The organism is Xanthomonas protegens (genome assembly GCF_038442435.1).
GTDB lineage: Bacteria > Pseudomonadota > Gammaproteobacteria > Xanthomonadales > Xanthomonadaceae > Xanthomonas_A > Xanthomonas_A sontii.
Window position 1 is genome coordinate 113,795 of sequence record NZ_JAQJCQ010000002.1, and the last position, 115,343, is coordinate 229,137.

Here is a 115,343-nt window from a genome sequence, read left to right on the forward strand (position 1 = left end):
GGTGCCGTAGAAGGCGTAGTTGGGCACGCCGCCGGCGTCGAGCGCGACCATCACCAGGGTGGTGGCCTCGCGCTTGTCGATGCAGTAGTCCAGGGCGACGCCCTCGCCTTCGAGGGTGGCGCGCAGCTGGCGGCCGAGCGGATCGGTGGACAGGCCGGTGAACAGCGCCGACGGCGCGCCCAGACGGGCCAGGCCGATGGCCACGTTGAACGGCGAACCGCCCTGGCGCGCGGTCATCCCGACCGAGGTGCCGGCGTAGCCGTCGATGAAGATGTCGTACAAGGCCTCTCCGCACACCACGAACATCGAACCGCTCCTCGTCAGGTTGCAGCGCGCCGGCCGGCGCGATGGGGCGGCTATTGTGGCGTACCTGCTGCGGCGCGGCGACCGGGTGGGGTGGAGGGGGAGCATGGTGGGTTTGGGTGTCTTGGCATGTGGGTGCCCGGCTGGCGCCCGTCCCCTTATCTGGCGGGGATGCCTGGCTGGCGGCCGTCCCCTTTTGTAGGGAGATGCCTGGCTGGCACCCGTACCCTCATCCGCCCCTGCGGGGCACCTTCTCCCCGTGGGAGAAGGGAAAAGCCAAAGCCCCTCTCCCCCCGGGAGAGGGGTTGGGGTGAGGGTACGAGCGCGCAGCGCCTCATGGATCCTGGAGGCGAGCGGCCGGCGCTGTGCTGGCGCGCTTGGCTGCATGCGGGCGTTTAAGAGCGATGCCTGGCTGGCGCCCGTACCCTCATCCGCCCCTGCGGGGCACCTTCCCCGAAAAGGGGGCCATGGTCCCGGTGGGAGAAGGGAGCAGCCAAAGCCCCTCTCCCGTCGGGAGAGGGGTTGGGGTGAGGGTACGGGCGCGGAGCGCCTCATGGACCGCACACCCCGCCCACAACGCCTTGCCGCCGCCCCTGCGATAGTCGCCACCTCTCCCCGCCAGCCTCCAAGGACGCCCCATGAACATCCTGCTCGCCGGCGCCACCGGCCTGGTCGGTGGCCATGCGCTGCGCCAGTTGCTGGCCGCCCCTGCCTGCAGCGCGGTGATCGCGCCGACCCGGCGCGCGCTGGCGCTGGTCCATCCGAAGCTGCTCAACCCGGTGCTCGACTTCGACGCGCTGCCGGCGCAGGCGCCGTGGTGGCAGGTGCAGGCGGCGATCTGCGCGCTCGGCACCACGATGCGCCAGGCCGGCTCGCGCGAGGCGTTCCGCCGGGTCGACCACGACTATCCGCTGGCGATCGCGCGGCTGCTGCGCGAGCACGGCGCAGCGGCGTTCGCGCTCAACTCGGCGCTGGGGGCGGATCCGCAGTCATGGGCCTTCTACAACCGGGTCAAGGGCGAGTTGGAACACGACCTGCGCGCGCTCGGCTTTCCGTCGCTGACCCTGGTGCGGCCAGGCCTGATCGGCGGCGAGCGTGCGCAGCGACGCCGCGGCGAGCATGCCGCCAGCGTGGTGTTGCGTGCGCTCGGGCCGCTGCTGCCGCGGCGCTACCGGATCAATCCGGCCGAACGCATCGCCGCGGCGCTGGTCGCGGCCGCGCTGCAGCCGCGACCGGGCGTGCAGGTCGTCGATGCGGCGCAGTTGGTTTAGGGGCCGGGATTGGGGAGTGGGGATTCGGGATTGGAGCGGCGTGCGCGAGTCCGCAGCATTGCCCGCCAACGCACGTTTAGGCGACTTCTCTGCGGGGTCGTCTGTGGCGTGACGCCGGCGCCAGGCCACATCACAGCTGCATCGCGTGCCGCCCACGCTCGCCGCAGCGCGCTCGCGCGCACTGGACGCGGCCGCACACCGAGCCTCCTCAGGCGCCCAGCGACTGCCCGCCGTCCACCGCCAGCACCTGGCCGGTGATCCAGCGTGCCTGCGGCGAGGCCAGGAACAGCGCCGCGTTGGCGACATCGTCGATCGCGCCGAAGGCGCCGAACGGAATGCTGGCGCGGATCTGCCGATACAGCTCGGGCTGCTGCTGGCGGCGCTGCTCCCACAGGCCGCCGGGGAACTCGATGGAACCGGGTGCGATCGCATTGACCCGGATCCGCTCGCGCGCCAGCTGCGTCGCCAGCGTGGTCGTGTAGTAGTTCAGCGCCGCCTTCGCCGCCGAGTACGCCGGCACCCGCGGCGTCGGGCGCAGGCCGTTGATCGAACTGATGTTGAGGATGCAGCCACGACCGCTGGCGCGCAGCTGCGGCAGCGCGGCGCGGTTGCAGCGCACCGCGGCCATCAGGTCGATGTCGAAGCCGGCCTGCCAGCTCGCATCGTCGTCGCCATGGCCGTAGCCGGAGGCGTTGTTGACCATCACGTCGATGCCACCCAGTGCGTCCGCGGCCTGCGCCACCCAGGTCTGGATCTGCGCGGCGTCGGCCAGGTCGCAGGACTGCGCCGCGACCGGGTGGCCGTGGCGCTGCAACTGCGCAGCGGCGTCGGCCAGCGGCGCGGGACTGCGCGCGCAGATCGCCACGGCGGCGCCATGGCGGGCGAAGGCATCGGCGATCGCCAGGCCGATCCCGCGGCTGGCGCCGGCGACGAGCACGCGGTATCCCGCGAAAGCGGACGGATCGGTCATCGGTGGCTCCTGCGTGCCGTGGGGCGTGCGCCGATTATCCGCGCAATCCGCAGCGCGTGGCCGCTTCTGGCACCATGGCGGCCGTCGTACGCGCCGTCCGTCGGTGCGCCCGCCGCGCCGTCGCCCTGCGATGACCGCCGCATTCCCTTTCCAGGATTTCCCGCAGTGAAGAAGACCTACCGGCTCCGCATCGAAGGCAAGCATCCCGACCGCCTGCTCGACGCCGCCAAGCACGACATCCGCAAGTACATCCGCCGCGAGCGCCGCAAGACCTTGCCGGCCGGTGCGGACTACTGGGATTTCGACACCCTGTTCGGCACCGAGGAAGCCACCGCCGCGGTGCTGCCGCCGGCCGAGCTGCTGCGTGCGGTCGACGCGCTGGTCGCCGCCGGCGGCGAGCAGTTCTACGTGGAAATCCGCAGCCGCGCGTGTACGCGGCCGCCGCGGGCCAAGGGTGGCCAGGACGAAAGCGAGCACGATCCCTTCGAGGACTGAGCGCGATCCGGCGCGCCTGTCGCGCCGGGGGTGGCGCCGTGGCAGCGACGTGCGACGCCACGCCACTGCCCGCGCCCTCTGGCATTGCCGCTGCGCTTGCCGCGGTGCGCCAGGCGTTTCTGGCCGGATGGCCGACTGCGGCACGCGTTGGCGCGACGCTCCTGGCGTTTTTGGTCGGATCCGTCCGACAAGCCCGCGTAGCATGGCGACGCGGCCGTCCTGATGTTCTGGCCGGAAACGTGCCTGATCTCGGCACACGTCTGTGTGGCGACGGATGCCGCAGCAAAGCGTGGCGCAGCCCACGCGGCGCCGCTCAGGCGCTCGCGGGCGGCTCCTCGTCCTGCGCACGCGCCGCGCGCAGCCGGTCCTTCTTGCTCGGTCGCTTGCCCTTGATGCCGCCGGTGGAAGCGGTCGCCTCCGTGGACGGTGCGGCGGCCGGTACCGGCGCAGGCGTGGGCTCGAAACCGGGAATGCGTTCGCGCGGGACGCACACGCCTTGCCGCTTTTCGATCAGGCGCAGGTGCGCCGCGCTGGCCGCGTCGACGAAGCTCAGCGCCTGGCCCTCGGCGCCGGCGCGCGCGCTGCGGCCGATGCGATGGGTGTAGTCCGCGGTGGACCGCGGCAGGTCGTAATTCACCACCACCGGCAGCGCGGTGATGTCGATGCCGCGCGCGGCCAGGTCGGTGGTCACCAGCACGCGCACCTGCTGCTGGCGGAACGCCTCCAGGGTGCGCAGGCGCCGCCCTTGTGCGAGGTCGCCGTGCAGCGGCTGTGCGGCGATGCCGGCCTTGGCCAGCGCCGTGGCGACCTGCTCGGCGCTGCGCCGGCTGGCGACGAACACCAGTGCGCGTGGCCACGCTTCCTGTTCCAGCAGATGCTGCAGCAAGGCCAGGCGACGCCCGTCGTCGACCTCGATGGCGCGCTGGCGCAGCGTCGCCGGGATCGGCGCGGCGTCGGCGGCGCCGCCGATCCGCCGCGGCGCGCGCAGCAGGTGCGTGGCCAGCGCCGCGATCGGGGCCGGCAGGGTGGCCGAGAACAGCAGGGTCTGCCGCGTCTGCGGCAGCAACTGCAGCAGCCGCTCCAGCTCGGCGCCGAAGCCCAGGTCGAGCAGGCGGTCGGCCTCGTCCAGCACCAGGTGCGCCACCGCGTCCAGTTGCAGCGCGCGCTGCGCCAGCAGGTCGAGCAGGCGCCCGGGCGTGGCCACCACTACGTCGGCGCCGCCGCGCAGCGCCAGCATCTGCGGATTGATCGAGACGCCGCCGACCGCCACCACCACCCGCGGCCGCCGCGGCAATTCCAGGCCCAGCGCGACGAAGGTATCGGCGACCTGCACCGCCAGTTCGCGGGTCGGCACCAGCACCAGCACACGGGTGGAGCGCGCCGGCCTGGCCGCCTGCGCGCAGGCCTGCAGCAGCGGCAACGCGAACGCCGCGGTCTTGCCGGAACCGGTCTGCGCCATGGCCAGCACATCGTGGCCGGCGACGATCAGCGGCACAGCCTGCTGCTGGATCGGCGTGGGCGTCTGCCAGCCGGCGCGCGCGAGCGCGGCGGCGAAGGCGGGATACAGCGCGGGCGACAGACCGAGGGAAGCGAACGGCATCGGGAGGGGCAGCGAAGGTGAGACTGGACAGTATCGCCGACCCGGCGCACGCGCGGCTTCCGTCGTGACGCGTCTGGCGATCGCGCGTCGCGGCTGAAGCCGCTCCCACAAGGGCTTGCGGCGAACTCGCCGGATGCACTGTGGGAGGGACTTCAGTCCCGACGCATTGCGGCATCGGAAAGCACACCGCTTCGCCCGTCGCGGCTGAAGCCGCTCCTACAAGGGCTTGCCGCGAACTCGCCGGGTGCATTGTGGGAGGGACTTCAGTCCCGACGCATTGCGCCATCGGAAAACACGCCGCTTCGTCCGTCGCGGCTGAAGCCGCTCCTACAAGGGCTTGCCGCGAGCTTGCCGGGTGCACTGTGGGAGAGACTTCAGTCCCGACGCATTGCGGCATCGGAAAGCACGCCGCTTCGTCTGTCGCGGCTGAAGCCGCTCCTACATTGGCTTGCGGCGAGCTCGCCGGGTGCACTGTGGGAGGGACTTCAGTCCCGACGCATTGCGGCATCGGAAAGCACACCGCTTCGCCCATCGCGGCTGAAGCCGCTCCTACAAGGGCTTGCGGCGAGCTCGCCGGGTGCACCGTGGGAGGGACTTCAGTCCCGACGCATTGCGCCATCGAAAAAACGCCGCTTCGCTCGTCGCGGCTGATCCCGAAAAGGGGACAAGCGCCGCTCCTGCGCGACGATCGGCGAGAGCAGCTGTTGCCAATCCCCAATCCCCAATCCCCAATCCCGATTCCTGCAACGCACGGCCATCCGCGCGGATGGCCGTGCGCGAGTGGGCGCGTTACTGCGGGCAGCTCACCCCGACCGCGGCGAAGGCATTGCGCACCGCGGTCACCGAACGGCTCAGGTCGCTGGCTGCGGTCTGCACGCCGCAGGCGCCGCTGTTGAAGCTGGTGCTGGGCGTCCAGTACAACTGGTTGGCGCGGGCGAACACTTCGAAGGCGCTGCGCGTGTTCCAGCCGGAGGTGGTGGCCAGGGTGTAGAACGCCTTGTTGTAGACACCCGAGGAGTAATGCACGTCCAGGCCGCTGCGGTAGTTGGCGGCGTTGTCGATCGAATTGCCGTCCTGGGTCGGGGTGGCCATGTAGCGCAGCGCACCGTTGGCCTTGAAGATCTCGGTGCCGACCTTGAAGTCGTTCGTGCCCTTGAGGTAGTACTCGGTGGCCTCGCCGGCCATGTCCGAGAACGCTTCGTTGATGCCGCCGGACTGGCCGGAGTAGGTGAGGTTGGAATGCTGCTCGGTGAAGCCGTGCGAGACCTCGTGGCCGGCGACGTCGGCGCTGACCAGCGGATAGAACCGCGTGTTGCCGTCGCCGAAGTTCATCGTCGAGCCGTTCCAGAACGCGTTCTCGTAGCGCGTGCCGTAATGCACGCGCATCACCAGCTGGAAGGTCAGTGGCGCCACGCCGACGTAGCTGCGGTACATCTTCTCGATCACGCCGCCGAAGTAGTGCGCGTCGTTGATCGGCGAGTAGGCGCCGTTGATGGCCTTGTAGGTGTTGCGCGGGCAGGTGAACTGGTACGCGGTGGTGCCGGAGCTGCCGCCGTTGAGGTTCACCGACTTGACGTTGCTGTTCTGCATGCGGCAGTTGTTGTCCACCTCCAGGAAGCCGTGGATGCTGTCGCTGCCGTACTCGTACTGGCCGGTCTTGGCGTTGCCGCCGGGGCCGGTGGCGTCGCGCGTGGTCAGGGCGTCCCACTGCTTGAGGATGGCGCCGCTGCGCGCATCCACGATGACGAACGGCCGGCTCGGCGCGCCGCCCTGCGGCGCATCGGCGAAGAACGACACCACGTAGGCCAGGTGCGCGCGGTCGCTGTCGTCGAGATAGATCATCTGCGGCGCCTGCGCGCGTTCGATGCGGCGCTCGGCCTGCGCGGCGCCCAGCGCGACGCGCTGCGCCAGCAGCAACGCACGGTCGGCCGTCAGCGTGGCGCTGGGGGCATTGGCGGCAGTCGCCGGCAACTCGCTGGCCAGCCCGGCCACCGAGCGGCCGAACAGGCTGCGCACGCTGCCGTCGGCGCGCTCGCTGACGATCACTTGCTCGCCCCACACCGGAATGCCGCGGAAGGTCTGCTGGTAGCGGCGGTGCACGGTGCCGTCGGCATCTTCGCTGCTGCCGAGCAACGTGAGCGCGGACTCGGCGTCCAGCCCGATCAGTTCGGCGTGACGCACCGCGGCCGCGGCCGGAATGCCGCCCACGCGCGCGGCGGCGCTGCGGTACTGGGTACCGAGCGTGTCCGGATTCTTGGCGTGCAGATCCACGCGTTGTGCGGCGCTGGCGGAGGTGGCGGCGAGCGCAATCAGCAGGGAGGGCAGCAGCACCGACGGACGATGACGACGTGGCAGAGTCATGAGCGGAATCCTCGAACGCAAGAAGGAAGGGCGCGCCGTCGCGGCAGCGGAGCGGCCGTGGCGCGATGCGTGGCATGACGTTCAGGGCAGTGCGGCCGATCGGCGCAGTGCCTCCCCCTGTGCAGCGACCATAACGGCGGCGCTGCGTCGCGTGGTAGACAGGTTGCGTTCAGAATTTTGTGTCTACCGAATGCGCGCTGCACGTCGGTGTGGTGCGGGATGCGTCGTCGTGGAAGATCGGTGTGTGCTATCCGCGCATGACGCCTGAAACCTGGACGTTGCCATGCGCGCGATGCAATGCCGCTCCGTGCAGCGAGGCGTCGAAGCGGCCGATAGCGGCAATCCCAGATCGCCCCGTAATGCGTGGTCGTTGCACTGTGGGAGGGGCTTCAGCCCCGACGCGCTGTGCCGGAATTGCTCGGGGAATCATTACGCGATTTTTAGAAGGTCGCCGAGAACATGCCCCGTGTAAGTGATCTCCGGGGCATCCGCTGCAAACGTGCTTGAGCCCATAGCTTTTTTGTTCGTCGCGTCGGGACTGAAGTCCCTCCCACAATGGTAGTGCTTCCCACCAGGCTCGTGCATCTGCTGCGGCAGGGGCAGCAGATGCACGGCCTGTGTCAGGCAGATCGGCTGATCTGTACGGTGGGCGCTGCTCAGCCCGGCAGCCCCAGGTCGTCGATCATCGCGCGCAGGAAGCGCGCCGCTTCGCCGCCGGTGCAGGCGCGGTGGTCGAAGCTCAGCGACAGCGGCAGGATCTTGTGCGTCTCCACGCCGCCCATCACCGGTACCAGTTGGTGGCGGGCGCGACCGGCGGCGACGATGGCCACGCACGGCGGCACCACGATCGGCGTGGCGTAGCGGCCGGCGAACATGCCGAAGTTGGAGAGCGAGATCGTGTAGCCGCTCAGCTCCGAGGCCGGAATGCTGCGCGCCTCCACCTGCTGGCGCAGGCGGTTGATGCCTTCGCGCACGCCGCGTGCATCGAGCATGTCGGCGTTGCGCAGGGCCGGCACGAACAGGCCGTCGTCGGTGTCCACGGCGATGCCGATGTCCACGTGCGCGTGCAGGGTGCGGGTCAGCGCCTCGCCGTCGAACCAGGCGTTGAGCGCCGGCACCGCTTGGCAGGCGGCGACGATCGCGCGCACCAGGCGCCCGGTGGTGTCGTTGCCCGGCGTCCATGCGTGCAGGTCGGCATCGTCGTTGAGCGTGGTCAGCACCACCTGGCGCTGCGCCTCGGCCATCACCCGCGCCATATTGCGGCGCACGCCCTTCAGCGGCTCGGGCTGGCCCTGCACGGCCACGCCCGGCGGCTGCGTGCGCATCGGCTTGCCGGCGGCGGAAAGCGGGGTGCGCGCGGGCGCGGCGTGGGATGTGCGGGCTGGCGCAGGAGCGGCTTCAGCCGCGACGGCAGCACGGCGTGGGGGCGCGGCTGAAGCCGCTCCTACGACGGCGCCGGCCTTCGCCGAACCATCGGCCGCGGCCTGCTTGACATCGGCCAGGGTGACTGCGCCGTCGGCGCCGCTGGCGCGCACGCGGCCCAGGTCCACGCCCAGCTTCTTGGCCAGGGCGCGTACCGCCGGCATCGCGCGCACGCCGCCGACCGACACGGCCTGCTCGCTGTGCACGGTGTTGGAGCTCTGCATCGCACCGACCACGGTGCCGGCATCGTCGCGCTCGCCCGTGGCCTGCGCGTTGTCGGCGTCGTGCAGTTCGCCGCCGTCGTCGGAGGCGACCACGCGGTCGTCGGCCGCGGCGGTTTCGGCGCCGGCACCCTTGCCGGACGCGGCCGGTGCCGCGCCGCCGTGGTGATGGCCGGTGTCCTGGCCTTCGGCGCGCTGCGGCAGGGTCGGGTCGGGCGCGAATTGCGCCAGCATGCTGCCGGTGACGACGATGTCGCCCGGCGCGCCGGCCAGCTTCAGCACCTTGCCGGAGACAGGCGAGGGCACTTCGACCACCGCCTTGGCGGTTTCCATCGACACCAGCGGCTCGTCCAGCCGGATGGTGTCGCCTTCCTTGACGAACCACTCGACGATGGTGGCGTCGGGCAGGCCTTCGCCTAGGTCGGGCAGATTGAAATTCTTGGTTTGGCTCATGTGGTCTCTTCCAGCAGTTCCAGGTCGCGTGCCGGCAGCCAGCCCTGCGTGCCGTCGGCGCGCTCGGCCCACCACCAGTCGCCGTATTCGTGATGCAGGACGACGGTGTCGCCCTGCGCGGCATCGAGTTCGCGCGCGTCGTAGTCGCGCATCGCCACGGCATGGCCGTCGCCGGTCGGCTGCAGCCAGGCCAGCGGCGCCCAGCCGGCGCTGCCGGCGGCGCCGGTGATCCAGACGAACGCCGGCCACTCCTCGTCGCGCACGCCCAGCGCGACCCGCTCGCCGGCGGCGATGCGGATCGGATGCGGATAGGCGGCGCGGTAATCGCTGATCAAACGTGCCTGCATATCAACCCGCGGCCATCGCCCGCTTGGCCGCCGCGACGATCTTGTCGGTACTCGGCAGGTACTTCATTTCCAGCCGGAACAGCGGGATGTGGGTGTCGTAGCCGGTCACGCGCTGCACCGGCGCGACCAGGTCGTACATCGACTGTTCGGCCAGGCGCGCGGCGATCTCGGCGCCGAAGCCGGCGCTGCGCGGGGCCTCCTGCACGATCACGCAGCGGCCGGTGCGCGCCACCGATTCGGCGATGGTGTCGAAGTCCAGCGGGCGCAGCGTGGCCACGTCGATCACTTCGGCGCTGATGCCATCGGCGGCGAGGCGGTCGGCGGCCTCCAGCGCTTCCTTGACCTGCGCGCCCCAGGCGACCAGGGTCACGTCGGTGCCGTCGCGCAGCACGAAGCACACGTCCAGCGGCAGTGCCTCGCCATCGTCGGCGACCACTTCCTTGTACTGCCGGTAGATGCGCTTGGGCTCCATGTAGATCACCGGATCCGGCTCGCGGATCGCCGCCAGCAGCAGGCCGTAGGCGCGCTGCGGCGAGGACGGCAGCACCACGCGCAGGCCCGGCACGTTGGTGAAGATGGATTCGTTGGCTTCGCTGTGGTGTTCCGGCGCGCGGATGCCGCCGCCCCACGGCACGCGCAGCACCATCGGGCAGTGCAGGCGGCCACGCGTACGGGTACGCAGGCGCGCGGCGTGGCAGATCAGGTGATCGACCATCGGGTAGACGAAGCCGTCGAACTGCGCTTCTGCCACCGGCTTCATGCCCTGCGCGGCGAGGCCGACGCTGAGCCCGGCGATGGTGGTCTCGTCCAGCGGGGTGTCGAGCACGCGCTGCGCGCCGAAGCGCTGCTGCAGGCCGGCGGTGGCGCGGAACACGCCGCCGTTGACGCCCACGTCCTCGCCCAGCACCAGCACCGACGGGTCGTGCTGCAGTTCCCAGGCCAGCGCCTGGGTCACCGCTTCGATCAGGGTAATGGGCGTGCTGGTCATCGGGCTGTCTCCGCGCGCGGTGGCGGCGCTGTGGGCGGTGCCGGCCGCAGACGCGGCCGTGTGATCGGCGAGGCGGGGGCTCAACTCATCCATGGCGCTGCTCCAGGGCGATGGCCTCGGCGCGCTGCGCGAGCAGGTCCGGCGGCGGGTCGGCGTACAGGTAGTCGAACATGGCTTCCACCGGCTGCACCGGGGTTTCCAGGTAGGCGTTGAGTTCGATGTCGGCCAGGCGCGCGCATTCCTGCTTCCACGCCGCCTCCTCTTCTTCGCTCCACAGGCCCTGCGCGCTCAGCCAGGTGCGCAGGCGCAGCAGCGGCTCGCGTTCCCAGGCCTGCTTGACCTCGGCGTCGTCGCGGTAGCGGCGCGCGTCGTCGGCGGTGGTGTGGTCGGACAGGCGGTAGGTCATGAACTCGATCACCGTGCCGCCCTGGCCGGCCAGCGCGCGCTCGCGCGCCTGGCGCATCGCTTCCAGCACCGCGATCAGGTCGTTGCCGTCCACCTGCAGGCAGTGCAGGCCGCCGGCCAGGCCCTTCTGCGCCAGGGTCTGCGCGCCGGTCTGCGCGTTGCGCGGCACCGAGATCGCCCAGCCGTTGTTGATCACGCACAGGATCAGCGGCAGCTGGTAGGCGCCGGCGGAGTTGAGCGCGGCGTAGAAGTCGGTCTTGGACGAGCCACCGTCGCCGCAGGTGGCCACCGCCACCTGCGCCTCGCCGCGCAGCTTGAACGCCAGCGCGGCGCCGGCGGCGTGCAGGCACTGGGTGGAGATCGGCACGCAGATCGGAAAGTCGCGGGCGGCGTCGGAATCGTGCTGGAAGTCGCTGCCGCGCTCGTCGCCGCCCCAGTACAGCAGGATCTCGCGCGGGCGCACGCCGCGCATGAACATGGCGCCGTACTCGCGGTAGCTGGGCGCCAGCACGTCGCCGCGGCGCATCGACGCGCCGATGCCGATGTGGGTGGCCTCGTGGCCCAGGCAGGAGGCGTAGGTGCCCAGCTTGCCGGTGCGCTGCAGGGCCACCGCCTTGCTGTCGAAGGTGCGCACGTAGAGCATCTGCTTGAACAGCGCCAGCAGCGTCTGTGGGTTGGCCGAATCGGCCGGAAGCGCGTCGCGGACCGGCTGGCCGCCCGCGTCGAGGTACTGCAGGAACTCAATTTCGAACTGGGCGGCGATGCTCATGGCGATGGCGCTCTCGACAACAAGTTTCAAATGATATGAGTCGGCATGTTAAGGAAGCCGTGCACAAAAGCCGTCGTGCACCGCAGCACGCGGCGATGCCGTATCGCACAAGAAAAGCGTGGTCGCGCCGCGTTGCCGATTGATGGCGTTGGGTATCGCCGATGTTGCACTGCGATGCATGCCGTTCATGTGCGCGTGGGTGTCCACCGGTGGCGGTGATCAATGCCCGCGGTGCAGCGCGCGTCGGCGAGGAAACCATCGGGCAAGTACGCAAGGCGCATACGTGCAATCGCGGCGCGAGGGCGCCTCCCATCGCCTTACGCCGCCATCAAGCCGAACGTCGTCGTCTCGTAGGAGCGGCTTCAGCCGCGAGGGCGTTACCGGGAACGCCCGTCGCGGCTGAAGCCGCTCCTACAACAACAAAAAAGGGCGTGGCCTCGCGGCCACGCCCTTTCGTCTGCACCGCTTGCCGCGGTCAGCGGCCGAACAGACGCAGCCCCTCCACGCGGGTGCTCAAGCGCGCGCTGTTGTCGCTGGGGTCGGCATCGGCCGAGGTCGAGCTGGCGCTAGCGCCGATCACGATCTGGCGGTCGGCCGGCAGCGGCCGTGTCGCCAGGCTCAGGCGGAACGCGGCGCTGGCGCCCGGCGCCAGGTCGGCGCCGCTGCGGCACTGGAAGCGCGCGCTGCGCAGGCCGTGGTTCTGCCGCACGCACTGCCAGCCACGCGGCGGCACCAGCGCGGTCAGGGCGGACAGGGTGCTGCCGTCGATCTCCAGGCTGGCGCCCTGCACCGGCGCATTGCCGTGGTTGCGCACGTCGATGCGGTAGTCGGCGAAGAAGGCGAAGAACGGCAGGGTGGCCGGGCCGTCGATCGACACCGCCAGGTCGCCGGCCGGACGCGCCTGCACCGCCACCGTGGCGCCGCCGCCGTTGTCGCCGGGGTTGGGGTCCTCGGTCTGCGAGGCCACCGACGCGGCCAGGCTCAGGCTGCGCCCGACCAGGGCGGTGCCGGCCGGCACCGCCAGTTCGAAGCGCGGCGTGGTGCCGGCGGCGAACTGCGCGGTGCTGCAGGTGACCACGGTCTGCGCAGCCACCTCCGGCGCGGCGCAGTCCCAGCCCGGGGCGGCGGTCACGCTCGGGGCCACCGCCGCGTCCAGGGCGAAGGCGACTGCCGCCGCGCGCGCCGCGTCCGGACCGGCGTTGGCCAGGGTGACGCTGTAGCGGATGGTGTCGCCGGCATAGACCGAGGCGTTGGCGGCGCTCACGCGCAGGCTCAGGTCGGCGCGCTCCAGCGGCTTGAGCTTGATCAGCACCACCGCCGGGTCGTGGTCGGACAGCCGCGCCGGCGAGTTGGCGTCGTTGCGGGCCACGGCCGGGAAGTCGGCGTTGAGCCGCGCATGCGCTTCGCTGAGACCGGCGATCTGCGCCGAGCGCATCAGCGCGCGGTTGGCCAGGATGTGGTCCAGCGACTGCACGTTGCCATCGTAGGCGTAGGAGTAGCTCTGGTCCGGCGTCGACAGCAGGGTGAGGTTGTACAGCGCCGGATCGACCAGGGTGGCGCCGTCGCCGCCGACCACGGTCTGCGCGTCGGGCGCCGGCAGGCCGGTGATGGTGCCCATCGCATCGACGTAGCCGTCGTTGAACTCGAAGGCGTTGAAGTCGCCCATCACCAGCAGCTGCTCGGTCGGATCGGCGGCCTGGCGCGCCTGCAGCAGGTTGGCCAGGAACACCGCCTGCGCCTGGCGCTTGGCGCGGATGCGCTGGCCGCTTGCGTCGTCGGTCTCGGCGCCGTTGAGCGAACGCTGGTGCACCTCGACCACGGTCAGCGGCAGCGCACGGCCGTCGGCGAAATGCACCACCGCCTTCAGCAGCAGCGGCGGACGGTCATTGAGCAGGCTCACGGTGCCGCTGGGCTCGGTCCAGGTGGCGGCCTTGCCTTCCTGGCTCACCGAGACCACCTCGACGCGGGCGATGCCGGCGCCGATCTGCGCGGTCTTGACCAGGAAGCCGACGTCGATGCCGCCCACGTCGTTGCCTTCCTGCAGGTAGGCCACGTACTGCGGATCGGGCTGGCCGGCGGCCACCGCGTCGCGGTTGACGCGGTCGGCCAGGGTCTGCAGCACGCTCAGGTTCTCGATCTCCACCGTGCCGAGGATGTCGGGGGTGTTGAGGTAGTTACGGATCGCCAGCGAGGCCTTGTTGAGCCGCGCCTGGTAGGCGGCCGCGCTCAGCACCGGTTCGCCGATCGCCGGATCGTTCTGGTCGTCGAAGAAGCGCTCCATGTTGTAGGTGGCGATGTTGACGTCGTCGGCCTGCGGCGCGGGGGCCGGCTTGGGTTGGTCGGCGCCGTCGCACTGCACGGTGGGCGCGGTTTCCGGGTAGATGGTGTAGCGGCGGAAGCTGTAGTCCAGCGGGCCGCTGACGCCGAGCACGGTGCAGCCGGCGGCCACGTCGATACGCTGGCCGCCGAGGCCGGCGCTGCCGACCGCGATCACCTGCGGGCTGGTGTTCCAGCGCGGCACGTCGGCCGGCGAACCGGCCGGCAGCGCGTCGGGCTGCTGCACGCCGGCGGTGCGCCAGGCGCGCGGCAGGCCGGTGACCACGGCATGGAACACGCCATTGCTGGTGGCGCTGGCGTTGGTCTCGTTGACGTTGCCCAGGGTCGGCGTGTTGACGGTCAGGCTGGGCACGGTGACGCGCATGCCTTCCAGGCGCTCGAGCTGGTCGTAGGCGCCGTTCGGGTCGGGGAAGCGGGTGGTCAGCTCGACCGCGGCCGGCAGCGGATTGCCGGTGGACTGCAGCAGCACCGTCGGCGAGGTCAGCTCGGTCAGCGGCGGCTGGCTGGGGTCGGTGCTGGGCACGTATTCGACCACCGTGGCCTGCACCCGCACCGAGTTGCCCACCGCGGCCTCGGCCGGCGGCGCGCTGCCGGTGTAGACGTAGATGCCCTCGGAGGTGAGCGGGTCGGCGTCGGCCTGGGCGTCGGGCGTCTGCAGGAAGAAACCGGCGCTGCGCCGCGCGGTGACGATGCCGCTGGTGGCGACCACCTGGCCGACCAGCGGCGAGCGCGCGCCGCTGCCCTGGATGCTGTGGATCGGCACCAGGTTGAAGTCGTCGTTGAGGATCACCCCGCTGGCGGTCAGCGTGGACGGCAGCGCACCGCTGACGCCGGTGATGTCGAGGTAGAAGGTCTCGTCGGGTTCGTTGCTGGTGTCGCCGTTGACCAGCACGCGCACCTCGGCGCTGCTTTCGCCGGCCGGGATGGTCACCTGGGTCGCAGCCAGCGCCTGGTAGTCGCTGCCGGCGGTGGCGGTGCCGTCGCGGGTGGCGACGGTGAAGCTCACGCCGCCGCTGCCGGCCGGCTGGCTCAGCGTCACCGTGAACACGAATGCGCTGCTGCCGCTGTCGCCTTCGGCGCGGCTGACGTTGGCCACGCTGGCCACTGGCAGGTTGCCGCCGCCGCACAGGCTGACCGGCGCGGCGCTGTTGCGCGGGGTCGGCGCGCCGGTGGCGAAGTCGGCGTTGTTGTTGTCGCTGTCGGTGCAGCCGCCGTTGCCGCGCAGCACCGCCAGGGTATTGCTGGGCGCGGCGGTCGGGGCGCTGCCTTCGGCGCAGCTGGCGCTGCTGCCGTAGCCGACGAAGTCGGCGTTGCCGGCCGGGCAGGTGCCGCTCAGCGCGGCGCTGCTCTTGCTCAGCGCGATCTTGCCGGCGCTGCCGCTCATGGCGATGGTGCCGGTGGCGTCGGGCGTGGGCAGCGCGGTGCTGCCGCCGCTGCCGTCGGCCTGCTTGACCAGGTAGTAGCCGCCCGGCGCGATGCTGCCGCTGAGCGTGGTGACCTGCCAGCTGCTGCCGGCGGCCGAGGCGTACTGCACCGACCAGCCGGCCAGGCTCACCGCCTCGCTGCCGTTGTTGTGCAATTCGACGAAATCGCTTTTGTAGGTGGCGCCGCTGTTGCCGCCACCGCCATAGACCTGGCTGATGACCACCTGGGCCTGGGCGTACCCGGCACAACCCAGCGCGCACGACAACACTGCAGCTCGAAGCAGCATGGTTCGCATGAACAAGATCTCCCCAATCCTTGAAGACGTGGACTAACGCACATGACTTGACGGCACCCCCCAGGCGCCGCCGATGATTGTGCCGGAGTTTGTCAGCCGGTGCTGACGAATGTGTGACATTCGTCGCTGCGGTACCCTTGCCGGCCCGGAACGCCCACGCCGCCCATGCCCGTCGAACAGAACCAGCGCCCGCTCGAAGCCGGCATCCACACCGACCTGGAAGGCCGCCTGACCTACGGCGGCTACCTGCGCCTGGACCGGCTGCTGTCGGCGCAGCAGCCGCTGTCGAACCCGCCGCACCACGACGAACTGCTGTTCATCGTTCAGCACCAGACCTCCGAGCTGTGGCTGAAGCTGCTGGCGCACGAACTGCGCGCGGCGATCGGGCACCTGCAGCGCGACGCGGTGTGGCAATGCCGCAAGGTGCTGGCGCGCAGCAAGCAGGTGCTGCGCCTGCTCACCGAGCAGTGGTCGGTGCTGGAGACCCTGACCCCGTCCGAGTACATGGGCTTCCGCGACGTGCTGGGCCCGTCCTCCGGGTTCCAGTCGCTGCAGTACCGCACCATCGAGTTCATGCTCGGCAACAAGAACGCGCAGATGCTACCGGTGTTCGACCACGACCCGCAGGGGCAGGCGGCGCTGCAGGCGGTGCTGGAGGCGCCCAGCCTGTACGAGGAGTTCCTGCGCTACCTGGCCCGCTTCGGCCATGCGGTGCCGGCGCCGTACCACGCCCGCGACTGGCGCCAGCCGCACGTCAGCGACCCGCTGCTGCGCCCGGTGTTCGAGCGCATCTACGAGAACACCGACCGCTACTGGCGCGAGTACGCGCTGTGCGAGGACCTGGTGGACCTGGAGACCCAGTTCCAGCTGTGGCGCTTCCGCCACATGCGCACGGTGATGCGGGTGATCGGCTTCAAGCGCGGCACCGGCGGTTCCAGCGGCGTCGGCTTCCTGCAGCAGGCGCTGGCGCTGACCTTCTTTCCGGAACTGTTCGAGGTGCGGACCTCGGTGGGGCTGGAGAGCCGGGACCCGGGACTCGGGACCCGGGACCCGGATGGGGCGTCGCAAGCGCCGTAGTGGAGCGCGCTGGCAGGCGCCGCTCGGCCTTGCTGCGCTGCGTCGTGGTCGGAGGCCTTGGTCTTTCCGTGTGGCATGCCGCGTGGACGCTGGCGGACCGCATGCGCACATCGCCTTCTCGCCCGGAATCCCTGGTCTTCGAGAGCCTGCCTTTCCGGGTCCCGGGCCCCGGGCCCCGAGTCCCGTCCCCACCACGCATTTGACGCCACGCCGTCGCTCGGTGATCCTCGCCCGTTGCCCGGCCTGGCCGGACGCACCGCCCCAGCCCATCCTGAATACGCAAGGGAACACCGCATGAGCGTTGACGTCGTCGCGTCGAACCACCCCGCCTCACCGCAGCCGCCGTCAGCGCAACCGCCCGAATTCAAGACCCTGCTGGGTCATCCGCGTCCCCTGTGGATGCTGTTCATGACCGAGTTCTGGGAGCGCTTCGCGTTCTACGGCATTCGCTGGGCGCTGGTGCTGTACATCGTGGCGCAGTTCCATGGCGGCCAGGGTTCGGGCCAAGCCTCGGCCAGCGCCACCTACGGCGCCTACCTGGCGCTGGTGTACGCGGCGGCGATCTTCGGCGGCTACATCGCCGACCGGGTGCTCGGCTACCAGCGTTCCATCCTGGTCGGTGCGGCGGTGATGTCCACCGGCCTGTTCCTGATCTCCGTGCCCAACCCGCAGATCTTCGAACTGGGCCTGGCCACCGTGGTGGTGGGCAACGGCCTGTTCAAACCCAACATCTCGACCATGGTCGGCAAGCTGTACAGCGCCGCCGATCCGCGCCGCGACAGCGGCTTCACCATCTTCTACATGGGCATCAACCTGGGCGCGATGATCGCGCCGTGGCTGACCCAGCAGCTGGCCGAGAAGGTGTTCGGCACCGAAGCGATGCCGTCCTACAAGATGGTGTTCATCGCCTCGGGCATCGGCATGCTGATCAGCCTGGTGTGGTTCTGGTTCGGCCGCCGCCAGCTCAAGGGCATCGGCGCGCCGTTGCCGGGCGGTGCCGGCGGCATGCGCGTGGTCTACGTGCTGCTGGGCATGCTGGTGGCGGTCCCGGCGGTGTACCTGGCGCTGGCCGCCGGCGCCGAAGTGCTGCAGTGGATCCTCAGCACCATGTTCGTGGCCCTGGCGATCATGTTGCTGGTGGAAGGCATCCGCAACGGCAAGGTCGCGCGCGACAAGGTCATCGCGATGCTGATCATCTTCGCCTTCAACGTGCTGTTCTGGATGTTCTTCGAGCAGGCCGGCAGTTCCTTCACCTTCCTCGCCGACGAGATCGTCAACCGCCAGTTCGGCGACTGGACCTTCCCGACCGCGTGGTTCCAGTCGGTCAACTCGCTGGCGATCATCACCCTGGCGCCGGTCATCGCCTGGATCTGGGTCAAGGCCGGCCGCTTCAATCCGTCGATCTCGCGCAAGTTCGCGCTCGGCCTGGTGTTCAACGGCCTGGCCTTCCTGCTGCTGATGTTCGCGCTGTCGAGCCTGGTCAACGACGCCGGCAAGATCCCGTTCTGGACCCTGTTCATGGTCTACGTCATCCAGTCGGTGGGCGAGCTGTGCCTGTCGCCGATCGGGCTGTCGATGGTGACCAAGCTGGCGCCGGTACGCCTGGTCGGTTTCGGCATGGGCGGCTGGTTCCTGTCCACCGGCATCGGCAACAACCTGTCCGGCATCTTCGCCAGCCATGTCAGCGGCGAAGGCGGCATGACCGTGTCTTCCGCGCTGGGCGGGTATACCTTCGGTTTCTGGGCGCTGCTGGGCGCCGGCGTGGTGCTGTTCCTGATCGCGCCGCTGATCAGCAAGCTGATGCACGGTGTGAAGTAACCTGAGGACGACGCAATGGCGATGAACAAGACGATCTGCGCTGCCCTGGCGGCGATGCTGGCGCTGAGCGCGTGCGGGCAGACCGCGGCGCCGCCCGACGCGCAGGCGCCGGCCAAGCCGCTGGACACCTCGGTGCAGAAGCCGCCGGTGGCCGATCCCAACCAGCCGGTGGCCTCGGGCAATACCCCGGCCGCCGCCGACGTGGCCGCGGCCAAGGCCCTGGGCGCGCAGTTCGATCCCCAGCGCAATCCGGCCGACGACCTGGACACCGCCATGGTCGAGGCCAAGCGCGGCGGCAAGCGCATCCTGCTCGACGTCGGCAACGAGGCGTGCGACTGGTGCCATACCCTGGACACCTTCATCGAGGGCGATGCGGAGCTGCGCAGCTTCCGCGATGCCAACTTCGTCTGGGTCAAGGTCAACGTCAGCGACGCCAACAAGAACGAGGCGTTCATGGCGCAGTACCCGAAGATCGTCGACTTCCCGCACCTGCTGGTGCTCGACGCCGACGGCAAGCTGCTGCACTCGCAGGTGCTCGCCGACCTGCAGAAGGGCAAGGACTACGACCGCAGGAAGTTCTCGGACTTCCTCAAGGAATGGGCGCCGCCGAAGGCCTGAGCGGCCACGAAGCGCGATTTCCGTGATTTCGTAGGAGCGGCTCTTGTCCCCTTTTGTGGGATCAGCCGCGACCGGGCGTTCCTGGGAAGCCGGTCGCGGCTGAAGCCGCTCCTACGACGTCAAAGGCCTGCAGTGCGCGGGCCCCGGCGCCTCAGCGCCCGGTCATGCTCGGCAGGCCCTCGGCCGCCAGGCGGTCGATCAGCCGGTTCAGCAGCCGCTGCTCGTCCTCGCTGAAGGGCGCCAGCAGGCGCCGTTCGCATTCCAGCACCATCGGCGCCACCACCTGGTACACCTCCACCCCGGCCGCGGTCAGGTGCAGCACCGAGCGGCGGCGGTCGTCGCCGTGGGTCTCGCGCTGGATGAAACCGCGCTCCAGCTGCCGCGCCACCGCCCGGCTCACCGCCACCTTGTCCATGGCGGTGCGCTCGGAGACCTCGCCGGCGGACAGGCCCGGATACAGCGCCAGCACCGCCATCACTCGCCACTCGGTCACTGCCATGCCGTAGCGCTCGCCGTAGACGCGGGCGATGTTGCTGCTGATGCGGTTGGACAGCACGCTGATCCGGTACGGCAGGAACCGTTCCAGATCCAGGGAGGGCGAGTCGGGCGTCGGGGCGGGCGTGGCGATCGTCATGCTGCATTGCACCTTGCTGGTGGTTTCACTTGTAACTACAACGGAGGATACTACGGCCATTCTCGCGAGTCTGGCGTCCGTCCGCACCCGAAATTTCGGCCCGGCCGCCGCACCCCGTCCTCCAGGAGACGCGTCATGAGTGCACAACCGCAACATCCGTCGCAGCCGGCCAACCTCGGCATGCAGGTCACCACCTTCGAGAACCCGATGGGCATCGACGGTTTCGAGTTCGTGGAATTCGCCGCGCCGGCCGGGCAGGGCGAGCAGTTGCACGCGTACTTCCGCAGCATGGGCTTCACCGCGGTACTGCGCCATCGCCAGCGCGCGATCACCGTGTACCGCCAGGGCGGGGTCAACTTCCTGGTCAACGAGGAACCGGATTCCTTCGCCGCCGATTTTGCGGCCGCGCACGGTCCCTGCGCCTGCGGCTTCGCGATCCGTTTCCGGCATCCGGCCGACGACGTGCTCGCCAAGGTGCTGGAGAACGGCGGCGAAGCCATCGCCGACAAGGCCGACACGCGCGCGGTGCCGGCACCGGTGGTCAAGGGCATCGGCGACTGCATGCTGTACCTGGTCGACCAGTACGGCGAGAAGGGCTCGGTCTACACCGAGTTCGAGCCGGTGCCCGGTGCCGAGCAGCATCCGGCCGGTTTCGGCCTGACCTTCATCGACCACCTGACCCACAACCTGTACTTCGGCAACATGCAGCGCTGGTCGGACTACTACGAGCGCCTGTTCAACTTCCGCGAGATCCGCTACTTCGACATCAAGGGCGCCAAGACCGGGCTGGTGTCCAAGGCGATGACCGCGCCGGACGGCGTGGTGCGCATCCCGCTCAACGAGTCGTCCGATCCGAAGAGCCAGATCAACGAGTACCTGGACGCTTACCGCGGCGAAGGCATCCAGCACATCGCCTGCTTCACCGACGACATCTACGAAACGGTCGAGCGCATGCGCGCGGCCGGCGTCGAGTTCCTGGATACGCCGGACACCTATTTCGAAGTGATCGACCAGCGTATCCCCAATCATGGCGAGGACGTGGCGCGGCTGGCGCGCAACAAGATCCTGATCGACGCCGACCTGGAAACCAAGCAGCGCAAGCTGCTGCAGATCTTCACCCAGAACTGCATCGGCCCGATCTTCTTCGAGATCATCCAGCGCAAGGGCAACGAGGGCTTCGGCGAAGGCAACTTCCAGGCGCTGTTCGAGAGCATCGAGCGCGACCAGATGAAGCGCGGCGTGCTCTGACGGCGGAACGCGGGCGGCGCGCGGAGGCTGGCAGACAGCGGATGCTCGACGCGAGTGGACGCGCATGGCCAGCAGATCTGACAGCGCATCGGGGAGACTTCCGACAGCAGCTGTAGCCCCTCTCCCACCGGGAGAGGGGTTGGGTGAGGGTACGGTGGGCTCATGGAACTCAGGCCGCCATTGCCCACAACCGCATTGAGAAACGCCCGCGGTTTGCGCCGTGACATGACCGATGCGGAAAGAGAACTCTGGCACCACCTGCGAAACGGAGGCCTGCTTGGCCTGAAATTCCGCAGGCAGCATCCAGTGCCGCCGTACGTGGTCGATTTTTATTGCGAGGCGTTGAAGCTTGTCGTCGAACTGGATGGCTCACAACATTCGGAAGCGGCCGACGCCGAGCGAACTCGTTACCTGCAGTCGCAAGGAATGTACGTACTGCGTTTCTGGAACAACGATGTGATGCTGCAAGCTGATGCGGTCCTGGAGACGATTCTGTACTTCGTCGGTGCCCGTACCCTCACCCCAACCCCTCTCCCGATGGGAGAGGGGCTCTCAGAAGAGCCATCGTCATGAACATCCAACCCAACGGCTACATGTCCGGCTTCGGCAACGAATTCGCCACCGAGGCGGTGCCCGGCGCGTTGCCAGTCGGGCAGAACTCGCCGCAGCGCGTGGCCCACGGCCTGTATGCCGAGCAGTTGTCGGGCACCGCGTTCACCGCGCCGCGCGGCGCCAACCGACGCAGCTGGCTGTATCGCATCCGTCCGGCGGTGATGCACGGCGGCTTCGCCGCCTACGACCGTGCTGGCGCGTTCCACAACGACTTCCAGCGCGGTCCGGTGCCGCCGGACCAGTTGCGCTGGAGCCCGTTGCCGCTGCCGGAGACGCCGGTGGATTTCGTCGACGGCCTGTACACCATGGCCGGCAACGGCTCGGCCGAGGCGCAGCATGGCGTGGCGGTGCACCTGTATGCGGCCGACGCGTCGATGCAGGGCCGCTTCTTCTACAACGCCGATGCGGAAATGCTGTTGGTCCCGCAGCTCGGCCGACTGCGCCTGTGCACCGAACTGGGCACGCTGGAGGTCGCACCGCAGGAGATCGCGGTGATCCCGCGCGGCGTGCGCTTCCGCGTGGAACTGCCGGACGGCCCCGCGCGCGGCTACGTGTGCGAGAACTTCGGCGGCCTGCTGCGGTTGCCGGACCTGGGGCCGATCGGCGCCAACGGCCTGGCCAACCCGCGCGACTTCCTGACCCCAGTCGCCGCCTACGAGGAAGACGAGGGCGCGTTCGAGCTGATCGCCAAGTTCCAGGGCCATCTGTGGCGCGCGCCGATCGGGCATTCGCCGCTGGATGTCGTCGCCTGGCACGGCAACTACGCGCCGTACAAGTACGATCTGCGCCGCTTCAATACCATCGGCTCGATCAGCTTCGATCATCCCGATCCCAGCATCTTCACCGTGCTGACCGCGCCCAGCGACACGCCCGGCACCGCCAACATGGATTTCGCGATCTTCCCGCCGCGCTGGCTGGTGGCGCAGCACACCTTCCGGCCGCCGTGGTTCCACCGCAACGTGGCCAGCGAGTTCATGGGCCTGGTGCACGGTGTCTACGATGCTAAGGCCGACGGCTTCGCCCCGGGCGGCGCGTCGCTGCACAACTGCATGAGTGGGCACGGCCCGGATGCGGCCACGTTCGACAAGGCCTCGCAGGCAGACCTGTCGCGCCCGGACGTCATCGCCGACACCATGGCCTTCATGTTCGAGACCCGTGCGGTGCTGCGCCCGACCGCACAGGCGCTGGACGCCGCGCATCGCCAGCGCGACTACCAGCAGTGCTGGCAGGGCCTGCGCCGGCACTTCCGCGCGCCCTGAGCGGGCGCCGACGCGGCCGCGCCACTCAGGCTGGTGCCGGGACTGCCGCCGCCACGCACGGCGGCGCTGCGCGTCAGGCGGCCTCCGCCGCGGCCGTCAGCGCGCCGTGCAGCGCTGCTGGCAGGATCTCCAACACGCGCTCGCGGATGCGCTGCGCGTAGCGCTCGGAGGTCATCTCCGGCATGGTGCGCAGCGCCAGCGCGATCGCGCGCAGGGTGTCCTGCTCCTCGCGCGCGGCGCGCAACTGCAGCTGCAGGGCAGGCGAGGCCGGATGCCGCTGCAGTTGCAGCAGGTCCAGCAGATACATGCGTGCATTGAGCAGGGCGCGCCGTGGGTCGGCCGGTGGTGGTGGCGCGCTCGCGGCCACCGGTGCGGCGGCGACGCTGCGCCCGTCGTCCAGGTAGCCCTGCTCCAGCAGCCCCTGCACGATCGCATCGGCGCCGCGGCCGCCCAACGTGGCCAGTTCCTCGACGCTGCGCTGGCCGTCGGCCAGGATCAGCACGCGTCGCTGGCGCATGTCCAGCGGCGCATCGTGCGATTGCAGTGCCGCAAGGGCGAGGGCGGTCTTGCGCGGGTGCATGGCGGCGGGGTCGGTAGGCGCGCAGCGTGGCGCAGCGCGGTGAAATGCCGATGACAGGGGCGATGCGTCGGCGTGTCGGTGCCTGCAGCCGTGTTGTCATCGGCGTGGTCGAACGCCTGGTTTGGGACGCTGTGCCAAGCCGCGGCTGAGCGCAGCGTGTCGCCGCCGCCGCGCCGTGCAGCGCAAGCGCATGCACGCTAGCCTATGCGCTGGTCCAGCGAGGAAGTGCGATGAAGCCGATTCAACCAGGCGTGGCGGTGTTGCTGCTTGCGCTCGCCGCCTGCGACCGGCAGCCGCCCACGCCGCCGGCCGCGCCTCCCGCACCGTCTGCGCCGGCGCAGGCGCAGACCCCGGCACCCGCCACGGCCGACGACGGCGCCTTGCCGCCGCCGGACATCGACCAGCCCGATAGCGACGTGCCGCCGGCACAGGCGCCGGCCTCGGCGCTGCCGCCGGAACTGGCCGCGGACGACCGGCAACTGGCACGCATCGACGGCTACGGCGACCTGCGCCTGGGCATGCCGGCGGCGCAGGCACGCGCCGCCTGGGGCGGCGAGCTCGACGGCCAGCCCAGCGCCGGCAGCAGCTGCTACGTGCTGCGTCCGCGCTGGGCCAAGGGCAACAACCGCTTCGGGCTGATGATCGAAGGCGACACCCTGGTGCGCTACGACGTGCGCACCCCCAAGGAGACCGCGCCCGGCGGCGGCAAGGTCGGCATGGACCTGGTGCAACTGCGCGCGCTGTACGCCGGTCGCGTGGAAGAGCAGCCGCACAAGTACGTGGAGGGCGCCAAGGTGGTGCGCGTGCGCGGCGAGTCCGGTCAGCCTGGCGTGCTGGTGTTCGAGACCGACGCAGCCGGCAAGGCCGTCGCCTGGCGCGTGGGCCTGCCGCCGCAGGTGGATTATGTGGAGGGTTGTGGCTGAAGGGCCGGGATTGGGGATTGGGGATTAGGGATTCGCAAGAGCAGCTTTACCGAGCGCCTGAAGGGCAAGGGCTTTACATCAGCCATCACGCTGCCTGCCTCCCGCTTTTACGAATCCCCAATCCCGACTCTCCAATCCCGGCGCAGCTCCCCAATCCCTAATGCCGAATCCCTGCCGCAGCAAGCTGGCGCCGCTCGCGCCGCCGCGCACGGCGGGCGTACCAGCGTTCGCGCAGGCAGGAGAAGATCACGTACAGCGCCGGGGTGCTGAGCAGGGTCAGGCTCTGCGAGATCAGCAGGCCGCCGATCATCGCGATGCCGAGCGGGCGGCGCAGTTCCGATCCTTCGCCCAGGCCCACCGCCAGCGGCACCGCCGCCAGGATCGCCACCATCGTGGTCATCATGATCGGGCGGAAGCGCACGATGCAGGCTTCGCGCGCGGCCTCCAGCGGGGTCTTGCCGTGCTCGCGCTCGGCGACCAGGGCGAAGTCGATCATCATGATCGCGTTCTTCTTGACGATGCCGATCAGCAGCACCAGCGCGATCATCGAGATCACCGACAGCTCGGTGCCGGTGACCCATAGCGCCAGCAGCGCGCCCATGCCGGCGGCCGGCAGGGTGGAGAGGATGGTCACCGGGTGCACCAGGCTCTCGTAGAGCATGCCCAGCACGATGTAGACCACCACGATCGCGGCCAGCACCAGCACCAGCATCGAGTTCGGCTGCAGCTGCACGCCGAAGCCGCCGCCGTCGGCGATGCGGATGTCGCCGGGCATGCGCAGCCCGGCCACGGTGGCGGCGATGATCGCGTCGCCCTCGCCGGTGCTGACGCCCGGCGCCAGGTTGTAGCTCAGGTCCATCGTCGTGTACTGGTTCATGTGCGTGATCTGCGACGGCGCCAGCCCCGGTACCTGGTGGGCGACCGCGGTCAGCGGGATCATCGTGCCGTTGCGCGTGGGCACGTAGATGCGGTCCAGTGCCGCCGGCGTGGCGGTCTGGTCCGGCAGCGCGTTGACCACCACGCTGTACTGGTTGAGGTCGGAGTAGATGGTGGAGATCTGGCGCTGGCCGAACGCGCCGTACAGCGCGCCGTCGATGGCGCCGATCGACACGCCCAGGCGCGCGGCCAGGGCGCGGTCGATGACGATGTTCTGGCGCAGGCCGGCGTTGTCCACGTCGGTGCCGACGTCGCGCAGCTTGGGGTTCTGCTTCAGCGCGGCCTGCAGCTTGGGCAGCCATTCCTGCAACTGCGCGTTGTCGTTGCCCTGCAGCGAGACGCGGTACTGCGCGCCCTGGCTGGTGCCGCCGCCGCCGTCGCTGGGCAGGTCCTGGATCGCGCGCAGGCGCAGCTGCAGGTCGGGGTAGCGGTCGGCCTTGGCGCTGAGCCGTGCCAGCACCTCGGCCGTGGTGTCGGTGCGGCCTTCGTCGCGGCGCTTGAGTTCGATGTTGAAGCTGGCACTGGAGCCCTGGCGGCTGCTGCCCAGGCGCGCACCGACGATCTTCACCGCCGGGTCGGACATCAGCATGTCGGTGATGCGGCGCTGGCGGTTGACCATGTCGGCGAAGGACACGGTGGCGCTGGAGGTGGCGCGGCCCCAGATCAAGCCGGTGTCCTGCGCCGGGAACGAGCCCTTCTTGACCGCGCCGGCCAGGAACACCGTGGCCGCGATCAGCAGCAGCGGGGTCAGCGCCAGCAGCAGCGCGTGGCGCAGCGCGAAGTCCAGGGCCACGGTGTACACGCGCAGCATGCGATCGTGCATGCGCTCCAGCCAGGCGCCGAAGCGGCCGGGTTGTTCCGGCTCGGCGTGCGCGGACAGGAAGCGGCTGCACAGCGCCGGGGTCAGCGTCAGCGAGACCACCGCCGAGACGCAGATCGCCGCGACCAGGGTGACGGTGAACTCGCGGAAGAACACCCCGATCATGCCGCTGGCGAACAGGATCGGGATGAACACCGCCACCAGCGAGGCGGTGATCGAGACGATGGTGAAGCCGATCTCGCGCGCGCCGGCCAGCGCCGCATCCAGCCGCGACATGCCCTCGTCGAGGTGGCGCATGATGTTCTCGATGACCACGATCGCATCGTCGACGACGAAGCCGATCGCGATCACCAGCGCCAGCAGGCTCAGGTTGTTGAGGGTGAAGCCCATGACGTACATCGCCAGCGCCGCGCCGGCCAGCGACAGCGGCACGGTGGCCGCGGCGATCAGCGTGGGCGCCAGCCGGCGCAGGAACAGCGCCATGGTCAGCACCACCATCGCCAGGCTGATCATCAGCGTGGCCTGCACCTCGTTGAGCGAGGCGCGGATGGTCGGCGTGCGGTCGAAGTACGCCGTCATCCTGGTGCCCGGCTGCAGGTAGGTGCGCAGCATCGGGATCTCGGCCTTGACCCGGTCCACCGTCTCCACGATGTTGGCGCCGGCACGGGTGAACACGTACATCACCACCGCCGGCTTGCCGCCGAACCAGGCCGCTTGGTAGGCGTCCTGCTGGCCGTCGTAGACGTTGGCGATGTCGCGCAGGCGTACCGCGCGGCCTTGCTGCTGGCTGATCACCACCTGGCCGAAGTCGGCGGCCTTGGCCACCGCGTCGTTGGCGACGATGGCGGTGGTGGTGGCGCCGTCGCTGAGGAAGCCGGTGGGCGAGGTGACGTTCGCCGCGCGCACCGCGTTGCGCAGGTCGTCCGGGGTCAGGCCCATGGCGTTGAGCGCGCGCAGGTTCACGTCCACCCGCACCGCCGGCGTGGAGGCGCCGCCGATGTCCACCGAGGCCACGCCGGTGATCTGGCGCAGGCGCTGCGCCAGCAGCGAATCGGCGACGTTGTACAGCTCGTCGGCCGACTGCGTGTCCGAGGTCAGGGCGATGGCGATGACCGGGTCGTCGTTGGGATTGGCCTTCTGGTAACGCGGCGTGGCCAGGCCGGAGGGCAGGTCGGCCTGCGAGGCGTTGATCGCGGTCTGCACGTCCTGCGCCGCCGAATCGATGTTGCGGCTGCTCTGGAACACCATAAACACCTGGCTGTTCCCTTCCGAACTGGAGGAGCGCATGGTGTCGATGCCGGGCACCTGGCCCAGGTGCCGCTCCAGCGGCGCGGTAACCGTGGCGGCCATGGTCGAGGCATCGGCGCCGGCCTGGCTGGCCTGCACGAAGATCACCGGAATCGAAATGTTCGGCAGCGCCGCCACGCCCAGGCGCAGGTAGCACATCATGCCGATCACGAACAGGCCGATGGCCAGCAGCGCGGTGCCGATGGGGCGGCGGATGAAGGGCGCGGAGATGTTCATGGGGCCGGGATTGGGGAGTCGGGATTGGGGATTCGGGAAGCGGCATTCCTGCGCGCTGCCGGCTCAGTGACGCCATGTGGGATGCCCTGGAACCTGACGCCGCAGGCGCGCCACGACTCCCGAATCCCGACTCCCGAATCCCGGCGCTTCACGCCCTTCCCCCCGCCGCCGTCGCGTGCCGCGCCGCACGCCGCTCGCGCCAGTCACGCACGCGCTCGGAGGCGCGTTCCATGTACAGGTAGATCACCGGCGTGGTGTACAGGGTGACCAGCTGCGACAGCAGCAGGCCGCCGACGATGGAGATGCCCAGCGGGCGGCGCAGTTCCGAGCCGATGCCGTCGCCCAGCGCCAACGGCAGTGCGCCCAACATCGCCGCGGCGGTGGTCATCATGATCGGGCGGAAACGCAGCAGGCAGGCGCGGCGGATCGCGTCGTGGGCGTTGGCGCCCTCGCGGCGCGCGTCGATCGCGAAGTCGATCATCATGATCGCGTTCTTCTTGACGATGCCGATGAGCAGCACGATGCCGACGATGCCGTCCACCGACAGGCTCAGCCCGCACAGCATCAGCGCCAACAGCGCGCCGACGCCGGCCGGCGGCAGCGTGGAGATGATCGTCAGCGGGTGGATGTAGCTCTCGTAGAGCACGCCCAGCACGATGTAGATCAGCACCACCGAGGCCAGCAGCAGCCACACCACGTCGGTCTGGCTGCCGGTGAACTCGGCGGCCTTGCCGATGAACTCGGCATGCAGCTGCGGCGGCAGCTGCAGCTGCGCGCGGGTTTCCTCGATCGCCGCCACCGCCTGCGACAGCGAATAGCCCTGCGCCAGGTTGAACGACACGGTGACCGCCGGCAGCTGCTGCTGGTGGCTGACCACCAGCGGCGTGGTCGACTGCTTGGCCTCGGCCACCGCCGCCAGCGGCACGGTGCCGCCGCTGCCAACGGTGATGCCGGTGTTCTGCGCGCCGATGCCGGTGGCGGTGGAGGAGTTGCTGGAGGTGGTCTGGCCGAAGCTGGTGGCATTGCTGGCGGTCAGCGCGCCGCTGCCGTTGCTGGCCACCGCCAACTGGTTGAGCAGCGCGGTGCTGGTGCGGAACTCCGGCGCCACTTCCAGCACCACGCGGTACTGGTTGAGCTGGGTGAAGATGGTGGAGATCTGGCGCTGGCCGAAGGCGTCGTACAGCGTGTCGTCGATGGTCTGCATCGGCACGCCGAGGGTGCTGGCCTTCTCGCGGTCCACGTGCAGTTCCAGCGCACGGCCCTGGTTGGCCAGGTTGTTGTCCACGTCGGCCAGTTCCGGGCGCTTGCGCAGCGCCTCGGTCAGGCGCGTGGCCTGGGTGGCCAGCTCGGTGCTGTCCACGTCCGAGAGCGAGTACTGGTACTCGGTGGCGGCCACGCGGGTATCCAGGGTCACGTCCTGCACCGGCTTCAGGTACAGGGCGACGCCGGGCAGCCCGGCCACCGCCTTCTGCAGCCGCGGCAGCAGGTCTTCCAGGCTGTCGCGGTCGCTGCGCGGCTTCAGCACGATGCTGAGCTGGCCCTGGTTGAGGGTGGGGTTCATCGAGCCGGCGCCGATGAAGGCGGCCACGCCGGTCACCGCCGGGTCGCGCCGCAGCGCCTCGGCTACCGCCTGGGTGCGCTGCTCCATCTGCGGGAACGCCACGTTCTGGTCGGCCTGGACCACGCCGGTGATCAGCCCGGTGTCCTGCTCGGGCAGCAGGCCCTTGGGGATCACCACGTACAGCAGCACGGTCAGCACCATCGTCGCCAGCGCCACCAGCAGGGTCAGCTTCTGGTGGCCCAGCACCCAGTCCAGGCTGCGCTCGTACACGCCGACGGTGCGCGACCACAGCGTGGTCTTGCCGGCCGCCGCGGTGCGCTCGTGCGCGTCCTCGCCCTCGGGCAGGGCGTCGGGCTTGAGCAGGTAGGCGCACATCATCGGCGTCAGCGTCAGCGACACCAGCATCGAGATCACCACCGCGATGCTCAGCACCCAGGCGAACTCGTGGAACAGGCGGCCGGTGACGCCGGGCATCAGGATCAGCGGCAGGAACACCGCCACCAGCGACACGGTCAGCGACAGCACGGTGAAGCCGATCTGGCGCGCGCCGATCTCCGCCGCCTCGCGGCCGCTCTTGCCCTGTTCGATGTAGCGCACGATGTTCTCGATCATCACGATCGCATCGTCGACCACGAAGCCGGTGGCCACCACCAGCGCCATCAGCGACAGGTTGTCCAGCGACATGCCGGCGAAGGCCATCACCGCGAAGGTGCCGGCCAGCGACAGCGGCACCGCCACCGACGGGATCACCGTGGCCCACAGCCGGCGCAGGAACACGAAGATCACCGCCACCACCAGGCCAATGGTCAGGATCAGGGTGAACTTGACCTCGTGCACCGAGGCGCGGATGGTCTCGGTGCGGTCGGAGAACACGTCCAGGTGCACGCCGGCCGGCAGCACGCCCTGCAGCTGCGGCAGGATCGCGCGGATCTGTTCCACCGTCTGCACGATGTTGGCGCCGGGCTGGCGGCGCACTTCCAGCAGCACCGCCGGCTTGCCGTCGGCCCAGGCGGCGAGCTGGTCGTTCTCCACCCCGTCCACCACCTTGGCCACGTCCGACAGCCGCACCGGCGCGCCGTTGCGGTAGCTGATCACGGTGTCGCGGTACTCGGCGGCGCTGGACAGCTGGTCGTTGGTGCCGATGCTGTAGGACTGGGTCTTGCCGTTGAGCGAACCCTTCGGCGCGTTGACGTTGGTCTGGGTCAGCGCACTGCGCAGCGCCTCCAGGGTCAGGCCCATGTTCGACAGTTGCGCCGGATTGACCTGGATGCGCACCGCCGGGCGCACGTTGCCGGCGATCGACACCAGGCCCACGCCCGGGACCTGCGACAGGCGCTGGGCCAGGATCGAGTCGGCGTAGTTGTTGACCTCGCGCAGCGGCAGCGTGTCGGAGCTGAGCTTGAGGGTGAGGATCGCCGCGTCGGCCGGGTTCACCCGGTTGTAGACCGGCTGGTAGGGCAGCGAGGAGGGCAGGGTGGACTGGCGGATCGCCGCCTGCACGTCCTGCGCGGCGATGTCGATGTCGCGATCCATCGCGAACTGCAGCACGATCGTGGACAGGCCGGCCGACGAGTCGGAGGTCATCATCTGCAGCCCGGAGATCTGCCCGAGCTGGCGCTCCAGCGGCGTGGTCACCAGCGAGGCCATGGTGCTGGCGTTGGCGCCGGGATACTGCGTGGTCACCACCAGGCTGGGCGCGTCGATTTCCGGCAGCGCCGACACCGGCAGCTGCCGGTAGCCGAGGATGCCGAGCAGCAGCACGCCTGCCATCAGCAAGGTGGTGGCGATCGGGCGGCGGATGAAGATCGTCGAAAAGCCCACGGGGAAGATCCTTGCTGGTGAGAGTCCGGCGCGGCCAGGCCGGCGCCGGGAAAGACGGCGGAATCAGCGGGGGCCGTGGCCCCGTGCCGCGATCGCGACGCCGGGCGGGAACGCCGCCGCCTGCGCGCGATCCGGCCGACGCCCGTCACGCAGGCGCGGCAGGGCCGTTGCCGCAACGCGCCGCGTGCGCGGCACGCTCAGCGCGGCCCGCCGCCGCCGCGGCGTCCGCCGCCGCGCTGCTGCTGCTTGCCCTCGGCCGCCTTCAGTTCGGCCTCGGTCGGCTCCGGCGGCGCCTCGCCCGGCTTCAGCGCGTTCACCTTGGTGCCGGGCTTGAGCCGGAACTGGCCTTCGGTGACCACCCGCTCACCGGCCTTCAGGCCTTCGGTCAGCTGCACGTGGCTGTCGCCCACTTCCGCGCCCTGCTTCACCGTCTGCATCTTGACCGTGTTGTCGGCCTGCACCACGTACACGTAGTCGCCGTTGGGGCCGCGCTGCACCGCCTGGGTCGGGACCACCACGCCGTCGGCCACGGTGCGCAGGGTCAGGCGCACGTTGACGAACTGGCCAGGCCACAGCGCACGGTCCTCGTTCGGGAACACCGCGCGGACCTTGAAGGTGCCGGTGTCGGCGCTGATCTGGTTGTCGATCACGTCGACCTGGCCGTCGCTGGCGATCGGATGCGCGTCGGTGCGATCCAGCGCGGTGACCGGCAGCGGCGCGGCCGCCTGCGCCTGGCGCACGTCCTGCAGCTGGATCTCCGGCAGGTTGAAGGTCACGTAGATCGGGTGCACCTGGGTGATGGTGACGATGGTGCTGCTGGTGCTGACGATGTTGCCCACGTCCACGCCGCGGATGCCGGCGATGCCGTCGCTGGGGGCGAGGATGCGGGTGTACTGCAGCTGCACCTGCGCCGCACGCATCTGCGCGTCGTTGGCGGCGACCGCCGCTTCGTACTGCGCCACCTGGTTGCGCTGCGTGTCCAGGTCGGTCTTGGCCACGTACTGGCGGTAGGCCGGCGAGTCGGAGCGCTGGAAGGTGGAACGCGCGGTGGCCAGCAGCGCCTGGTTCTGGCGCTTGCTCGCCGCGGCCTGGTCGTAGCTGGCCTGCAGCGAGCGCGGGTCGATCTGCGCCAGCAGCTCGCCCTTCTTCACTTCCTGGCCTTCGCGGAAATTCAGGCTCATCAGCTGGCCGCCGACCTGCGGGCTGACGGTGACCGTGCTCAGCGCGGTCACCGTGCCGGTGGCGGTGGCGTAGATCGGCACCGCCTGGTGGGTGGCGGCGACGACCGTCACCGGGACCGGCGTGTTGTCGCTGTCGTCGCCCATGCCGTCGCCGGGGCCGCCGCCCTTGTGATGCCCGCCGCGCATGACGCGCATGCCCACCACCACCACGGCCACCGCTGCGAGGATCAGCAGCGCAATCTTCCAGAAACGCGACATCCGGGGAAACTCCTGTGGCGAGGCGGGGTGGGAGGCCCTCCCGCAGTGGCTGGTGACGAGCGAGAAAGCATATCGCCCGCGCGTTGCGATTGGACCATGACTGAAGGGACAGACCCCGCGGGCGGGCAAGGCCGGTCGTCCGCTCTCGCAACGCGCAGGCGGCGCATCGGTTGACACGGATTCGCAAGGGTTTTTTGTCCGCAACGGGATCCGTGGCCGCCCCTCGCCGGCGGCCGATGCACTACAGTGACTGAACGCCCGTTGCGTCCCGATCTGGAGCCCTGCCATGCCGCGCCTGTCCCGCCTGCTGTCCGCGATGCTGTTCGCCGTCCCCGCCCTGGCCTGGGCGCAGAGCGCCGAGCGCCCGGAGGTGACGGCCGCCGCGGCCAGGCTGCAGGCCAAGGTGGTGGAGTGGCGGCGCGACTTCCACCAGCACCCGGAGCTGTCCAACCGCGAGGAGCGCACCGCCGCCAAGGTCGCCGAGCGGTTGCGCGCGCTGGGCCTGAAGCCGCAGACCGGCATCGCCCACCACGGCGTGGTGGCGATCGTCAAAGGCGCGCTGCCGGGGCCGAAGATCGCCCTGCGCGCGGACATGGACGCGCTGCCGGTGACCGAGCAGACCGGCCTGCCGTTCGCCTCCAAGGCCACCAGCGAGTACCGCGGCGAGACCGTGGGGGTGATGCACGCCTGTGGCCACGACGCGCACACCGCGATCCTGCTCGGCGTCGCCGAGGCGCTGGTGGCGATGCGCGCGCAGCTGCCGGGCGAGGTCATGCTGGTGTTCCAGCCGTCGGAGGAGGGCGCGCCGGGCAACGAGGAGGGCGGCGCCTCGCTGATGCTCAAGGAGGGCCTGTTCCGCGACTTCAAGCCGCAGGCGATGTTCGGCCTGCACGTGTTCTCCAGCGTCCAGGCCGGCAAGATCGCGGTGCGCGGCGGCCCGCTGATGGCCGCCTCGGACCGTTTCAGCATCAAGGTGATCGGCCGCCAGACCCACGGCTCGGCGCCGTGGAACGGCATCGACCCGATCGTGACCAGCGCCGACCTGATCGGCGCGTCGCAGACGGTGATCAGCCGCCGCGCCAACCTGTCCAGGCAGCCGGCGGTGCTCAGCTTCGGCGCGATCAAGGGCGGCATCCGCTACAACATCATCCCCGACGACGTGGAGATGGTCGGCACCATCCGCACCTTCGACGAGGGCATGCGCCAGCAGATCTTCGCCGACCTCAAGACCGTCGCCGAGCACACCGCCGCCGCGCACGGCGCCAAGGCCGAGGCGCACGTGCCCGACCAGGACGGCAACCCGGCCACGGTCAACGACCCGGCGCTGACCGCGCGCATGCTGCCCAGCCTGCAGGCGGTGGTCGGCGCCGGCAACGTCTACGAACCGCCGCTGCAGATGGGCGCGGAGGATTTCTCGTTCTACGCGCAGCAGGTGCCGTCGATGTTCTTCTTCGTCGGCGCCACCGGCCCCGGCATCGACCCGGCGACCGCGCCCAGCAACCACTCGCCGCAGTTCCTGCTCGACGAGACCGCCCTGGACGTCGGCCTGCGGGCCATGCTGCAGGTGACGCTGGATTACTTGAAGCAGTGATTGGGGAGTCGGGATTGGGGATTCGCAAGAGCATGGGCGTGGCGGCGTGGGCGGAATCGCCTTAGGTCCGGCCCCGATGGTCGTTTGTAGGAGCGGCTCCAGCCGCGACGGGTATCACCGGGAAGGCCATCGCGGCTGAAGCCGCTTCTACAACAGCGGCGCTAGATGGCTCCTGTAGGAGCGGCTTCAGCCGCGACGCGCGAAGCACAGAATCGACGCAGTTGCGTCGACGCAAGCAAGCCCGTTTTTGCTCCTGCCACTCCCGAATCCCCACTCCCGAATCCCCGCCCCATACACCTCCCAGCCAGAACGCGCCCGCTACACTGCACGGCATGAACACCCCCCAGGATTCCAGTCTCGGCCGCGAGGTCGCCTACCCGTCGCAGTACGATCCCGCGCTGCTGTTTCCCATCCCGCGCGCCGCGGCGCGCACCGAGATCGGTCTCGACCCCGCGGCGCTGCCGTTCTTCGGCGTGGACCGCTGGCACGCCTACGAATTGAGCTGGCTCGATGCGCAGGGCAAGCCCTGTGTCGCCACTGCGACCCTGCACGTGCCGTGCGCCTCGCCCAACCTGATCGAATCCAAATCGCTCAAGCTCTATCTCAACTCGCTCAACGCGATGCGCTTCAACAGCGCCGAAGCGCTGCGCAGTTGCATCGTCACCGATCTGTCGGCGCGCGCCGGCGCCGACGTGGCGATGGAATTCGGCCTGCCGCCGATGGACACGCTGGGCGAGGGCGAGTCGCTCGATGCGCTGGACATCGCCATCGACTGCTACGGTCCGCCGCGTCCGGACTTCCTGTCCGCTGCCGATGGCGACGTGGTCGAGGAAACCCTCAGCAGCGCCTTGCTCAAGTCCAACTGCCCGGTCACCGGCCAGCCGGACTGGGCCTCGCTGCATGTGCGCTACCGTGGCGGCCGCATCGACCGCGAAGGCCTGCTGCGCTACCTGATCAGCTTCCGCGAGCACGCCGGTTTCCACGAGCAGTGCGTCGAGCGCATCTTCCATGACCTGATGACCCGCTGCCGGCCGCAGTCGCTGCAGGTGGAGGCGCGCTACACCCGCCGCGGCGGGCTGGACATCAATCCCTGGCGCGCCACCGCGGACGTGGCCGAGCCGCTGAGCTTCCTGCGCGATCTGCGTCAGTAGGGCGGCGCTGACACCGCGATTGCGCCATCGGCCGCGACGAGCGGAAGCATCGAGGCGTCCGGCCGTACTGCAGTCGGGACTGCAGTCCCTCCCACACGAGCGCCGGGAGCGCAGCGCGGCCGTCGACACCTGTACGGCAGGCCGGGGTTCTCGCAGTGGTCGCCTGGACGACGCGCCCACACTGCGACGGTGCCGCGCGCGCTGCGCGCGCGATTGCAGCGTGCCGGCGATCCCGCTGTCATGCACGAACTCAAGCGTTCGACCGACACATCTCGCCGCGTTCGAAGACGCGCGGCGCGCCTGAACCGCAGCCGCGCGGTTCACGGCCGCGCGATCCTTTTTTAACAAATCCTGTGACACCGTGGCCGCGTCCCATCACGCAGGAAGCCACGCGATGAACAGTGACAAGCGCGCCGATTTCTCGGCGGTCACCGCCAAGGTGGACACCACCGCCGACGTCGTACAGAAGGCGGATTTTTCCGCCGTGCAGAGCAAGGTCGACAGCACCGCCGAGCAGGTGCAGCAGGTGTACGTGGTCAAGCCTGGCGATTCGTTGTCCAAGATCGCCAAGCTGCATTACGGCGACGGCAACGCCTGGACGCGCATCTTCGAGGCCAACAGCGATGTGCTGGCCGACCCCGACAAGATCTACCCCGGCCAGACGCTCAAGCTGCCGGCCGGCGCCTGAGGCGTCGCCACCACTACCTTTCGTTATTCCGACAGGAGTCCCCACGATGAAGACCCGCTCGATCTCCACGTTTTCGCCCTTGATGATCGCCCTGGTCGGTGCGTTGGCACTGGCCGGCTGCAAGAAGCAGGAGCAGCAACAGACCGTGTCCCCCGATCCCACCTCGTCCGCGCCGACCGAGCAGATGCCGGGTCCGGCCGCGGCCCCGGCGGAGCAGCCGGCGCCGGCCGCCGCAGGCGCCAATGCGGTGAACGTCGCGGCCGTCGCTGTCGGCAACACTGCCGCCGCGGACAAGTCCGTCGCGCCGCTGACCACGCTCGCCAGCAAGGACAAGATCATCGTCTCGGTGAAGACCGAGGGCTCGGCGACCAATGCCAACGTCGGCGCCAAGCTGGTGTTCCAGGACGGCCAGACCGCCGGCGAGCGCACCGAGACGCTCAATACCAGTGGCGCCGACACCACCAACTTCGAGTTCACCAACCCCAAGGGCTGGCCGGCTGGCCAGTACAAGGCCGAGGTCACCGTGAACGGCCAGGCGGCGGGCACGCCGCAGACGTTCGAGGTGAAGTGATCCAGGGCTAAGGCCCGGTCACGGGTCGCACGCGCCGCCTCTCTCCCGGCACGTGCGACACGCTGGCGCAGCCGCGAGGCTGCGCCTTTTTTATGCGTGACCGGATGCTCCGACAGCACTGCCGACGTGGTGGATCAAGAAGGTGTGGGGGGACTTCAGGGCACTCCCACAGCCCGGAAACCCGTCGTAGGAGCGGCTTCAGCCGCGACCGGCCTTACCGGGAACGCCCGTTGCGGCTGATTTATGCCTGAGCGGATACTCCGGCAGCACGGCCGACGTGGTGCATCAAGAAGGTGCGGGGGACTTCAGGGCGTTCCCATCGCCCGGAAACCCGTCGTAGGAGCGGCTTCAGCCGCGACCGGCCTTATCGGGAACGCCCGTCGCGGCTGAAGCCGCTCCTACCACGGAGGCGCGAGCTGCATCCGGCGGATCAGCGGTGCCCTTCCATCCCGACGCACGTCCTGGACGATGCCCTGCCGTCCACTCGGCGGCGTCTGCGCGCACCGCGCTGGCCAGCACCGCGCAGCCGCGCAAGGCGATCACTGCGGCGCGTGCAGATCCAGCATGCGTCCGCCCACCACCACCTGCCGCAGGCGCAGCTCGCTGTCCAGCACCACCAGGTCGGCGCGGGCGTCGGGGGCGATGCGGCCGCGGTCGCCCAGGCCCAGGTAGTCGGCCGGGAAGGTGGACACGCGCTGCGCGGCATCGGCCAGCTCCAGACCCACTTGCACCAGGTTGCGCAACGCCTGGTCCATGGTCAGTGCGCTGCCGGCCAGCGAGCCGCTGGCCAGGCGCACGCAGCCGCCGCACTTGTGCACGCGCTGCTCGCCCAGTGCGTATTCGCCGTCGGGCATGCCGGTGGCGGCGGTGGCGTCGGTCACCGCGTACAGGCGCGGGATCGCGCGCGCGGCAAGGCGAATCACGCCGGGATGCACATGCTGCAGGTCGGGAATCAGTTCGGCGTACTGCGCATGCGCCAGCGCCGCGGCGGCGATGCCGGGGCGGTAGTGGTCCACGCCGGTCATGCCGTTGAACAGATGGGTGAAGCCGGCCGCGCCGGCCTGCAGCGCCGCCACGCCGTCCTCGTAGCTGCCGGCGCTGTGGCCGAGCTGCACGCGGATGCCCAGTGCGGTCAGCGCCGGAATCAGCGCGGTGTGCGCGCCGATCTCCGGCGCCAGAGTCAGTACCCGGATCGGCGCCAGCGCCTGCCACTGCTGGACCAGGGCGAGGCTGGCCTCGATCGTGCGATCGGGTTGCGCGCCCAGCCGCTGCGGGCTGATGAAGGGGCCTTCCAGGTGCACGCCGGCGATGCAGGCCGCGTCGGCATCGGGCGCGGCCATGGCCGCGGCGACGCCGCGCAGTGCGTGCGCGATCTCCTCGACGCCGGCGGTCATGGTGGTCGCCAGCAGGGTGGTGGTGCCGAAGCGCAGGTGGGCGCGGGCGATGCGCCGTGCCGCGTCGCCGCCCTGCATCAGGTCCACGCCGGCGGCGCCGTGCACGTGCAGGTCGACGAAGCCCGGCAGGATCAGCGGCAATTGCGGATCGTCGCCGCCGCTGTGGTCGTCCACCTGCAGCCGGCGCACGTGGGTGTCGAAGTGGACGTGGCCGCGGCGCCAGCCCAGCGGGGTGAGCAGGCGGCCGTGCAGGGAATGCGTGTCGGTCATGGTGCGGGCTCGGCGATGATCACCTCGATGCCCAGCCGCTGCAGCCCCTCGCGGGTGGCCTCGTCGATGCCGGCGTCGGTGATGATGGCGTGGATCTGGTCCAGGCGGGCGATGCGGTGCAGGCTGACCCGGCCGAACTTGGAGGCGTCGGTCAGCACCACGATGCGCCGCGCGCGCTCGACCATGCGGTGGTTGAGCCGCGCTTCGGCCTCGTCGTGGGTGGTCAGGCCGAACTGCAGGTCCAGGCCGTCCACGCCCAGGAACAGCGTGTCGAAACCGTAGGCGTTGAGGCTGGCCTCGGCCTGGCTGCCCTGCAGCGACAGCGATTGCTGGCGCAGCTGGCCGCCGGTGAGCAGCACGTTGATGCCCGGCGCGTTGGCCAGTTCCCAGGCGATGTTGAGGCCGTTGGTCATCACCGTGACGTCGCGGTGCGCGCGCAGGTGCCGGGCCAGGGTCATCGTGGTCGAACCGGAGTCGATGATGATGTTGGCGCCGGGCTGCACCATGCGCGCGGCGCAGGCGCCGATCGATTCCTTCAGCGGCAGGTTCAGTGCGTCCTTTTCATGGATGTCCTGCTCCTGCGGCGGCGTGCGCACCAGCGTGGCGCCGCCGTGGGTGCGGGTGGCCAGGCCCTGCGCCTCGAAATGGTTGAGATCGGCGCGAATGGTCACCGCCGACACGTCGAAGCGTTCGACCAGGTCGGCAACCTGCACCGTGCCGTGTTCGAGCAGCGACTGCAGGATCTGCTGGCGGCGGGAGCGGGTGTTGCGCATGGCCATTCTCGGATTCGCGGGCGACCGGGAAGATTAGCCGTTCGCCGCGACGCCGGCAGCCGCTTCGGCGTGTGGCCGGCGCGCGCCGGCGCGGTTGGCGCTGCAGGCGCGGGCGTATTCGCCCAGGCACAGGCCGATGCGGTGCTGGACCAGCGCTGCCGGGGTAGTGGCGAGCTGGCCGGCGCGCACCGCGCGGTACTGCTCGGGCAGGAACTGGCTGAGCAGCACCAGCGGCGGCGCATGCCGTTCCAGGTTGGCGAACAAGGTGTCCACCGCCGCGCGCACCGCCGGCTCGCCCCAGTAGTAGCGGCAGCGGTCGCTGAAGGAATGGCGGCGCAGCAGGCGTTGCGCGGCGGCGTCGCCCGGATAGTAGGACTGCCAATATCCGGGTTGCGCCTGCATTGCCGCGTCCAGCACCTGCGGCAGTTGCGAGCACTGCGCCGCGGGGAGCAGTTCGGCTTCGATCGCGGCCAGCGCACACAGCGCCTCGCGATAGGCGAAGGTGGCGGCGGGGCCGACCTTGAGGATGGCGAAGTGGTCGCGCACCAGCGCGTGCAGCGCGTCCTCGCGCTGGTAGTCGGTGGAGTGCGCCTCGAACACGATGCGCGGCTGCTGCTCGAGGAAATCGGCCAGCGCGGCGGCCGCCGCCGGGTCGTAGTCGTGCACGCTACTGTGGTCGAAGTCGACACCCGGCTGCACCACCAGCGCGATCACCCGCTGCCACGCGGCGCGCAGCGGCGGCGTGTCGAAGGCCTGCCTGTGGATGGCCAGGGTCTGCGCGGCCGCGGCCGGCGTGGTGACCTGCAGGCCGCCGGCCAGCGAGGCTTCGCCGCCGGGAATCGGCACCTCGGTGCCGATCACGTACACCGGCGGCGGCAGCCCATGTGCGGCGGCGGTGCGCTCGGCGATCTCGGCCAGTTCGGCCGAGCGCGCGGCGACGACGGCATCGGGCAGCGGCACCGGGTCGTCGGCGCAGGCCATGCTGCAGTCCAGGTGGATCTTGTGGAACCCCGCGGCGACGTACTGTTCGATCAGCAGGCGCGCATGCGCCATGGCCTCGGCGGCCGGCCCCTTCTGCCAGGCGTTCGGGCCCAGATGATCGCCGCCCAGGATCAGCCGCGCGCGCGGGAAGCCTTCCGTCTCGGCCAATGCGCCGACGTAATCGCGGTACTGCGTCGGGGTCATGCCGGTGTAGCCGCCGAACTGGTCGACCTGGTTGGAGGTGGCCTCCACCAGCAGCAGCGTGTCGTGGGCCAGCGCGACCTGCATCGCCGCGCGCAGCACCTGTTCGTTGCTGCAGCAGACGCTGTACAGGCCGACGTTGGCGCCGGCGCGATGGGAGGCGAGCAGGGTCTGCAAGGGCGACATGGGAACTCCGGCGGATCAGGAAAACGCGGGATGGCAGGCCAGCAGCGCGGCACCGCGGGCGCCGCCGGCATCGCCGAAGTGCGGCGGCACGATCGGCGGCACCTGCACGCCGGCGAACAGGTGCGCGGCGATGGCGTCGGGCAGTTGCCGGTACAGCGGCGGGTATTGCGACAGCCCGCCGCCAAGCACGATCACGTGCGGGTCCAGCGCCAGCACCACCGCGGCCAGGCTGTGGCCGAGCAGATCGCGATGGATGTCCAGCGCCTGCTGCGCGCGCGCATCGCCGGCTTCGGCCAGGGCGATCACCGCGCTGGCGTCGGCGGCGTCGCTGCCGAGATGGCGCGCGATCGCTGCCACGCCGCTGCCGGACACGTAGCGCTCCACGCAGCCCTGCAGGCCGCAGCCGCAGGCGAGCAGCGGCAGGTGGTGGCGCTGCAGCAGGTGCCCGGGCACGCTCCAGTGGCCCCATTCGCCGGCGATGCCGTTGCAGCCGGCGAGCAGGCGGCCCTGCACGCAGAAGCCGCCGCCGGCACCGGTGCCGAGGATGGCGCCGAACATGCTGGGGTAGCCGTCGGCGGCACCGCCATGCGCCTCGGACAGCGCGAAGCATTGCAGGTCGTTGCCGATGCGCAGCGGACGCGGCAGCCGCGCCTGCAGGTCCTGCGCCACGCACTGGCCGGTCAGCGCCGGCACGTTCGCGCTCAGCTGGCGGCCGCTGCGGCGGTCGCGCACGCCGGGCAGGGCAATGCCGAGCGGGCTGTCGTGGTGGCCGAGCGCGGCATCGGCCGCGGCCACCAGCGCCACCACCGCCTGCAGGAAGCCGGCGTAATCGCCCTGCGGCGTGGCCACGCGGCGCCGCCACACCACCTGCAGCGCAGCGTCGCAGGCCACCAGTTCGATCTTGGTGCCGCCGACGTCGAGGCCGTAGCAGGTGGGCGCGCCGGGCTCAGCCATGGTGGATGGTGACGCCCTGGACCACGCGGTTGACGGTGCCGTCGGGGAACGGATTGTCCGGGGTCAGGCCGAGCGCGGCCGAGCGCTGCAGCGCGAACAACTGCGCGAAGCCCAGCCACAGCGGCGCCAGCCACGGATCGTCCAGGCCGGCGACGGCGAGCGTGTGGTCGTCGCCGGCACCGATGTCCGCATGCGGGCCGATCGCCAGCACCTGGCCGGCCACGCCATCGCGACGCAGTTCGTCGAGCAGGTCCTGTTCGTAGCGACGCGCCAGCGGCTGCACGCTGCGCAGCATCACCACCAGGGTGCTGCGGTCGAGCGTGGACTTGGGGCCGTGGCGGAAGCCCAGCGGCGTGTTGGCCAGCGCCAGCACGCGGCCGGCGGTGAGTTCCAGCACCTTCAGCGCGGCCTCGCGCGCCAGCCCTTCCAGCGGGCCGCTGCCGAGATAGATCACCCGCGCGAACGGACGCTGCGCCAGCGCCGCCACCGCGCCATCCCATTGCGCCAGGCCGCGGTCGGCCAGTTCGGCCAGCCGCTGCAGGCGCGCGCTGCGCGTTTCCCATGGCGCACGGTCGAACACGCTCAGCGCCGCCAGCAGCATGCAGGTCAGGCTGCTGGTCATGGCGAAGGCGCGGTCGCAGCTGGCCGGCGGCATCAGCAGGGTGCAGGTGTCGGCGCGGCCGGCGCCGCGGCGCGCCAGTTCGCCGTCGGCGTTGCAGGTGATGTCGAGGAAGCGCGCGTCGTCCACGTCGCTGCGCACGCGCTCCACCGCGGCCACGCTTTCCGGGCTGGAGCCGCTGCGCCCGAACGACACCAGCAGGGTCGGCCGCGCGCGCTGCAGGTACAGCGCCGGATGGGTCAGCAGGCTGGTGGTGTGTACCGCGCGCACCTCGGCCGGCCACTGCGCATTGATCGCGTCGGCCACCATCTCGGCGATGAAGCCGGAACTGCCGGCGCCGGTGAACAGCACGCGCTGGTTCGGATCGGCGAGGCGGTCGCCGAGGAAGGCCTGCAGGCGGTCGCCGGCCTGTGCCAGATCCTGCGCAAGGGTCTGCCACAGCGCCGGCTGCTGGGCGATCTCGCGGGCGGTATCGGCGCCGCCCAGGCGCTGCCAGGCGGATGCATCCGAAAGCGGAAGGAGGTCCATGCGGTGGTTCCTGTTGGGCCAGCGCACCATCCGGCTTTTCTTTCGAAATGTCAAATATCGAAAGAAAAAAGAAAGTATTGGCCTGTGCCTAATGGCTCTGTGGATCGCCCGTTCTAAAACGAAAGGTGCAGGCGGATGTCGCTATCGCAAGCGGAATCAGCTGATTCGGTCGAGATGAAAGCAAAGTCATGCGAGGCAATATCTTTCTTTTTGTCAAAATAAATCTTGTTTTTTGCTTTCAATTTATTGACATCTTTCAAATCCCTGGCCTAGAGTCGGCGCAACGCTTTCGAAACGCCCGGGGAAACGGGTTTGGGGGTCGTGTGGAGAACCGCGTTCGTCGTTCGTCGCTGTTGCGGGCGATCGCGCTGCCGGCCCTGCTGCTGGTGGCGGCCACCGTCGTCGCCGAGCCGGTCGGCAACCTGCGCACGGTCGCCGCCAGCACCAGCCGCGACGGCGTGCAGGGCTGGGATCTGCTGACCGACCGCGGCGTGCGCCTGCGCATCGAAGTGCCGGCGGCCGACATCGTCCGCGTGCAGGCCGGGCGCCACGGCACGCTGACCGGCGCCGGCGACAAGGCCACGCCGATCGTGCTGCCGCAGCCCAAGGCCGTGGTGCAGGCACAGCTGGAAGACGATGCGCAGGAACTGCGCGTGCGCACCGACGCGCTGGTGCTGCACGTGCAGCGGCAACCGCTGCGGTTGCGCCTGGAGCGGCTGGAACAGGGCCGCGCCGTCGCGCTGTGGCAGGAACTGCAGCCGCTGGATCTGGATGCCGCGCAGAGCGTGCAGGTGCTGTCCTCGCAGGCCGACGAAGCCTATTACGGTGGCGGCCAGCAGAACGGGCGCTACCAGTTCAAGGGCCGCGAACTGGAGGTGTCGTATTCCGGCGGCTGGGAGGAGGGCGATCGCCCGAGCCCGGCGCCGATGCTGCTCAGCAGCCGCGGCTGGGGCATGCTGCGCAACACCTGGAGCGACGGCAGCTACGACCTGCGCCAGCCCGACCAGGCCACGCTGCTGCACCGCGAAGACCGCTTCGACGCCTACTACTTCGTCGGCGCCGACCTGCCGGCCCTGATCGAGCGCTACACCCGGTTGACCGGCCGCCCGAGCATGCTGGCGCGCTGGTCGCTGTCCTACGGCGATGCCGATTGCTACAACGACGGCGACAACGCCAAGAAGCCCGGCACCGTGCCGGACGGCTGGCACGACGGCGCCACCGGCACCACCCCGGACGTGGTCGACAGCGTGGCCCGGCAATACCGCGAGCACGACATGCCCGGTGGCTGGATCCTGCCCAACGACGGCTACGGCTGCGGCTACACCCGGCTGCCGGAAACCGTGCAGGGCCTGGCCCGCTACGGCTTCCGCACCGGCCTGTGGACCGAGAACGGCGTGGACAAGATCGCCTGGGAAGTCGGCAAGGCCGGCAGCCGCGTGCAGAAGCTGGACGTGGCCTGGACCGGCAAGGGCTACCAGTTCGCGATGGACGCCAACCACCAGGCCTACGACGGCATCCTCGACAACTCCGATGCGCGCCCGTTCCTGTGGACGGTGATGGGCTGGGCCGGCATCCAGCGCTACGCGGTGGCCTGGACCGGCGACCAGAGCAGCAGCTGGGACTACATCCGCTGGCACGTGCCGACCCTGATCGGCTCCGGCCTGTCCGGCATGGCCTACGCTGCCGGCGATGTCGATGCGATCTTCGGCGGCAGCGCCGAGACCTTCACCCGCGACCTGCAGTGGAAGGCGTTCACCCCGGTGCTGATGGGCATGAGCGGCTGGTCGTCGAACGCGCGCAAGCATCCGTGGTGGTACGACGAGCCGTACCGCAGCATCAACCGCGACTACCTGAAGCTGAAAATGCGCCTGACCCCGTACATGTACGGCCTGGTGCACGATGCCGCGCAGACCGGCGCGCCGCCGGTGCGCGGGCTGATGTGGGAAGACCCGCGCGATCCGCACGCGCAGGACGAGACCTACAAGACCCAGTTCCTGCTCGGCCGCGACCTGCTGGTGGCGCCGGTGTACCGCAGCCAGGCAGCCAGCCGCGGCTGGCGGCGCGACATCCATCTGCCGGCCGGCGGCTGGATCGACTACTGGGACGGCCGCCGCGTGCAGGCCGGCGCCGACGGCCGCCAGCTCGATCGCCAGGTCGACCTGGCCACGCTGCCGCTGTTCGTGCGCGCCGGCGCGATCCTGCCGATGTACCCGGCGATGCTGTTCGACGGCGAGAAGCCGCTGGACGAGGTGACCTTCGACCTGTATCCGCAGGGGGCCTCGCAGTACACGCTGTACGAGGACGACGGCAACACCCGCCGCTACCAGCAGGGCGAGTCCAGCACGCAGGCCGTGCGCGTGCAGGCGCCGGCGCAGGGTAGCGGCCCGGTGCAGGTGTGGATCGATCCGGTGCAAGGGCGTTACGACGGACAGCTGCCGCAGCGCCGCTATGCCTTGCGCGTGCTCGCGCGGCAGGCGCCGCGGTCGGTGCAGGTCGGCGAGCGCGCGCTGCCGACGGTCGCCGACGCCGCGGCCTTCGCCCAGGCCAGCGAAGGCTGGTACTTCGACGCCACGGAGCGCCGCGGCACCGTGCACGTGCGCACCGCCGTGCAGGACATCCGCCAGCCGCTGCAACTGCGGCTGGACTTCCCGGTCGCCGCCGCTGCGGCCGACGACGCCTATCCGCCGGCGCCGGAGCTAGGCCGCGCGCTGCCCGCCGACAGCCTGCTGGTGGTGAACCGCCCGGCCGAGGAACCCGGGCACCCGCTGGAGAACGCCTTCGACGACGACCCGAGCACCTGGTTCCGCAGCGTGCGCAACCAGGCCGTGCGCACCGGCGCGCACGAATGGGTGATCGGCTTCGGCGAGCGCAAGATGATCGACGGCATCGAACTGGCGCCGCGCAACGACAAGAACTGGAAGCACGGCCAGGTGCGCGACTACGAGGTCTACCTGGGCGACAGCAACGGCGAGTGGGGCGAGCCGGTGGCGCGCGGCCACCTGCGCCTCCAGGAAGGCGTGCAGCGCATCGACTTCCCGGCGCATGCCGGCCGCCTGCTGCGCTTCCGCGTGCTGAGCGTGCAGAACCCCGAGGGCGACGGCGCCGACAGCAACGACCCGATGGTCACCGCCGCGCAGCGCCGCCCGCGCGCCTTCGATGCGCTGCAGCCGCGCGACGTCGGCCCGATTGTGCTGTCCACCTTCCACATCCTCGAGCACCAGGCCCCGGAGCGGCCAGCGCAGCAGCGTTACCTGCCCGAACTGGCGTTGCCTGCCGCGCTGGATGGCCGCGTGCAGGCCGACCGCGCCTTCCGCGGCGATGCCGGCATGCGCATGAACGGCCTGCAGTTCCGCCGCGGCCTGGGCGTGGGCGCCGACAGCCGCCTCGACCTGCGCCTGCACGGCGACTGGCGCCTGCTGCGCGCCGACCTGGGCATCGACGACGCCTGCCGCAGCGCTGGCGGCCTGCAGTTCCAGGTCTGGGGCGATGGCCGCCTGCTCTACGACAGCGGCCTGGTCAGCGCGCCCGGTGTGGTCAAGCCGGAGCTGGACATCCGCGGCCTGTCCACGCTGAGCCTGCGCACGCTCGGCGCGCAGGGGTCGCAGCCTGCCCAGGTCTGCGCCAATTGGGCCAACGCCGTCCTGATCGGCCAGGAGGGCGACACCGCCAGCTTCGTCGCCCCATGACCGCCCCGTAACACCGCTCCTCCCCCGCCTTTCCCGACTGCGGCCGCCTGGCCGTGGCCCGGGAGCGCTTTGCCCGCCGATTCCGCGTTCGCGCCGCACCCTGCCAGGAGAGAACCCCGATGTTGCCCGCCCGTCACCGCCATCCCCGCTGTCGCCCGCTCGCTCCGTTGACCCTGGCCATCGCCGGTGTCCTGCTCGCCGCCCTGCAGCCCGCAGCCGCGCAGGACAGTCAGGCCGCCACCGACCTGGCCCGGGTCGAAGTCACCGGCTCCAACATCCGCCGCACCGATGTGGAGACCGCCTCGCCGGTGCAGGTGATCAGCAAGCAGGACATCCAGGCGATGGGCGCGCGCACCCTGCTGCAGGTGCTTGACAACCTGCCCGCGGCACGCCCGGCGCAACAGGACGCGCGCTCGCTGTTCACCGGTTCCGATGGCGCCTCGCAGGCCAATCTGCGCGGCCTCGGCGCGCAGGGCACGCTGGTGCTGTTGAACGGTCGTCGCCTGTCGTACTACGGCGCGCCGGCCGGCTTCCAGACCCAGTTCGTCAACATCGATGCGATCCCGGCCGCGGCGATCGAGCGCATGGAAGTGCTCACCGACGGCGCCTCGGCGGTGTACGGCACCGACGCGGTGGCCGGCGTCATCAACGTGATCACCAAGCGCAACTTCCAGGGCGCGGAGATCAATTTCAGCAACGACACCTCCACCCGCATCGAGTCCTACGGCGAACACCAGGCCAGCATCACCGCCGGCTTCGGCGACCTCACCGAGAACCGCTTCAACGTCTACGGCGCGGTCAACGTGTACCGGCGCGATGCGATCCCGCTGCGCGATTTCTACGACAAGCGCCCGGCGCAGTACTACGTCAACAATCCCAACTACCTGACCAACCTGCGCCTGGGCGTGGGCAGCAAGCCGGGCCAGTTCAATCCGGGCAGCTACTTCGCCTTCGACCCGGCCACTGGGCGCCGCGTGCAGGAAGCCGCACCGGGCTGCCAGAACGTGCTGACCAGCGAGGCCGCCGGCCCGCGCTGCGTGTGGGAGACCTGGTTGAACAACGAGATCGACGCCGGCGCCAAGTCCGAACGCAACACCGCCTACCTCAACGGCACGTTCCTGGTCGGCGCCAGCACCGAACTGTTCGCCGAGGCCACCTACACCGACATCGACCTGCGCGCCAACGGCGGCACCCCGCGCGCGTTCAACACCACCACCGGCAACCCCACCAGCTGGTTCTCGCGCAACACCGGCAACACCGTCAACCAGTTCCTGTATCCGTTCCTGGGGCCCAACAACGAGTACAACCATGCCAGCCCGCAGCTGAGGGCGATGATGGGCGGGGTGGTCGGCCTGCAGTACCTGCTGCAGGACGCCGGCCCCGACTACTTCGGCCAGCGCAACACCGACAAGAGCTACCGCGTGCTCGGCGGCGCGCGCGGCAGCCTCGGCGACTGGAACTGGGAAACCGCCTTCGCCACCGCCGGCACCCACTCGGTCACCTACCAGACCGTCAACGTCAACGTGAAAGGCTTCGAGAAGGCGTTCGGCCCGTTCACCATCGACCCGGGCACCGGCCGGGTGATCATCTCCGACCACCCCGCGTATCGGTTCGGCGAGATCAGCGCCGCCAACGCCGCGCTGATCCGCGAGGCGTTCCCCACCTTCGACATCGAATCGTGGACGCGCCTGCACACCCTCGACGGCAAGATCGAAGGCCCGCTCTTCCAACTGCCGGCCGGCGAGATGCGCGCCGCGTTCGGCTTCAACGCCAGCCGTGAGACCTTCTACACCCCCGGCAACCCGGACGCGGCCAACGGCCTGATCACCCAGCAGGGCGGCTCCTGGTTCGACGGCAAGCGCAACACCTATGCGCTGTTCGCCGAGACCGTCGCGCCGATCACCGACAAGCTGGAACTCGACGCGGCGTTGCGCGCCGACAAGTACCCGAACTTCAGCACCAACCTGGCGCCGAAGGTCGGTTTCAAATACCAGGCCTTCGAGCAACTGCTGCTGCGTGGCACCTATTCCACCGGCTTCCGCGCGCCGAGCCTGGCCGAGTCCGGCAGCGGCGGCGTCTACGCGCAGCTGGGCGGCTACCGCGACGAGGTGCGCTGCGGCGAGACCAATGCCATCGCCAACCTGCTGCTGCAGTCGCGCCGCAGCGGCGACGTGGATCTGGGCAATAGCCTGCTCAACGCCGACTGCAGCCGCACCGTGGCGCGCATGACCCAGCCGAACCCGGACCTGAAGCCGGAGAAGGCCAAGATCGCCACGCTCGGCTTCGTCTATGAGCCGGCCAACTGGCTGTCGGTGTCGGCCGACTACTGGTTCATCTATCGCGACAATGAGATCGTCGCCCCGGACTACCGCCGCGCCGGCGACATCACCGCCATGACCCGCTCGCCGATCACCGACAGCGACCGCGCCAACCTCGCCCAGCTGGCGGCGATGTGCGCCGATCCGGCCAGCGGCGTGGCCTGCCCGGGCACGCTGCCGGGCTACAGCGTGGGCAATGTCGCCAGTGTGGTCGGGCAGTACCGCAACCGCGGCAAGACCCTGGTCGACGGCTTCGACATCGACGCGCGCAGCCGCTTCTCGCTCGGCCAGTGGGGCGGGCTGAACATCGGCCTGGCCGCCACCATCGCCAACCGCAACCGCTTCTACATGGACCAGGACAGCGGCTGGTACTACGGCGACGTGGTCGGCTACTACAACAACCCGCGCCTGCGCGCCACGCTCAACGCCGACTGGACCTACCGACAGGTCACCACCAGCATGTTCGTCAACTACGTCGGCGGCACCAAGTGGGCCACCGACCGGATCGACGCCGAGGACAACAACCCGCAGACCTGCACCGCCGGCTATCTCAAGCTGCAGCCGAGCAAGTGCGATGGCGCGCCGTCGTGGTGGACCGCCAACCTCAGCGTCACCTGGCGTCCGGACGACGCCTGGAACCTGAGCTTCACCGTCAAGAACCTGTTCGACCGCCTGCCGTTCTACGATCCGAATAGCTTCCTGGGCGATTCCAGCGACTACGCCACCATCTTCGGCCGCGGCTACAGCGTGACCATCGGCTACCGCTTCAAGTGATCGCACCCGCAGCAGCCTGCGTGCCGGCCGGTGCCGGCGCGCATCCACGAGGAGACCGCACAGCATGAAACGACGCGACTTCATCGCCGCCGGTGCCGCCATCGCCGCCAGCAGCCTGCTGCCGCAGACACCGGCCTGGGCGCGCAAGCGCAGCCTGCGCCTGGCCATGATCGGCACCGGCATGCGCGGCCAGGTGCTGCTGACCGAACTGCTGCGCCGCGACGACGTGGAACTGGTCGCCCTGTGCGACATCGAGCCGATCATGCTCGGCCGCGCCATGGGCAGGGTCGCCAAGGCCGGCAAGCCCGCACCCACCGCCTACGGCCAGGACCGCGACACCAGCGCCTGGAAGCGCGTGCTGGCGCACAAGGGACTGGATGGCGTGATCGTGGCCACGCCCTGGGAGTGGCATGCGCCGATGGCGATCGCGGCGATGCAGGCCTGCGTGCCGGTCGGCTGCGAGGTGGTGGCCGGCATCACCCTGCAGGACCACTGGGACGTGCTCAACGCCCAGCTCGCCACCGGCACCCCGTACATGCTGCTGGAGAACGTCTGCTATCGCCGCGACGTGATGGCCGCGCTGCAGATGGTGCGGCAGGGCCTGTTCGGCGAACTGGTGCACCTGCAAGCCGGTTACCAGCACGATCTGCGCGGGGTGAAGTTCAACTCCGGCGACCCGGACCAGCCCTACGACAGCGGCGTGGAATTCGGTGCCAAGGGCTGGAGCGAAGCGCGCTGGCGTACCGCGCATTCGGTGCAGCGCAACGGCGAGCTGTACCCCAGCCACGGCATCGGCCCGTGCGCGATGTACGCGGGCATCAACCGCGGCAACCGCTTCACCCACCTCAACGCCTTCGCCAGCAAGGCCCGCGGCCTGCACGACTACACCGTGGCCAAGAGCGGCGGCAACACCCATCCCAGCACCAAGGTGGCGTTCAAGCTGGGCGACGTCGTCACCACCACCCTGGCCTGCGCCAACGGCGAGACCATCCTGCTGCAGCACGACACCTCGCTGCCGCGTCCCTACTCGATGGGCTTCCGCGTGCAGGGCACCAAGGGCCTGTGGATGGACCTCAACCAGTCGATCCATCTCGAAGGCCGCAGCCCGCCGCACCAATGGGAAGCCTTCAAGTCCTACCAGGACCAATACGAGCACCCGCTGTGGACGCGCTACGTCGCCACCGCGGCCGGTGCCGGCCACGGCGGCATGGACTGGTTCGTCATCCACGCCTTTGTCGAAGCACTGAAGGCGAGGGCACCGATGCCGATCGACATCTACGACGCCGTGACCTGGAGCGCGATCACCCCGCTCTCCGAACAGTCGATCGCCAGCGGCTTCCAGACCGTCGCATTCCCGGATTTCACCGCGGGCGCGTGGCGCCAGCGCACGCCGATCTTTGCGTTCGACGGCACGTATTGAGCGCGGTCGCCACGGTGCTCCACGCCTTGCATCCGTGCCGGGTGGCGGCCGGCGTGTTCCGCTCCACGGACACTTGCGTGTCAAACACCAGCGGCTATAGTGCCGCGCGTGGTGCGCTCCGGCGCGCTTTTTTCCTCGTGTCCAGTGGTGCGGTCGAGCCGATTCGCCTTGGGTGGACGGCCGGCCCGGGCTGGGCATCGATCACCCTTTAGCCGTCAATGAGCACCATGAACGCACCCCTCTTGGAACTGGTCGAGCTTCTTTCTTCCGGCAGCGCCGAACCCGACGAACGAAGCGAGATCGTTCGGGACATCGAAGCCTTCCTGCCGGAGCTGGAGTGGACCGATTGCGAGGAACAGGCGTATGCAATCGCGATCACCACGGCGATGGAGCCTTACTCCGCCAACGGAGACAAGATGGTCGATGTCCACGACGAGCTCTGCCAGATGATGGGCGACGGATTCCCTCCCTATCCCGAGAACGTGAAGACGCAGCCGGAGTACTTCACCTGGCTGGACCGCCACCTTGCCGAGTGGACGGACGAAGGCGATGGCTACGACGTGGTGGGCATCGACGATATGACCACCGAAGACCAGCACCTGTTTGTGGTCTACCGGCGCGACGTGCCGCGCATTCTCGAGATTGCGGCGTCGTTGGGCGTGCCTGCCAAGCGTCCGCTGGACTACTGGCGCGGGCTCGGGTACGTCTGAGGTCGGCTATCCAATTAGGCGGATGACTCGCAGGAAGACGTAGGGCGGCCAAGTCGGTTGGTAGTCGAGCTGCCGAGCGACTCCGATCCACACAGGCGGCGCGTCATCGCGGAAACGGTCTTGGGCGCCGCGAGAGCGAGCCCGGCCGCATGGTGTGCTGTCATTCGGCAGCGACGGGTGGCGCGCATCACTGCTCACGCCCGCTCCCGCATTCGTCCGGCGGCGTGAGCCGCAGGTGTCGATCCACGCACCGTGCCCATCGGCACCCCGCGGATTGAAGCGCCCTCCCAGTGATGGAGCGCGCATGAACCGCGCTGGCGGACGGCGCACCCCGCGCTTTGCCCGCAGCCGGCAGACACGCGACAATGGACGGCCGATGTCCGGCGGTTGGCGGCATCGCGAAACTACAAGAAAACATACGCCGCCGTACTGTCGGTGCTGCCTATTTCCCCCTGCCAGAGGTCATCCGTCGCGTCATGTCGAATACGCCCAAGATCCTGTACACGCTCACCGATGAAGCCCCGTACCTGGCGACGCAGTCGCTGCTGCCGATCGTCGCCGCGTTCGCCGGCACTGCCGGCATCGCCGTGGAGACCCGCGACATCTCGCTGGCCGGCCGCCTGATCTCGCAGTTCCCCGACTACCTGCGCGAGGACCAGCGCATCGCCGACGACCTGGCCGAGCTGGGCCAGCTGGCGACCACGCCGGAAGCCAACATCATCAAGCTGCCCAACATCAGCGCCTCGGTGCCGCAGCTCAAGGCCGCGATCAAGGAACTGCAGCAGCAGGGCTATGCGCTGCCGGACTACGTGGACGAGCCGAAGGACGAGAAAGAAAAGGACGCCAAGGCGCGCTACGACAAGGTCAAGGGCAGCGCGGTCAATCCGGTGCTGCGCGAGGGCAATTCCGATCGCCGCGCTCCCGCCTCGGTAAAGAACTATGCGCGCAAGCACCCGCACCGCATGGGCGCGTGGAGCGCCGACTCCAAGTCGCACGTGGCGCACATGGACGCCGGCGATTTCTACGGCAGCGAGCGCTCGGCGCTGATCGAACAGGCCGGCAGCGTCAGGATCGAGCTGGTCGGCAAGGACGGCGCGGTGACCGTGCTGAAGGAAAAGACCGCGGTGCAGGCCGGCGAGCTGATCGACGCGGCGGTGATGAGCAAGCGCGCGCTGGCCGCCTTCGTGCAGGCGCAGATCGCCGATGCCAAGCAGCAGGGCGTGCTGTTCTCGCTGCACCTGAAGGCGACGATGATGAAGGTCTCCGACCCGATCATGTTCGGCGTGGTCGTCGAAGCGTTCTACCGCGACGTGCTGGACAAGCATGCCGCCACGCTCAAGCAGGTGGGCTTCGACGCCAACAACGGCATCGGCGACCTGTACGCGCGCATCGCCAGTCTACCGGAGGCGCAGCGTGCGCCGATCGAGGCCGACCTGCAGGCGCTGTACGCGCAGCGCCCGGCGCTGGCGATGGTCAACTCCGACAAGGGCATCACCAACCTGCACGTGCCCAGCGACGTGATCGTCGATGCGTCGATGCCGGCGATGATCCGCGACTCCGGCAAGATGTGGAACGCCGAGGGCAAGCTGCAGGACACCAAGGCGGTGATCCCCGATCGCTGCTACGCCGGCGTGTACCAGGCGGTGATCGAGGACTGCAAGCTGCACGGCGCCTTCGACCCGGCCACCATGGGCAGCGTGCCCAATGTCGGCCTGATGGCGCAGAAGGCCGAGGAGTACGGTTCGCACGACAAGACCTTCCAGATTCCCCGTGACGGCACCGTGCGCGTCACCGATGCCGGCGGCACGGTGCTGCTGGAGCATGCGGTGGAAGCCGGCGACATCTGGCGCATGTGCCAGACCAAGGACGCGCCGATCCAGGACTGGGTCAAGCTGGCGGTCGAGCGCGCGCGCCTGAGCGCCACCCCGGCGGTGTTCTGGCTGGATCCGCAGCGCGCCCACGATGCGCTGATGATCCAGAAGGTGGAGCGCTACCTGCAGGACCACGACCTCAAAGGCCTGGACATCCGCATCCTGCCGCCGGTGGAAGCCACCGCGTTCTCGCTGCAGCGCATCCGCAAGGGCGAGGACACCATCTCGGTCACCGGCAACGTGCTGCGCGACTACCTCACCGATCTGTTCCCGATCATGGAGCTGGGCACCAGCGCCAAGATGCTGTCGATCGTGCCGCTGATGGCCGGCGGCGGCCTGTTCGAGACCGGTGCTGGCGGCTCGGCGCCCAAGCACGTGCAGCAGTTCGTCGAAGAGAACTACCTGCGCTGGGATTCGCTGGGCGAGTTTCTGGCCCTGGCCGCCTCGCTGGAGCACCTGGGCCAGCGCCACCACAATGCCGCCATCGGCGTGCTGGCGCGCACCCTGGACCAGGCCAACGGCCAGTTCCTGGACAACGACAAGTCGCCGTCGCGCAAGGTCGGCGGGCTGGACAACCGCGGCAGTCACTTCTACCTGGCCATGTACTGGGCGCAGGCGCTGGCCGCACAGGACGAGGACGCCGCGCTGAAGGCGCGCTTCGCCCCGCTGGCCAAGCAGTTGACCGAGCAGGAAGCGACCATCGTCGCCGAGCTCAATGGCGTGCAGGGCAAGCCGGTCGACATCCAGGGCTACTACCGTCCGAACCTGGAGCTGATCGGCAAGGCGATGCGGCCGAGCAAGACCCTCAACGACGCCCTGGCGACGCTGAGCGCCTGATCGCTCGAGTTGATCGTGCCGCAAAGGGCCGCCCCTCGGGGCGGCCCTTTGCGTTTCCGGCGCAGGAAGCGTCCGGTAGGAGCGGCTTCAGCCGCGACAGGGCGTCCCCGGCAAGGCCGGTCGCGGCTGAAGCCGCTCCTGCGGCCGACCTGTGTCCGGCTCGATCCTGGCGAAGCAGGTCGCTGGATGTGCGCACGAGGCGGAGCGTGGCAGGGCGCCCGACACCCGCGCGACGCCACCACCTGGGTACACTGCGGGCATGTCCTCCACGCCGCTGCCGCTGCCGTCTGCCCTGGTCATCGGCCGCATCGTCTTCGAGGCGTTCGAGGACTACCACGCGCGCTTCGCGCAGATCTCTTCGCGTGCGCGCCAACGCTTCGAGGCCCGCGACTGGAGCGCCGCGCGCGAGGATGCGATCGAGCGCATCGCCCTGTACGACCAGTGCATCGCCGAGTGCATGCTGCGCCTGCGCGCGGTGCTGCTGGGCCAGGCGCACGACCGCGCGCTGTGGATCCGTGCGCGCGACCACTACGCCGAGCTGATCGCCGCGCTGATCGACCAGGAACTGTACAAGACCTTCTACAACACCCTGACCCGGCGCTTCTTCCGCACCCAGGGCGTGGATGCGCAGATCGAGTTCGTGGCGCTGGATATCGAGCCTACCGACGCCATCACCCACCCGGTGGCGCGGCACAACTACGTGGTGTCCGAGGCGCGGCCGGTGGACGCGTTCGTGCGCGTGCTCGGCGACTACCGGTTCGATGTGCCGTACGCGCACCGCACGCGTTGCGCGGCGGCCATCGCGGTGCGGCTGCAGGACGACCTCGCCCACTGGGGCGAGAACCCGGTGCGCGGCATCGAACTGCTGGAGACGGTGTTCTACCGCGAGCGCCGCGCCTACCTGATCGGCCGCGTGTTCGGCGAGCACCGCTTCTCGCCCTGCGTGATCGCCCTGGTCAACGACGAGCAGGGCCTGCGCGCCGAAGCGGTACTGACCAAGCGCAACGACGTGGCGCAACTGTTCGGCATCTCGCGCAGCTATTTCCAGGCCGACCTGGCCACCGTCGGCGATGCGGTGGTGTTCCTGCGCAGCCTGCTGCCGCACAAGCCGATCGACGAGCTGTACACCATGCTCGGCCGCGCCAAGCAGGGCAAGACCGAACGCTTCCGTACCTTCTTCCGCCATTTCCAGGCACATCCCAACGAACAACTGGTGCATGCCGAGGGCACGCCGGGCATGGTCATGGCGGTGTTCACCCTGCCCAGCTATCCGCTGGTGTTCAAGCTGATCCGCGACCGCTTCGCCTATCCGAAGACGATGAGCCGCGAAGAGGTCGAAGAGAAGTACGCGCTGGTGTTCAACCTCGACCGCGTCGGCCGCCTGCTCGACGCACAGCCGTACCGCTCGTTGCGCTTCCCGCGTGCGCGCTTCGCGCCGGCGCTGCTGCAGGAACTGATGGACGGCTGCGCGCGCAGCCTGCGCGAAGACGGCGACGACCTGATCGTCGAACTGTGCTACGTGCAGCGGCGCCTGCGCCCGCTCAACCTGTACCTGCGCGAGCAGGGCGCCGAGGCCGCGCGCGAGGCCGCGCTGGACTACGCGCAGGCGATCAAGGACATGGCCCGCAACAACATCTTCCCCGGCGACATGCTGCTGAAGAACTTCGGCGTGTCGCGGCAGGGTCGGGCGGTGTTCTACGACTACGACGAACTGTGCCTGGTCACCGACTGCAACTTCCGCGACTGGCCGCAGCCGCGCAACGAGGAAGAAGCGATGTCCGCCGAACCCTGGTTCCACGTCGCCCCGCGCGACGTGTTCCCGGAGCGCTTCGCGATGTTCATGGGCCTGCCGGCGGCCTCGCTGGAGGCGGTGCGCCACGCCCACGGCGAACTGTTCGATCCGCAGTGGTGGCGCGACCTGCAGACGCGGCTGCGCGAGGACGATTATCCGGACGCGCCGCCCTATCCGGACGCGCTGCGTCTGGCCTGAGTTGCCGGCCGGCCGTCGCTGCGGTGTAATCGCTGCCTCATCTCAGGCAAAGGAATGCGCGATGCACCGTCGATCCCTCTGTTCGTGCTGGCGCTGGAGCGCCGTGCTCTCGCTGCCGCTGGCGTTCGCCGCCGTCGCCGCAGACGGGGTCGGCCCCGGCGCGGTGCGCAAGCAGATCGAAAGCAGCATGCTGGTGAGCGGCACCATCGACATCGAGCCCAGCGGCAAGGTGTCGGCGCTGGCGCTGGATCGGCAGGAGCGCCTGCCCAAGGGCGTGGTCGACTTCGTCCGCAGCACCGTGATGCAGTGGACGTTCGCGCCGGGCCTGCGCGATGGCAAGCCGGTGCCGGCGCGCGCGCCGATGACCCTGCGCCTGATCGCCAAGCGCCTGCAGGGCGACGACTACCAGGTCGAGATCCGCGGCGCCGATTTCAGCCACTACGATCCCAACGACCGCAGCGTCGTCACCTCGATCCAGATGAAGCCGCCGGCCTATCCGGAAGCGGCCTACAGCGTCGGTGCCGCGGGCTCGGCGTACCTGGTGCTCAAGGTGGGCCGCGATGGCCGCGTCGCTGATGCCGCGGTGGAGCAGGTCAACCTGCGCGTGGTGGCGTCCGAGCGGCAGATGCAGCAACTGCGCGAGGTGCTGGGCAAGAGCGCGCTGGGTGCTGCGCGCAAATGGACCTTCCGTCCGCCGAGCGAAGGCAAGGACGTGGAGGCGCCTTACTGGACCGTGCGCGTGCCGGTCGACTACGCGCTGCTCGACCAGTCCCGCCAGGGTGCGCCGTCGGCTTACGGCCGCTGGATGAGCTACATCCCCGGCCCGCGCCAGCGTGCGCCGTGGATCACCGGCGAAGACGCGACCGGCTTCTCGCCGGACCTGCTGCCGGCCGGCGGCGTGTACATGGCCGACGGCGCCGGCCCGCGCCTGCTGACGCCGCTGCAGGGCGGCTGAGCGGCGACCACAGAGACAGGAAGGTTGCCCGCGTCGGCGACTGGCCGACGCTAGCGCGCAGCGCGGCGGTCGCCGCCGCGCGTGTGCGTCGAGGCAAGCAGCACCGCCAGCAACAACCCGGCCAGCAGCAGCGACGCACCGACCGTGCCCAGGTCCAGCCCGCCTTTGCCGGCCGGCTTGCTCAGCAGGTCGCCGAGGGTGGCGCCGAAGGGGCGGGTCAGCACGAACGCCGCCCAGAACAACGCCGTGCGCGAGATCCGGGTGAACGCATAGGCCAGGGCGATCGCCGCCAGCAACGCCGCGATCAACAGCGCGCCGCCGGCGAAGCCCAGCCCCGAACTGTCGGCCAGGTAATCGCCGAGCGCGGTGCCTAGCGTGTTGGAGACCAGGATCGCCAGCCAATAGAAGACCTCGGCGCGGCCGCTGCCGATCCGTTCGACCGACAGGCTGCGTTCGCACAGCCACCAGGTCGCCAGCACCGCGGCCAGCAGGCTCACCAGCAGCAGCGCGCCCTGCGCATAGCCCAGGCCCAGGCTGCGGTCCATGTAGTCCGACAGCGTGGTGCCGGCGGTGCTGGTGGTCAGGATCACCCACCAGTAGCGCCACGGCTGGAAGTTGCGTGCGCGCAGTTGCGCCCACAGCGAGACCAGGAACACCGCCAGCAGCAGCACGCTGCTCAGCGCATAGCCGATGTCCAGGGTCATCGACAGCAGGTCGCCACCGGTTTCGCCGAGGGTGGTGGCGCAGATCTTCATCACCCAGAAGCCGAGGGTGACCGGGGCGACTTTGCTGACGGCGGCGTTGGCGGTGGCGGGCATGGCGGCGGACGCGGCGGGGCGAATGCCGCCCATCTCACCCGCGCCCGCGTCGAAAGACCGTCGGACATTGCGCCAGCAAGACACTGGGCGACGCCGCGCCGCCGCCATAAACGCGAACGCCCCGCCGAAGCGGGGCGTTGCGGTCGAACCGGCGCCTGGACTCAGCGCTTCATCGAACCGAAGAACTCGTCGTTGGACTTGGTGTTCTTCATCTTGTCCAGCAGGAATTCCATCGCCGCGATCTCGTCCATCGGATGCAGCAGCTTGCGCAGGATCCAGATCTTCTGCAGCAGTTCCGGCTCGATCAGCAGGTCCTCGCGGCGGGTGCCGGAGCGGTTGATGTCGATGGCCGGGTACACGCGCTTCTCGGCGATACGGCGGTTCAGGTGCACTTCGCTGTTGCCGGTGCCCTTGAACTCTTCGTAGATCACCTCGTCCATCTTGCTGCCGGTCTCCACCAGCGCGGTGGCGATGATGGTCAGCGAGCCGCCTTCCTCGACGTTGCGCGCCGCGCCGAAGAAGCGCTTCGGGCGGTGCAGGGCGTTGGCGTCGACGCCGCCGCTGAGCACCTTGCCGGAGGACGGCACCACGTTGTTGTAGGCGCGGGCCAGGCGGGTGATCGAGTCGAGCAGGATCACCACGTCCTTCTTGTGTTCGACCAGGCGCTTGGCGCGCTCGATCACCATTTCGGCGACCTGCACGTGGCGCGCGGCCGGCTCGTCGAAGGTCGAGGAGATGACCTCGCCGCGTACGGTGCGCTGCATTTCGGTCACTTCTTCCGGGCGCTCGTCGATCAGCAGCACGATCAGGTGCACGTCCGGATGGTTGGTGGTGATCGCCGTGGCCACCTGCTGCATCAGCATGGTCTTGCCCGCCTTGGGCGGGGACACGATCAGCGCGCGCTGACCCTTGCCCTGCGGCGCCATCAGGTCGAGGATGCGGCCGGAGATGTCTTCCGAGGAACCGTTGCCGCGCTCCAGGGTGAAACGCTTGCGCGGGAACAGCGCGGTCAGGTTCTCGAACAGGACCTTGTTCTTGCTCGCTTCCAGCGGCTCGCCGTTGATGGTGTCGACGATCGACAGCGCGAAGTAGCGCTCGCCGTCCTTCGGGAAGCGGATGCGGCCGGACAGGTGGTCGCCGGTGCGCAGGTTGAAGCGGCGGATCTGGCTGGGCGAGATGTAGGTGTCGTCCGGGCCGGCCAGGTAGCTGGCCTCGGCCGCGCGCAGGAAGCCGAAGCCGTCCGGCAGGATTTCCAGCACGCCGTCGGCGGCGACGCCTTCGCCGTGGCGGGTCAGCACCTTCAGCAGGGCGAAGATCACGTCCTGCTTGCGCGCGCGGGCCACGCCGTCCTGGATGTTGAGCTGCTCGGCGATGTCCAGCAGCTTCTGCGCCGGCATCTTCTTCAGGTCGCTCAGCGAGTAGATCGGGAAGCCTTCCGGCACGCTGGCGTGCGGGCGCGGCACGAACGGCTCGTTGCCGCCGTTGTCGCTGGGCAGGCCGTTGTCCTGGAAGCGGTCGCGGCCGCCGCCGCCATTACCGCCGCGATCACGGTCGCGGCGATTGCGGAAGCGATCGCGGCGGTTGCCCTGCTGATTGTTCTGGTTGTTCTGGTTCTGATTGTTGAAGCGGTTGTTGTTGCCGCCGTCGCGCGGCTCACGGCCTTCGCGCGGCTCGCCGCCTTCTGAAGCCTGGCTGCCGCCGCCCTGCTGGGCCGGCGCGTCGCCGCCGCCGTGGTTCTGGCTGCTGCTCGCGGCCGGGGCCGGGGCCGACTCCGGCGCCGCGGCGCGCGGCGCTTCGGCCTGGACGGGCGCGGGGTTCAGCGGCAGGGTCGGCTGCGCCGGCGCGCCGTGCTCGGCGGCGCCTTCCGCGCCGCTCGCGGCCTTGCTGACGCGCGGCTTGCGCACGCGCTTCTCGGCGGGGGCGTCGGCGCTCCCGGGTTCGGACATGGTGTGATCGGACAAGTGGTGTTCCTCGCTAAGAGTGCGAGCGCCCAGCGTGGGGGCATACGGGGTTGGGAGGAGGTCTGGGAGAGAATCTTCCAGAGGGGGTGCGGTGTGCGAATGCCACCGGATGTATCGACACTATCACCGCCACGCAAGCACGGCAAGCAGGCGTTCGTGGGCGATTCAGCCGCCGGCGATGCTGCGCCGGCCGGGCTGCCGCGGCGCCGCCCCGGGTGCGGAGCGGACGCCGGCGGCGGACGTCAGGCGGCGCTGCTACCCAGGGTCTTGTCGATCATCTGGGTCAGCTGGCCCTTGCCGACCGCGCCGATCTGGGTGGCCTGGATCTGGCCGTTCTTGAACAGCAGCAGCATCGGGATCGAGCGCACGTGGTACTTAATCGCGGTGGCGCGGTTCTCGTCCACGTTGACCTTGGCGACCTTGAGGCGGCCGTCGTAGGCGTCGGCGAGATCGTCCAGCACCGGCGCGATCATCTTGCACGGGCCGCACCACTCGGCCCAGAAGTCCACCAGGACCGGCTCGTCGGACTGCAGCACCGTGGCATCGAAATCGGCGTCGCCGACGTAAAGGACCTTGTCGCTCACTTTGGGGGTTCTCCTGGGCCAATGCGACTGGCCGGACCGGGTGGCCGCCGCATTGCGGTAAACTGGGGCATTGCGCGGCGATCTCAAGGGATTCCCCCTGTCGCGCGACCCGGCATGGAAGACGCCAGTGTGCGACGCTGCCGGGACCGATGCAAGCCGCGACCTTACGCTTCGGGCGGGGTGGCCTCACGAAGATGGAATGATGAGCGACAAACCGCTGACCGATGTGACTTTTTCCGCGTTCGAACTGCAGCCTGCGCTGCTCGCAGGCCTCGAAAGCGCCGGCTTCACCCGCTGCACCCCGATCCAGGCGCTGACCCTGCCGGTGGCCCTTCCCGGCCGCGACGTGGCCGGCCAGGCCCAGACCGGTACCGGCAAGACCCTGGCGTTCCTGGTGGCGGTGATGAACCGCCTGCTCAGCCGCCCGGCGCTGGCTGACCGCAAGCCGGAGGATCCGCGCGCGCTGATCCTGGCCCCGACCCGCGAACTGGCGATCCAGATCCACAAGGACGCGGTCAAGTTCGGCTCCGAACTGGGCCTGCGCTTCGCCCTGGTCTACGGCGGCGTGGACTACGACAAGCAGCGCGAACTGCTGCAGCAGGGCGTGGACGTGATCATCGCCACCCCCGGCCGCCTGATCGACTACGTCAAGCAGCACAAGGTGGTGTCGCTGCACGCCTGCGAGATCTGCGTGCTCGACGAAGCCGACCGCATGTTCGACCTGGGCTTCATCAAGGACATCCGCTTCCTGCTGCGGCGCATGCCCGAGCGCGGCACCCGGCAGACCCTGCTGTTCTCGGCCACCCTCAGCCACCGCGTGCTGGAGCTGGCCTACGAGCACATGAACGAGCCGGAAAAGCTCGTGGTCGAGACCGAGAGCATCACCGCCGCACGCGTGCGCCAGCGCATCTACTTCCCCTCCGACGAGGAGAAGCTGACCCTGCTGCTGGGCTTGCTGTCGCGCAGCGAGGGCGCGCGCACCATGGTGTTCGTCAACACCAAGGCGTTCGTCGAGCGCGTGGCGCGGGCGCTGGAGCGCAACGGCTACCGGGTCGGCGTGCTGTCCGGCGACGTGCCGCAGAAGAAGCGCGAAACCCTGCTCAACCGCTTCCAGAAGGGCCAACTGGAGATCCTGGTGGCCACCGACGTGGCCGCGCGCGGCCTGCACATCGACGGGGTCAAGTACGTCTACAACTACGACCTGCCGTTCGACGCCGAGGACTACGTGCACCGCATCGGCCGCACCGCGCGGCTGGGCGAGGAGGGCGACGCGATCAGCTTCGCCTGCGAGCGCTACGCGATGAGCCTGCCGGACATCGAGGCCTACATCGAGCAGAAGATCCCGGTCGAGCCGGTCACCGCCGAGCTGCTGGTGGCGCTGCCGCGCACCCCGCGCGCGCCGGTGGAGGGCGAGGCGGCCGAGGCCGATGGCGAGGAGAGCATCGGCGAGATCTTCCGCGAGGCCCGCGCCCAGCGCGAGGCCGACGAGCAGCGGCGTGGCGGCGGCCGTGGCAAGCCCGGCGGCGGCCGCAGCGGCCCGGGCGGCCGTGGCGAGTCGCGCAGCGCCGACGGCAAGCCGCGGCGTCCGCGCACGCCGCGTCCGGCCGATGCCGCTCCCGCTGCCGCGGATGGCAGCGCGCCGGCCGCCGCTGCGCCTGCGCCTGCGCCCAAGCCGCCGCGTGCCGCGCCGGCCGAGGGCGCGGTGCCTGCGGTCGAGGGCGAGCGCCCGCCGCGCAAGCGCCGTCGCCGTCGCGGCGGGCGCCCGCTGGAAGGCGCCGAGGGTGCAAAGGCCGGCAACGGCAGCGCCGCGCCGGCGACCGCGGCCCCGGCCAAGCCGGTGCAGGTCGTGGCCACCCCGGTCAAGGCTGCGCGCCAGGCCGAGCGTGGTGTGGCGGCGAAGAACGATTCGTTCCTGACCCGCCTGGGCCGCAAGCTGCGCTCGCTGGTCTCCAGCTCCTGATCCGGACCGGCCGTCCGCCGCGTGCATCGCATGCGGTGGACGAACACCCGGGCCGCTCCGGCATAATCGCCGGATGAGCGTTCTGCGGTTCGACAATGTCAGCAAACAGTACGCCGGCGGCCACGCGGCGCTGGTGGACGTCAGCTTCGAGGTCGAGGAGGGCGAGATGCTGTTCGTCACCGGCCATTCCGGTGCCGGCAAGAGCACCCTGCTCAAGCTGATCCACCTGAGCGAGCGGCCCTCCCGCGGCGCGGTACTGTTCGGCGAGCGCAACCTGCTGAAGGTGCGCGGCCGCCGCGTGCCGCTGCACCGGCGCGAGGTCGGCGCGGTCTACCAGGACCACCGCCTGCTCACCGACCGCAGCATCGCCGAGAACGTCGCGCTGCCGCTGATCCTGCGCGGCACCCGTCGCGCCGAGATCGGCAAGCGCGTGCGCTCGGTGCTCGAGCGCATGGGCCTGGGCCACCGCGAGAAGGCGCTGCCTTCGCAGCTGTCGGCCGGCGAGCAGCAGCGCGTCGGCATCGCCCGGGCGATGGTCGGCGAACCGCGGCTGCTGGTCGCCGACGAACCCACCGGCAATCTCGACCCGACCCTGGCCGCGGAAATCATGCAGCTGTTCGCCGAACTGCCGGCGCGCGGCACCAGCGTGCTGGTGGTCAGCCACGACCTGGCGCTGCTCAAGCAGATGCGCAAGCGCGTGCTGATCCTGGACCACGGCCGCCTGATCGACGACATCTCGCCGCAGGACCTGGCCGAATGAGCGCACGCAACGCCGGCGCCGCGGCGCCCTCGCGGCTGGGCGTGTGGTGGGACCACCACCTGCACAGCATCGTCTACAGCCTCGGCCGCGCCATGCGCAAGCCATGGGCCACGCTGCTGACCATGGCGGTGATGGCGCTGGCGCTGACCATGCCGCTGGGCCTGTCGATCGCCCTGGACAACCTCAAGCAGTTCGCCGGCAGCGTGCAGCAGTCGCGCGACATCAACGTGTTCCTGAAGACCGACGTCGACGCCGCCGCGGCGCAGGCGCTGGCGCAGACCCTGCGCGGCCGCGCCGACGTGGCCGCGGTAACGCTGCGCACGCCCGCCGAGGGCATGGCCGAGCTGCGCGACAGCGCTGGCCTCGGCGAGGCCCTGGACGCCCTGCAGGACAACCCGCTGCCGACGCTGCTGATCGTCACCCCGGCCGCGGCCGACGACACCCCGCTGGCGACCGCGCTGACCGCGCTGCCGCAGGCCGACCTGGTCCAGCACGACGCACTGTGGCGCAAGCGCCTGGACGGCTGGCTGCATTTCGGCGAGCGCCTGGTGCAGGTGCTGTCGCTGCTGCTCGGCGCCGGTGCGGTGCTGGTGGTCGGCAACACGGTGCGCCTGGACATCCAGTCGCGGCGCGAGGAGATCGGCGTGCTGCAGCTGCTCGGCGCCAGCGACGGCTTCATCCGCCGTCCGTTCCTTTACCTGGGCGCCTGGTACGGTTTCGGCGCGGGGGTGCTGGCGCTGGGCCTGCTGGCCGCCTCCGGCATGGCCCTGGGCCAGCCGCTGGCGGCGCTGGCCGACAGCTACGGCAGCCATTTCGTGCTGCATGGGCTGGACGCGCTCCACGCCGGCTTCGTCCTGCTCGGCACCTTGCTGCTGGGCTGGCTCGGCGCCTGGCTGGTGACCGGCCACTTCCTGCGCCAGACGCGGCCCACCGACACCTGAGGCACACATGGCCGGGCACGAGCTCAAGCATCTGATCAGCGCCGCCCCCCGGGTGATGGTGGTCGATGGCTCCAAGCTGGTGCGCAAGCTCATCGCTGACGTGCTGCACCGCGAACTGCCCGACGTGACCGTGGTCGGCTGCGCCAGCATCGCCGAGGCGCGCGCCGCGCTGGAGGCCGGCCCGGTCGACCTGGTCACCACCTCGCTGGGGCTGCCCGACGGCGACGGCCTGACCCTGGCGCGCAGCGTGCGCGAGGCCGCCGGCCAGGCCTATGTGCCGGTGATCGTGGTCTCCGGCGACGCCCAGCAGCACCTGGTCGAGCGCCGCTTCACCGAGTACGTCACCGACTACTTCGACAAGGCGCTCGGCCACGAGGCGCTGGCCACCTTCATCCGCGGCTACGTGCAGCCGCAGCCGGTGGCCGGTGCCACCGTGCTCTACGTCGAGGACAGCCGGGTGGTGGCCGAAGCCACCAAGCGCATGCTCGAGCGCCAGCAGCTGCACGTGGTGCACGTGCTCAGCGCCGAGGACGCCTTCGCCCTGCTGACCGCCGAGTCGCTGGGCCGCACCACCCGCCGCATCGACCTGGTGCTGACCGACGTCACCCTCAAGGGCGAGCTCAACGGCCGCGACGTGGTCCAGCGCATCCGCGTCGACTTCGCCTACGGCAAGCGGCGCATGCCGGTGCTGGTGATGACCGGCGACAGCAACCCGCACACCCAGTCCGAGCTGCTGCGCGCCGGCGCCAACGACCTTGTGCAGAAACCGATCGAGGAGCGCCTGCTGGTCACCAAGGTGCTGTTCCAGTTGCGCCTGGCGCGGCTCGACGAGATCGCGGTGACCTTCTGACCGATGTGATGTCCCGAGCCTGGAAGCGATGAGCAACAACGAAGACGAAAGCCGGATCCAGCTGGAGCCGTCGTGGAAGGCGCAGGTCGGCGACTGGCTGCTGCGCCCGGAGATGCGCGAGCTGGCCACGTTCCTGCGCCAGCGCAAGGCCGCCGGCGCGCGGGTGTTCCCGCCGGGGCGGCAGATCTTCGCCGCCTTCGACGCCACCCCGTTCGAAAAGGCGGAGGTGGTGATCCTCGGCCAGGACCCGTACCACGGCTACGGCCAGGCGCACGGGCTGTGCTTCTCGGTGCTGCCAGGGGTGCCGGTGCCGCCGTCGCTGCTGAACATCTACAAGGAGATCGAGGACGACCTGGGCATCCGCCGTCCCGACCATGGCTGCCTGCTGCCCTGGGCGCAGCGCGGCGTGTTGCTGCTCAACGCGGTGCTGACGGTGGAGGAAGGCCGTGCCGGCGCGCACCAGGGCAAGGGCTGGGAGGGCTTCACCGACCACGTCGTGGAGACCCTCAACCGCGAGCGCGAGGGTCTGGTGTTCCTGCTCTGGGGCAGCTACGCCCAGGCCAAGGGCAAGGTCATCGACACCCGCCGCCACCGCGTGCTCAAGGCGCCGCACCCCTCGCCGCTGTCGGCGCACCGCGGCTTCCTCGGTTGCAAGCATTTCTCCGCGGCCAACGCGTACTTGAAGCGCCGCGGTGCCGCCCCCATCGACTGGAGTCTGCCGCCGCGCGCGGAGCTGGAAGCAGCGCTGGGCGGCGCCTGAACCGCGGTTGGACAGGGCGACGCCGTCGCCTGGCGTGGACGCCATTTTCGCGAACCGGCTGCTACTTTTGCGGTCAGAGAACGGGATGACGATGCGTCCCGATTGTTTCAGTGGCTTGTGATGCAGTGTCATTCCTGATTCATATGTTGCATAAACAGAACACAGGAACTTTTTACTGTACCCAGCAGTCCAATTAGTAGACTGCTAAGATGAGCCCTATGAGCCAGACGCTTACTTCCAACGCATTGGTTGCCAACAACCTCCCGATCCCCAGTCCGCTCGGTTCGCTGGATGCCTATATCGGCGCCGTGCATCAGATCCCGGTGCTGACGTCCGACGAGGAACGTGCACTGGCGGTGCGGTATCGCGACCAGGAAGACCTGGACGCGGCCCGCGAACTGGTCCATTCCCACCTGCGCTTCGTGGTCCACGTGGCCCGCGGCTACAACGGATACGGCCTGCCGCTGGGCGACCTGGTCCAGGAAGGCAACATCGGCCTGATGAAGGCGGTCAAGCGTTTCGACCCGGACATGGGCGTGCGCCTGGTCAGCTTCGCGGTGCACTGGATCCGTGCCGAAATGCACGAGTACATCCTGAAGAACTGGCGCATCGTCAAGGTCGCCACGACCAAGGCGCAGCGCAAGCTGTTCTTCAACCTGCGCAAGTCCAAGACCCGCCTGGGCTGGATGAACGCGGCCGAGGTCACCGCGGTGGCCAAGGACCTCAACGTGTCCGAGCGGGAGGTGCTGGAGATGGAGTCGCGCCTGTCCGGTCGCGACATCGGTTTCGATGCGCCGTCCGACGAGGACGACGACCATGCGCCGCCGTCGCCGGCCGCGTATCTGATGGCCAACGAGGAAGATCCCTCGCAGGCCTACGAACGCGCCGACAGCGAGGACAACCAGCTGCAGCTGCTGCGCGAAGGCCTGGCGGAACTGGATGCGCGTTCGCGCGACATCATCAAGCGCCGCTGGCTGGATGCCGACAGCAAGATCACCCTGCAGGAGCTGGCCGACGAGTACGGCGTGTCGGCCGAGCGCATCCGCCAGATCGAGGCGAACGCGCTGAAGAAGATGAAGGCGCTGTTCGTCGCCTGAGTCGCCTGCGGCGAGCGATTGCAACGCGCGAAAAGGCCCGGCATTGCCGGGCCTTTTTTGTCCTGGGCGGCGGCGATGGCCGGCTGGAAAAGCCCATCCGCACGCCGCTGGATCACGACTCCGGCGGACGCGCCACCGGCAGGTGCCAGCCGTAGCGGATCGCCATGAAGCGCAGGCCGAAACACAGCACCGCACCCACCGCCAGGCCCCAGGGCTGCGGCAGGTGCAGCACCTGCGCCGCGGCCACCACGCCGCCGCCGAGCAGCGCCGCCACCGCGTACAGCTCGGCTTGCAGCACCACCGGCGTGCGTGCCACCAGCAGGTCGCGGACGATGCCGCCGCCGATGCCGCTGAGCATGCCCAGCAGCGGCGCGCTGAGCGGGCCCAGGCCGAACGCCAGCGCCTTGCTGGTGCCGTAGACCGCGAACAGCGCCAGGCCCATCGCGTCGAAGATCTGCACCGGATTGCGCAGGCGCTCGACCGTGTGGTGGCGGTAGAAGGCCAGCAGCCCGGCCAGGCAGGCGACGCCGAGATAGCGCACGTCGGCCAGCGCCGCCGGCGGGGTGGCGCCGATCAACACGTCGCGGGCGATGCCGCCGGAGACCGCGGCCGCGCACGACAGCACCAGCACCCCGAACAGGTCCAGGCGATGGCGCACGCCGACGGTGGCGCCGCTGATCGCGAACACGAAGGTGCCCAGCAGGTCGAGCAGGAACAGGAAGGTGGCCAAGACGGCACTGCGCTGCAGCAAAAAGGCCGGCTAGGATCGCAGCCCGGCCTTGCAGTGTCACCTGTCCACGGGCGGTGCGGGCTGCGCCTGCGTGTCCTCCGCCGCGGGCGGGTCGCCGAGGATGATGCGCGCGGCGCGCTGGTAGCTCCAGTACGCCCAGGCCCAGTTGAGCAGCACCACCACGCGGTTGCGGAAGCCGATCAGGAAGAACACGTGCGCGGCCAGCCAGAACCACCAGGCCAGCACCCCGGAGAGCTGCAGCCGGCCCAGGTGCACGATCGCGGCCATGCGCCCGATGGTGGCCAGGTTGCCGTAGTCTGCGTAGCGGAACGGCACGCTGGCGGTGTCGCCGCGCAGCCGCCGGCGCAGGGTGTCGGCGACGTGCCGGCCCATCTGCTTGGCGGCCGGCGCCACGCCGGGAACCGGGCGGCCGTCGGCCTGCTGCAGCGCGGCCAGGTCGCCGGCCACGAACAGCTCCGGATGGCCGGGCACGCTCAAATCCGACTGCACCTGCACGCGACCGCTGCGGTCCAGCGGCGTCTGCAGCGTCTTGGCCAGCGGCGAGGCGGCCACGCCGGCGGCCCAGACCACGGTGCGCGCCGGTACGAAGGTGCTGCCGAGGCGGTAGCCATGGGCGTCGATCTCGGCGACCGGCACCCCGGTCAGCACTTCCACGCCGAGCTTCTCCAACTGCTTCTGCGCCTTGGCCGAGAGGTGTTCGGGGAACGAGGACAGCACCCGCGGGCCGGCCTCGATCAGCCGCACCCGCGCCTCGGCCGGATCGATGCGGCGGAACTCGTGCTTGAGCGTGTGCCGCGCGATCTCCGCCAGAGTGCCGGCTAGTTCGACCCCGGTGGGACCACCGCCGACGATGGCGAAGCTGAGCCAGGCCGCGCGCGCGGCGGGGTCGGTTTCCGCCTCGGCGCGCTCGAACGCCAGCAGCAGGTGCCGACGCAGTTGCAGCGCGTCGTCCAGGGTCTTCAGGCCGGGTGCGTGCGCGGCCCAGTCGTCGTGGCCGAAATAGGCGTGGGTGGCGCCGGTGGCGACCAGCAGGTAGTCGTAGTCCAGCGCCTGGCCGTCCGCCAGGCGCACCTGCCGCGCCTGCTTGTCGACGTGGACGACTTCGCCAAGGCGCACTTCGACGTTGTCCTGATGGCGCAGGATCTGCCGCAGCGGGGCGGCGATGTCCGGGGCCGACAAGCCGGCGGTGGCGACCTGGTACAGCAGCGGCTGGAACAGATGATGGTTGCGGCGGTCGATCAGGGTGATGCGCAGCGGCGTCTTGGCCAGGGCGCGGGTGGCCCACAAGCCGGCGAAGCCGCCGCCGACCACGATCAGGTGCGGCACGCGTGTGTCGTCCATGCAGGACTCCAGGAGGGGGAGGGGAGAGGAGGCGTCCGCGGTCGGCGCGTCGGTCGCGTCGCAGCCGCGCGGCGCGCCGATCCGCTGGAACGCGCGCTGCCGGTGAGGCGCTGCGCGAACGTCGAAGGTCGGACCTGCATGTCCGTATAGTAGCGCGATGCCAAGCGCGGTCAGCGACAGGGAGCACGCACGCTCATGCCAGCGACAGTGAAGGCGCGCGCGTCGCCGCCGCCGGCGCCGCTGCCCTCGCGCTGGCGCAGCCTGCTGTTCTGGGCCAAGACGCGTGCGCTGCAACTGCGCCGCGCGCTGCACGATCTGCGCGGCGGACCGCGCCGGCATCGCCGCGACGCCGGCCTGGCGATCGCCGACGGCACCTGTGCCGAATCGGTCACCGCGCTGTGGCCCGATAGCGAGGAGACCGCGCCGCAGTTGGTGGCCGGCAAGATCCACAACCTGCGCCTGGCCGCGCGTGCGCTGCACGGCGTGGAGGTGCCGGCCGGGGCGACCTTCGGTTTCTGGCGCCAGCTCGGCCGCGCCACCCGCCGTCGCGGTTTCGTCGCCGGCCGCGAACTGCGCGAGGGCTGCCTGGTGCCGTCGATCGGCGGCGGCCTGTGCCAGTTGTCCAATGCGATCTACGACGCGGCGCTGCGGCAAGGCCTGGAGATCGTCGAGCGGCACCGCCACACCCAGGTGATTGCCGGCTCCCTGGCCGAGCGCGACCGCGACGCGGTGGTGTTCTGGAACTACGTGGACTTGCGCCTGCGCGCCGCCGCGCCGTGGCGGCTGGAGGTGTGGCTGGACGGCGAAGCGCTGCACGTGCGCATCCGCGGCGGTGCCGCGGCGCCGGCGGCGTTGCGGTTGCCGCCGCTGCAGCGACGCACCGCGCCGGCCGGTGTCGATGCCGCCAACGACTGCACCCGCTGCGGCCGCAGTGCCTGCCATCGCCATGTGCCGGCGGTGCCAGATGGGCTGCACCGTACCTGGCTGCTCGACGAGGACTGGCCGGAGTTCGCCGCGGATCGCCGACGCCGGCAGCAACCCGGCGACCGCGTGCTGGCGCTGCCGCGGACCAGCGTCGCGGCCTTGCGCGCGGCGCTGCTGCGGCGCTGGTGGCTGTGGCGCGGCATGCCCCTGCCGCAGGCGCGCCAGCGCGCGCAACGCATCCGTCTGGGTGCGCTGCGGCGTCGGCTCGGTGCCTGCGATGTCGATCTGGTGGTGCCGCAGAGCCTGTTACCGGAGCTGTGGCTGGCCGGCGAGTTGCGGGGCCGGCGCTGGGACGTGTGCATGACCGCGTTGCCGATGCATCTGCTGCAGGCGCGCCTGGACGTGGCCGCGCAGTGGCATCCGCACAGCCCCACCCTGCGCGATTTCCGCGCCGATCCGGCGCTGGTCGCCGCCGAGCATGCGGCACTGGCGCAGGCGCGGCACTGGATCACGCCACATCGCGAACTGCTGGCGCTGGCCGGCAGCCGCGGCCTCGCGCTGGCATGGCAAAGGCCGGCGCTCCCGGCAGCCGCGGCGGAGCATGCGGCCATCACCGCGGCCACCGCGCCGCGGGTACTGCTGGCGGCCTCGGCGCTGGCGCGCAAGGGCGCCTACGAACTGCGTGAGGCGGTGCGTGGCCTGCCGGTGTTGTTGCTGCTGCCGCCCGGTGCGCAGGAGACGCCGGACTTCTGGAACGGCATCGCGGTGCAGCGGGTCGCGTCGATGGCCGAAGGCGTGCACGCTGCTTCCCTGGTGCTGCTGCCGGCGTGGATCGAACAACAGCCGCGCGGCCTGTTGCTGGCCATGGCGCTGGGCAAGCCGGTGATCGCCACCCCCGCCTGCGGCCTGTCCGCGAACGCTGGCGCGTGGCGTTGCGTGGAGGCCGGCGACAGCGCCGCGCTGCGCGCGCAGGTGGTCGACGCCTTGGGTCTGGCGGGCTGAGCGAAACTCGAGGGCGTTGCAGCCGTCCGCAGGGCACTGTCTGCTTCGCCACGTCGCCGCACTGCTCTTTTAAAGCGGCTTTCAGGCAACCTTGAAGCAACACTTTGTGGCGGGCTGACAACACACGTCATATGCCTCGTAGGAGCGGCTTCAGCCGCGACGAGGCGTTACCGGGAACGCCCGTCGCGGCTGAAGCCGCTCCTACGGAATCGGATCGCGCGGCATGGGATCGCGTATTGGATCGGGGCGATCTGCAGCTTCATCCATGTACGCCGGCGAACCAGCGGCTCGGCAACGCGCGTCGGCCTGCCGTTGCTGGCGCTGTCCATCGGCTGCGGCTCGCTGTTCTTCAACTCGCTCCAGCGGCTGTCTTGCAGGGATGCGCCGCCGCCTCAGTAGAGATCCTGCGGATCCACATCCAGCGACCAGCGCACCCGCCGTGCCTGCGGCAGCGCGTGGATCGCCGGCACCGCCGCGTCCAGCAACGCGTGCAGCGCGCGCCGCGTGTTGGCCGACAGCAGCAACTGGGTGCGTTGGAAACCGGCGCGGCGCGGCATCGGCGCCGGCATCGGACCGAAGCGCTGCACCTCGTCCTGCACCGGCAGCAGCGCGCGCACCGCGGCGAGGAAGGCGGTGGCGTGCTCGACCTGCTTGGCCTCGGCGCGCAGCAGCGCCAGGTGCGCGAACGGCGGGAAGCCGGCGGCCTCGCGTTGCTCCAGTTCCGCGGCGGCGAAGGCGTGGTAGCCGCCGTGCACCAGGGTCTGCAGCAGCGGATGCGCGGGGTGGTGGGTCTGCAGCCAGACCTCGCCCGGGCGCGCGGCGCGGCCGGCGCGCCCGGCGACCTGGATCAGCTGCTGCGCGAGTTTTTCGCTGGCGCGGAAATCGGCCGAGAACAGGCCTTCGTCGATGCCGACCACCACCACTCGGCTCAATTGCGGCAGGTCGTGGCCCTTGGCCAGGATCTGCGTGCCGACCAGGATGCCGGGCGCAGTGCCGAGCGTGGCCAGTTGCGTCTCCAGCGCATCGCGGCGCTGGGTGGTGCTGCGGTCGATGCGCAGCACCGGCACGTCCGGGAACGCCTGCACCAGGCGCTCCTCCAGGCGTTCGGTGCCGATGCCCTGCGGCTGCAGGGCCAGGCTGCCGCAGTCCGGGCAGGCCAGCGGCGCCGGCTGGCGTGCGCCGCAGTGGTGGCATTGCAGGCGCCGGCCGCCGGCATGCACGGTCATCGGCGTGGCGTGCAGCGGGGTGCTGCAGCGCTGGCACGGCGCGGTCCAGCCGCAGTCGTGGCACAGCAGCACCGGCGCATAGCCGCGGCGGTTCTTGAACACCAGCACCTGGCCGCCCTCGGCCAGTGCCGTGCCGATCCCGGCCAGCACCTCGGGCGACAGCCCGTCCTGCAGCGGGCGCTTGCGCACGTCTAGCACGCGCACGGTCGGCGGCCTGGCGTCGCCGGCGCGGCGGGTCAGGCGCAGATGCGTGTAGCGGCCGCTGGCGGCGTTGTGCAGGCTCTCCAGCGAGGGCGTGGCGCTGCCCAGCAGCACCGGCACGTCCAGCGCCTTGCCGCGGACCAGGGCGAAATCGCGGGCGTGGTAGCGGATGCCGTCCTGCTGCTTGTAGCTGCCGTCGTGTTCCTCGTCGACCACGATCAATCCTGCCCGCGGCAGCGGCACGAACACCGCCGAGCGGGTGCCGACCACCACCTGCGCCTCGCCGCGCCAGGCGGCGGCCCAGACCCGTGCGCGTTCGTTGTCGTTGAGCCCCGAATGCAGCGCGTGCACCGGCACCCCCAGGCGGGCGCGGAAGCGCGCCAGGGTCTGCGGGGTCAGGCCGATCTCCGGCACCAGCACCAGCGCCTGGCGTCCGCGCGCCAGGCACGCGGCGATCGCCTGCAGGTAGACCTCGGTCTTGCCGCTGCCGGTGACGCCGTCGAGCAGGAACGGGGCGAACCCGGTGGCGGCGACCACCGCGTCGATGGCGGTCTGCTGTTCGGCATTGGGGATCGGCCCGGGCTGTGGCTGCGGCGCCGCGGCGCTGGCCGGCACCGCGATGCGCTCGGCGTGGCCGCGCTTGGCCAGCGCGCGGGCGGCGCTGCGCCAGTCGTCCATCGCCTGGTCCAGCCGGTCCTCGTCCATGGCGCCGTCCGCCAGCAGCGCGGCGAAGCGGTGCGGGCGGGTGCCGGCGCGGGCGCGGTGGCTGGCGCCGGCCTCGGTCAGGCGCCAGGCCCACGCGTGGGTGTCGGGCAGCGGTTCGCCGCGGCGCAACGGCACCGGCAGGGCGGTCGCCAGCACCTCGCCCAGCGGCGCGTGGCTGTAGCGCGCCAGCCAGCGCAGCGACTCGGCCAGTTCGCCGTGCAGCAGGGGCACCGGGTCCAGCCAGGCCAACGCCGCGCGCAGGCCGTCGGCGTCCTCGACCTGGCCGATCGCCGCCACCACCCCGCTCAGTTCCCGGTTGCCGAACGGCACCTGCACGCGGCGGCCGACGTCGCCGTCGGCCACCGTGTCCCCGGGCGGCGGCAGGTAGTCGAACACCTGCGGCAGCGGCACGGGCAGGGCGACGCGGAGCGTGGCGGCGGGGGAGGGCATCCGCCTAGTCTAGGGCGTGTCACCAATCCCCGAGCATGCCGGGTTGGGTCTGGCAGGCGCGCAGCCGGCGTTGCGGGCGCAGCGCCTAACTGGCCGTCAGGTCAAGCTGCGCGGCGCCGGCTGCGCGCCTGCCAGACCCAACCCGAAGGGCCGCGGTTGCGCACGCCCGTGGCCGCGTCATCGCTCGGGCGTGGACGGACGTCCACTTCCTCGCTCTTCCTTGCCACAGGCACGCGCAATCACGGCGCGGCATGCTCGGGGATCGGTGACATGCCCTAGCGGCCGCCGCAAGGGGTTCCGGGTGCCGGGAGTTGCGCGCGATTGCTGCCCGCAAAGTGATAAACCGGTCGTAAATGGCCGCCGCGCTTGGGGAATCGAATTTATCCACATCTGCTGTGGATAAAGCTGTGCATGACGGGCATGCTCCACGCCGTGAAGACGGACTCACAAGCCTCTGCCACGAGTTGGACAAAAAAGCGCCAATCGCATTTATTCTTTTCGAAACAACAACTTGGCCGTGAAACACAGATGCAACATGGTTTCGCGGGGGCTTGACAAGACCTGTCGCAGGCCAATTTCCGGCGCTGTGCACAACCGGCCGTCGCGACGGCCGCGGATGAGCCGATCGGGACGCCGCTGTCAAGCGCGCGGTGTGGCGGCTGCCTCGCTATCATCGCGCCGATGATGGAGTTCCGATGACCGCCACGTCCCCTTCCGACGGCGTGGCCGCACCGCCCGCCCTGGCCGCGTTCCTGCGCGGCATCGAACGCCGCGCCGCGGTCCTTGCCGACCTGCAGAGCGGCCGGCCCGAACGCGGCATGCCGGCCCTGGCGGCGGCGATGCGGGCCTTCCGCAGCCATGCTGCGGCGCTGCCGATGGCCGACTGGCCGCTGCGATTCTGGAAACTGCTCGCTGCGGTGCCCACCCTGCGCCAGGCCGATGCCGCCGACGGTGCCTGGCCGGCGCCGCTGGCGCATCTGCGCAGCCTGCAGCCGGCCGACCGCCTGGCGCTGTTGTTGCGCATCGTCGCCGGGCTGGACGAGCCGCTGGCCGCGCAGGTGCTGCAACTGACCACCGAGGACTACCAGCAGGCGCTGGCCCGGGCCTGCCCGCGCGACGCCGGCGGGCGTCCGGATGCGGCCGGCTGGCGCGCGCTGGCCGATGCGGCGCAACAGTGTCTGCGCGACCTCCCGCCGGCGCGGCTGCAGGCCCTGGCGCAACTGCGCGATGCGGCGATCGCCGGCAGCACGGCCTCGCCTGCGCCGGCCAAGGCGCAGGCCCCTGCCGCCGCCGCGGCCGCGGCGCGTCCACGCCGCCGCGGCGCGCGCTCGGCCCTGCGCACGCGCCTGGCCGGGGCGGTGATCGCGGTGGTGGTCCTGGCCCTGGTCGGGACGCTGTTCTGGGACCGCCTGCCCTGGCATCGGTCCCGCGCCGCGGCCGCGGCCGGTGGCAGCGACGCGAGCCTGGCGCTGGGCGATACCGGCCCGGTGCAGGTGGAAGTGCTGCCGCCGGAATCGGACACCGCCAGCGCGCCGCCGCTGCCGGCCGACCCGCCGGCGCCGCTGCCGGAGCCGGCGATCTACGCCCTGGATTTCTATGCGTGGTACGCGGCCGGCGCGCCACCGCCGCGGATCGAGCGCAGTGCTCCCAGCGCGGCCGACTTGGCGGAGGCCGTCGAAGCCCCGCCGGCTGCCGTCGCGCCCGCGGCGACCACGCCACCGGCGCTGACCCCGGCGCAACTGCGCGCGCGCCAGGCCGCCTGGGACGCGCTGCCGGCGGCGGCGCAGGCGCGGCTGCGTCAGGTCGCCACGGCCTTCGCCGGCCTGCCGATCGAGCAGCAGCACAGCCTGCATGCGCAGTTCGCCGAGATGGACGCCCTGGAGCGCCACGGCTGGTTGCTCGGCCCGGAACTGGGCGCCGAGTTCTGGGCGCTGCAGCCGCTGCTGGGCTACGTGCCGGAGGCGCAGCGGCAGGCACTGCTGGGCCTGTTGCGCGGCCTGCCGGCGGACCAGCGCGAGCATCTGGCGCTGCTGTCGCAACGCACCCCGCCGCAGGACCGTGCCGCCTTGCGCCGCGACCTGCTGGCGCAGGGCGCCGACAGCCGTGGTGCCTGGCTGAAGCAGCGCGCCGCACGTTGAGTCGCGCTTCGGGCGCTCTGGCTTTCCGGGTCCCCGGTCCCGGGCCCCGGGTCCCGGCTTTCCTGCAGTGATCCGCCGCAGCGGGTAGAATGCCCGGCCTCCGCCACCCGGTGCCGGCGCTGTCTGCGCGGCCGCAGTCGGCGGGATCGCCAGAGTCTTGCAATGTTTTCGTCTTCCACCCCGGCCTCGGTCCGGGGCCGCGAACTGCGCACCACCGCGCAGCTCGCCCTGCCGCTGGTCCTGGGGCACGTCTCCACCGGCCTGATCAGCTTCGTCGACAACGTGATCGCCGGCCACCACGGCACCCGCACGCTGGCCTCGGTGACGGTCGGTACCGCGCTGCTGTGGCTGCCGATGATGATCCCGATCGGCACCCTGATCGCCCTGACCGCCTCGGTGTCGCAGCTCGACGGCGCCAAGCGCCATGCACAGATCGGCCCGCTGTTCCGCCAGGCGCTGTGGCTGTCGCTGGGCCTGGGCCTGCTGATGTTCGCGTTCCTCAGCGTGATGCCGATGGCGCTGCCGCAACTGGGCATCGCCCCGGAGATCGTGCCCGGCGCGCGCGACTTCCTGCTTGCGATCCGTTGGGGCGTGCCGGCGCTGGTGCTGTACTTCTGCATGCGCTACCTCAGCGAAGGCATGCACTGGACCCTGCCGACCATGCTGCTCGGTTTCGGCGGCCTGTTGCTGCTGGCGCCGCTCGGTTATGCGCTGACCTTCGGCCTGTGGGGCCTGCGCGAGCATGGCGCCGGCGGCCTGGGCATGGCCTCGGCGATCATGATGTGGGCGCAGGCGCTGTGCTTCGCCATCTACCTGGCGCGGTCCAGGCGCTTTGCGCCGTTGCGCCTGTTCGCGCGGTTCGAGGCGCCGGACCTGCGCGCGATCGTCGGGCTGCTCAAGACCGGGTTGCCGATCGGCGTGACCATCCTGATGGAAGGCGGCCTGTTCATCGTCACCGCGCTGTTGATCGCGCGGCTCGGCGAGGTGCCGGCGGCGGCGCACCAGATCGCGATCAACGTGGCGCAGCTGTGCTTCATGGTGCCGATGGGCGTGGCCGAGGCGACCACGGTGCGGGTCGGCCGCGCCGCCGGCGCCGGCGACGCGGTGGGCGTGCGCGGCGCGGCCTGGGCCGGCTATGCGATCGTGCTCGGCACCCAGGCGCTGTCGGCGCTGGTGCTGCTGGTCGGCCACGACGCCATCGTCGGCGTCTACACCAGCGATCTGGCGGTGGCGGCGCTGGCCTCCACGCTGCTGCTGTACGCGGCCACCTTCCAGTTCCCCGACGGCGTGCAGGTGCTGTCGGCCGGCGCGCTGCGCGGCCTCAAGGACACCCGCGTGCCGATGCTGCTGGCCCTGTGCTCCTACTGGGGCCTGGGCATGCCGCTGGGCGCCGGCCTCGGCCTGTGGCTGGGCTGGGGGCCGCAGGGCATGTGGATCGGCCTGATCCTGGGCCTGACCGCGGCCGCGGTGATGATGGGCGCGCGCTTCCGCTGGAGCAGCGCGCGGCTGCTGGCCGCGCCGGCGGCCCCCTGACTTCAGACGCATGTGCGGCGCCTGACGCAGCCGGTATGCTGCGCAGGCGCAAGACGCCTTCCTTTCGGAGCTTTCCATGAACCAACCCGTGCGTCGCAGCCCCGTCGCCAACTTTTTCGTCGGCCTGTGGGATGTGATGAACTTCACCCGCCGGTTGATCTTCAACCTGGTGTTCTTCGGTTTCCTGTTGCTGATCCTGCTGGCGATGGTGTTCGCCATGGCACGCGGCGACGGCGGCAAGGCGCTGCGCGACCGCACCACGCTGCTGATCGCGCCGGAAGGCAAGCTGGTCGAGCAGTTCAGCGCCGATCCGGTCAGCCGCGCGCTGGCCAAGGCGATGAACGACAAGGGCGCGCAGGAGATCCAGTTGCGCGACCTGGTGCGCGCCATCGAGGCGGCCAAGACCGATCCGAAGATCGAGCGCGTGGCGCTGCGCCTGGACAAACTGCAGCCCAGCGGCTTCGCCTCGATGCGCGAGGTGGAGAAGGCGCTGCAGGACCTGCGCAGCTCCGGCAAGCAGATCGTCGCCTACAGCGACAACCTGAACCAGTGGCAGTACCTGCTGGCCGCGCAGGCCAACGAGGTCTACCTGGACCCGATGGGCTCGATGACCCTGGAAGGCCTGGGCCGCTACCGCCAGTACTTCCGCGAGGGCCTGCAGGACAAGCTCGGCGTGGACGTGCACCTGTTCAAGGTCGGCGAGTACAAGTCCGCTGCCGAGCCGTACGTGCTCGACGCGGCCTCGCCGGCGTCCAAGGAAGCCGACCTGTTCTGGATGAACGACGTGTGGCAGCGCTACGTGGCCGACATCGCCAAGGCGCGCAAGCTGGCGCCGGAGCAGATCACCGCCGGCATCGACACCATGCCCGAGGGCGTGGCCGCCGCCGGCGGCGACCTGGCCAAGTTCGCCCTGCAGCAGAAGCTGGTGGACGGCCTGAAGACCCGCGAGGACGTCGAGCAGCTGCTAGCCAAGCGCGGCGTGGCCGACGACGATGCCGACACCGGCTACCGCAACGTCGACCTGGACGGCTACCTGCAGCAACTGGACCTGCGCCGTTCGCCGGTGGACTCGCGTCCGCAGGTGGCGGTGGTGGTCGCCGCGGGCGAGATCAGCGGCGGCGAACAGCCGGCCGGCCGCATCGGCGGCGAGTCGACCGCGGCGCTGCTGCGCCAGGCGCGTGACGACGACGCGGTCAAGGCGGTGGTGCTGCGCGTGGATTCGCCCGGCGGCGAAGTGTTCGCCTCCGAGCAGATCCGCCGTGAAGTGGTGGCGCTGAAGGCCGCCGGCAAGCCGGTAGTGGTGTCGATGGGCGACCTGGCCGCGTCCGGCGGCTACTGGATCAGCATGAACGCCGATCGCATCTACGCCGACCCGTCGACGATCACCGGTTCGATCGGCATCTTCGGCATGATTCCCAACATCACCCGCACGCTGGACAAGATCGGCGTGCACACCGACGGCGTGGGCACCACCCGCTTCGCCGGCGCGTTCGACATGACCCGGCCGATGGATCCGGCGGTGGGCCAGCTGATCCAGTCGGTGATCAACAAGGGCTATGCCGACTTCACCGGCAAGGTCGCGCAGGCGCGCGGCAAGTCGGTCGAGGCCATCGACCAGGTCGCGCGCGGCCGCGTGTGGAGCGGTGCGCAGGCCAAGGAGCGCGGGCTGGTGGACGCGTTCGGCGGCTTCAAGGACGCCGTGGCCGATGCCGCGGCGCGCGCCAAGCTGGGCGGCCCGGACAAGTACCGGGTGCGCTATGTCGAGAAGCCGGCCACGCCGTTCGCGCAGTTCGTCAGCGGGTTCGCCGGCAGCCGCCTGGGCGTGTGGATGCTGAGCGATTCGGCGCTGGGCCACGCCCTGCTGGCGCGCAGCCTGCCGGAACTGGACACCCAGCTGCGCTTCGTCAAGGACGCGGCCGACACCCGTCCGGGCGCACCGGTGAAGGCGCTGGCCTACTGCTTCTGCGGTCTGTAAGCCGGCCCTGCGCCGGCGGCGGCGCGCCCTTGCGGACGCGTCGCCTGCTTCCTGCAACGCCGGCCCCGTGGCCGGCGTTGTTCATTGCGCGGTGGCGGCGTCGAGCGCGGCGTTCTGCGTGGCCGCGGCATGGTCGAGCGTGGCCTGGGTCTGCTTGGCGCGATCCAGCGGCTGGGCGATGGCGCTGCGCAATGCGCTGGCCTTCGGCGGTGGCGGCGCATCGGGCGGTTGCGGCGGCTCCGGCTTGCATGCGGCCAGCAATGCGAGCAGCGGCAATGCCAACGTCATCCTGCGCAGTGGTGCGGACATGGCGGCGACCTCCTCGAGGGTGGAGGTATCATCCTACGCCTCCCATGTGAGCAGACAGGCACGCGCATGCAGCACCGTTGGCGGCTGGACGGACAGACCGCGCTGATCACCGGCGCCAGCGCCGGCATCGGCCTGGCGATCGCACGCGAACTGCTCGGGTTCGGCGCCGACCTGCTGCTGGTGGCGCGCGACCTCGACGCGCTGGAAGCGGCGCGCGACGAGTTGCGCGAGGCCTTTCCCGAGCGCGAGATCCTGGCGCTGGCCGCCGACGTCGCCGACGACGAGGACCGCCGCGAGATCCTGGACTGGGTCGAGGACCATGCCGACGGCCTGCACCTGCTGATCAACAACGCCGGCGGCAACGTCAGCAAGGCCGCGGTGGACTACACCGAGGACGAGTGGCGCGGCATCTTCGAGACCAACCTGTTCTCCGCGTTCGAACTGTCGCGCTACGCGCATCCGCTGCTGGCGCAGCACGCGGCCTCGGCGATCGTCAACGTCGGCAGCGTGTCGGGCCTGACCCACGTGCGCAGCGGTACGCCCTACGGCATGACCAAGGCGGCCTTGCACCAGCTCACCCGCAACCTCGCCGCCGAATGGGCGGAGGACGGCATCCGGGTCAATGCGGTGGCGCCGTGGTACATCCGCACCCGCCGCACCTCCGGCCCGTTGTCGGACCCGGACTACTACGAACAGGTGATCGAGCGCACGCCGATGCGCCGCATCGGCGAACCGGAGGAAGTGGCGGCGGCGGTCGGCTTCCTGTGCCTGCCGGCGGCCAGCTACATCACCGGCGAATGCATCGCAGTCGACGGGGGCTTTTTGCGTTACGGGTTCTAGCGGGTCCTTTGCATGGCGGCTGCGCGGGCGCAGGGCACCAGTCGAAAGCGCTGCGTGGTACGTCCCGGGCTGTACGGCGTCGGGACTGAAGTCCTTCCCACAAAAAAACCGGGATTGGGGAATCGGGAATGGGGATTGGTAAAAAAAGCTGTGCGCATGCACCGCGGTGACCGGTTCCTTTGCCTGCCGGCGGCCAGCGACATCGCTGGCGCATGCATCGTGGTGGGCGGTGGTTTCTGCGTTACGGGTTATAGCGGTTCAGCCCTTTGCGTGGCGGCTGCGCGCGCGCAGGGCAGCAGATGAAAGGCGCAGTGCGGTACGTCCCGGGCGATACGGCGTCGGGACTGAAGTCCCTCCCACAAAAAAAACCGGGATTGGGGAATCGGGAATGGGGATTGGTAAAAAAGCTGTTCGCACGCACCGCGGTGACCGGTTCCTTTGGCTGCCGGCGGGCGGCGACATCATCGGCGAATGCATCGTGGTGGACGGCGGTTTTTCGCTGAGCGTTTTATTTAGCGCTGCAGGCTGTGGTGCACACGCGATCAACTGCGTGCAGCGGAATGCGTAGGAGCGGCTTCAGCCGCGACCGGGCTTTCTCGGTAACGCCCGGTCGCGGCTGAAGCCGCTCCTACGAAAACAGGCGTACAGCCACGCGCGCGCGATGGGTCACGGTATAGCGTCGGCGCACAGGATGCGGCTCGGCTGCACAGCCACGTGCGAGCGCGATGGCTCACGGCGCACGGCGATCCGGCGCGCCGCATTCGCTGGCCTCGAGCAGGTGCTGGCGGCGTTCGAACTCCGTGCGCAGTGCCTCGGCATGGTCGGGCACGGCGAAGCGCCAGTGTGTTTCGGCCTCGGCTACATAATTCTTCCAGGCATCGCATAGCTGCTCGGCGGGCAGTGGCTGGCACTGGTCGCGCAGCACTTCGCAGGCGCTGCCGCCTGCCTGGTTGGGTCCGCCGTCCAGGTCCGTCGTGGGCAGCGGCACGCACCGCGGCGGCGGTTCGGCGACCTCCCCGATGTAGGACGCCTGCTCGCGGGTGCTGCAGGTGTACAGCGGCTGGGGCGGCAGCATTGGTGGCGGCGGCGCGGCGGCTGCGTCTGCCGCGATGGGCGTGTCGGCAGGCGCGGTGGTGGACGCGGCGGTCGTGGCGCTTGCGGGCGGCGGCGATGGCGCGGGCTGGGCGGCGAGCGCGGCCGGCAGCGCGGCGCTGCTGACGCCCTGCATGATTTTTTTCTGCTGGCGCATGCCCTTGGGACAGGGCTGGTTCTGGATGGTCAGGTTGTCCTGCGCGTCGGTGCAGCGATAGAACACCACCGGTTCGGCGTGCGCGGCGCCGGCACAGGTCAGCACCATGGCGAGGCAGAGTGCGCGCCGCATCAGCTGCCGCCGCAGTCGCGCGCCAAGCGCGCATCGATGCCGCGCTGCTCGGTTTCCATTGCGCGGCGCTCGCTCTGCAGCGCGCTGTTGTAGCGACGGATCAGCTCCCAGCGGCGATCGCTCAGACGTGCGCAGACTTCCTGCTCGGGCAGCGCGGTGCAGGTGTCGCGGATCATCGTGCTGCCGGCCGGCACGATCACGCCGGCGCCGGCGGACACCCCTGGCGGCGGTGGACCGGGCGGGCGCGGGCCGCCGGGCGGAGGCGGTCCCGGCGGCCCGGGCGAGCGACCATCGGGGCCGCGCCCGGATGGCCGTGCGTACGGGCCCTCGGCATAGCCATAGGCCCACAGCGGCACCCAGCGCGGATTGCCGGCGTTGTCGTCGCTGGTGTAGCGCGCGCCTTCCGGGGTGACGCACTCGTACATCGGCTGCGCAGGCTGCACGGTGACGATGCGGAGTTCGCGCTGCGGCAGCGGCGCCGGCGAGGCCTGCGCGCGTGCCGGATCGGTGCTGATGGTGGTGGTCGGCCGCGGCGGCGGATCGCGCGGACGCTGCATGTCCAGCACCTGCTGCTGGCGCGCGTTCTCGCAGGGGGCGTTCTGCAGGCTGACCGCGCCGGAAGCGGCGATGCAGCGATAGATGCGCACCGACGCGTTGCCGCCGTCGCTGCTGATCGTCTGCGTCTGTTGCGCCCAGCCGGCACCGATCCAGGGCGACAGGCTCAGCAGCAGCAATGGGCGGAGAAGGAAGCGCATGCGCGCATCTTGCGCGCCTTGGGCAGCCAGGGAAAGGGCGGCGCGTGCGCATGATTCAGGACGCGATGGCGTCGCGGCAGTGCTGCCGTGTTGATCTGTCGCTGCGAGGCTTCGCCCGTCCCCTCATCCGCCCCTGCGGGGCACCTTCCCCCGAAGAGGGGGCCATGGTCCCGGAGGGAGAAGGGAGGCGCTTAGCCCCTCTCCTACCGGGAGAGGGGTTGGGGTGAGGGTCCGGCGCGAAGCGACTCGGGTAGTTGAGTGCACGAGGCTTCGCCCGACCCTCATCCGCCCCTTTTGGGCACCTTCCCCCGAAAAGGGGGCCATGGTCCCGAAGGGAGAAGGGAAGAGCTAGCCCCTCTCCCATCGGGAGAGGGGTTGGGTGAGGGTCCGGTGCGCGAAGCGCCCGCGTGGCTCCATCGCGCCGTTGCCGCGAGACGCCGACACGGCGGAAGACAGGCGTGCCGCGCTGAAGAGCAGCGCTTCAGGCGCGAAGGATCTCGCCGCTGGCGGCATCGCGGATCGGGGTGGGCTGGGCCAGGCCGCCGGTCTCGCCGTCGAGCAGGCCGTCGAGGTCGCCCAGCACCAGCGGATCCAGTTCGCCGCGCTGCCGTGCCGGCGGCTCGCCGCCGCGGTTGGCACTGGTCGAGACCAGGGCGCCGCCCCAGGCGCGGCACAGGGCAGCCACCAGCGGATGCGCGCTGATCCGCACGGCGATGCCCTGATGCGCGCCGGTGATCCAGGGCGGCGCGTGCGCGGCGGCGGGCAGGATCCAGGTGTGCGGTCCCGGCCAACTGGCCAGCACCGCGGCCAGCCGGTCCGGCGGCAGGGCCGACAGGTCGAGCAACGGGCGCAACGGATCCAGTTCGGCGGCGACCACGATCAGGCCCTTGTCCACGGGCCGCTGCTTGATCCGCAGCAGGCGGGTCACGGCGGTCTCGTCGTGCGGATCGCAGCCCAGGCCCCACACCGCTTCGGTGGGATAGGCGATCACGCCGCCCTTGCGCAGGACGGCGACGGCATGGCTCAGGGACAGGTCGGTCATGCGCGCATCATGCGGCACGTCCTCGTCTAAGGACAATGAGGGGCGGTTGGGCGGGACTTGGGATTTTCGCAAGTCTCCGGCCCGCCGCTTTTCTGTGGGAGGGGCTTCAGCCCCGACGCCTTACCGATAAAGCGTCGGGGCTGAAGCCCCTCCCACAGAAAAACCGGGTTGTCGCGGATCTTCAGGCGCTGAGAGACGCCGTCGGCACCGCGAGAAGGCGGCTCGGCGCCCGCGCTCGTACTATTCGAGGGGGTGCATCGAGCCGCCCTGGGCCATCCGCAGAGCGGCTCAGCCGCCCTTAGCCACGGTCTTCTTCGCCGCCTTCTTCACCGCTTTCTTGGCGGTCTTCTTCGCGGCCTTCTTGACCGCCTTCTTCGCCGCCGGCTTGGCCGGGGCATCGGCCGCGGCCTTCTTCGCTGCGCTCTTCTTCGGCGCGGCTTCCTTCTTGGCGGCGGCCTTCTTGGCACCGAAGCCCTTGCGCACCGGCTTGCCGGTTTCCTCCAGCAGCTTCTGCACTTCGTCCAGGCTCAGCGAGGCGGGCTCGCGATCCTTGGGAATCTTGCCGTTGAGCTTGCCGTCGCTGATGTACGGGCCGAAGCGGCCGTTGAGGACCTGGATGTCGCTGCCGGGAAATTCCTTGATGATGCGGTTGCGCGCGATCTCTTCCTTCTCCTCGATCAGGAACACCGCGCGGGCCAGATCGATGGTGTAGGGATCGTCTTCCTTCTTCAGCGAGGCGTAGACGCTGCCGCGCTTGGCGAACGGGCCGAAGCGGCCGATGCCGACGCTGACCTCCTCGCCCTGGTCCTGGCCGAGGCTGCGCGGCATCAGGAACAGCTCCAGCGCCTCCTCCAGGGTGATGGTGTGCATACTCTGGCCGGGACGCAGCGACGCGAACTTGGGCTTGTCCTCGGCGTCCTCGGCGGTGCTGCCGATCGCCGCATACGGCCCGAAGCGGCCCAGGCGCACGCTCACCGGCTTGCCGGTCTTGGGGTCGGTGCCGAGCTCGCGCGCACCGCTGGCTTCGGCGCGGTCGACCGATTCCTTCTTGTCCTCGACCAGTTCCTTGAACGGTTCCCAGAAGCGCGACATCAGCGGGATCCACTCCTCCTCGCCGCGCGAGACCGCGTCCAGCTCGTCTTCGAGCTTGGCGGTGAAGTCGTAGTCCACGTACTGGGTGAAGTGGCTGGACAGGAACTTGGACACCGCGCGGCCGACGTCGGACGGGCGGAAGCTGCGGCCTTCCATCTCCACGTACTTGCGGAACAGCAGGGTCTGGATGATCGAGGCGTAGGTCGAGGGACGGCCGATGCCGTACTCTTCCAGCGCCTTCACCAGCGCCGCTTCGGTGAAGCGCGGCGGCGGCTGGGTGAAGTGCTGCTCGGCCAGGATGCGTTCCAGCGGCACGCGGTCGCCGGGCTTCATCGCCGGCAGCTTGCGGCCTTCGTCCTCGTCCTCGGCGCTCTTGTTGTCCTTGCCTTCCTCGTACACAGCCAGGAAGCCGGGGACCACCACGGTGGTACCGCTGGCCCGGAACACGTGTTCGCTGCCGGCCGACAGGTCGACGCTGACGGTGTTGAGCGTGGCCGGGATCATCTGGCAGGCCACCGCACGCTTCCAGATCAGCTCGTACAGCTTGCGCTCGTCGTCGGTCAGGAAGCGGGCCACCTGCGACGGGGTACGCAACGCCGAGGTCGGACGCACCGCTTCGTGCGCTTCCTGGGCATTCTTGGACTTGGTCTGATAGGTGTTGGGCTGGTCCGGCAGCGAGGCGATGCCGTAGTCGCGGGCGATCACGTCGCGGATCTCGGCTAGCGCGTCCTGCGACAGGTTGACCGAGTCGGTACGCATGTACGAGATCAGGCCGACCGTGCCTTCGTCGCCGATCGCCACGCCTTCGTACAGCTTCTGCGCCACCTGCATCGTCTTGCGGGTGGTGAAGCCGAGCTTGCGCGAGGCTTCCTGCTGCAGCGTGGAGGTGGTGAACGGCGGCGCCGGGCGGCGCTTGCGCTCCTTGCTGGCGACGTCGGTGACGTGCAGCGCGCCCTGCGCGGCCTGCTGGATGCGCAGGCGCGCAGATTCGGCGGTGTCGCCGTCGGTGATGGTGAACTGCTCGAACTTCTGCCCGTCGAGCTTGATCAGCTTGGCGTTGAAGTGCTGCGAGGGATGCGCGCAGTCGGCGGCGATGGACCAGTACTCGCGGGCGATGAAGGCTTCGATCTCCTCCTCGCGCTCGACGATCATGCGCAGCGCCGGCGACTGCACGCGGCCGGCGGACAGGCCGCGCTGCACCTTGCGCCACAGCACCGGCGACAGGTTGAAGCCGACCAGGTAGTCCAGCGCGCGGCGCGCCTGCTGCGCATCGACCAGGTCGCCGGCGATCTGGCGCGGTTGCGCCATCGCTTCCTTGATCGCGCGCGGGGTGATTTCGGTGAACACCACCCGGTGCAGCGGCTTGCCCTTGAGCAGCCCGCGCTCCTGCAGGATCTCGGCGATGTGCCAGCTGATCGCCTCGCCCTCGCGGTCCGGGTCGGTCGCCAGGTAGATGTCTTCGGCCGCCTTGGCCGCCTTGGCGATGGCCTCCACGTGCTTCTCGTTCTTGTCGATCAGCGCGTAGCGCATCGCGAAGCCGTCGTCCGGATCCACCGCGCCTTCCTTCGGGATCAGGTCGCGCACGTGCCCATACGAGGCCAGGACGTGGAAATCCTTGCCGAGGTATTTGTTGATCGTCTTGGCCTTGGCGGGCGATTCGACGATGAGCAGGTGCTTGGACATGGCGGGTCGGGCTTCGATGGGCGTGGGCGGACGCCCTGGGGGCGGTAGGGTGGCGCAATTGCTCCGGTTAGTGAAGCGTTGCGGTCTCGCAGAGAAGCCGACGCCCGGGATGGAACCCCCGGGCGTTCAGCTACGGCGCTTATTTATTAGTGGGCATGTCCGGCGCCCGCTGTCAAGCCGGCGCCTGCCGGCCGGGCAGCCGCGCGCGCGGCTGCGGCGGTTCCCGGAGCTCGCCGCACTCAGTGCCAGCCGCCCTTGGCGGCCACGCCGATCGCCAGCGCCACCACCAGCAGCGCGGCTGCCGACAGCAGGCCGAACAGGGCCAGGATCACCACCGTGACCGTGCCGAGCTTGCGCTGCTGCCATTCCGGGTGGTCGGTGTAGGCCCACTTGTCCACCACCAGGGTGTCGCAGAGCATGTCGTGCAGGGCCTGCTTGCGCTCGGTGAAGGCCGCCATCAGCAGGCCGATGCCCAGGGTCAGGCTGCTCAGCATGAAGCCGAAGTAGCGGCCCACGCCGCGGGATACGGTGATGCGGCTGCCGTCGGTGCGCACCACCTTGATGCCGACCGCCATCTTGCCCAGCGTGGCCTGCTTGGTGGAGGCGTGGAACAGGCCGTAGTACAGCGCCGAGATCGCCATCGGCAGCAGGTACAGCAGGAGCAGCATGACGATGCCGGCGGCGGTGCCGAAGTCCGGCTGCTTGCCGAAGCCGGTGATCCCGAAGAAGCCCAGCATCACCACGAACTGGATCACGTTGGCGACGATGCCGACCAGGAACGCGTCGATCAGGTAGGCGGCCACGCGTTTCCAGAAACCGGCCTGCACCACCTCGCCGCCGCCGACCACCCGCGCGCCACCGTCGAGCACGGCGCTGGGCGCCGCGTAGGGCGACGCCGCCACGGCCGGCGCGGGCGCGGTCCAGGCGTCGGGGACGGTCGCGGCCGGGGGCGGAGGAGGAGTCTCTCCGTCAACCTCGATGGGGGCAATCGCTGGCGCCGGTGCCTGGGTCAGGCCGAGTTCGTCGACGAACTCGGCCAGGGTGCGCCATTCGCTCAGGCCCTCGCGCCAGACCAGGGTGGACAATCCGATCTCGCCGCGCTGGAAGCGCTGCTGCAGGTCGGCGGCCGCTAGCGGCCCATGGCGCTGCTGCGCTGCGTCGGCGTAGTACCACTCAGTCATTCTGTTCCCCGGGAGTTGCAGTCGAAAACGGTGTGCCGGTCAGCCGCCGCGGCAGTGCGCCGGCAGGACGCGGTCGTCCAGGTCGGAGCTGCAGCTCCAGGTGGACGTGCGCTCATCGTAGTCCAGCCACAGCGCTTTGCCATCCAGGCGTTTGTGGTCGGGCAGGTGCAGGGTGGCTTCCAGGCCGCAGTGGCCGTTGTCGAAGCGGCCGACCCGCACCTGTGCGATGGTGTCGCCGGCATAGCTCTGCGGCGCGCCGAAGCCGGTGTCGCCGTTGACCGCGCAGCGGTGCTCCTGCGCATTGAAGGCGGCGATCTGGTCCTTCAGCGGCGCCAGATGGTCGAGCGCCTGCGCGACCTTCGCGCGTGCCAGGTAGTCCTGGTAGGCGGGCAGTGCGATCGCCGCGGCGATGCCCAGGAACGCCACCAGCAGCACGCCGACGATGGTGCCGACGATGGCCGTGATCGCGCAGCCGGACAGGCCGCTGCGCGGCGCGGCGGTGGCAGCGGGGGCCACGGGAGCGGCCGCCTGGAGCGGTGGCGGCAAGGGCGGCGGGGTGGGCGCGTCGGGCAGGCCCAGCTCGGCGGCGACCGCGTGCAGCGGCCGCCACTCCGGCAGGCCTTCGCGCCAGACCAGGGTCTCGCGCTGCAGGCGGCCGTCGTGCAGGCGTTCCAGCAGGGCGGGCGCCGGCAGCGGGCCGTGCCGCTCGCGCGCGGCATCGACGTAGTACCAGATCGACAATGGGGAGGTGTCTTCGTGCATCCGTGCGCGACCGTCAGCGACTCAGTGAACCGGCTCCGGCTCGTCGACGAACATCTGCGTTTCCATCCACGCGTACGCCGCCTCGGCACCAGGCTGGTTGAACAGCACCATCAGCACCACCCACTTGAGGTCGTCCAGATCCAATTCGTCCTGGTCCAGGGCCATCGCCCGGTCCAGCACCAGCTCGCGCTGGTCGCTGTCGAGGATGCCGTGCTGCTCCAGGAACAGCAGGAAGCCGCGGCATTCCACGTCGAGCTTGTCCAGTTCCGGACCGTGGTAGATGCGGATCGGGCCATCGATGCGCGGCTGCGCCACGGCCGGGCGCTGGTCGGCCAGGGCGTCGAGCCAGTCGAACGCCTTGCTGATCTCGGTGGGGCTGAAACCGGCCTGGATCAGGCCATTCTGGAGGGAGTCGCGATCGCGGACCGGATCCGCGTCTTCGCTGAAATAGTGTTCGAACAGGTACAGCAGGACATCCAGAATGCTCTCTTTCATTGCCCCTCGGCCTGCGTCGCGAGACGCTGTGGAGGTGAAGAAACTAGGGTTTGCGGGTGTAACGACCGCGTTCGACCGCCACGTAGCCATCCAGTTCCATGGCCAGCAGCATGGAGGACGCCGCTGCGGCCGTCAATCCGCTGCGTGCGATCACTGAATCCATACAGATGGGGTCGTGGCCCAGCGCCTGCCACAAGCGCTGGTAGTCGGGGTGGGGGAAGACCGGTGTGGCCGCGCGCGCGGTGCTGGCTCCCTGTGTGGGGACGTTCAGGCGCCCGCGCAAGGCGTCGGCCAGTTCGGCGGCCAGGGGCGCGACCCCGGCCAACACCTCCTCGGCGCTTTCCACCAGCCCGGCGCCGTCGCGGATCAGCCGATGGCAGCCGCGCGCCAGCGGATTGTGGATCGAGCCGGGCAGGGCGAATACCTCGCGCCCGGCCTCGGCGGCCAGCCGCGCGGTGATCAGCGCGCCGGAGCGGGTGGCCGCCTCGATCACCAGGGTTGCCAGGCTCAGCCCGGCGATGATCCGGTTGCGCGCCGGGAAGTGCCCCGCCCGCGCCGGCGTGCCGGGCGGGTGCTCGCTGACCACCGCGCCGCGTTCGGCGATCTGGCGGCGCAGGGCGGCATGCTGGCGCGGGTAGGCCAGGTCGGGGCCGGTGCCGACCACTGCCACGGTCAGCCCGTCCGCGCGCGACAGCGCCGCCCGATGCGCGGCGGCATCCACGCCGCTGGCCATGCCGCTGGTCACCGCAAAGCCGGCTGCGGCTAGGGCCAGGGCGAAGCTGTAGGCGTTGTCGCGGCCGCCGGCGCTGGGGGCGCGGCTGCCGACCACGGCCACGGCCGGGTGCCACAGCACCGTGGGATCGCCGTCCACGTACAGCGCCAGTGGCGGATTGGGCGTGCGCCGCAACAGGGCCGGGTAGTCGGCATCGTGGCAGCCGAGCAGGTGCCGGCCTGGTTGCGCCAGCCAGTGCTCGGCGGTGTCCAGCGCGGCGCAATCGGGTCGCTGTAGCGCGGCGATCTGCACTGCGTCCAGGCCGGCGGCCTGCCAGCCGGCGGGACCGGCGGCCAGCGCCGCGGCCGGGCTGCCGTGTTGCTCCAGCAGCAGCCGGCGTGGGGCGCTGGCGCCGCCGGCCAGCGACAGGCGCAGCAGGGCCGGATCGGCGGGTGTGTGGACAGGGGCGATGGCCTGACTGGACATGCGCCCAGGCTAGGCCGCAGACGCAGACGGCGCCCTCGGGCGCCGTCTGCAATCGCTGTAGGGAGAGTCCCCAGTCGCGGGTCAGCGTGCGTCCGGGTGCTTGACGTCGTAGCCGATCCGGGTCGGCTTGATGCCGTCCATCACCAGCGCGTAGCTGACCTTGTCGAAGGTGCGGAACACCATCGCGTGCGCGGCGAACTCGTCCGGCAGCGCCACGGTGCCGCTACCGCCGGTGAAGCCGTCGTCGGCGCGGGAGGTGTTGGGGTGGCGTACGCGGTCGTTGACCCGGGTGCCGTGTCGCCACAGCGACACCACGGTGCCGTTGTCGATGCCTTCGCGGCGGCCGCCGGAGATGGCGATCACGTCGCGCGGGCCGGCCGCGCTGAACGCGTCGGCCACCGCCAGTACGCGCAGGCCGGCGGCCATCGCCTGCTCGGACGGCGGATGCGGCACGAACTGCAGGTCGTAGGGCTGCGCCTCGACCGGAATCAGGCGGTCGCCGGCGCGCACTTCGCGGGCGTTGTCCTGCAGCAGCAGACCGGTGGCCTGGCGGCCGTCGGCGGATACGCGGGCGACGGTGCCGATGTTGACCTGGGCCAGTTCGTAGCCGAGGGTCTCGCGGCGCTTGTCCGGCGGCACGAAGGTCTGCCACAGGTTGCCGCTGCCGGGGATGCTGCGGCCTTCGGCGTCGAGGTCGTCGCTGAGCTTGGGCAGCAGGTAGCGCACGGTCGGGCGGACCACGGCGTAGCGCTGGCCGGCCTGGGCCTGGCCGAGGCCGACCGCGTAGACCAGTTGCCCGTCGGTGGCGCGCAGGCGGTTGTCTTCGGTGCCGACCACATAGGGCAGGTTGTCGATGCGGTCGACCACGCGCAGGTTCTTCAGGAACGGCTCCACCTGCGCCAGCGGGATCGCGTCGATCGGCGCGTCCTGGCGCGGGCCCGGCTTGACCTCGGCATGCGCCACCCGGTCCAGGTAGGCCAGGCTGAGCACGTCGCCGGGGTAGATCAGGTGCGGGTTGTGCACCTGCGGATTGGCCTGCCAGATTTCCGGCCACAGCCAGGGCTTGCCGAGGAAGCGTCCGGCGATGTCCCACAGCGTATCGCCCTTGCGCACCACGTAGGTGTCGGGGTGTTCGGCGGCCATGCTGGCGGAAGCAGCGTAGGTCGCCACGGTGAGCATCGCCACGGCGACGACCGTACGGAGTCGATTGAACATGAGCGCGAAGCCTGATTCCCCAACAGGTTCGCGCACTATAGTGCAGAACCCTGGTGCGGGCGCAAGCGGCGGGCGCAGAAACGGGTAGAATCCGCAGGTCTTGCCGAATCGTCCGGCGCCCCCATCTTGGGTACCGCTATGGCCCTGCTCCCCATTCTCGAATTCCCCGATCCGCGCCTGCGTACCAAGGCGGTGCCGGTCGACGCCGCCGAAGTCACCTCCGCGGCCTTTCAACGCCTGCTCGACGACATGTTCGAGACCATGTACGACGCGCCCGGCATCGGCCTGGCGGCCAGCCAGGTCGACGTGCACAAGCGCTTCATGGTCATCGACGTCAGCGAGGAGAAGAACGCCCCGCAGGTGTTCATCAACCCGCAGATCGTGCAGCGCGACGGCGAACAGGTGTACCAGGAAGGCTGCCTGTCGGTTCCCGGCATCTACGCCGACGTGGCCCGCGCCGACGCCATCACCGTGCGCTACCTGGACCGCCAGGGTCAGCCGCAGGAACTGAGCACCGACGGCCTGCTGGCGGTGTGCGTGCAGCACGAGATGGACCACCTCGACGGCAAGCTGTTCGTCGACTACCTGTCCCCGCTCAAGCGCGAAATGGTGCGCAAGAAGCTGGCCAAGGCGCGCAAGCACGTGGCCTGACGGCCGGGATTCGGGAATCGGGATTGGGGATTCGTCAGAGCGAATCGCACCCTTCCGGTTGCCGATCCTGCCGTTGCGAATCCCCACTCCCCAATCCCGAATCCCAGCCCAATGAAACTCGTCTTCGCCGGTACGCCGGACTTCGCCGTGCCGTCGTTGCGCGCGGCTGCGCAGCGCCATGAAGTGGTTGCGGTCTACACCCAGCCGGACCGGCCCGCCGGGCGCGGCCGCGGGCTGACCCCGTCGCCGGTCAAGCTGGAAGCGGTGGCGCGCGGCATCCCGGTGCTGCAGCCGCAGACGCTGCGCGCGCCGGAGACCTTGCAGGCGCTGCGCGCGCTGCAGCCGGACCTGATCGTGGTGGTGGCCTACGGGCTGATCCTGCCCAAGGCGGTGCTGGCGATCCCGACCCATGGCTGCTGGAACGTGCATGCCTCGCTGCTGCCGCGCTGGCGCGGCGCCGCGCCGATCCAGCGCGCGATCGAGGCCGGCGACAGCGAGACCGGGGTGTGCCTGATGCAGATGGAAGCGGGCCTGGATACCGGCCCGGTGCTGTTGTCGCAGCGGACCCCGATCGGTGCCGACGAGACCGGCGGGCAGTTGCACGACCGCCTGGCCGCGCTCGGCGCGCAGGTGCTGGCCGACGGTCTGGGCCTGCTGCGCGCCGGCCTGCGCCCGGTGGCGCAGCCGCAACCGGAGGCCGGCGTCACCTACGCGCACAAACTGGACAAGGCGCAGGCGCGGTTGGACTGGCAGCAGCCGGCGGCGCAGCTGGCGCGGCAGGTGCGCGCCTTCGATCCGTGGCCGGTCGCCGAGGCGATGCTGGCCGGCGAGCGGGTGCGGGTGCACGGCGCGATCGCGCTGGACCTGGCCCACGGGCAGCAGCCGGGCACGGTGCTGACCGCGTCCAAGCAGGGCATCGACATCGCCTGCGGCCAGGGCGCGCTGCGCCTGCGCGTGCTGCAGCGCGACGGCGGCAAGGCGATCACCGCCGCCGACTACCTCAACGCACGGCGCGACCTGCCGGTCCTGGCCTGAGACGTCGACCATGCCTGCGTACGCCGCGTTGGGCCTGGCAGGCGCGGCTGTGGCCGCCTCCGCGCTGCGGCGCGGGCGGGTGTTTGCCACGTCGCGCATTCCCGCCATCCGCACGTGCAACCACGACACGGCATGCGCGCTGATGCCTGACACCTCCTGGAGCGCCCGCCGATGACCGCGATGCCCGCCGCTGCGTGGCCGCCGGGCGTGGCCCCGCGGGTGGTCGCCGCCCGCGTGCTGGCCGCGGTGATCGACCGCGGCCGCTCGCTCAAGGCAGAACTGGCCGCCGCGTTGCCGACGCTGCCGGATCCGCGCGACCGCGCGCTGGTCGAGGCGATCTGCTTCGCCGTGCTGCGCCGCCGCCCGGCCTACGAGGCGGCGCTGCGCATGTGGCTGCAGAAGCAACTGCCGCAGCGCGACGCCGAACTGCGCGGCCTGCTGCTGGCCGGCTTCGCCCAGCTCGATGCGCTGGGCCTGGCGCCGCACGCGGCGCTGTCGGCGACGGTGGAGGCGACGCGCGCGCTGGATCGGCCGCGCCAGGCCGGGCTGGTCAACGCGCTGCTGCGGCGCGCGCTGCGCGACGGGCTGCCGGCGGTGGCCGCCGACGCGGGCTGGCCGCTGTGGCTGCGCGACGCGCTGCGCGCCGACTGGCCGCAGCAGGCCGAGGCGATCTTCGCCGCCAGCCAGCAGCCGGCGCCGCTGTGGCTGCGGGTCAACCGCCAGCGCGGTACCCGCGACGCCTATCTGCAGGAGCTGGCCGCGGCCGGCATCGCCGCGCAGGCGTCGCCGCTGCTGGCCGATGCGATCCGCTTGGAGACGCCGCTGGCGGTGGGCGCCCTGCCGGGCTTCGCCGACGGGCGTGTGTCGGTGCAGGACGGCGCGGCGCAACAGGTCGCCGACGTGCTGGCGCCGACGCCGGGTGCGCGCGTGCTCGACGCCTGCGCGGCGCCCGGCGGCAAATCCGCGCACCTGCTCGAACGCGATCCCAGTCTGCGCCTGACCGCGCTGGACATGGATGCGCGGCGCCTAGCGCGGGTCGGCGAGACCTTCGCGCGCACCGGCGCCGGTGCGCAGGCGCAGCTGCAGGTCGCCGACGCGGCGCAGCCGCAGGACTGGTGGGACGGCGTGCCGTTCGACGCGGTGCTGCTCGACGCGCCGTGTTCGGCCACCGGCATCGTGCGCCGCCAACCGGACGTGCTGCTGCATCGCCGCCGCGAGGACGTGACCGCCCTGCAGGCGCTGCAGGTGCGCCTGCTCGACGCCGCCTGGCAGGTGCTGCGGCCGGGCGGGGTGCTGGTCTACGCGACCTGCTCGCTGCTGCAGGACGAGAACGCGCGGCAGGTGCAGGCCTTGCTGGCGCGGCAACCGGGCGCGGCGCTGGAGGATCCAGGCGCGGCCTGCGGGCATGCTTCCGGCGGCGGCCGTCAGCGCTTCCCCGGCGAGCAGGACTGCGACGGTTTCTACTACGCAAGGTTCCGCAAGACGGCATGAACCGGCCCCGGTATCATCGCGTCCCATGCTGAAGACCCGCGCCTCCCGAGAGTTCTGGTTGTTGGCCATCCTGGCCGTGCTGGTGCTCGGCGCCGGCCTGGGCCTGCGCGATCCGCACCCGGCCGACGAGCCGCGTTTCGCGCTGGTCGCCAAGCAGATGGTGGAGAGCGGCAACTGGCTGTTCCCGCACCGCGGCAACGAGCTGTACTCGGACAAGCCGCCGATGCTGATGTGGCTGCAGGCCAGCTTCTACACGCTGTTCGGCAACTGGCGGGTGGCGTTCCTGCTGCCGTCGCTGCTGGCCGGGCTGGGCACGCTGGCCTGCGTCTACGATCTCGGCCGGCGGCTGTGGACGCGCCGCGTCGGCATGTATGCGGCCTACGCGCTGCTGTTCGCCTTCCACTTCACGTATCAGGCGAAGAAGGCGCAGATCGACCCGTTGGTGGTGTTCTTCATCACCCTGGCCAACTACGCGCTGCTGCGCCACCTGTTGCGCGGGCCGGACTGGCGGCTGTGGGCGCTGGGCTGGTTCGCCGCTGGCCTGGGCACCATCACCAAGGGCGTGGGCGTGCTGGCGCTGCTGATGCTGCTGCCGGCCGCGGCGGCGTCGCTGGCGCACTGGCGCGGGGTCCGGGTCGGCCTGCGCGATCCGCGCTTCTGGCTGGGGCCGCTGGCGTTCCTGGCGGCGGTGTCGATCTGGCTGGTGCCGATGGTGGTCACCGCGCTGTCGAGCAACACACCCGAGTACCGCGCTTATCTCAACGACATCCTGTTCCGGCAGACCGCCGGGCGCTATGCCAAATCCTGGGACCACGCGCACGGGCCGCTGTACTTCTTCGGGGTGATGCCGAGCATGTGGCTGCCGGTGCTGCTGGCGCTGCCGTGGGCGATCCCCGCCTGGGCGCGGCGCCTGCGCCGGCGCGATGCCCGCTATCTGCTGCCGCTGGCCTGGTGGGCGCTGGTGGTGCTGTTCTTCTCGATCCCGACCGGCAAGCGCGACGTCTACGTGCTGCCGGCGCTGCCGATGCTGTGCCTGGCGATGGGGCCGCTGATCCCGGGGCTGTTGCGCAAGACCGGGGTCAAGCGCCTGCTGCTGGCGTTCACCGCGCTGCTGACGCTGGCGCTGGGCGGCGTCGGCGCGGCGATCCTGCTGGGACACGGCTTCCGCGCGCGGATGATGGAAGACCGCGGCATCGATCTGGCGACCGTGCAGGTGCTGGCCTGGATCCTGCTGGCGATCGGCCTGTGGGGCGTGGCCAGCCTGGCCGCGTTCGCACGGCGCCGCCCGGAACTGGCGACGGTCTCGACCCTGACCATGGTCTGGGTGATGGCCGGTTTGCTGGTGTATCCGCTGATCAATCTGTCCAGCTCCGCGCGCGGGGTGATGGAGTCGGTCGGGCGCCGCATCGGCCCGGATGCCGAACTCGGCCTGGTCGCCTGGAAGGAGCAGAACCTGCTGATGGCCGATCGCCCGGCGACGACCTTCGGCTTCGTGGTGCCCTGGGACGAGCAACTGCGCCGCGGCATCGCCTGGCAGGCGCAGGCGCCGCAGCGGCGCTGGCTGCTGGTGCAGGAGGCGGCGATGCTGGGCTGTGTGGACCGCAACGCGAGCACCCTGGCCGGCGTGTCCAACCGGCGCGACTGGTGGCTGGTCCCGGCCAGTGCGATACACGGCCACTGCGTGGTCACCCAGGACGACCGCGACCGCCTGCGCGAGCAGGACAAGGACCGCTTCGAATGAGCCGCATCCGCGCGTTGCGGCGGCGTGGCGCGGGTGCCGCTGGCGCCCGGCGCGCTGCGCGGGCAGGGAGACGCGCGTGCCGCCACGCCTGATCCGGGTCATCAGCCGCGACAACGGCGGCGGCCTCAGCCGCGACCTGCAGGTGGTCGCCGACATCCTGCGCGACACCGGCAAGTACCAGGTCGAGGTGCTGGGCTTCGGCACCGTGCGCATCGCCAACCGCCTGCGCGAACTGCGCCTGTTCCTGCGCAGCCTGCTGTTCGGGCGCGCCGACCTGCAGATCTTCCTGGAGCGGGTGTATCCGCGTTGCCTGGGCAACGGCCTGCGCAATGCCTTGATCCCCAACCCGGAGTGGTTCCGGCACAAGTGGCTGCGCTGCCTGCCGCGCTTCGCGCAGGTGCTGTGCAAGACCCGCCAGGCCGAACAACGTTTCTCCACGATGGCGCCGACCGCCTTCATCGGCTTTTGCAGCGACGACTGCTACCGTCCTGAGGTCCCACGCGAACGCGCCTGCCTGCATGTGGCCGGGCGCAGTTCGGCCAAGGGCACCGCGCTGCTGCTGCAGACCTGGGCGCGGCACCCCGAGTGGCCGCGGTTGACCGTGGTACAGAGCGCAAAGAAGTCCCATCCGATCGAGGCCGAGAACATCGATTACCTGACCGGCTACCTGGACCAGCAGGAACTGCGGCGGCTGCAGAACGCGCACCGCTTCCACCTGTGTCCGTCCGAGGTGGAGGGCTTCGGCCACTACATCATGGAAGCGCTGAGCGTCGGCGCGGTGGTGATCACCACCAACGGTGCGCCGATGAACGAGCTGGTGAGCGCCGAGCGCGGCGTGCTGATCGACCCGGTCGGCGAGGGCCCGGACAACTTCGGCGTGCGCTACCGGATCGAGGCTGCCGGCCTCGAGCAGGCGATGGCGCAGGCGCTGGCGCTGTCGCCGATGCAGTGCGACGCCCTGGGCACGGCCGCACGCGGCTTCTTCGAGACGCGCCGGCGCGAGTTCGGCGAGCGCCTGCGCGCGGCGGTGGCCGACCTGCTCGGGGAGGCGACGCCGTCCGGTCAGCCCGCCAGCCGCGGCGCCGATCGCGAACAGGTCAGGCCGGGTTAGGGGAGCGCCCCGGATCATCGCCGACCACCCCACCCCACGGCCTTCCCTTCTTGTCCCAGCCCATCGCGCCACGCCATGCCGTTTCCGCGTTCTCCCGCCAGTTCCTGGCAGAGCGCGGCGCGGCGCTCGCGCTGCTGTGCCTGCCGGCGCTGGTGATCAGCATCCCCAGCGGCCTGCTGCCGTTCGGCCTGCTGCTGCTGGCCACCAGCCTGCTGGCCCTGCGGCGGCTGCGCCAGGCGGTGACGCCGATGCAGCCGTCGCTGCGCTGGCTGTGGATCCTGGCGCTGTTGGTGATCGGGCTGTCGCTGTGCTCGGTGCTGTACTTCGGCCAGCCGTTGAAGGACATCGACAACCGTACCCGCTTCCTGGTGCTGCCGTGGGCGGCGCTGTGGACCTATGCGCTGCGGCCGCCGCAGCGCCTGCTGTGGTGGGGCGCGCTGCTCGGCATCTTCGCCGCGCTGGTGCTGGCCAGCGTGCAGGTGTTGCAGGGCCAGCCGCGCGCCGAGGGCTGGACCAACGCCATCGTGCTGGCCGACGTGGTGCTGATGCTGATGGTGCTGGCGGTGTTCTGCCGGCCGCGCGGCCAATGGCCGTGGGCCGTGGCCGCGGTGGTGGCCGGCGGCATCGTCATCCTGCTCAGCGGCAGCCGCGGCGTGTGGCTGGGCGTGCTGTTGCTGCTGGTGGTCAGCGCGCTGTGCCTGCGCTGGCGCGACAGCGCGACGCGGCTGATGATCCTGGGCGCGTGCACCGCGCTGGCGGCCGTGCTGGTGCTGAGCGTGCCGGCGCTGACCAAGCAGACCCGCCTGGCCGAACTGCATCACGACGTGCAGCGCTACGAACGCGGCGACAGCGATTCCTCGGCCGGCGCGCGCATCGAGCGCCTGCAGGTGGCGGCGGCGACTTTCGTCGAACACCCCGTGGTCGGGGTCGGCGTGGGCCGCTTCGACAATGCCATGCTGCGCCTGCCGGACTGCCGCAAGGGCTTCGTCGAGCGCTGCCACCTGGGCCATGCGCACAACGACCTGGCCGAGTGGAGCGCGACCCAGGGCCTGCCCGGCACCATGCTGATCCTGATGGTGTACGGCGTGCCGCTGTGGCTGCTGCTGCGCCTGTACCGGCGCCGGCCGCAGCCGCATTTCCATGGCGCCGCGGCGGCCGGGATCATGGTGGTGGCGGCCTACATCCTGTGCGGCATGACCCAATCGATGTTCGCGCACCAGGTGAGCACCGGCTTCTACGTGGCGTTGGTCGGCGTGCTGATCGGGCTGGCCGCGCGCGAGGCGGTGCCGGCACCGGGCGCTGAAGGCGCCGCGCGAAGCCGGTAGACTGCCGATCCCGCATCGCCGGGCGGCGCGGCGCCTGGCGCCGGCCGCCGGCACCGCGCCTGACTTCCGGATACCGCGCGCCATGGCCGACGCTGCCGCCGCCACCTTGCCGTTGAGCCTGGTGGTGATGACCTACAACGAGGCCGCCAACATCGCGCGCTGCCTGGACAGCGTGCCGTTCGCCGCCGACAAGCTGGTGGTGGACTGCGGCAGCACCGACGACACCGTGGCGATCGCCCGAGCGCACGGCGCGCGCGTGGTCGAGCAGGCCTGGCTGGGCTTCGGCCCGCAGCGCAACTTCGCCTCCACCCAGGCCGCGCACGACTGGATCCTGGTGCTGGACGCGGACGAGTTCCTGTCCGACGCGCTGCGTGCCGAGTGCCTGGCGCGGTTGCCGCCACTGCTCGCCGAGGACCGCGTGGATGCGGTGTGGCTGCGTCGCAGCACCTGGTACATGGGCGCGCCGATGCGCTGGTACAAACCCATGGTCGGCGAGCGCCTGGCGCGGCTTTACCACCGCGGACGCGCACGCTGGAGCGATGCGCGGGTGCACGAGTCGCTGCGCTTCGCCGGCGCCAGCGCCGAGTTCGCACCGCCGTTCAACCATCTGCACAATCCGACCCTGGTGCACAAGCAACTCAAGGTGCTGCGCTACGCCGAACTCAAGGCGCTCGGCTGGCGCGACAAGCGCAAGCCGGTGAGAATGTGGCAGAGCCCGTTCGTGTTCGCCGGCGCCTTCCTCAAGGACTATCTGCTGCGGCTGGCGTTCCTCGACGGCTGGCGCGGCTTCGTGGTGGCGCAGACCGCGGCCAGCTACGCGCTGTACAAGCGCGTGCGCTACTACGAGATGCAGATCAACCCGGCGTCGGTGGAGCAGGCGCGGGCGCAACTGCAACGGCACGATCTGGAGCACTGATGAGCAAGCACTATCTGCTGTACGGGTCCGAGCGCTACGCGCTGGCGATCTTGCGTCCGCTGCAGGCGGCGATCCGCGCGCGCGGCGACGACGCAGCGTGGTTCTTCGACGGCCCCGGCGCCGAGGATCTGAGCGCCGACGAGCGCCACCTGGCGACGGTGGAGGAGGTGCTGGCGTGGAATCCGTACGCGGTGATCACCTCCAGCAACGCGGTGCCGCATTTCTTCCCGGGCGTGAAGGTCGAGACCTTCCACGGCTTCGATGCCGGCAAGCCGCGGCACATCTACGTGCGCGGCTTCTTCGATCTGTACTGCACCACCGGCCCGCGCGACACCGCGGCGTTCGGTGCGCTGGCGCGCAAGCTCGGTCACTTCGCGGTCAAGGAGACCGGCTTCCCCAAGATCGACCCGTTCATGCGCGAGATCGGCGCGGAGCTGGCGCCGGTGCGGCAGCCGCCGGTGATCCTGTACCACTCCACGTTCTCGCCGTCGTGGAGCGCGGCCGGCATCCTCTACGACGAAGTGGCGCGGCTCTCGCGCAGCGGGGAATGGCGCTGGATCGTCACCTTCCATCCGAAGATGGACCCGGCGATGGTCGCCCGCTACCGCGCGCTGGAGAGCGAGTACCTGCACTTCGCCGACAACGACAACATCCTCGAACTGTTCCCGCAGGTGGACATGATGTGCTCGGACACCTCGTCCGCGCTCAACGAGTTCCTGCTCACCTACAAGCCGGTGGTGACCTTCAAGAACCGGCGTCCGGGGCCGCAGCTGATCGACATCGACGATCCGGCGCAGTTCGAGCCGGCGATCCGCCGCGCGCTGCAGCGGCCGCCGGAACTGATGGCGGCGATCCGCGAGTTCGCCGATGGCCTGCATCCCTACCGCGACGGCCAGTCCAGCGAGCGCGTGCTGCGCGCGATCGACGACTTCGTCGCCGAGGGCGCGCGCAACCCGCGGCGCAAGCCGCTGAACCTGTGGCGCAAGCTGAAGATCCGCCGCCGCATCGGCTACTGGGGCCGCGGCGCGCGTCGCTGACGCGCAGCGCCGCCGCGCGCGCTCACCAGCGCAGCCGTCGCTGCGCCAGCGCTGCGCCCAGTTGCTCGTACAGCGCCCGCGCCTGCGCGTCCGGCAGTAGCCGCATGCGCAGCGGCGGTTCGCCGTGGCGGGCGCCGGCGGTGTCCAACCACAGGGTCGCGGTGCCGCACCAGCGGTCCAGCGGCGAACGGCTCAGGTGCAGCGTCTGCAGCTTGTCCAGTTCGGCCAGCCGCCACCAGCGCCGCCACCAGCCGCCGCGCACCGCCACGTAGCGCGCGTCCAGCGCATAGCCCATGCGCTGCGCCTGGCGCCAGGACTTGAACGCCGACCACGGCAGCCACAACAGCAGCAGCGCGGCCCAGGCACCGAGGGTGGGCCACAGCCCCGCGCACAGCAGCGGCACCAGCAGCAGCGCCGGCAGCCACAGGCGCCACCAGTGGCGCGTGGCGATGCCGTGCCAGTGCGCCGGCGGCCAGGCGATCTGCGGCAGCAGCCGCTGCAGCAGCGCGTCGCAGGCGGCCGGCGTGGCCAATGGCGCCAGTTCCGTCAGCGCGTGGTCGTGCCCGTGCCCGTGGTGCGACTGGATCACCGCGGTGTCGATGTGCAGGCTGCGCCGCCGCAGCAACCGCTGCAGCACGCTCTCGTGCAGGGTCCAGGCCTGGATCCGGCGCCGCGCCACGCTGCTGCGCAGCCGCGTCAGCAGGCCGCGCTCCACGGTCAGCCGGCGCTCGCTCTCGCTCAGCCGGAAGCCGTGGTACTGCACCAGCGCCAGCCCCATCGACAAGGCGCGCATCAGCAGCAACAGCGTCGCCAGCATCATGGCGAAGGTGACCGTGCCGGCCATCCAGCCCAGTTCCAGGTGCGTGGCGTAGCCGAACAGTTGCCGCCCGTAGTGCTCGATCGCGTTGGAGATCATGCGCTCGGGGAACAGGTGGTAGGTGGCGCCGAACGCGGTGAGCAGCACCACCATGCCGCGGTTGGAGATCAGGCCCTGGCGCAGCACCTCGGCGGTGGGCAGCGCCAGCAGCAGTTCGCTGTCCGGCGCGGCAGCGGGCGCGGCGCTGGCGTCAGAGGTGTTGGCATGCTCGGCGGCGGGCGCGCGGTGGCGGATCTGCTGTTCCAGCGCCAGCGCCTGGTCCAGCCGCAGCACCCGCATCTGCGCCTCGGGCTTGGTGCCGCCGGCCGATTCCAGGCGTACCTCGGCCACGCCGAACAGCCGGTGCAGCAGCGACTGGTGCACCACCACGTTGTGGATGCGCGCGAACGGGATCTCGCGCAGGCTGCGTTCCAGCCAGCCGCTGCGGATGCTCAGGCTGTCGTGGCCGATGCGGTACTGGTAGGTGAGATAGCGCAGCAGCGACACCGCCACCAGCCCGCTGCACACCGCCAGCATCACCAGGTGGTCGGCGTGATCGCGATGGCCGTCGCGGCTGCCGAACACCAGCAGCGCCAGCAACGGCAGCAGGAAGTGCCTGAGGTGCTGCAGCAGCACGAACAGCCACGACCACGGATGCAGGCGCCGCACCGGCGTGGTGTGTTCGGCGTCGGCCAGGTCGCTCACAGCGCGTCGTCGTCGTGGTCGAGCTGGTGTGCCAGGCGCTCGCGCAGGCGCTCGGCGTCGGCCTGATCCAGCCCGGGCACGGCGACCGCGGTATGGCGGGTGCCGGCGGTGTGCACGACCAGGGTGGCCAGGCGCAGGGCGCGTTCCAGCGGGCCGCGGCGCAGGTCCAGGTGCTGCACGCGCGAGATCGGGACGTGCGTCTCGCTCTGCCACAGGCGCCCGCGGAACACGTCCAGGCCCTGGGCATTCAGCCGCCAGCGGATGCGCCGGTGGCGGACGAAGCCGATCCAGGCGCCGCACAGGCTGCCCAGCGCCGCCGCCACGGCGCCCAGGGCCAGCGCATGCAGGCTGTGCAGGCTGAGGCCGACGATGGCGGCGGCGACCACCAGGCTCAGCCCGAGCATGCAGCCGCCGCCGAGCGCGGCCAGCCAGGCGCCGCGCAACGGCACCGGCTGCCAGTCCGCCGGCGGCCAGTCCGCGGGCGCCTGGACGGCGGCGGGAGCGCTGGGCGCGGGTGCGGCGGGGGAGTCGTCCATGGGCGGCGGTGCGATCACGTCGGGGTCTCGGGGCGCGGGCGCGCGGCGTGGCCTGCGATCCTAACGCGGCGATGGCGGGCGTGCGCTGCCCGCGGTGCGGTTCGGTCCCGATCGGGGGCGGTGCGGGGCGCTGAGCCGCGCCCGTGGGTCAGCGCGCTGCGCGCAGCAGCGCGTCCACGTCCAGCGCGTGGCCGGCGCGGGTGGCCTTGGTGCGCAGGTAGCCTTCGTTCTCGGCGGTGATGGTGCCGGTGACCGGGATGCGCTCGGTCACCTCGATGCCGGCCGCACGCAGGCGCTCGGCCTTGTTCGGGTTGTTGGTGAGCAGGCGCACGCGGCGGATGCCGAGTCCGCGCAGCATCGCCACGGCGCTGCCGTAGCGGCGTTCGTCGGCGCCGAAGCCCAGTTGCGCGTCGGCGTCGATGGTGTCCAGGCCATCGTGCTGGTAGCCGTAGGCGCGCATCTTGGTGGCGATGCCGGTGCCGCGGCCTTCCTGGTCCAGGTACAGCAGCACGCCGCCGCCCAGCGCCTTGAGCTTGGCCAGGCCGTGCCGCAGCTGGTCGCCGCAGTCGCACTTAAGCGAGCCGAACAGGTCGCCGGTGAGGCAGGAGGAATGCACGCGCACCGGCACCGGCGCGCTCAGGTCGGGCTGGCCGATCACGATCGCGACCTGGTCGCGCTGCGCCACGCCGCCGCGGAACACCACGAATTCGCCGGGGCCCAGGTCGCGCAGCGGCACCTGGGTGCGGGTGACCAGGGTGTAGCTGTCGGAGGCGGCGAGGGCGCAGCCGTGTTCCAGGTCGTCCAGCCGCAGCGACTGGCAGCCCTGGAAGGCGCTGCTGTCCGCGCCCAGGTCTGCGGCGACCATCGCCGGCAGCAGCAGGCCCAGCCGCGCGATCTCGGCGGCGCCGGCATCCAGCGCGTCGCCGGGCTGCCACTGCGTGGGCACTGGTCCGTCGCGCAGGTAGGCCAGCGCCGCCAGCGCGTCGTAGGAGTGCCCGGCCAGTGCGATCCGCGCGCCTTGCGGCGCGTCCAGGCCCAGCATCTGCGCGCGCGGCGGGGTCACGAACAGGTAGTGCCGCTGCGCCGTGGCCTGGGCGAAGCCGAGGTAGGACGGTTCGGTGCTGCTGTCCAGCGCCATCACCGCGCGGGTGCGGCCGTTGCCGTCTTCGAGCAGGACCGGGCGCCCGGCACGCAGCTCCGATGCCGCGCGTTCGCTGCGGATCGCGGCAGGATCGCCGAAGGCGTGCGCGGAAGGGGCGGTGGGGCTGGTCATGCACGACTCCAGATGGGGGATCGGCGGCGCCGCTTCAAGGCTGCCGCATCCGGTCGCGGTGGCCCCGGCGCGGTGCCGGCAGGCGCGTGGCGCCCAAGCGCCATTGTCGCGCGCTTTGCCCGACGCGCCAGCCTGCAGGTGATGGAACGCACTGTGCCCGCTCGCGCGCGCCGCCGATGCAACCAAATCGGCGGCTGCGGCAACGCGCCGGCGTGGGTGAGGTGTGCACGTGCCGCCGGTTGCTTGCTACTGTGCGGCACCGCGTCCGCTCCGGCCCCCGCATGCAGCTCGTCGATTGCACCGAACCGCGCCACGCCATGGCGATCCTGGAGATCTTCAACGACGCCATCGTCCACTCCACCGCCCTGTACGACTACCGGCCGCGCCCGCCGGAGAGCATGGCGGCCTGGTTCGCGACCAAGCGCGCCGGCAACTTCCCGGTGCTGGGCCTGGAGGACGCCGATGGCACCCTGCTCGGCTTCGCCAGCTACGGCACCTTCCGCGCCTGGCCGGCGTTCAAGTACAGCGTCGAGCACTCGGTCTACGTGCACCGCGACCATCGCGGCCGCGGCGTTGGCCGACGCTTGTTGCAGGCGCTGATCGAGACCGCGCAAACGCGCGGCGTGCACGTGCTGGTCGGCGGCATCGACGCCAGCAACGCCGGCAGCATTGCCCTGCACGAGCAACTGGGCTTCGTGCATGCCGGCACCGTGCGCGAGGCCGGCTTCAAGTTCGGGCGCTGGCTGGACCTGGCGTTCTACCAGCGCATCCTCGCCGGTCCGGCGCAGCCGCACGACGATTAGCACGAGCTCGGCACGGACCGAGTGCTCTAGTGCGGATGGCGCTCGGTGGCATAGGGATTGGGTTCGGCCGGGTCCGGGCGCAGCGTGTAGCGCTTGTAGGTCCACTGGTACTGCGCCGGATCGCGCCGCGCCACCCGTTCCACGCCTTCGTTGAGCGCGCTGGCCGCGCGCAGCGGGTCGGCATCGGCGATGTCCGGTGGCGCCGGCTGCACGTGCAGGGCGAACTCCAGGTCGTTGCCGACGCGCTCGCACCAGGCGAACAGCACGGTCGCGCCGGTGCGCTCGGCCAGGCGGTTGACCAGGGTCATGGTCAGCGCCGGCACGCCGAAGAACGGCGCGAACACGCCGTCGCCGGCCTTGGGCTGCTGGTCGGGCAGGATGCCGACCGCGCCGCCGTCCTTGAGCGTCTTGAACAGCTGCCGCACCGCCGGGCCCTCGGCGCGCACCTGGCGCACCCGCTCGCCGCTGCGCACCAACTGCAGGAAGGCATCGCCCACCGCCGACTCCGGCGCGCGGTAGACGATGGCGATGTCGCCGCGCGAGGCCAGCCACTGGTTGAGCAGCTCCCAGTTGCCGAAATGCGGCGCGGCCACGATCACCCCGCGGCCGGCGGCCAGTGCCGCGTCGTACAGGTCCTGGCCGTGGCGCAGGCGCAGCCGCGCCAGGTTCTGTTCCGGCGGACGGGTCCACAGCGCCAGGGTCTCGAACGCCTGCCGCGCGGTCGAGCGCAGCACGTCGCGCTGCAGGGCCACGCGCTCGCTGGGCAGCAGCTCCGGATAGGCCAGCTCCAGGTTGCGCCGGACCACCCGGCTCTCGCGCGCATCCAGGCGCAGCCACAGCCCGGCCAGGCCGTCGGCCAGGCGGCGCAGCCACGGCCACGGCAGGCGCGCCACGGCGGCGGCGCAGCGGTACAGCAGGGAAGCGAGCGTGGCGGGTTTCATCGGCCCAGTTTATCCGCTCGGCGCATCTGGCCCGCCCGACCGGCATCGCGGATCGCGTCGGCTGTGTGCGCTGTCGCTTTCTCAATCGAGCCCATTCGGCGATGATGCCGCACGATCGCAACCGTTCGTCGCGGCGCAATCAATCCCCAATCCCCAATCCCCGCCCTATGCTCTCGCTGATCCAACGCGTCACCCAGGCCTCGGTCAGCGTCGATGGCGAGGTCGTGGGCCAGATCGGCCCCGGCCTGCTGGCGCTGGTGGCGGTGGAGCCGGGCGACGACGAGGCCAAGATCCGGCGCATGGCCGAGCGCCTGCTCGGCTACCGGGTGTTCTCCGACGACAGCGGCCGCATGAACCGCTCGCTGCGCGACACCGGCGGCGGCCTGCTGCTGGTCAGCCAGTTCACTCTGGCCGCCGACACGCGCTCGGGGATGCGGCCCAGTTTCACCACCGCGGCGCCGCCGGCCGAGGCTGAACGCGGCTTCAACCGATTGCTGGAGGTGTGCCGCGCGCAGCACCCGCCAGGGGTGGAAAGCGGCCGCTTCGGTGCCCATATGGTCGTCAGCCTGGTCAACGACGGCCCGGTCACTTTCCTGCTCCGGCCGTAGACGCCGGCGCGTTCCTGGCGGAGCCATTCAGGCTCCTCGTCCGGCAAGCGGCGGTCCGGGCTGTTATAATGCTAGGTTCACTCATTCACCTACCTGCCGGTGGCGCGAGCACTCATGGCCAACGAACGTCCTGCCCAGCAATCCGACATCAAGCAACTGATCAGCAAGGGCCTGGAACAGGGCTATCTGACCTACGCGGAAGTCAACGACCATCTTCCCGACGATCTGGTCGACCCCGAACAGATCGAAGACATCATCGGCATGATCAACGGCATGGGCATCGATGTCCATGAAGTTGCGCCCGATGCCGAAACCCTGTTGCTCAACGACGGCAACACCGGCAACCGCGAAGTCGACGACACCGCGGCCGAAGAAGCCGCGGCGGCGCTGACCGCGCTCGACACCGAAGGCGGCCGCACCACCGACCCGGTGCGCATGTACATGCGCGAGATGGGCACAGTAGAACTGCTGACCCGTGAAGGCGAGATCGCCATCGCCAAGCGCATCGAGGAAGGCCTCGGCCAGGTGCAGGCCGCGCTGGGCGCGTTCCCGCTGGCGGTGGAGACCCTGCTCGAGGACTACGAGCAGCACAAGGAAGGCAAGAAGCGCCTGGCCGAGATCGTGGTCGGCTTCAACGACCTGATCGAGGAGGAGCCGGCCCCGCCGGTCGCGGTGTCCGACGACGACAGCGCCACCGATGCCGATGCCGACGAGGATGACGACGACGACGTCGACACCGCCGAAGAGGATGCCGGCCCGACCGGTCCGGATCCGGCCGAGGTCGCGCGGCGCATGGAAGTGCTGGCCACCGAGTACGCCAAGTTCAAGAAGGCGCACGCCAAGAACGGCGCCGAGCACAAGCTGGTCACCAAGCTGCGCAACGACATCGCCGAGGTGTTCGTCACCCTGAAGCTGCCGCTGCCGCTGACCGACGTGCTGGTGCGCAAGCTGCGCGACACCATGGCCCAGGTCAAGGACCACGAGCGCCGCGTGCTGCATCTGGCCACCCACGTGGCGCGCATGCCGCGCAAGGACTTCATCCGTTCCTGGGAAGGCAACCAGACCAACGTGGCCTGGGTCGACGACGCGCTCAAGCGCAAGCAGAAGTGGTCGTCGGCGCTGCGCGACGTCAAGGACCAGATCATCGCCGAGCAGGAAGCCACCGTGGCGGTCGAGCAGGCCACCTACCTGAGCCTGGCCGAGCTGAAGGAAATCAGCCGCGCCATGGCCTATGGCGAAGCCAAGGCGCGCAAGGCCAAGAAGGAAATGGTCGAGGCCAACCTACGCCTGGTGATCTCCATCGCCAAGAAGTACACCAACCGCGGCCTGCAGTTCCTCGACCTGATCCAGGAAGGCAACATCGGCCTGATGAAGGCGGTGGACAAGTTCGAGTACCGCCGCGGCTACAAGTTCTCGACCTACGCCACCTGGTGGATCCGCCAGGCGATCACCCGCTCGATCGCCGACCAGGCGCGCACCATCCGTATCCCGGTGCACATGATCGAGACGATCAACAAGTTGAACCGCATTTCCCGGCAGATGCTCCAGCAGTACGGCCGCGAGGCCACCCCGGAGGAGCTGGCCAAGGAAATGGACATGCCCGAGGACAAGATCCGCAAGGTGATGAAGATCGCCAAGGAGCCGATCTCGATGGAAACCCCGATCGGCGACGACGAGGATTCGCATCTGGGCGACTTCATCGAGGACACCAACGTGGAGTCCCCGATCGAGAACACCACCAACATCAACCTGTCCGAGACCGTGCGCGACGTGCTCGCCGGGCTGACCCCGCGGGAAGCCAAGGTGCTGCGCATGCGCTTCGGCATCGACATGAACACCGACCACACCCTCGAGGAAGTCGGCAAGCAGTTCGACGTGACCCGCGAGCGCATCCGCCAGATAGAGGCCAAGGCGCTGCGCAAGCTGCGTCACCCGAGCCGCTCGGAACAGCTGCGCAGCTTCCTCGATATCGACTGATCGAGCGCGGTTCGCGGTAACGAAAAGGCCCCGCCAGTGCGGGGCTTTTTTGTGGGCGGAGGAAGGAGTGAGTCGCTACCTTGCGTGCGGATATTGTCCATGTGACGCGCCGCCGTCGCCGCTCCTACGACCGACAACACATAAGGGCGCCGGATCGCCGGCGCCCATGCTTGCCGCGTTGGTGTTACGCGAACGCCTTGCTGCCGCGCATCACCGCCAGCACGTCGTGGCAGGCGCCCATGGTGTGGTAGTCGGTCTTGCCGGCCGGGCTCTTCTCGTCGCTGTAGCTGCGGTTGTCGCGGCTGAGGATGCGGAACCAGGCGCCGTAGCGGTGGTCGACCAGGTGCTCCCAGGAGTAGGCCCACAGCGTGTCGTAGGCGGCGCGATACGTGGCATCGCCGGTGGCGGCCAGCAGCCGGGAGGCGGCGGCGATGGCTTCGGCCTGCACCCAGAAGTACTTGTCGTCGTCGCAGAAGTAGGTCGGCGCCGCAGCCACGTCGGGCACGCCGACCACCGGTGCCTCTTCGGTGCCGGAGGCGAAGCCGTAGACGATGCCGCCATGCTGCGCGTCCCAGCCGTGCGCCAGCGCGGTATCGAACAGGTGCCGCGCGGTCGGCAGCAGCCAGCCCGGTGCGGTGCCGGTGCCCGCCTGCAGGTGCCCGTGCAACAACACCAGCAGCTTGGACCACTCGACCTGGTGGCCGGGCTGGAAGCCCCACGGCCGGAACAGGTGCTTGGGGTTGTCGCGGTTGTAGTCCCAGTCCACCTGCCAGTCGGCGTCGTAGTGCTCCCACACCAGGCCGCCGGCCAGCGCCGCCTGGCGGCGGGTGATGTGGTCGGCCAGCAGCAGCGCGCGCTGCAGGTAGCGCGGCTCGGCGCTGGCCTCGTAGGCGGCGATCAGCGCTTCGCACAGGTGCATGTTGGCGTTCTGGCCGCGGTAGCTGGAGAACGTCCACTCCGGGGTGGCCTCGTCGCGGTACAGGCCGGCGGCGGCGTCCCAGTAGCGGGTTTCCAGCAACTGCCAGGTCTCGTCCATCCACGCATCGGTGTCCAGGCCGGCCTTCTTCGCGGTGGCGTAGGCCAGCAGCACGAAGGCCGCGCCGTAGGCGTGCTGGGTGCGGTCCTCGGCCACGCCGTCGCGCAGGGTCCACACGTAGCCGCCGCTGGCGGTATCGCGGTGCACCTCGCGCAGGTAGCGCAGGCCGTGGCGCGCGGCGTCCAGGTACTCGGCGGCCAGCGCCGAGTCGGCGAACTCGATCGCCGCCATCGCGTAGTTGAAGACGAAGCGGGTGCTGCTGACCAGGTGGCGATGGCCGGCGTCGTACACGCTGCCGTCGTCGCGGAAGTAGTGGAAGAAGCCGCCCGCCGGATCGATCGCGCGCGGGTGGTAGAAGGCCATGGTGTCGGCGATGTGCGCGCGCAGGACGGCGGCGTCGGCGAAGTCGGGCAGGGGTGTGGCGGGCAGGTTCATGCGGTTGGCTGGCGAGCTGGGTGAGGGAGGGGAAGGCAGTGGTGCGCGGCGACGGCGTGTGGCCGCCGCCGCACCGGGAACGGATCAGCGGATCAGTGCATCACGCGCGCGGTCGGCGCGGTGGTGGGCGCGGCCGCCGCCAGCTCTGGCGACAGGCGCGAACCGCGCAGGCCGTACCAGACGATGTAGGCGTAGCACAGCAGCGGGATCACGAAGGCGTGCTGGATGCCGATGGCGTCGGCCAGCGCGCCCTGCGCCAGCGGCACCAGGGCGCCGCCGACGATGCCCATGATCAGCAGGCTGGAGGCCTTGCTGGTCAGCACGCCCAGGCGCTCGATCGCCACGGTGAAGATGGTCGGGAACATGATCGAGTTGAACAGGCCGATCGCGATCACGCTCCACATCGCCACATGGCCGGTGCTGAGCATGGTGGCGATCAGCAGCAGCGAGGCGATGCCGGCGAAGGTCGCCAGCAGTTTGCGTGCCGGGACGAACTGCAGCAGCGCCGCGCCAGCGAAGCGGCCGACCATCGCGCCGCCCCAGTAGAACGGCAGATAGTGGCTGGCAGCGGCTTCGGTCAGGCCACCGGTGGTGGGGCCGGAGATGTAGTTGATCAGAAAGCTGCCGATCGACACTTCCGCGCCCACGTACATGAAGATCGCCACCACGCCCCACAGCAGGTGCGGGTGGCGCAGCGCGTCGGCGAAGCTGTGATGCGATTCGGCGCTGGCGTCGTTGTCCTCGCGCAGCGACGGCACCCGCATCACCAGCACGAACACCGCCAGCAACAGCAGGCCGCCGGCCAGCATCAGGTAGGGGATCTCCACCGAGCGTGCCTGCTCGATGCGGTAGGCGGACAGCTGCGCGGGATTCATCGCCGCCAGTTGGTCGGTGCCGAGCACCGCGCCGGCCAGGATCAACGGGCCGATCAACCAGGGGAACACGGTGGTGCCCAGCGAGTTCAGCGCCTGCGCGAAGTTGAGCCGGCTCGGTGCCTTCTCCGGCGCGCCGATCAGGCTGATGTACGGATTGGCCGCCACCTGCAGCAGGGTGATGCCGCTGGCCAGCACGAACAGCGCGGTCAGGAACAGCGGGTAGGAGGGCAGGCGCGCGGCCGGGTAGAACATCGCCGCGCCGATCGCCGCCACCACCAGGCCGATGACGATGCTGGCCTTGTAGCCGACCCGCGACACCACCGCGCCGGCCGGCACCGACATCAGGAAGTAGGCGCCGAAGAAGGTGAACTGGATCAGCATCGACTGCGCGTAGTTCATCTGGAACACGGCTTTCAGATGCGGGATCAACACGTCGTTGAGGCTGGTCAGGCCGCCCCAGGTGAAGAAGATCATGCTGACCACCGCGATGGCGGCGGTGTTGGACAGCGGGCGACGGCTCATGCAGCGACTCCGGGAACGGGCGAGAGGGCGACCCGGCTGCTGGCGCGCAGGCACAGCCGGGCGGGGGCGATGGTAAGCGCAGGCAGGGCCTGGCGGTGGCGCAGCGCATCCAGCACCAGGCGCGCGGCCTGCATGCCGCGCTCGCGCGGGGCGACGGCGACGGTGGACAGCGGCGGGGTGGCGACGGCGGCTTCGGGGATGTCGTCGAAGCCGATCAGCGCGTAGTCGCGGCCGGCCACGCGGCCGCGTTCGGCCAGGCCGCTGGCCAGGCCCAGCGCGACCACGTCGTTGTAGCAGACCAGCGCGGTCGGCAGCGGGTCGCGCGCGCACAGTGCGCCGGCCTGGCGCGCGGCTTCCAGCCGGGTCGGCGCGCATTCGATCAGCCACGCCGGGTCGACCTCGATGCCGGCGGCGGCCAGCGCCTCGCGGTAGCCGGCGCGCCGCTCGGCGCAGGAACTGGACTGGCGGTGGCCGCCGAAGAAGGCGATGGCGCGGTGGCCCTGCGCCAGCAGGTGCTCGGTGGCCAGGCGCGCGCCGCGGCGGTTGTCCAGCGCCAGCAGCGGCCAGTCGCCATCCAGCGCGCGATTGAACAGCAGCACAGGCAGGCGTGGTCCCAGCAACTGGCGCAGCCGCGCCGCGTCGGTGTTCTCGGTGGGCGATAGGATCATCGCCGCCGGGTGATGCTCGATCAGCGAGGCCAGCACGGTCTGCTGGCGCTCCGGCGATTCGCCGGTGCTGCCCATCAGCATCACGTAGCCGGCCTCGGCCAGCGCCGCGTCCACGCCGCCGGCGAACTCGGCGAAGAACGGATTGGCCAGGTCGTTGACCACCAGCGCCACCGCATTGGACGCGCGGCCGCGCAGGCTGGCCGCGCCGCGGTGGTAGACATAGCCCTGGCGGGCGATCTCCGCCGCCACCCGCGCGCGCGTGTCCGCGTGCACCAGCGGGCTGTTGCGCAGCACCAGCGACACGGTCGCCCGCGACACGCCGCAGGCGGCGGCGATGTCGGACACGGTGACGCGTTTGTCGGCGGGAGACGGCGCCACGGCGCATTAGACCGGTTCAAAAGGTCGCTCATCCTGCGCTGTCGTGATTCGATCCGCATTTTGCAGTGCAGCAAGGCATCGCAGCGGGTTTGTGCGATCGGTTTGGATCGATTCGATACCGGGGAGCCTGCCATGCGCAGCTTGAGGATGCTGGGCGGTGCCGCCGCACTGCTGCTGGCCGCGCTGTGGCCGATCGCGCCCGCCGTCGCTGCACCTGGCGCCAAGGTGGGCGAGCGTGCGGTGGCGGCGGTGGATCCCTTCATCGGCACCGGTGGCGAGGGCCACACCTATCCCGGCGCCACGGTGCCGTTCGGCATGGTGCAGCTGAGCCCGGACACGCGCATCCAGCCGCGCAAGGACGCCTACGGCTGGGCGGCGGGCTACCGCTACGACGACCGCAGCCTGGTCGGCTTCTCGCATACGCATTTCTCCGGCACCGGCCACTCCGACCTGGGCGACGTGCTGCTGATGCCGATCAGCGGCGCGGTGCGGCTGGAGCGCGGCGACCCGGACACGCCCGGCAGCGGCTACAGCGCGCGCTTCCGCCACGACGACGAGCGCGCCGAGCCGGGCTACTACGCGGTCACCCTGGACGACTACAAGGTGCGCGCCGAACTCACCGCCAGCGCCCGCGTCGGCGTGCACCGCTACACCTACCCGGCCGGCCAGCCGGCGCACGTGCTGCTGGACCTGCGCACCAGCCTGTACGACTACCCGGGCAAGATCAGCTGGTCGCGGCTGCGCCTGCGCGCCGACGGCACCGTCACCGGCTTCCGCGAGACCCGCGGCTGGGCGCCGGGTCGGCAGCTGTACTTCGCCCTGCGCTTCTCGCAGCCGCTGCGCGGCCACGCCTTCCACAACACCGAGCAGGACATCCCCTACAAGGGCTTCCCGCCGCCGGGCGACAACGACCCCACCCAGCGCGCGCAGATCGAAGGCCGGCAACTGGTGGGCAGCTTCGACTTCGGCGACGCCCTGCGCGGGCCGTTGCTGGTCAAGGTGGCGATCTCGCCGGTCAGCGAGGACAGCGCCATCGCCAATCTCGACGCCGAAGTGCCGGGCTGGGATTTCGACGGCGTGCGCCGCGCGGCACGCGCGCAATGGGCGCAGGCGCTGGGCGCGGTGGACGTGGACGCGCCGCCCGCGCAGCGCACCCAGTTCTACACCGCGCTGTACCACAGCCTGCTCGGCCCGACCCTGTTCATGGACAGCGACGGCCGCTACCGCGGGCCGGACAATGCCGTGCACCAGGCGCAGGGCTACACCCACTATTCGACGTTCTCGCTGTGGGACACCTACCGCGCGCTGCACCCGCTGCTGACCATCGTGCAGCCGCCGCAACGCACCAACGACATCGTCAACTCGCTGCTCGCGCACCAGCGCGAGAGCCCCTACGGCGTGCTGCCGGTGTGGGCGTTCCATGGCCTGGAGACCTGGTGCATGATCGGCTACCACGCGGTGCCGGTGATCGCCGACGCGTACATGAAGGGCATCCGCGGCTACGACACCGACGCCGCGCTCAAGGCCATGGTGGCCAGCGCCAACTACGGCCCCTACGACGGCATCGCCCAGTACCGCCAACTCGGCTATGTGCCGATCGACGAGGAAGGCGAGGCCGCCTCCAAAACCCTGGAGTACGCCTTCGACGACTGGACCATCGCGCAGATGGCGCAGGACATGGGCCGCACCGAGGTCGCCGCCACTTTCTCCAAGCGCGCCGGCAACTGGCGCAACGCCTTCGACCCGGACACCGGCTTCATGCGCGCGCGCAAGCGCGACGGCAGCTTCCGCACTCCGTTCGATCCGGATGCCAGCGGCTACGGCACCGACTACACCGAAGGCAACGCCTGGCAGTACTCCTGGTACGTGCCGCAGGACGTGGCTGGCCTGGCCCGTGCGCACGGTGGCGACGACAAACTGCTGGCGCGGCTGGACCAGGTGTTCGACGCCAAGGTCGATCCCAAGGTGTTCGCGCACATGGAGGACATCACCGGGCTGATCGGCTGGTACGCGCACGGCAACGAGCCCAGCCATCACGTCGCCTATCTGTATGCCTACGCCGGGCAGCCGTGGCGCACCCAGGCGCGGCTGCAGCAGATCATGCGCAGCCAGTACGCGGCGCGCCCGGACGGCCTGGCCGGCAACGACGACATGGGACAGATGTCGGCCTGGTACGTGTTCACCGCACTGGGCTTCTACCCGGTGGCGCCCGCCAGCAACCAGTACATCCTCGGTCGCCCGTTCCTGCCGCGCGCGACCCTGGCGCTGCCCAACGGCAAGCGCTTCACGGTGATCGCCGACGGCCTGGACGACGCGCATCCCTATGTCGGCAGCGTCACCCTCAACGGGCGCCCGTTGAACCGCGCGTTCCTGCGCCACGAGGAACTCATGGCCGGCGGCGAACTGCGCTTCACCCTGCAGGCTACGCCCAATACCGCCTGGGCGGCGGCGGGTGCCGAGCGCGCTTATTCGATGAGCGAGTGAAGGGCATTCAGTACTCGGGGTCGTATCCCGTAGGAGCGGCTTCAGCCGCGATGAGGCGTCCCCGGTAAAGCCTGTCGCGGCTGAAGCCGCTCCTACGAGGCAAGGGGCATCCGGCGTGGGTGTGGCGGGAACAGCTTCACGAAGGTTTTAAAGCTGCGTCGGTATGCATCTTAGCCGGGCCGAGGGCCGGTTCACCTGCGTTGCTCGCTGCAGACACGATGCGCGCACACATCCGCGAGTGTCAGCAGCGCGTGAATGTCTGCGGCGCCCAGCGTGAAGCGTGGCGTCGCGCAGCGTGCGCCGCCACACCCTGTCACAGCGCGTCGCGTCACATGCACGCGCATTTAATGTCATCCACACATTCCATTTGCGGCGTTCGTGGTCTTGTGGCGCGGCTGCATCGCATCGCGCGGACCGGGTGCGCCGGCACCGTTGCGATCTTTGGAGGCGCGACCGCGTGCAGGCGCATCCCGTTCCGACGCCGTTGCCATGCGACGGCGCAGTCCGCGCTGCCGGCAACGGCGCGCAGAGGCGACGTGTCCTTCTCATTCGTCGAACGGGATCTTCCGAATGCATGTCTGCCTGCTGTCTCTCTCTCCCCCTAACGATACGGCCGCGCTGGACGCGGCCATGGCGGCGGCGCAGGCGCAGGGCTGCGATCACATCGTCCTACCCAGTCCGTTCGCGCAGGACGCGGACGGACGCCTGCACGATCCGGCAGCCGACGACCCCGCCGGTCACGCACAGTTGCGCAAGTGGATCCAGCGGGCCGAACAGCACGGCCTGCGCGTGGTGTTGGATCTGCGCATCGACGAGATCGGTGGCGGCAGCCGCCTGCTGCAGGAGCATCCGCACTGGTTTCGCGCGCGCAGCTCGGCGCTGCCGGACCCGCGCGCCGAACGTGCCGCGCCGGACATCGCCCAGGGCCGATTCGCTTCCGCGGAGGAAGGCGCGGGATTGGCGCAGTGGTGGAGTGCGCGGCTGCTCGACTGGGTGCATGGCGGCGTGG

Annotated in this window: 87 protein-coding genes (2 of these 87 running past the window's edge); 45 read left to right on the forward strand and 42 right to left on the reverse strand. The window is 70.3% G+C overall.

Annotation, left to right across the window (positions count from 1 at the left end):
* Positions 1-306 carry the start of a carbohydrate kinase family protein gene (locus PIQ37_RS04315; protein ID WP_342072504.1) on the reverse strand. It extends 621 nt beyond the left edge of the window, so 306 of the gene's 927 nt are visible here — the first part of the coding sequence; its start codon is at positions 304-306; its stop codon lies off the left edge, out of view.
* A gap of 635 nt (positions 307-941) precedes the next feature.
* Between PIQ37_RS04315 and PIQ37_RS04320 the strand changes: the two genes are divergently transcribed.
* Positions 942-1,574 carry a Rossmann-fold NAD(P)-binding domain-containing protein gene (locus PIQ37_RS04320; protein WP_342072505.1) on the forward strand — a complete coding sequence of 211 codons (633 nt, stop codon included), beginning with the start codon at positions 942-944 and terminating at the stop codon, positions 1,572-1,574.
* Positions 1,575-1,782: 208 nt separating this feature from the next.
* Here the strand turns inward: PIQ37_RS04320 and PIQ37_RS04325 are convergent, their stop codons facing one another.
* Positions 1,783-2,544, reverse strand: a complete 762-nt coding sequence (locus PIQ37_RS04325; protein ID WP_342072506.1) for an SDR family NAD(P)-dependent oxidoreductase — start codon at positions 2,542-2,544, stop codon at positions 1,783-1,785.
* A 165-nt stretch (positions 2,545-2,709) separates the two neighbouring features.
* Between PIQ37_RS04325 and PIQ37_RS04330 the strand changes: the two genes are divergently transcribed.
* Positions 2,710-3,039: a DUF6172 family protein gene (locus PIQ37_RS04330; RefSeq protein WP_017909718.1), complete on the forward strand. Its 330-nt coding sequence runs from the start codon at positions 2,710-2,712 to the stop codon at positions 3,037-3,039.
* A 313-nt stretch (positions 3,040-3,352) separates the two neighbouring features.
* On the opposite strand, the gene PIQ37_RS04335 is transcribed toward PIQ37_RS04330, so the two are convergent.
* The 7 genes from PIQ37_RS04335 to PIQ37_RS04365 form a co-directional block, all read right to left on the reverse strand.
* On the reverse strand, positions 3,353-4,639 hold the full coding sequence (locus PIQ37_RS04335; protein ID WP_342072507.1) for a DEAD/DEAH box helicase: 1,287 nt from the start codon (positions 4,637-4,639) through the stop codon (positions 3,353-3,355).
* 789 nt (positions 4,640-5,428) lie between these two features.
* On the reverse strand, positions 5,429-7,000 hold the full coding sequence (locus PIQ37_RS04340) for a M4 family metallopeptidase (RefSeq protein WP_342072508.1): 1,572 nt from the start codon (positions 6,998-7,000) through the stop codon (positions 5,429-5,431).
* 656 nt (positions 7,001-7,656) lie between these two features.
* Positions 7,657-9,096 carry a dihydrolipoamide acetyltransferase family protein gene (locus PIQ37_RS04345; protein WP_342072509.1) on the reverse strand — a complete coding sequence of 480 codons (1,440 nt, stop codon included), beginning with the start codon at positions 9,094-9,096 and terminating at the stop codon, positions 7,657-7,659.
* A complete protein-coding gene (locus PIQ37_RS04350) occupies positions 9,093-9,443 on the reverse strand; it encodes an SH3 domain-containing protein (RefSeq protein WP_152236758.1) in 351 nt (116 codons plus the stop codon). Before PIQ37_RS04350 ends, PIQ37_RS04345 begins: the two co-directional genes overlap by 4 nt.
* 1 nt (position 9,444) lies before the next feature.
* Positions 9,445-10,524 (reverse strand): alpha-ketoacid dehydrogenase subunit beta, encoded by a 1,080-nt coding sequence (locus PIQ37_RS04355; protein WP_342072510.1) that lies wholly within the window; start codon positions 10,522-10,524, stop codon positions 9,445-9,447.
* Positions 10,517-11,605 (reverse strand): pyruvate dehydrogenase (acetyl-transferring) E1 component subunit alpha, encoded by a 1,089-nt coding sequence (gene pdhA, locus PIQ37_RS04360; RefSeq protein WP_342072511.1) that lies wholly within the window; start codon positions 11,603-11,605, stop codon positions 10,517-10,519. Before pdhA ends, PIQ37_RS04355 begins: the two co-directional genes overlap by 8 nt.
* A 475-nt stretch (positions 11,606-12,080) precedes the next feature.
* Positions 12,081-15,662, reverse strand: coding sequence for a lamin tail domain-containing protein (locus PIQ37_RS04365; RefSeq protein ID WP_342072512.1), 3,582 nt, complete (start codon positions 15,660-15,662; stop codon positions 12,081-12,083).
* A gap of 165 nt (positions 15,663-15,827) precedes the next feature.
* Here PIQ37_RS04365 and PIQ37_RS04370 point away from each other — a divergent pair, with 165 nt between their 5' ends.
* From PIQ37_RS04370 to PIQ37_RS04380, 3 genes are all read left to right on the forward strand, one after another.
* The gene (locus PIQ37_RS04370; RefSeq protein ID WP_342072513.1) at positions 15,828-16,739 is read left to right on the forward strand and encodes a tryptophan 2,3-dioxygenase; all 912 of its coding nucleotides are present in this window, start codon (positions 15,828-15,830) and stop codon (positions 16,737-16,739) included.
* Positions 16,740-17,033: 294 nt separating this feature from the next.
* Positions 17,034-18,557 carry a peptide MFS transporter gene (locus PIQ37_RS04375; protein ID WP_267084982.1) on the forward strand — a complete coding sequence of 508 codons (1,524 nt, stop codon included), beginning with the start codon at positions 17,034-17,036 and terminating at the stop codon, positions 18,555-18,557.
* Between the two features lie 15 nt (positions 18,558-18,572).
* Positions 18,573-19,175 carry a thioredoxin family protein gene (locus PIQ37_RS04380; RefSeq protein WP_017911302.1) on the forward strand — a complete coding sequence of 201 codons (603 nt, stop codon included), beginning with the start codon at positions 18,573-18,575 and terminating at the stop codon, positions 19,173-19,175.
* Positions 19,176-19,326: 151 nt separating this feature from the next.
* Here the strand turns inward: PIQ37_RS04380 and PIQ37_RS04385 are convergent, their stop codons facing one another.
* A complete protein-coding gene (locus PIQ37_RS04385; RefSeq protein WP_010341302.1) occupies positions 19,327-19,809 on the reverse strand; it encodes a MarR family winged helix-turn-helix transcriptional regulator in 483 nt (160 codons plus the stop codon).
* A gap of 135 nt (positions 19,810-19,944) precedes the next feature.
* Between PIQ37_RS04385 and hppD the strand changes: the two genes are divergently transcribed.
* The 3 genes from hppD (at position 19,945) to hmgA (ending at position 22,928) form a co-directional block, all read left to right on the forward strand.
* Positions 19,945-21,057, forward strand: coding sequence for a 4-hydroxyphenylpyruvate dioxygenase (hppD, locus tag PIQ37_RS04390; RefSeq protein WP_407136572.1), 1,113 nt, complete (start codon positions 19,945-19,947; stop codon positions 21,055-21,057).
* 162 nt (positions 21,058-21,219) lie between these two features.
* Complete coding sequence (locus PIQ37_RS04395; protein ID WP_342072514.1) at positions 21,220-21,630, forward strand: endonuclease domain-containing protein; 411 nt, start codon at positions 21,220-21,222, stop codon at positions 21,628-21,630.
* Entirely contained in the window at positions 21,627-22,928 is a 1,302-nt protein-coding gene (gene hmgA, locus PIQ37_RS04400) for a homogentisate 1,2-dioxygenase (RefSeq protein WP_342072515.1), read from the forward strand. Before PIQ37_RS04395 ends, hmgA begins: the two co-directional genes overlap by 4 nt.
* A 73-nt stretch (positions 22,929-23,001) precedes the next feature.
* Here the strand turns inward: hmgA and PIQ37_RS04405 are convergent, their stop codons facing one another.
* The gene (locus tag PIQ37_RS04405) at positions 23,002-23,508 is read right to left on the reverse strand and encodes a hypothetical protein (RefSeq protein ID WP_342072516.1); all 507 of its coding nucleotides are present in this window, start codon (positions 23,506-23,508) and stop codon (positions 23,002-23,004) included.
* A gap of 230 nt (positions 23,509-23,738) precedes the next feature.
* Here PIQ37_RS04405 and PIQ37_RS04410 point away from each other — a divergent pair, with 230 nt between their 5' ends.
* Positions 23,739-24,431, forward strand: coding sequence for a lectin (locus tag PIQ37_RS04410; protein WP_342072517.1), 693 nt, complete (start codon positions 23,739-23,741; stop codon positions 24,429-24,431).
* Positions 24,432-24,588: 157 nt separating this feature from the next.
* Here the strand turns inward: PIQ37_RS04410 and PIQ37_RS04415 are convergent, their stop codons facing one another.
* From PIQ37_RS04415 to PIQ37_RS04425, 3 genes are all read right to left on the reverse strand, one after another.
* Positions 24,589-27,711, reverse strand: coding sequence for an efflux RND transporter permease subunit (locus PIQ37_RS04415; RefSeq protein WP_342072518.1), 3,123 nt, complete (start codon positions 27,709-27,711; stop codon positions 24,589-24,591).
* 148 nt (positions 27,712-27,859) lie between these two features.
* Positions 27,860-31,093 carry an efflux RND transporter permease subunit gene (locus PIQ37_RS04420; RefSeq protein WP_342072519.1) on the reverse strand — a complete coding sequence of 1,078 codons (3,234 nt, stop codon included), beginning with the start codon at positions 31,091-31,093 and terminating at the stop codon, positions 27,860-27,862.
* Positions 31,094-31,290: 197 nt separating this feature from the next.
* A complete protein-coding gene (locus PIQ37_RS04425) occupies positions 31,291-32,532 on the reverse strand; it encodes an efflux RND transporter periplasmic adaptor subunit (protein ID WP_267108623.1) in 1,242 nt (413 codons plus the stop codon).
* Positions 32,533-32,818: 286 nt separating this feature from the next.
* Here PIQ37_RS04425 and PIQ37_RS04430 point away from each other — a divergent pair, with 286 nt between their 5' ends.
* The 4 genes from PIQ37_RS04430 (at position 32,819) to PIQ37_RS04445 (ending at position 36,533) form a co-directional block, all read left to right on the forward strand.
* Complete coding sequence (locus PIQ37_RS04430) at positions 32,819-34,123, forward strand: M20 family metallopeptidase (protein ID WP_342072520.1); 1,305 nt, start codon at positions 32,819-32,821, stop codon at positions 34,121-34,123.
* 332 nt (positions 34,124-34,455) lie between these two features.
* Complete coding sequence (gene queF / locus PIQ37_RS04435) at positions 34,456-35,274, forward strand: NADPH-dependent 7-cyano-7-deazaguanine reductase QueF (RefSeq protein WP_342072521.1); 819 nt, start codon at positions 34,456-34,458, stop codon at positions 35,272-35,274.
* Positions 35,275-35,668: 394 nt separating this feature from the next.
* Entirely contained in the window at positions 35,669-35,962 is a 294-nt protein-coding gene (locus PIQ37_RS04440) for a LysM peptidoglycan-binding domain-containing protein (RefSeq protein WP_342072522.1), read from the forward strand.
* Between the two features lie 46 nt (positions 35,963-36,008).
* A complete protein-coding gene (locus tag PIQ37_RS04445) occupies positions 36,009-36,533 on the forward strand; it encodes a hypothetical protein (protein WP_342072523.1) in 525 nt (174 codons plus the stop codon).
* A gap of 539 nt (positions 36,534-37,072) precedes the next feature.
* On the opposite strand, the gene PIQ37_RS04450 is transcribed toward PIQ37_RS04445, so the two are convergent.
* Genes PIQ37_RS04450 through PIQ37_RS04470 form a run of 5 tightly spaced genes read right to left on the reverse strand, consistent with a single transcriptional unit; the run spans position 37,073 to position 42,439 of the window.
* The gene (locus PIQ37_RS04450; protein ID WP_342072524.1) at positions 37,073-38,197 is read right to left on the reverse strand and encodes an N-acetylglucosamine-6-phosphate deacetylase; all 1,125 of its coding nucleotides are present in this window, start codon (positions 38,195-38,197) and stop codon (positions 37,073-37,075) included.
* Positions 38,194-38,970, reverse strand: a complete 777-nt coding sequence (locus PIQ37_RS04455) for a DeoR family transcriptional regulator (RefSeq protein ID WP_150410263.1) — start codon at positions 38,968-38,970, stop codon at positions 38,194-38,196. The genes PIQ37_RS04450 and PIQ37_RS04455 overlap by 4 nt, the downstream gene beginning before the upstream one ends.
* A 33-nt stretch (positions 38,971-39,003) precedes the next feature.
* On the reverse strand, positions 39,004-40,338 hold the full coding sequence (locus PIQ37_RS04460) for a D-tagatose-bisphosphate aldolase, class II, non-catalytic subunit (protein WP_342072525.1): 1,335 nt from the start codon (positions 40,336-40,338) through the stop codon (positions 39,004-39,006).
* Positions 40,339-40,353: 15 nt separating this feature from the next.
* Entirely contained in the window at positions 40,354-41,292 is a 939-nt protein-coding gene (locus tag PIQ37_RS04465; protein WP_342072526.1) for an ROK family protein, read from the reverse strand.
* Complete coding sequence (locus tag PIQ37_RS04470; protein WP_342072527.1) at positions 41,285-42,439, reverse strand: SIS domain-containing protein; 1,155 nt, start codon at positions 42,437-42,439, stop codon at positions 41,285-41,287. Before PIQ37_RS04470 ends, PIQ37_RS04465 begins: the two co-directional genes overlap by 8 nt.
* Before the next feature lie 323 nt (positions 42,440-42,762).
* On the opposite strand from PIQ37_RS04470, the gene PIQ37_RS04475 reads away from it, so the two are divergent.
* The 7 genes from PIQ37_RS04475 (at position 42,763) to PIQ37_RS04505 (ending at position 57,000) form a co-directional block, all read left to right on the forward strand.
* Positions 42,763-46,125: a TIM-barrel domain-containing protein gene (locus PIQ37_RS04475; protein WP_342072528.1), complete on the forward strand. Its 3,363-nt coding sequence runs from the start codon at positions 42,763-42,765 to the stop codon at positions 46,123-46,125.
* A 119-nt stretch (positions 46,126-46,244) separates the two neighbouring features.
* Entirely contained in the window at positions 46,245-49,217 is a 2,973-nt protein-coding gene (locus PIQ37_RS04480; protein WP_342072529.1) for a TonB-dependent receptor domain-containing protein, read from the forward strand.
* Positions 49,218-49,281: 64 nt separating this feature from the next.
* The gene (locus PIQ37_RS04485; protein ID WP_342072530.1) at positions 49,282-50,637 is read left to right on the forward strand and encodes a Gfo/Idh/MocA family protein; all 1,356 of its coding nucleotides are present in this window, start codon (positions 49,282-49,284) and stop codon (positions 50,635-50,637) included.
* Positions 50,638-50,864: 227 nt separating this feature from the next.
* Positions 50,865-51,347 (forward strand): hypothetical protein, encoded by a 483-nt coding sequence (locus tag PIQ37_RS04490; RefSeq protein ID WP_342072531.1) that lies wholly within the window; start codon positions 50,865-50,867, stop codon positions 51,345-51,347.
* Positions 51,348-51,823: 476 nt separating this feature from the next.
* On the forward strand, positions 51,824-54,055 hold the full coding sequence (locus PIQ37_RS04495; RefSeq protein WP_342072532.1) for an NADP-dependent isocitrate dehydrogenase: 2,232 nt from the start codon (positions 51,824-51,826) through the stop codon (positions 54,053-54,055).
* Between the two features lie 259 nt (positions 54,056-54,314).
* Positions 54,315-56,045, forward strand: a complete 1,731-nt coding sequence (aceK, locus tag PIQ37_RS04500; RefSeq protein WP_342072533.1) for a bifunctional isocitrate dehydrogenase kinase/phosphatase — start codon at positions 54,315-54,317, stop codon at positions 56,043-56,045.
* Positions 56,046-56,106: 61 nt separating this feature from the next.
* A complete protein-coding gene (locus PIQ37_RS04505) occupies positions 56,107-57,000 on the forward strand; it encodes an energy transducer TonB (protein WP_342072534.1) in 894 nt (297 codons plus the stop codon).
* A 50-nt stretch (positions 57,001-57,050) separates the two neighbouring features.
* Here PIQ37_RS04505 and PIQ37_RS04510 read toward each other — a convergent pair whose 3' ends face one another.
* From PIQ37_RS04510 to trxA, 3 genes are all read right to left on the reverse strand, one after another.
* A complete protein-coding gene (locus tag PIQ37_RS04510; RefSeq protein WP_342072535.1) occupies positions 57,051-57,851 on the reverse strand; it encodes a COG4705 family protein in 801 nt (266 codons plus the stop codon).
* A gap of 128 nt (positions 57,852-57,979) precedes the next feature.
* Complete coding sequence (gene rho, locus PIQ37_RS04515; protein WP_342072536.1) at positions 57,980-59,779, reverse strand: transcription termination factor Rho; 1,800 nt, start codon at positions 59,777-59,779, stop codon at positions 57,980-57,982.
* Positions 59,780-60,021: 242 nt separating this feature from the next.
* Positions 60,022-60,363 (reverse strand): thioredoxin TrxA, encoded by a 342-nt coding sequence (gene trxA / locus PIQ37_RS04520; RefSeq protein WP_010341563.1) that lies wholly within the window; start codon positions 60,361-60,363, stop codon positions 60,022-60,024.
* 202 nt (positions 60,364-60,565) lie between these two features.
* On the opposite strand from trxA, the gene rhlB reads away from it, so the two are divergent.
* The 6 genes from rhlB (at position 60,566) to rpoH (ending at position 66,731) form a co-directional block, all read left to right on the forward strand.
* Positions 60,566-62,323 (forward strand): ATP-dependent RNA helicase RhlB, encoded by a 1,758-nt coding sequence (gene rhlB / locus PIQ37_RS04525; protein ID WP_342072537.1) that lies wholly within the window; start codon positions 60,566-60,568, stop codon positions 62,321-62,323.
* 73 nt (positions 62,324-62,396) lie between these two features.
* Positions 62,397-63,083, forward strand: a complete 687-nt coding sequence (gene ftsE, locus PIQ37_RS04530) for a cell division ATP-binding protein FtsE (RefSeq protein WP_017909423.1) — start codon at positions 62,397-62,399, stop codon at positions 63,081-63,083.
* Positions 63,080-64,024, forward strand: coding sequence for a permease-like cell division protein FtsX (ftsX, locus tag PIQ37_RS04535; RefSeq protein ID WP_342072538.1), 945 nt, complete (start codon positions 63,080-63,082; stop codon positions 64,022-64,024). Before ftsE ends, ftsX begins: the two co-directional genes overlap by 4 nt.
* Positions 64,025-64,031: 7 nt before the next feature.
* Positions 64,032-64,874, forward strand: a complete 843-nt coding sequence (locus PIQ37_RS04540) for a response regulator (protein ID WP_017909425.1) — start codon at positions 64,032-64,034, stop codon at positions 64,872-64,874.
* A 28-nt stretch (positions 64,875-64,902) separates the two neighbouring features.
* Positions 64,903-65,634 carry a uracil-DNA glycosylase gene (gene ung / locus PIQ37_RS04545; protein WP_342072539.1) on the forward strand — a complete coding sequence of 244 codons (732 nt, stop codon included), beginning with the start codon at positions 64,903-64,905 and terminating at the stop codon, positions 65,632-65,634.
* Positions 65,635-65,852: 218 nt separating this feature from the next.
* Complete coding sequence (gene rpoH, locus PIQ37_RS04550) at positions 65,853-66,731, forward strand: RNA polymerase sigma factor RpoH (protein WP_026143641.1); 879 nt, start codon at positions 65,853-65,855, stop codon at positions 66,729-66,731.
* Between the two features lie 112 nt (positions 66,732-66,843).
* Here rpoH and PIQ37_RS04555 read toward each other — a convergent pair whose 3' ends face one another.
* Positions 66,844-67,461, reverse strand: coding sequence for a trimeric intracellular cation channel family protein (locus tag PIQ37_RS04555; protein WP_160957604.1), 618 nt, complete (start codon positions 67,459-67,461; stop codon positions 66,844-66,846).
* A gap of 57 nt (positions 67,462-67,518) precedes the next feature.
* Positions 67,519-68,823 (reverse strand): NAD(P)/FAD-dependent oxidoreductase, encoded by a 1,305-nt coding sequence (locus PIQ37_RS04560; protein WP_342072540.1) that lies wholly within the window; start codon positions 68,821-68,823, stop codon positions 67,519-67,521.
* A 195-nt stretch (positions 68,824-69,018) separates the two neighbouring features.
* Between PIQ37_RS04560 and PIQ37_RS04565 the strand changes: the two genes are divergently transcribed.
* The gene (locus PIQ37_RS04565) at positions 69,019-70,749 is read left to right on the forward strand and encodes a VanW family protein (protein WP_342072541.1); all 1,731 of its coding nucleotides are present in this window, start codon (positions 69,019-69,021) and stop codon (positions 70,747-70,749) included.
* Between the two features lie 392 nt (positions 70,750-71,141).
* On the opposite strand, the gene PIQ37_RS04570 is transcribed toward PIQ37_RS04565, so the two are convergent.
* Entirely contained in the window at positions 71,142-73,331 is a 2,190-nt protein-coding gene (locus PIQ37_RS04570) for a primosomal protein N' (RefSeq protein ID WP_342072542.1), read from the reverse strand.
* A gap of 695 nt (positions 73,332-74,026) precedes the next feature.
* Here PIQ37_RS04570 and PIQ37_RS04575 point away from each other — a divergent pair.
* The 3 genes from PIQ37_RS04575 (at position 74,027) to sppA (ending at position 78,977) form a co-directional block, all read left to right on the forward strand.
* Positions 74,027-75,469 carry a hypothetical protein gene (locus PIQ37_RS04575; protein WP_342072543.1) on the forward strand — a complete coding sequence of 481 codons (1,443 nt, stop codon included), beginning with the start codon at positions 74,027-74,029 and terminating at the stop codon, positions 75,467-75,469.
* 162 nt (positions 75,470-75,631) lie between these two features.
* On the forward strand, positions 75,632-77,002 hold the full coding sequence (locus PIQ37_RS04580) for an MATE family efflux transporter (RefSeq protein WP_017911990.1): 1,371 nt from the start codon (positions 75,632-75,634) through the stop codon (positions 77,000-77,002).
* A 76-nt stretch (positions 77,003-77,078) separates the two neighbouring features.
* Entirely contained in the window at positions 77,079-78,977 is a 1,899-nt protein-coding gene (gene sppA / locus PIQ37_RS04585) for a signal peptide peptidase SppA (RefSeq protein ID WP_342072544.1), read from the forward strand.
* A gap of 81 nt (positions 78,978-79,058) precedes the next feature.
* On the opposite strand, the gene PIQ37_RS04590 is transcribed toward sppA, so the two are convergent.
* The gene (locus tag PIQ37_RS04590) at positions 79,059-79,286 is read right to left on the reverse strand and encodes a hypothetical protein (RefSeq protein WP_342072545.1); all 228 of its coding nucleotides are present in this window, start codon (positions 79,284-79,286) and stop codon (positions 79,059-79,061) included.
* Between the two features lie 66 nt (positions 79,287-79,352).
* Between PIQ37_RS04590 and PIQ37_RS04595 the strand changes: the two genes are divergently transcribed.
* Positions 79,353-80,126, forward strand: a complete 774-nt coding sequence (locus tag PIQ37_RS04595; RefSeq protein ID WP_342072546.1) for an SDR family oxidoreductase — start codon at positions 79,353-79,355, stop codon at positions 80,124-80,126.
* Between the two features lie 388 nt (positions 80,127-80,514).
* Positions 80,515-80,694, forward strand: coding sequence for a hypothetical protein (locus PIQ37_RS04600; RefSeq protein ID WP_342072547.1), 180 nt, complete (start codon positions 80,515-80,517; stop codon positions 80,692-80,694).
* Positions 80,695-80,856: 162 nt separating this feature from the next.
* On the opposite strand, the gene PIQ37_RS04605 is transcribed toward PIQ37_RS04600, so the two are convergent.
* The 9 genes from PIQ37_RS04605 to PIQ37_RS04645 all read right to left on the reverse strand — a co-directional run bounded on the left by PIQ37_RS04605 (position 80,857) and on the right by PIQ37_RS04645 (position 90,930).
* A complete protein-coding gene (locus tag PIQ37_RS04605; RefSeq protein ID WP_342072548.1) occupies positions 80,857-81,507 on the reverse strand; it encodes a DUF4124 domain-containing protein in 651 nt (216 codons plus the stop codon).
* The gene (locus tag PIQ37_RS04610; protein WP_342072549.1) at positions 81,507-82,262 is read right to left on the reverse strand and encodes a DUF4124 domain-containing protein; all 756 of its coding nucleotides are present in this window, start codon (positions 82,260-82,262) and stop codon (positions 81,507-81,509) included. The genes PIQ37_RS04605 and PIQ37_RS04610 overlap by 1 nt, the downstream gene beginning before the upstream one ends.
* Before the next feature lie 481 nt (positions 82,263-82,743).
* Positions 82,744-83,304 carry a Sua5/YciO/YrdC/YwlC family protein gene (locus PIQ37_RS04615; RefSeq protein ID WP_342072550.1) on the reverse strand — a complete coding sequence of 187 codons (561 nt, stop codon included), beginning with the start codon at positions 83,302-83,304 and terminating at the stop codon, positions 82,744-82,746.
* A gap of 288 nt (positions 83,305-83,592) precedes the next feature.
* Positions 83,593-86,079 (reverse strand): DNA topoisomerase I, encoded by a 2,487-nt coding sequence (locus PIQ37_RS04620; RefSeq protein ID WP_342072551.1) that lies wholly within the window; start codon positions 86,077-86,079, stop codon positions 83,593-83,595.
* A gap of 239 nt (positions 86,080-86,318) precedes the next feature.
* Entirely contained in the window at positions 86,319-87,260 is a 942-nt protein-coding gene (locus PIQ37_RS04625; protein ID WP_342072552.1) for an RDD family protein, read from the reverse strand.
* A gap of 39 nt (positions 87,261-87,299) precedes the next feature.
* Positions 87,300-88,022, reverse strand: coding sequence for a pilin (locus PIQ37_RS04630; RefSeq protein WP_407136573.1), 723 nt, complete (start codon positions 88,020-88,022; stop codon positions 87,300-87,302).
* A 21-nt stretch (positions 88,023-88,043) separates the two neighbouring features.
* Entirely contained in the window at positions 88,044-88,517 is a 474-nt protein-coding gene (locus PIQ37_RS04635) for a DUF494 family protein (protein ID WP_010340686.1), read from the reverse strand.
* A gap of 43 nt (positions 88,518-88,560) precedes the next feature.
* Entirely contained in the window at positions 88,561-89,715 is a 1,155-nt protein-coding gene (gene dprA, locus PIQ37_RS04640; protein WP_342072553.1) for a DNA-processing protein DprA, read from the reverse strand.
* 81 nt (positions 89,716-89,796) lie between these two features.
* Entirely contained in the window at positions 89,797-90,930 is a 1,134-nt protein-coding gene (locus PIQ37_RS04645; RefSeq protein WP_342072554.1) for a LysM peptidoglycan-binding domain-containing protein, read from the reverse strand.
* A gap of 138 nt (positions 90,931-91,068) precedes the next feature.
* Here PIQ37_RS04645 and def point away from each other — a divergent pair, with 138 nt between their 5' ends.
* The 8 genes from def to PIQ37_RS04685 all read left to right on the forward strand — a co-directional run bounded on the left by def (position 91,069) and on the right by PIQ37_RS04685 (position 100,237).
* On the forward strand, positions 91,069-91,581 hold the full coding sequence (gene def, locus PIQ37_RS04650; RefSeq protein ID WP_342072555.1) for a peptide deformylase: 513 nt from the start codon (positions 91,069-91,071) through the stop codon (positions 91,579-91,581).
* A 111-nt stretch (positions 91,582-91,692) separates the two neighbouring features.
* The gene (gene fmt / locus PIQ37_RS04655) at positions 91,693-92,616 is read left to right on the forward strand and encodes a methionyl-tRNA formyltransferase (protein WP_150410437.1); all 924 of its coding nucleotides are present in this window, start codon (positions 91,693-91,695) and stop codon (positions 92,614-92,616) included.
* A gap of 180 nt (positions 92,617-92,796) precedes the next feature.
* Positions 92,797-94,107, forward strand: coding sequence for a 16S rRNA (cytosine(967)-C(5))-methyltransferase RsmB (gene rsmB / locus PIQ37_RS04660; RefSeq protein ID WP_407136578.1), 1,311 nt, complete (start codon positions 92,797-92,799; stop codon positions 94,105-94,107).
* Between the two features lie 25 nt (positions 94,108-94,132).
* On the forward strand, positions 94,133-95,848 hold the full coding sequence (locus PIQ37_RS04665) for an ArnT family glycosyltransferase (protein ID WP_342072557.1): 1,716 nt from the start codon (positions 94,133-94,135) through the stop codon (positions 95,846-95,848).
* 76 nt (positions 95,849-95,924) lie between these two features.
* A complete protein-coding gene (locus PIQ37_RS04670; protein WP_342072558.1) occupies positions 95,925-96,959 on the forward strand; it encodes a glycosyltransferase in 1,035 nt (344 codons plus the stop codon).
* Positions 96,960-97,009: 50 nt separating this feature from the next.
* Positions 97,010-98,284 (forward strand): O-antigen ligase family protein, encoded by a 1,275-nt coding sequence (locus PIQ37_RS04675; protein WP_342072559.1) that lies wholly within the window; start codon positions 97,010-97,012, stop codon positions 98,282-98,284.
* Positions 98,285-98,366: 82 nt separating this feature from the next.
* On the forward strand, positions 98,367-99,200 hold the full coding sequence (locus PIQ37_RS04680; RefSeq protein ID WP_342072560.1) for a glycosyltransferase family 2 protein: 834 nt from the start codon (positions 98,367-98,369) through the stop codon (positions 99,198-99,200).
* Positions 99,200-100,237 (forward strand): CDP-glycerol glycerophosphotransferase family protein, encoded by a 1,038-nt coding sequence (locus PIQ37_RS04685; protein WP_342072561.1) that lies wholly within the window; start codon positions 99,200-99,202, stop codon positions 100,235-100,237. The genes PIQ37_RS04680 and PIQ37_RS04685 overlap by 1 nt, the downstream gene beginning before the upstream one ends.
* 22 nt (positions 100,238-100,259) lie before the next feature.
* Here the strand turns inward: PIQ37_RS04685 and PIQ37_RS04690 are convergent, their stop codons facing one another.
* The 3 genes from PIQ37_RS04690 to ribA form a co-directional block, all read right to left on the reverse strand.
* The gene (locus PIQ37_RS04690) at positions 100,260-101,798 is read right to left on the reverse strand and encodes a PH domain-containing protein (protein ID WP_342072562.1); all 1,539 of its coding nucleotides are present in this window, start codon (positions 101,796-101,798) and stop codon (positions 100,260-100,262) included.
* Positions 101,795-102,334, reverse strand: coding sequence for a PH domain-containing protein (locus tag PIQ37_RS04695; protein WP_342072563.1), 540 nt, complete (start codon positions 102,332-102,334; stop codon positions 101,795-101,797). The genes PIQ37_RS04690 and PIQ37_RS04695 overlap by 4 nt, the downstream gene beginning before the upstream one ends.
* A gap of 148 nt (positions 102,335-102,482) precedes the next feature.
* Positions 102,483-103,607, reverse strand: a complete 1,125-nt coding sequence (gene ribA / locus PIQ37_RS04700) for a GTP cyclohydrolase II RibA (protein WP_342072564.1) — start codon at positions 103,605-103,607, stop codon at positions 102,483-102,485.
* A gap of 281 nt (positions 103,608-103,888) precedes the next feature.
* Between ribA and PIQ37_RS04705 the strand changes: the two genes are divergently transcribed.
* Entirely contained in the window at positions 103,889-104,410 is a 522-nt protein-coding gene (locus tag PIQ37_RS04705; protein ID WP_342072565.1) for a GNAT family N-acetyltransferase, read from the forward strand.
* Between the two features lie 26 nt (positions 104,411-104,436).
* On the opposite strand, the gene PIQ37_RS04710 is transcribed toward PIQ37_RS04705, so the two are convergent.
* The gene (locus tag PIQ37_RS04710) at positions 104,437-105,351 is read right to left on the reverse strand and encodes a lauroyl acyltransferase (protein ID WP_342072566.1); all 915 of its coding nucleotides are present in this window, start codon (positions 105,349-105,351) and stop codon (positions 104,437-104,439) included.
* 167 nt (positions 105,352-105,518) lie between these two features.
* On the opposite strand from PIQ37_RS04710, the gene dtd reads away from it, so the two are divergent.
* Together dtd and rpoD are read left to right on the forward strand one after the other, a co-directional pair.
* Positions 105,519-105,959, forward strand: a complete 441-nt coding sequence (dtd, locus tag PIQ37_RS04715) for a D-aminoacyl-tRNA deacylase (RefSeq protein WP_342072567.1) — start codon at positions 105,519-105,521, stop codon at positions 105,957-105,959.
* A gap of 114 nt (positions 105,960-106,073) precedes the next feature.
* Positions 106,074-107,936 carry an RNA polymerase sigma factor RpoD gene (rpoD, locus tag PIQ37_RS04720; protein WP_048490828.1) on the forward strand — a complete coding sequence of 621 codons (1,863 nt, stop codon included), beginning with the start codon at positions 106,074-106,076 and terminating at the stop codon, positions 107,934-107,936.
* Between the two features lie 184 nt (positions 107,937-108,120).
* Here rpoD and PIQ37_RS04725 read toward each other — a convergent pair whose 3' ends face one another.
* From PIQ37_RS04725 to PIQ37_RS04735, 3 genes are all read right to left on the reverse strand, one after another.
* Complete coding sequence (locus tag PIQ37_RS04725; RefSeq protein WP_342072568.1) at positions 108,121-109,407, reverse strand: AGE family epimerase/isomerase; 1,287 nt, start codon at positions 109,405-109,407, stop codon at positions 108,121-108,123.
* A gap of 92 nt (positions 109,408-109,499) precedes the next feature.
* A complete protein-coding gene (locus tag PIQ37_RS04730; protein ID WP_342072569.1) occupies positions 109,500-110,804 on the reverse strand; it encodes a sugar MFS transporter in 1,305 nt (434 codons plus the stop codon).
* Positions 110,801-111,850 carry a LacI family DNA-binding transcriptional regulator gene (locus PIQ37_RS04735; protein WP_342072570.1) on the reverse strand — a complete coding sequence of 350 codons (1,050 nt, stop codon included), beginning with the start codon at positions 111,848-111,850 and terminating at the stop codon, positions 110,801-110,803. Before PIQ37_RS04735 ends, PIQ37_RS04730 begins: the two co-directional genes overlap by 4 nt.
* Before the next feature lie 132 nt (positions 111,851-111,982).
* Between PIQ37_RS04735 and PIQ37_RS04740 the strand changes: the two genes are divergently transcribed.
* Entirely contained in the window at positions 111,983-114,334 is a 2,352-nt protein-coding gene (locus tag PIQ37_RS04740; RefSeq protein WP_342072571.1) for a GH92 family glycosyl hydrolase, read from the forward strand.
* Between the two features lie 570 nt (positions 114,335-114,904).
* A protein-coding gene (locus tag PIQ37_RS04745; protein ID WP_407136574.1) for a maltotransferase domain-containing protein crosses the window boundary here: on the forward strand, positions 114,905-115,343 show its start. 2,723 nt of this gene lie beyond the right edge of the window; the window shows 439 of its 3,162 coding nt (coding positions 1-439); its start codon is at positions 114,905-114,907; its stop codon lies beyond the right edge, outside the window.

Bases quoted from the DNA above. Each gene is read 5' to 3' on its own strand.
- PIQ37_RS04320 (WP_342072505.1), top strand. From the start codon at position 942: ATGAACATCCTGCTCGCCGGCGCCACCGGCCTGGTCGGTGGCCATGCG.
- PIQ37_RS04325 (WP_342072506.1), bottom strand. From the start codon at position 2,544: ATGACCGATCCGTCCGCTTTCGCGGGATACCGCGTGCTCGTCGCCGGC.
- PIQ37_RS04335 (WP_342072507.1), bottom strand. From the start codon at position 4,639: ATGCCGTTCGCTTCCCTCGGTCTGTCGCCCGCGCTGTATCCCGCCTTC.
- PIQ37_RS04340 (WP_342072508.1), bottom strand. From the start codon at position 7,000: ATGACTCTGCCACGTCGTCATCGTCCGTCGGTGCTGCTGCCCTCCCTG.
- PIQ37_RS04345 (WP_342072509.1), bottom strand. From the start codon at position 9,096: ATGAGCCAAACCAAGAATTTCAATCTGCCCGACCTAGGCGAAGGCCTG.
- PIQ37_RS04350 (WP_152236758.1), bottom strand. From the start codon at position 9,443: ATGCAGGCACGTTTGATCAGCGATTACCGCGCCGCCTATCCGCATCCG.
- PIQ37_RS04355 (WP_342072510.1), bottom strand. From the start codon at position 10,524: ATGGATGAGTTGAGCCCCCGCCTCGCCGATCACACGGCCGCGTCTGCG.
- pdhA (WP_342072511.1), bottom strand. From the start codon at position 11,605: ATGAGCATCGCCGCCCAGTTCGAAATTGAGTTCCTGCAGTACCTCGAC.
- PIQ37_RS04365 (WP_342072512.1), bottom strand. From the start codon at position 15,662: ATGCGAACCATGCTGCTTCGAGCTGCAGTGTTGTCGTGCGCGCTGGGT.
- PIQ37_RS04370 (WP_342072513.1), top strand. From the start codon at position 15,828: ATGCCCGTCGAACAGAACCAGCGCCCGCTCGAAGCCGGCATCCACACC.
- PIQ37_RS04375 (WP_267084982.1), top strand. From the start codon at position 17,034: ATGAGCGTTGACGTCGTCGCGTCGAACCACCCCGCCTCACCGCAGCCG.
- PIQ37_RS04380 (WP_017911302.1), top strand. From the start codon at position 18,573: ATGGCGATGAACAAGACGATCTGCGCTGCCCTGGCGGCGATGCTGGCG.
- PIQ37_RS04385 (WP_010341302.1), bottom strand. From the start codon at position 19,809: ATGACGATCGCCACGCCCGCCCCGACGCCCGACTCGCCCTCCCTGGAT.
- hppD (WP_407136572.1), top strand. From the start codon at position 19,945: ATGAGTGCACAACCGCAACATCCGTCGCAGCCGGCCAACCTCGGCATG.
- PIQ37_RS04395 (WP_342072514.1), top strand. From the start codon at position 21,220: ATGGAACTCAGGCCGCCATTGCCCACAACCGCATTGAGAAACGCCCGC.
- hmgA (WP_342072515.1), top strand. From the start codon at position 21,627: ATGAACATCCAACCCAACGGCTACATGTCCGGCTTCGGCAACGAATTC.
- PIQ37_RS04405 (WP_342072516.1), bottom strand. From the start codon at position 23,508: ATGCACCCGCGCAAGACCGCCCTCGCCCTTGCGGCACTGCAATCGCAC.
- PIQ37_RS04410 (WP_342072517.1), top strand. From the start codon at position 23,739: ATGAAGCCGATTCAACCAGGCGTGGCGGTGTTGCTGCTTGCGCTCGCC.
- PIQ37_RS04415 (WP_342072518.1), bottom strand. From the start codon at position 27,711: ATGAACATCTCCGCGCCCTTCATCCGCCGCCCCATCGGCACCGCGCTG.
- PIQ37_RS04425 (WP_267108623.1), bottom strand. From the start codon at position 32,532: ATGTCGCGTTTCTGGAAGATTGCGCTGCTGATCCTCGCAGCGGTGGCC.
- PIQ37_RS04430 (WP_342072520.1), top strand. From the start codon at position 32,819: ATGCCGCGCCTGTCCCGCCTGCTGTCCGCGATGCTGTTCGCCGTCCCC.
- queF (WP_342072521.1), top strand. From the start codon at position 34,456: ATGAACACCCCCCAGGATTCCAGTCTCGGCCGCGAGGTCGCCTACCCG.
- PIQ37_RS04440 (WP_342072522.1), top strand. From the start codon at position 35,669: ATGAACAGTGACAAGCGCGCCGATTTCTCGGCGGTCACCGCCAAGGTG.
- PIQ37_RS04445 (WP_342072523.1), top strand. From the start codon at position 36,009: ATGAAGACCCGCTCGATCTCCACGTTTTCGCCCTTGATGATCGCCCTG.
- PIQ37_RS04450 (WP_342072524.1), bottom strand. From the start codon at position 38,197: ATGACCGACACGCATTCCCTGCACGGCCGCCTGCTCACCCCGCTGGGC.
- PIQ37_RS04455 (WP_150410263.1), bottom strand. From the start codon at position 38,970: ATGCGCAACACCCGCTCCCGCCGCCAGCAGATCCTGCAGTCGCTGCTC.
- PIQ37_RS04460 (WP_342072525.1), bottom strand. From the start codon at position 40,338: ATGTCGCCCTTGCAGACCCTGCTCGCCTCCCATCGCGCCGGCGCCAAC.
- PIQ37_RS04465 (WP_342072526.1), bottom strand. From the start codon at position 41,292: ATGGCTGAGCCCGGCGCGCCCACCTGCTACGGCCTCGACGTCGGCGGC.
- PIQ37_RS04470 (WP_342072527.1), bottom strand. From the start codon at position 42,439: ATGGACCTCCTTCCGCTTTCGGATGCATCCGCCTGGCAGCGCCTGGGC.
- PIQ37_RS04480 (WP_342072529.1), top strand. From the start codon at position 46,245: ATGTTGCCCGCCCGTCACCGCCATCCCCGCTGTCGCCCGCTCGCTCCG.
- PIQ37_RS04485 (WP_342072530.1), top strand. From the start codon at position 49,282: ATGAAACGACGCGACTTCATCGCCGCCGGTGCCGCCATCGCCGCCAGC.
- PIQ37_RS04490 (WP_342072531.1), top strand. From the start codon at position 50,865: ATGAACGCACCCCTCTTGGAACTGGTCGAGCTTCTTTCTTCCGGCAGC.
- PIQ37_RS04495 (WP_342072532.1), top strand. From the start codon at position 51,824: ATGTCGAATACGCCCAAGATCCTGTACACGCTCACCGATGAAGCCCCG.
- aceK (WP_342072533.1), top strand. From the start codon at position 54,315: ATGTCCTCCACGCCGCTGCCGCTGCCGTCTGCCCTGGTCATCGGCCGC.
- PIQ37_RS04505 (WP_342072534.1), top strand. From the start codon at position 56,107: ATGCACCGTCGATCCCTCTGTTCGTGCTGGCGCTGGAGCGCCGTGCTC.
- PIQ37_RS04510 (WP_342072535.1), bottom strand. From the start codon at position 57,851: ATGGGCGGCATTCGCCCCGCCGCGTCCGCCGCCATGCCCGCCACCGCC.
- rhlB (WP_342072537.1), top strand. From the start codon at position 60,566: ATGAGCGACAAACCGCTGACCGATGTGACTTTTTCCGCGTTCGAACTG.
- ftsE (WP_017909423.1), top strand. From the start codon at position 62,397: ATGAGCGTTCTGCGGTTCGACAATGTCAGCAAACAGTACGCCGGCGGC.
- ftsX (WP_342072538.1), top strand. From the start codon at position 63,080: ATGAGCGCACGCAACGCCGGCGCCGCGGCGCCCTCGCGGCTGGGCGTG.
- PIQ37_RS04540 (WP_017909425.1), top strand. From the start codon at position 64,032: ATGGCCGGGCACGAGCTCAAGCATCTGATCAGCGCCGCCCCCCGGGTG.
- ung (WP_342072539.1), top strand. From the start codon at position 64,903: ATGAGCAACAACGAAGACGAAAGCCGGATCCAGCTGGAGCCGTCGTGG.
- rpoH (WP_026143641.1), top strand. From the start codon at position 65,853: ATGAGCCAGACGCTTACTTCCAACGCATTGGTTGCCAACAACCTCCCG.
- PIQ37_RS04560 (WP_342072540.1), bottom strand. From the start codon at position 68,823: ATGGACGACACACGCGTGCCGCACCTGATCGTGGTCGGCGGCGGCTTC.
- PIQ37_RS04565 (WP_342072541.1), top strand. From the start codon at position 69,019: ATGCCAGCGACAGTGAAGGCGCGCGCGTCGCCGCCGCCGGCGCCGCTG.
- PIQ37_RS04570 (WP_342072542.1), bottom strand. From the start codon at position 73,331: ATGCCCTCCCCCGCCGCCACGCTCCGCGTCGCCCTGCCCGTGCCGCTG.
- PIQ37_RS04575 (WP_342072543.1), top strand. From the start codon at position 74,027: ATGACCGCCACGTCCCCTTCCGACGGCGTGGCCGCACCGCCCGCCCTG.
- PIQ37_RS04580 (WP_017911990.1), top strand. From the start codon at position 75,632: ATGTTTTCGTCTTCCACCCCGGCCTCGGTCCGGGGCCGCGAACTGCGC.
- sppA (WP_342072544.1), top strand. From the start codon at position 77,079: ATGAACCAACCCGTGCGTCGCAGCCCCGTCGCCAACTTTTTCGTCGGC.
- PIQ37_RS04590 (WP_342072545.1), bottom strand. From the start codon at position 79,286: ATGTCCGCACCACTGCGCAGGATGACGTTGGCATTGCCGCTGCTCGCA.
- PIQ37_RS04595 (WP_342072546.1), top strand. From the start codon at position 79,353: ATGCAGCACCGTTGGCGGCTGGACGGACAGACCGCGCTGATCACCGGC.
- PIQ37_RS04600 (WP_342072547.1), top strand. From the start codon at position 80,515: ATGGGGATTGGTAAAAAAGCTGTTCGCACGCACCGCGGTGACCGGTTC.
- PIQ37_RS04605 (WP_342072548.1), bottom strand. From the start codon at position 81,507: ATGCGGCGCGCACTCTGCCTCGCCATGGTGCTGACCTGTGCCGGCGCC.
- PIQ37_RS04610 (WP_342072549.1), bottom strand. From the start codon at position 82,262: ATGCGCTTCCTTCTCCGCCCATTGCTGCTGCTGAGCCTGTCGCCCTGG.
- PIQ37_RS04615 (WP_342072550.1), bottom strand. From the start codon at position 83,304: ATGACCGACCTGTCCCTGAGCCATGCCGTCGCCGTCCTGCGCAAGGGC.
- PIQ37_RS04620 (WP_342072551.1), bottom strand. From the start codon at position 86,079: ATGTCCAAGCACCTGCTCATCGTCGAATCGCCCGCCAAGGCCAAGACG.
- PIQ37_RS04625 (WP_342072552.1), bottom strand. From the start codon at position 87,260: ATGACTGAGTGGTACTACGCCGACGCAGCGCAGCAGCGCCATGGGCCG.
- PIQ37_RS04630 (WP_407136573.1), bottom strand. From the start codon at position 88,022: ATGCACGAAGACACCTCCCCATTGTCGATCTGGTACTACGTCGATGCC.
- PIQ37_RS04635 (WP_010340686.1), bottom strand. From the start codon at position 88,517: ATGAAAGAGAGCATTCTGGATGTCCTGCTGTACCTGTTCGAACACTAT.
- dprA (WP_342072553.1), bottom strand. From the start codon at position 89,715: ATGTCCAGTCAGGCCATCGCCCCTGTCCACACACCCGCCGATCCGGCC.
- PIQ37_RS04645 (WP_342072554.1), bottom strand. From the start codon at position 90,930: ATGTTCAATCGACTCCGTACGGTCGTCGCCGTGGCGATGCTCACCGTG.
- def (WP_342072555.1), top strand. From the start codon at position 91,069: ATGGCCCTGCTCCCCATTCTCGAATTCCCCGATCCGCGCCTGCGTACC.
- fmt (WP_150410437.1), top strand. From the start codon at position 91,693: ATGAAACTCGTCTTCGCCGGTACGCCGGACTTCGCCGTGCCGTCGTTG.
- rsmB (WP_407136578.1), top strand. From the start codon at position 92,797: ATGCCCGCCGCTGCGTGGCCGCCGGGCGTGGCCCCGCGGGTGGTCGCC.
- PIQ37_RS04665 (WP_342072557.1), top strand. From the start codon at position 94,133: ATGCTGAAGACCCGCGCCTCCCGAGAGTTCTGGTTGTTGGCCATCCTG.
- PIQ37_RS04680 (WP_342072560.1), top strand. From the start codon at position 98,367: ATGGCCGACGCTGCCGCCGCCACCTTGCCGTTGAGCCTGGTGGTGATG.
- PIQ37_RS04685 (WP_342072561.1), top strand. From the start codon at position 99,200: ATGAGCAAGCACTATCTGCTGTACGGGTCCGAGCGCTACGCGCTGGCG.
- PIQ37_RS04695 (WP_342072563.1), bottom strand. From the start codon at position 102,334: ATGGACGACTCCCCCGCCGCACCCGCGCCCAGCGCTCCCGCCGCCGTC.
- ribA (WP_342072564.1), bottom strand. From the start codon at position 103,607: ATGACCAGCCCCACCGCCCCTTCCGCGCACGCCTTCGGCGATCCTGCC.
- PIQ37_RS04705 (WP_342072565.1), top strand. From the start codon at position 103,889: ATGCAGCTCGTCGATTGCACCGAACCGCGCCACGCCATGGCGATCCTG.
- PIQ37_RS04710 (WP_342072566.1), bottom strand. From the start codon at position 105,351: ATGAAACCCGCCACGCTCGCTTCCCTGCTGTACCGCTGCGCCGCCGCC.
- dtd (WP_342072567.1), top strand. From the start codon at position 105,519: ATGCTCTCGCTGATCCAACGCGTCACCCAGGCCTCGGTCAGCGTCGAT.
- rpoD (WP_048490828.1), top strand. From the start codon at position 106,074: ATGGCCAACGAACGTCCTGCCCAGCAATCCGACATCAAGCAACTGATC.
- PIQ37_RS04725 (WP_342072568.1), bottom strand. From the start codon at position 109,407: ATGAACCTGCCCGCCACACCCCTGCCCGACTTCGCCGACGCCGCCGTC.
- PIQ37_RS04730 (WP_342072569.1), bottom strand. From the start codon at position 110,804: ATGAGCCGTCGCCCGCTGTCCAACACCGCCGCCATCGCGGTGGTCAGC.
- PIQ37_RS04740 (WP_342072571.1), top strand. From the start codon at position 111,983: ATGCGCAGCTTGAGGATGCTGGGCGGTGCCGCCGCACTGCTGCTGGCC.